The sequence below is a fragment of the Flavobacterium rarum (SeqCode) genome (genome assembly GCF_965234445.1).
In the GTDB taxonomy this organism is placed as follows: domain Bacteria; phylum Bacteroidota; class Bacteroidia; order Flavobacteriales; family Flavobacteriaceae; genus Flavobacterium; species Flavobacterium rarum.
Map to the genome: position 1 here is coordinate 1 of NZ_OZ248481.1, position 115343 is coordinate 115343.

At 33.6% G+C, this 115343-nt stretch carries 103 protein-coding genes, 4 tRNA genes, 1 pseudogene and 1 riboswitch (1 of these 109 running past the window's edge); of the genes and pseudogenes, 58 read left to right on the top strand and 50 right to left on the bottom strand.

The features are described from left to right. The first annotated feature begins 590 nt into the window (after positions 1-590). Both AC8GF4_RS04455 and AC8GF4_RS04460 read left to right on the top strand, forming a co-directional pair. On the top strand, positions 591-1439 hold the full coding sequence (locus AC8GF4_RS04455; protein WP_506593000.1) for a transketolase: 849 nt from the start codon (positions 591-593) through the stop codon (positions 1437-1439). Between the two features lie 79 nt (positions 1440-1518). Further along, positions 1519-2472 (top strand): transketolase family protein, encoded by a 954-nt coding sequence (locus tag AC8GF4_RS04460; protein WP_116797489.1) that lies wholly within the window; start codon positions 1519-1521, stop codon positions 2470-2472. 255 nt (positions 2473-2727) lie between these two features. Here AC8GF4_RS04460 and bamM read toward each other — a convergent pair whose 3' ends face one another. Further along, entirely contained in the window at positions 2728-3750 is a 1023-nt protein-coding gene (bamM, locus tag AC8GF4_RS04465; protein ID WP_506593002.1) for a BamM family beta-barrel-assembly machinery protein, read from the bottom strand. A 79-nt stretch (positions 3751-3829) separates the two neighbouring features. Between bamM and AC8GF4_RS04470 the strand changes: the two genes are divergently transcribed. Next, a complete protein-coding gene (locus tag AC8GF4_RS04470; protein WP_506593004.1) occupies positions 3830-4219 on the top strand; it encodes an RNA-binding S4 domain-containing protein in 390 nt (129 codons plus the stop codon). Between the two features lie 149 nt (positions 4220-4368). After that, entirely contained in the window at positions 4369-4869 is a 501-nt protein-coding gene (locus tag AC8GF4_RS04475) for a phosphoribosyltransferase family protein (RefSeq protein WP_506593006.1), read from the top strand. Here the strand turns inward: AC8GF4_RS04475 and AC8GF4_RS04480 are convergent. Then, positions 4861-5379 carry a shikimate kinase gene (locus AC8GF4_RS04480; protein WP_506593008.1) on the bottom strand — a complete coding sequence of 173 codons (519 nt, stop codon included), beginning with the start codon at positions 5377-5379 and terminating at the stop codon, positions 4861-4863. The two genes, AC8GF4_RS04475 and AC8GF4_RS04480, sit on opposite strands and share 9 nt — an antisense overlap. Positions 5380-5590: 211 nt before the next feature. Between AC8GF4_RS04480 and AC8GF4_RS04485 the strand changes: the two genes are divergently transcribed. The 10 genes from AC8GF4_RS04485 to AC8GF4_RS04530 all read left to right on the top strand — a co-directional run bounded on the left by AC8GF4_RS04485 (position 5591) and on the right by AC8GF4_RS04530 (position 12258). Further along, positions 5591-5663 (top strand) — tRNA-Lys (locus tag AC8GF4_RS04485). Between the two features lie 38 nt (positions 5664-5701). Beyond that, positions 5702-5774, top strand: a tRNA-Lys gene (locus AC8GF4_RS04490). A 45-nt stretch (positions 5775-5819) separates the two neighbouring features. Next, positions 5820-5902 (top strand) — tRNA-Leu (locus AC8GF4_RS04495). Between the two features lie 40 nt (positions 5903-5942). Next, positions 5943-6015 (top strand) — tRNA-Lys (locus AC8GF4_RS04500). Positions 6016-6393: 378 nt separating this feature from the next. Further along, entirely contained in the window at positions 6394-6729 is a 336-nt protein-coding gene (locus AC8GF4_RS04505; RefSeq protein WP_506593009.1) for a hypothetical protein, read from the top strand. Between the two features lie 163 nt (positions 6730-6892). Then, positions 6893-7351, top strand: a complete 459-nt coding sequence (locus tag AC8GF4_RS04510) for a (2Fe-2S)-binding protein (protein WP_506593011.1) — start codon at positions 6893-6895, stop codon at positions 7349-7351. A gap of 2 nt (positions 7352-7353) precedes the next feature. Continuing rightward, positions 7354-9537: a xanthine dehydrogenase family protein molybdopterin-binding subunit gene (locus tag AC8GF4_RS04515; RefSeq protein ID WP_506593012.1), complete on the top strand. Its 2184-nt coding sequence runs from the start codon at positions 7354-7356 to the stop codon at positions 9535-9537. Positions 9538-9678: 141 nt separating this feature from the next. Then, positions 9679-10440 (top strand): xanthine dehydrogenase accessory protein XdhC, encoded by a 762-nt coding sequence (gene xdhC, locus AC8GF4_RS04520; RefSeq protein WP_506593013.1) that lies wholly within the window; start codon positions 9679-9681, stop codon positions 10438-10440. Then, positions 10430-11071: a nucleotidyltransferase family protein gene (locus AC8GF4_RS04525; RefSeq protein WP_506593014.1), complete on the top strand. Its 642-nt coding sequence runs from the start codon at positions 10430-10432 to the stop codon at positions 11069-11071. The genes xdhC and AC8GF4_RS04525 overlap by 11 nt, the downstream gene beginning before the upstream one ends. Positions 11072-11220: 149 nt before the next feature. Then, positions 11221-12258, top strand: a complete 1038-nt coding sequence (locus AC8GF4_RS04530; RefSeq protein ID WP_506593015.1) for an IS5 family transposase — start codon at positions 11221-11223, stop codon at positions 12256-12258. A gap of 335 nt (positions 12259-12593) precedes the next feature. Here AC8GF4_RS04530 and AC8GF4_RS04535 read toward each other — a convergent pair whose 3' ends face one another. The 4 genes from AC8GF4_RS04535 to AC8GF4_RS04550 form a co-directional block, all read right to left on the bottom strand. After that, the gene (locus AC8GF4_RS04535) at positions 12594-13133 is read right to left on the bottom strand and encodes a GFO_1091 family lipoprotein (RefSeq protein ID WP_506593016.1); all 540 of its coding nucleotides are present in this window, start codon (positions 13131-13133) and stop codon (positions 12594-12596) included. Position 13134: 1 nt separating this feature from the next. Continuing rightward, positions 13135-13662 (bottom strand): GFO_1090 family protein, encoded by a 528-nt coding sequence (locus tag AC8GF4_RS04540; RefSeq protein WP_506593017.1) that lies wholly within the window; start codon positions 13660-13662, stop codon positions 13135-13137. Positions 13663-13745: 83 nt separating this feature from the next. Beyond that, positions 13746-14195 carry a PG0215 family putative anti-sigma factor gene (locus AC8GF4_RS04545; protein WP_506593018.1) on the bottom strand — a complete coding sequence of 150 codons (450 nt, stop codon included), beginning with the start codon at positions 14193-14195 and terminating at the stop codon, positions 13746-13748. Further along, on the bottom strand, positions 14182-14691 hold the full coding sequence (locus AC8GF4_RS04550; protein WP_506593019.1) for a GFO_1088 family ECF-type sigma factor: 510 nt from the start codon (positions 14689-14691) through the stop codon (positions 14182-14184). The genes AC8GF4_RS04545 and AC8GF4_RS04550 overlap by 14 nt, the downstream gene beginning before the upstream one ends. A gap of 122 nt (positions 14692-14813) precedes the next feature. Between AC8GF4_RS04550 and AC8GF4_RS04555 the strand changes: the two genes are divergently transcribed. Further along, on the top strand, positions 14814-16262 hold the full coding sequence (locus AC8GF4_RS04555) for a GFO_1087 family putative carboxy terminal peptidase (RefSeq protein ID WP_506593020.1): 1449 nt from the start codon (positions 14814-14816) through the stop codon (positions 16260-16262). 70 nt (positions 16263-16332) lie between these two features. Beyond that, entirely contained in the window at positions 16333-16953 is a 621-nt protein-coding gene (locus AC8GF4_RS04560; RefSeq protein WP_506593021.1) for an N-acetylmuramoyl-L-alanine amidase family protein, read from the top strand. Between the two features lie 72 nt (positions 16954-17025). On the opposite strand, the gene AC8GF4_RS04565 is transcribed toward AC8GF4_RS04560, so the two are convergent. Both AC8GF4_RS04565 and AC8GF4_RS04570 read right to left on the bottom strand, forming a co-directional pair. Next, positions 17026-18123, bottom strand: coding sequence for a YncE family protein (locus tag AC8GF4_RS04565; protein WP_506593022.1), 1098 nt, complete (start codon positions 18121-18123; stop codon positions 17026-17028). 4 nt (positions 18124-18127) lie between these two features. Further along, positions 18128-19975, bottom strand: a complete 1848-nt coding sequence (locus AC8GF4_RS04570; RefSeq protein ID WP_506593023.1) for a TonB-dependent receptor plug domain-containing protein — start codon at positions 19973-19975, stop codon at positions 18128-18130. A 31-nt stretch (positions 19976-20006) separates the two neighbouring features. Next, a riboswitch (cobalamin riboswitch) is annotated at positions 20007-20268 on the bottom strand. A 64-nt stretch (positions 20269-20332) separates the two neighbouring features. On the opposite strand from AC8GF4_RS04570, the gene AC8GF4_RS04575 reads away from it, so the two are divergent. Further along, positions 20333-20539: a DUF2683 family protein gene (locus AC8GF4_RS04575; protein ID WP_506593024.1), complete on the top strand. Its 207-nt coding sequence runs from the start codon at positions 20333-20335 to the stop codon at positions 20537-20539. Next, positions 20536-20799: pseudogene (locus tag AC8GF4_RS04580) on the top strand (Txe/YoeB family addiction module toxin). The gene AC8GF4_RS04575 and the pseudogene AC8GF4_RS04580 overlap by 4 nt, the downstream one beginning before the upstream one ends. A 12-nt stretch (positions 20800-20811) precedes the next feature. Here AC8GF4_RS04580 and cobC read toward each other — a convergent pair. The 5 genes from cobC to AC8GF4_RS04605 form a co-directional block, all read right to left on the bottom strand. Continuing rightward, positions 20812-21348, bottom strand: a complete 537-nt coding sequence (cobC, locus tag AC8GF4_RS04585; protein WP_506593025.1) for an alpha-ribazole phosphatase — start codon at positions 21346-21348, stop codon at positions 20812-20814. Further along, positions 21333-22130: an adenosylcobinamide-GDP ribazoletransferase gene (locus AC8GF4_RS04590; protein ID WP_506593026.1), complete on the bottom strand. Its 798-nt coding sequence runs from the start codon at positions 22128-22130 to the stop codon at positions 21333-21335. The genes cobC and AC8GF4_RS04590 overlap by 16 nt, the downstream gene beginning before the upstream one ends. A 46-nt stretch (positions 22131-22176) precedes the next feature. Next, positions 22177-23853 carry a nicotinate-nucleotide--dimethylbenzimidazole phosphoribosyltransferase gene (gene cobT / locus AC8GF4_RS04595; RefSeq protein ID WP_506593028.1) on the bottom strand — a complete coding sequence of 559 codons (1677 nt, stop codon included), beginning with the start codon at positions 23851-23853 and terminating at the stop codon, positions 22177-22179. A 129-nt stretch (positions 23854-23982) separates the two neighbouring features. Beyond that, positions 23983-24492: a bifunctional adenosylcobinamide kinase/adenosylcobinamide-phosphate guanylyltransferase gene (gene cobU / locus AC8GF4_RS04600; RefSeq protein ID WP_506593030.1), complete on the bottom strand. Its 510-nt coding sequence runs from the start codon at positions 24490-24492 to the stop codon at positions 23983-23985. Between the two features lie 33 nt (positions 24493-24525). After that, positions 24526-24888, bottom strand: a complete 363-nt coding sequence (locus AC8GF4_RS04605; protein WP_506593031.1) for a DUF5522 domain-containing protein — start codon at positions 24886-24888, stop codon at positions 24526-24528. 96 nt (positions 24889-24984) lie between these two features. Here AC8GF4_RS04605 and AC8GF4_RS04610 point away from each other — a divergent pair, with 96 nt between their 5' ends. The 5 genes from AC8GF4_RS04610 (at position 24985) to AC8GF4_RS04630 (ending at position 29180) form a co-directional block, all read left to right on the top strand. Continuing rightward, complete coding sequence (locus AC8GF4_RS04610) at positions 24985-26127, top strand: ABC transporter substrate-binding protein (RefSeq protein WP_506593032.1); 1143 nt, start codon at positions 24985-24987, stop codon at positions 26125-26127. 81 nt (positions 26128-26208) lie between these two features. Beyond that, positions 26209-27237 (top strand): iron chelate uptake ABC transporter family permease subunit, encoded by a 1029-nt coding sequence (locus AC8GF4_RS04615; protein WP_506593033.1) that lies wholly within the window; start codon positions 26209-26211, stop codon positions 27235-27237. A gap of 196 nt (positions 27238-27433) precedes the next feature. Next, complete coding sequence (locus AC8GF4_RS04620; protein ID WP_506593034.1) at positions 27434-27847, top strand: GxxExxY protein; 414 nt, start codon at positions 27434-27436, stop codon at positions 27845-27847. A 165-nt stretch (positions 27848-28012) separates the two neighbouring features. Further along, positions 28013-28357 carry a 5-carboxymethyl-2-hydroxymuconate Delta-isomerase gene (locus AC8GF4_RS04625; RefSeq protein ID WP_506593035.1) on the top strand — a complete coding sequence of 115 codons (345 nt, stop codon included), beginning with the start codon at positions 28013-28015 and terminating at the stop codon, positions 28355-28357. 46 nt (positions 28358-28403) lie between these two features. Beyond that, complete coding sequence (locus tag AC8GF4_RS04630; RefSeq protein ID WP_506593036.1) at positions 28404-29180, top strand: ABC transporter ATP-binding protein; 777 nt, start codon at positions 28404-28406, stop codon at positions 29178-29180. Between the two features lie 67 nt (positions 29181-29247). Here AC8GF4_RS04630 and AC8GF4_RS04635 read toward each other — a convergent pair whose 3' ends face one another. From AC8GF4_RS04635 to AC8GF4_RS04650, 4 genes are all read right to left on the bottom strand, one after another. Further along, complete coding sequence (locus AC8GF4_RS04635; RefSeq protein ID WP_506593037.1) at positions 29248-30855, bottom strand: class I SAM-dependent methyltransferase; 1608 nt, start codon at positions 30853-30855, stop codon at positions 29248-29250. A gap of 104 nt (positions 30856-30959) precedes the next feature. Beyond that, positions 30960-31421, bottom strand: coding sequence for a tRNA (cytidine(34)-2'-O)-methyltransferase (locus AC8GF4_RS04640; RefSeq protein ID WP_506593038.1), 462 nt, complete (start codon positions 31419-31421; stop codon positions 30960-30962). Between the two features lie 56 nt (positions 31422-31477). Then, a complete protein-coding gene (locus AC8GF4_RS04645; protein ID WP_506593039.1) occupies positions 31478-31651 on the bottom strand; it encodes a hypothetical protein in 174 nt (57 codons plus the stop codon). A 60-nt stretch (positions 31652-31711) separates the two neighbouring features. Continuing rightward, complete coding sequence (locus AC8GF4_RS04650) at positions 31712-32287, bottom strand: pseudouridine synthase (RefSeq protein WP_506593040.1); 576 nt, start codon at positions 32285-32287, stop codon at positions 31712-31714. A 166-nt stretch (positions 32288-32453) separates the two neighbouring features. Here AC8GF4_RS04650 and AC8GF4_RS04655 point away from each other — a divergent pair, with 166 nt between their 5' ends. Together AC8GF4_RS04655 and AC8GF4_RS04660 are read left to right on the top strand one after the other, a co-directional pair. Beyond that, complete coding sequence (locus tag AC8GF4_RS04655) at positions 32454-32822, top strand: hypothetical protein (protein ID WP_506593041.1); 369 nt, start codon at positions 32454-32456, stop codon at positions 32820-32822. A gap of 451 nt (positions 32823-33273) precedes the next feature. Then, a complete protein-coding gene (locus tag AC8GF4_RS04660; protein WP_506593042.1) occupies positions 33274-37452 on the top strand; it encodes an MBG domain-containing protein in 4179 nt (1392 codons plus the stop codon). A 63-nt stretch (positions 37453-37515) separates the two neighbouring features. Here AC8GF4_RS04660 and AC8GF4_RS04665 read toward each other — a convergent pair whose 3' ends face one another. Next, positions 37516-38076, bottom strand: coding sequence for a pseudouridine synthase (locus tag AC8GF4_RS04665; RefSeq protein ID WP_506593043.1), 561 nt, complete (start codon positions 38074-38076; stop codon positions 37516-37518). A 199-nt stretch (positions 38077-38275) separates the two neighbouring features. Between AC8GF4_RS04665 and AC8GF4_RS04670 the strand changes: the two genes are divergently transcribed. Together AC8GF4_RS04670 and AC8GF4_RS04675 are read left to right on the top strand one after the other, a co-directional pair. Continuing rightward, positions 38276-41794: an MBG domain-containing protein gene (locus tag AC8GF4_RS04670; RefSeq protein ID WP_506593044.1), complete on the top strand. Its 3519-nt coding sequence runs from the start codon at positions 38276-38278 to the stop codon at positions 41792-41794. A 281-nt stretch (positions 41795-42075) separates the two neighbouring features. Next, the gene (locus AC8GF4_RS04675) at positions 42076-42909 is read left to right on the top strand and encodes a porin family protein (RefSeq protein WP_506593045.1); all 834 of its coding nucleotides are present in this window, start codon (positions 42076-42078) and stop codon (positions 42907-42909) included. Between the two features lie 266 nt (positions 42910-43175). Here the strand turns inward: AC8GF4_RS04675 and AC8GF4_RS04680 are convergent, their stop codons facing one another. The 5 genes from AC8GF4_RS04680 to AC8GF4_RS04700 all read right to left on the bottom strand — a co-directional run bounded on the left by AC8GF4_RS04680 (position 43176) and on the right by AC8GF4_RS04700 (position 48173). Further along, on the bottom strand, positions 43176-44366 hold the full coding sequence (locus tag AC8GF4_RS04680) for an alkaline phosphatase family protein (protein ID WP_506593046.1): 1191 nt from the start codon (positions 44364-44366) through the stop codon (positions 43176-43178). Positions 44367-44593: 227 nt separating this feature from the next. Further along, positions 44594-46246: a hypothetical protein gene (locus AC8GF4_RS04685; protein ID WP_506593047.1), complete on the bottom strand. Its 1653-nt coding sequence runs from the start codon at positions 46244-46246 to the stop codon at positions 44594-44596. Positions 46247-46308: 62 nt separating this feature from the next. Further along, the gene (locus AC8GF4_RS04690; RefSeq protein WP_506593048.1) at positions 46309-46860 is read right to left on the bottom strand and encodes an RNA polymerase sigma factor; all 552 of its coding nucleotides are present in this window, start codon (positions 46858-46860) and stop codon (positions 46309-46311) included. Between the two features lie 18 nt (positions 46861-46878). Next, on the bottom strand, positions 46879-47199 hold the full coding sequence (locus AC8GF4_RS04695; protein ID WP_506593049.1) for a hypothetical protein: 321 nt from the start codon (positions 47197-47199) through the stop codon (positions 46879-46881). A 107-nt stretch (positions 47200-47306) separates the two neighbouring features. Further along, positions 47307-48173: a protease complex subunit PrcB family protein gene (locus AC8GF4_RS04700; protein WP_506593050.1), complete on the bottom strand. Its 867-nt coding sequence runs from the start codon at positions 48171-48173 to the stop codon at positions 47307-47309. 170 nt (positions 48174-48343) lie between these two features. Here AC8GF4_RS04700 and AC8GF4_RS04705 point away from each other — a divergent pair, with 170 nt between their 5' ends. From AC8GF4_RS04705 to AC8GF4_RS04720, 4 genes are all read left to right on the top strand, one after another. Continuing rightward, entirely contained in the window at positions 48344-49714 is a 1371-nt protein-coding gene (locus AC8GF4_RS04705) for a DNA recombination protein RmuC (RefSeq protein WP_506593052.1), read from the top strand. A gap of 6 nt (positions 49715-49720) precedes the next feature. After that, entirely contained in the window at positions 49721-50086 is a 366-nt protein-coding gene (locus tag AC8GF4_RS04710) for a 6-phosphogluconate dehydrogenase (protein WP_506593053.1), read from the top strand. A 4-nt stretch (positions 50087-50090) separates the two neighbouring features. Beyond that, a complete protein-coding gene (locus AC8GF4_RS04715) occupies positions 50091-50639 on the top strand; it encodes an acyl-CoA thioesterase (RefSeq protein WP_506593054.1) in 549 nt (182 codons plus the stop codon). 268 nt (positions 50640-50907) lie between these two features. Further along, positions 50908-51447, top strand: a complete 540-nt coding sequence (locus AC8GF4_RS04720) for a YceI family protein (protein ID WP_506593055.1) — start codon at positions 50908-50910, stop codon at positions 51445-51447. A gap of 233 nt (positions 51448-51680) precedes the next feature. On the opposite strand, the gene AC8GF4_RS04725 is transcribed toward AC8GF4_RS04720, so the two are convergent. Continuing rightward, the gene (locus AC8GF4_RS04725) at positions 51681-52592 is read right to left on the bottom strand and encodes a TIGR01777 family oxidoreductase (protein WP_506593056.1); all 912 of its coding nucleotides are present in this window, start codon (positions 52590-52592) and stop codon (positions 51681-51683) included. A 119-nt stretch (positions 52593-52711) separates the two neighbouring features. Here AC8GF4_RS04725 and AC8GF4_RS04730 point away from each other — a divergent pair, with 119 nt between their 5' ends. From AC8GF4_RS04730 to AC8GF4_RS04760, 7 genes are all read left to right on the top strand, one after another. Continuing rightward, positions 52712-53377, top strand: a complete 666-nt coding sequence (locus tag AC8GF4_RS04730; protein ID WP_506593057.1) for a TetR family transcriptional regulator C-terminal domain-containing protein — start codon at positions 52712-52714, stop codon at positions 53375-53377. 169 nt (positions 53378-53546) lie between these two features. After that, the gene (locus AC8GF4_RS04735) at positions 53547-54854 is read left to right on the top strand and encodes an ABC1 kinase family protein (RefSeq protein WP_506593059.1); all 1308 of its coding nucleotides are present in this window, start codon (positions 53547-53549) and stop codon (positions 54852-54854) included. A 135-nt stretch (positions 54855-54989) separates the two neighbouring features. After that, the gene (locus tag AC8GF4_RS04740) at positions 54990-56474 is read left to right on the top strand and encodes a cryptochrome/deoxyribodipyrimidine photo-lyase family protein (RefSeq protein WP_506593060.1); all 1485 of its coding nucleotides are present in this window, start codon (positions 54990-54992) and stop codon (positions 56472-56474) included. A gap of 7 nt (positions 56475-56481) precedes the next feature. Next, a complete protein-coding gene (locus AC8GF4_RS04745) occupies positions 56482-56631 on the top strand; it encodes a hypothetical protein (protein WP_506593061.1) in 150 nt (49 codons plus the stop codon). A gap of 133 nt (positions 56632-56764) precedes the next feature. Then, positions 56765-57448, top strand: coding sequence for an SDR family NAD(P)-dependent oxidoreductase (locus AC8GF4_RS04750; protein ID WP_506593062.1), 684 nt, complete (start codon positions 56765-56767; stop codon positions 57446-57448). 4 nt (positions 57449-57452) lie between these two features. Continuing rightward, the gene (locus AC8GF4_RS04755; protein WP_506593063.1) at positions 57453-58871 is read left to right on the top strand and encodes an SDR family oxidoreductase; all 1419 of its coding nucleotides are present in this window, start codon (positions 57453-57455) and stop codon (positions 58869-58871) included. A gap of 656 nt (positions 58872-59527) precedes the next feature. Continuing rightward, complete coding sequence (locus AC8GF4_RS04760; RefSeq protein WP_506593064.1) at positions 59528-59713, top strand: hypothetical protein; 186 nt, start codon at positions 59528-59530, stop codon at positions 59711-59713. 279 nt (positions 59714-59992) lie between these two features. On the opposite strand, the gene AC8GF4_RS04765 is transcribed toward AC8GF4_RS04760, so the two are convergent. The 6 genes from AC8GF4_RS04765 to AC8GF4_RS04790 all read right to left on the bottom strand — a co-directional run bounded on the left by AC8GF4_RS04765 (position 59993) and on the right by AC8GF4_RS04790 (position 66064). Next, positions 59993-61288 carry a cryptochrome/photolyase family protein gene (locus AC8GF4_RS04765; RefSeq protein WP_506593065.1) on the bottom strand — a complete coding sequence of 432 codons (1296 nt, stop codon included), beginning with the start codon at positions 61286-61288 and terminating at the stop codon, positions 59993-59995. A 272-nt stretch (positions 61289-61560) separates the two neighbouring features. Continuing rightward, on the bottom strand, positions 61561-62031 hold the full coding sequence (locus tag AC8GF4_RS04770; RefSeq protein ID WP_506593067.1) for an SRPBCC family protein: 471 nt from the start codon (positions 62029-62031) through the stop codon (positions 61561-61563). 312 nt (positions 62032-62343) lie between these two features. After that, complete coding sequence (locus AC8GF4_RS04775; RefSeq protein ID WP_506593068.1) at positions 62344-62784, bottom strand: sterol desaturase family protein; 441 nt, start codon at positions 62782-62784, stop codon at positions 62344-62346. Between the two features lie 33 nt (positions 62785-62817). Next, a complete protein-coding gene (locus AC8GF4_RS04780; RefSeq protein ID WP_506593069.1) occupies positions 62818-63657 on the bottom strand; it encodes a phytoene/squalene synthase family protein in 840 nt (279 codons plus the stop codon). Positions 63658-63659: 2 nt separating this feature from the next. After that, entirely contained in the window at positions 63660-65129 is a 1470-nt protein-coding gene (gene crtID, locus AC8GF4_RS04785) for a bifunctional phytoene desaturase/3,4-desaturase (RefSeq protein ID WP_506593070.1), read from the bottom strand. Positions 65130-65167: 38 nt separating this feature from the next. Then, positions 65168-66064, bottom strand: a complete 897-nt coding sequence (locus AC8GF4_RS04790; RefSeq protein ID WP_506593072.1) for a MerR family transcriptional regulator — start codon at positions 66062-66064, stop codon at positions 65168-65170. Positions 66065-66294: 230 nt separating this feature from the next. On the opposite strand from AC8GF4_RS04790, the gene purB reads away from it, so the two are divergent. Next, positions 66295-67641 carry an adenylosuccinate lyase gene (gene purB, locus AC8GF4_RS04795; protein WP_506593073.1) on the top strand — a complete coding sequence of 449 codons (1347 nt, stop codon included), beginning with the start codon at positions 66295-66297 and terminating at the stop codon, positions 67639-67641. Between the two features lie 147 nt (positions 67642-67788). Next, entirely contained in the window at positions 67789-70029 is a 2241-nt protein-coding gene (locus tag AC8GF4_RS04800) for a cation:proton antiporter domain-containing protein (protein WP_506593074.1), read from the top strand. 123 nt (positions 70030-70152) lie between these two features. On the opposite strand, the gene AC8GF4_RS04805 is transcribed toward AC8GF4_RS04800, so the two are convergent. Together AC8GF4_RS04805 and guaB are read right to left on the bottom strand one after the other, a co-directional pair. Then, entirely contained in the window at positions 70153-70551 is a 399-nt protein-coding gene (locus AC8GF4_RS04805; protein ID WP_506593075.1) for a hypothetical protein, read from the bottom strand. A gap of 26 nt (positions 70552-70577) precedes the next feature. Continuing rightward, entirely contained in the window at positions 70578-72050 is a 1473-nt protein-coding gene (gene guaB / locus AC8GF4_RS04810; RefSeq protein ID WP_506593076.1) for an IMP dehydrogenase, read from the bottom strand. 138 nt (positions 72051-72188) lie between these two features. On the opposite strand from guaB, the gene AC8GF4_RS04815 reads away from it, so the two are divergent. After that, positions 72189-74726 (top strand): cation-translocating P-type ATPase, encoded by a 2538-nt coding sequence (locus tag AC8GF4_RS04815; RefSeq protein WP_506593078.1) that lies wholly within the window; start codon positions 72189-72191, stop codon positions 74724-74726. 61 nt (positions 74727-74787) lie between these two features. On the opposite strand, the gene AC8GF4_RS04820 is transcribed toward AC8GF4_RS04815, so the two are convergent. From AC8GF4_RS04820 to AC8GF4_RS04840, 5 genes are all read right to left on the bottom strand, one after another. Further along, a complete protein-coding gene (locus AC8GF4_RS04820) occupies positions 74788-76188 on the bottom strand; it encodes a DUF5723 family protein (protein WP_506593079.1) in 1401 nt (466 codons plus the stop codon). Continuing rightward, positions 76185-76736, bottom strand: a complete 552-nt coding sequence (locus AC8GF4_RS04825) for a hypothetical protein (protein ID WP_506593080.1) — start codon at positions 76734-76736, stop codon at positions 76185-76187. The genes AC8GF4_RS04820 and AC8GF4_RS04825 overlap by 4 nt, the downstream gene beginning before the upstream one ends. Positions 76737-76944: 208 nt before the next feature. Continuing rightward, a complete protein-coding gene (locus AC8GF4_RS04830) occupies positions 76945-77808 on the bottom strand; it encodes a hydroxymethylglutaryl-CoA lyase (RefSeq protein WP_506593081.1) in 864 nt (287 codons plus the stop codon). 144 nt (positions 77809-77952) lie between these two features. Beyond that, positions 77953-78978 (bottom strand): quinone-dependent dihydroorotate dehydrogenase, encoded by a 1026-nt coding sequence (locus AC8GF4_RS04835; RefSeq protein WP_506593082.1) that lies wholly within the window; start codon positions 78976-78978, stop codon positions 77953-77955. 232 nt (positions 78979-79210) lie between these two features. Further along, positions 79211-79747 carry a nuclear transport factor 2-like protein gene (locus AC8GF4_RS04840; protein ID WP_506593083.1) on the bottom strand — a complete coding sequence of 179 codons (537 nt, stop codon included), beginning with the start codon at positions 79745-79747 and terminating at the stop codon, positions 79211-79213. 304 nt (positions 79748-80051) lie between these two features. Between AC8GF4_RS04840 and AC8GF4_RS04845 the strand changes: the two genes are divergently transcribed. After that, the gene (locus AC8GF4_RS04845) at positions 80052-80660 is read left to right on the top strand and encodes a YkgJ family cysteine cluster protein (RefSeq protein WP_506593084.1); all 609 of its coding nucleotides are present in this window, start codon (positions 80052-80054) and stop codon (positions 80658-80660) included. A 64-nt stretch (positions 80661-80724) separates the two neighbouring features. On the opposite strand, the gene carB is transcribed toward AC8GF4_RS04845, so the two are convergent. Together carB and rpmH are read right to left on the bottom strand one after the other, a co-directional pair. Then, positions 80725-83577: a carbamoyl-phosphate synthase large subunit gene (carB, locus tag AC8GF4_RS04850; RefSeq protein ID WP_506593085.1), complete on the bottom strand. Its 2853-nt coding sequence runs from the start codon at positions 83575-83577 to the stop codon at positions 80725-80727. A gap of 150 nt (positions 83578-83727) precedes the next feature. After that, complete coding sequence (gene rpmH / locus AC8GF4_RS04855) at positions 83728-83889, bottom strand: 50S ribosomal protein L34 (protein WP_007136275.1); 162 nt, start codon at positions 83887-83889, stop codon at positions 83728-83730. Between the two features lie 165 nt (positions 83890-84054). Here rpmH and AC8GF4_RS04860 point away from each other — a divergent pair, with 165 nt between their 5' ends. Both AC8GF4_RS04860 and AC8GF4_RS04865 read left to right on the top strand, forming a co-directional pair. Further along, positions 84055-84570, top strand: a complete 516-nt coding sequence (locus tag AC8GF4_RS04860; protein ID WP_506593086.1) for a DUF2892 domain-containing protein — start codon at positions 84055-84057, stop codon at positions 84568-84570. Between the two features lie 159 nt (positions 84571-84729). Beyond that, complete coding sequence (locus tag AC8GF4_RS04865) at positions 84730-85425, top strand: hypothetical protein (RefSeq protein ID WP_506593087.1); 696 nt, start codon at positions 84730-84732, stop codon at positions 85423-85425. A 48-nt stretch (positions 85426-85473) separates the two neighbouring features. Here the strand turns inward: AC8GF4_RS04865 and AC8GF4_RS04870 are convergent, their stop codons facing one another. Next, positions 85474-86142 (bottom strand): alpha/beta hydrolase family protein, encoded by a 669-nt coding sequence (locus AC8GF4_RS04870; protein ID WP_506593088.1) that lies wholly within the window; start codon positions 86140-86142, stop codon positions 85474-85476. A gap of 606 nt (positions 86143-86748) precedes the next feature. On the opposite strand from AC8GF4_RS04870, the gene AC8GF4_RS04875 reads away from it, so the two are divergent. Continuing rightward, complete coding sequence (locus tag AC8GF4_RS04875) at positions 86749-87051, top strand: GNAT family N-acetyltransferase (protein ID WP_506593089.1); 303 nt, start codon at positions 86749-86751, stop codon at positions 87049-87051. 58 nt (positions 87052-87109) lie between these two features. Here AC8GF4_RS04875 and AC8GF4_RS04880 read toward each other — a convergent pair whose 3' ends face one another. The 4 genes from AC8GF4_RS04880 to AC8GF4_RS04895 all read right to left on the bottom strand — a co-directional run bounded on the left by AC8GF4_RS04880 (position 87110) and on the right by AC8GF4_RS04895 (position 91948). Beyond that, on the bottom strand, positions 87110-88312 hold the full coding sequence (locus AC8GF4_RS04880) for a hypothetical protein (RefSeq protein WP_506593090.1): 1203 nt from the start codon (positions 88310-88312) through the stop codon (positions 87110-87112). Positions 88313-88475: 163 nt separating this feature from the next. After that, positions 88476-89381, bottom strand: coding sequence for a phospholipase A (locus AC8GF4_RS04885; RefSeq protein ID WP_506593091.1), 906 nt, complete (start codon positions 89379-89381; stop codon positions 88476-88478). 57 nt (positions 89382-89438) lie between these two features. Next, positions 89439-90776, bottom strand: a complete 1338-nt coding sequence (locus tag AC8GF4_RS04890; protein ID WP_506593092.1) for an amidohydrolase — start codon at positions 90774-90776, stop codon at positions 89439-89441. Between the two features lie 83 nt (positions 90777-90859). After that, entirely contained in the window at positions 90860-91948 is a 1089-nt protein-coding gene (locus tag AC8GF4_RS04895; RefSeq protein WP_506593093.1) for a calcium:cation antiporter, read from the bottom strand. 521 nt (positions 91949-92469) lie between these two features. Between AC8GF4_RS04895 and AC8GF4_RS04900 the strand changes: the two genes are divergently transcribed. From AC8GF4_RS04900 to AC8GF4_RS04915, 4 genes are all read left to right on the top strand, one after another. Further along, complete coding sequence (locus AC8GF4_RS04900; RefSeq protein WP_506593094.1) at positions 92470-93300, top strand: DUF5692 family protein; 831 nt, start codon at positions 92470-92472, stop codon at positions 93298-93300. Positions 93301-93424: 124 nt separating this feature from the next. Beyond that, positions 93425-94804 (top strand): TolC family protein, encoded by a 1380-nt coding sequence (locus tag AC8GF4_RS04905; protein WP_506593095.1) that lies wholly within the window; start codon positions 93425-93427, stop codon positions 94802-94804. A gap of 9 nt (positions 94805-94813) precedes the next feature. Continuing rightward, on the top strand, positions 94814-95767 hold the full coding sequence (locus tag AC8GF4_RS04910) for an HlyD family secretion protein (RefSeq protein ID WP_506593097.1): 954 nt from the start codon (positions 94814-94816) through the stop codon (positions 95765-95767). Positions 95768-95835: 68 nt separating this feature from the next. Next, a complete protein-coding gene (locus AC8GF4_RS04915) occupies positions 95836-96930 on the top strand; it encodes an ABC transporter permease (RefSeq protein WP_506593099.1) in 1095 nt (364 codons plus the stop codon). Positions 96931-96986: 56 nt separating this feature from the next. Here AC8GF4_RS04915 and AC8GF4_RS04920 read toward each other — a convergent pair whose 3' ends face one another. The 3 genes from AC8GF4_RS04920 to AC8GF4_RS04930 all read right to left on the bottom strand — a co-directional run bounded on the left by AC8GF4_RS04920 (position 96987) and on the right by AC8GF4_RS04930 (position 100581). Next, the gene (locus tag AC8GF4_RS04920) at positions 96987-98621 is read right to left on the bottom strand and encodes an ABC-F family ATP-binding cassette domain-containing protein (RefSeq protein ID WP_506593100.1); all 1635 of its coding nucleotides are present in this window, start codon (positions 98619-98621) and stop codon (positions 96987-96989) included. Positions 98622-98797: 176 nt separating this feature from the next. Next, complete coding sequence (locus AC8GF4_RS04925; RefSeq protein WP_506593101.1) at positions 98798-99973, bottom strand: GlmU family protein; 1176 nt, start codon at positions 99971-99973, stop codon at positions 98798-98800. A 356-nt stretch (positions 99974-100329) separates the two neighbouring features. Further along, positions 100330-100581 (bottom strand): type B 50S ribosomal protein L31, encoded by a 252-nt coding sequence (locus AC8GF4_RS04930; protein WP_116764541.1) that lies wholly within the window; start codon positions 100579-100581, stop codon positions 100330-100332. Between the two features lie 236 nt (positions 100582-100817). Here AC8GF4_RS04930 and AC8GF4_RS04935 point away from each other — a divergent pair, with 236 nt between their 5' ends. The 6 genes from AC8GF4_RS04935 to AC8GF4_RS04960 all read left to right on the top strand — a co-directional run bounded on the left by AC8GF4_RS04935 (position 100818) and on the right by AC8GF4_RS04960 (position 107618). Beyond that, complete coding sequence (locus AC8GF4_RS04935) at positions 100818-101360, top strand: DUF4199 domain-containing protein (protein WP_506593104.1); 543 nt, start codon at positions 100818-100820, stop codon at positions 101358-101360. Between the two features lie 3 nt (positions 101361-101363). Then, the gene (locus AC8GF4_RS04940; protein ID WP_506593105.1) at positions 101364-102320 is read left to right on the top strand and encodes a glycosyltransferase family 2 protein; all 957 of its coding nucleotides are present in this window, start codon (positions 101364-101366) and stop codon (positions 102318-102320) included. 427 nt (positions 102321-102747) lie between these two features. Continuing rightward, the gene (locus AC8GF4_RS04945) at positions 102748-104475 is read left to right on the top strand and encodes a phospho-sugar mutase (protein ID WP_506593106.1); all 1728 of its coding nucleotides are present in this window, start codon (positions 102748-102750) and stop codon (positions 104473-104475) included. Between the two features lie 8 nt (positions 104476-104483). Further along, a complete protein-coding gene (locus AC8GF4_RS04950; protein ID WP_506593107.1) occupies positions 104484-104918 on the top strand; it encodes a DUF1016 N-terminal domain-containing protein in 435 nt (144 codons plus the stop codon). 80 nt (positions 104919-104998) lie between these two features. Next, positions 104999-106825 carry an ABC transporter ATP-binding protein gene (locus tag AC8GF4_RS04955; protein ID WP_506593108.1) on the top strand — a complete coding sequence of 609 codons (1827 nt, stop codon included), beginning with the start codon at positions 104999-105001 and terminating at the stop codon, positions 106823-106825. 91 nt (positions 106826-106916) lie between these two features. Further along, positions 106917-107618: a hypothetical protein gene (locus AC8GF4_RS04960; protein ID WP_506593109.1), complete on the top strand. Its 702-nt coding sequence runs from the start codon at positions 106917-106919 to the stop codon at positions 107616-107618. A 172-nt stretch (positions 107619-107790) separates the two neighbouring features. Here AC8GF4_RS04960 and AC8GF4_RS04965 read toward each other — a convergent pair whose 3' ends face one another. The 3 genes from AC8GF4_RS04965 to AC8GF4_RS04975 form a co-directional block, all read right to left on the bottom strand. Next, a complete protein-coding gene (locus AC8GF4_RS04965) occupies positions 107791-108513 on the bottom strand; it encodes a hypothetical protein (RefSeq protein WP_506593110.1) in 723 nt (240 codons plus the stop codon). Between the two features lie 161 nt (positions 108514-108674). Continuing rightward, positions 108675-111140: a TonB-dependent receptor gene (locus AC8GF4_RS04970; RefSeq protein WP_506593112.1), complete on the bottom strand. Its 2466-nt coding sequence runs from the start codon at positions 111138-111140 to the stop codon at positions 108675-108677. A gap of 11 nt (positions 111141-111151) precedes the next feature. Continuing rightward, on the bottom strand, positions 111152-112849 hold the full coding sequence (locus AC8GF4_RS04975) for a M23 family metallopeptidase (protein ID WP_506593113.1): 1698 nt from the start codon (positions 112847-112849) through the stop codon (positions 111152-111154). 179 nt (positions 112850-113028) lie between these two features. On the opposite strand from AC8GF4_RS04975, the gene AC8GF4_RS04980 reads away from it, so the two are divergent. The 3 genes from AC8GF4_RS04980 to rny form a co-directional block, all read left to right on the top strand. Then, the gene (locus tag AC8GF4_RS04980) at positions 113029-113319 is read left to right on the top strand and encodes a hypothetical protein (protein WP_506593114.1); all 291 of its coding nucleotides are present in this window, start codon (positions 113029-113031) and stop codon (positions 113317-113319) included. 8 nt (positions 113320-113327) lie between these two features. Further along, positions 113328-113621: a cell division protein ZapA gene (locus AC8GF4_RS04985; protein WP_506593115.1), complete on the top strand. Its 294-nt coding sequence runs from the start codon at positions 113328-113330 to the stop codon at positions 113619-113621. 207 nt (positions 113622-113828) lie between these two features. Continuing rightward, positions 113829-115343, top strand: the 5' portion of a protein-coding gene (gene rny, locus AC8GF4_RS04990; RefSeq protein ID WP_506593116.1) for a ribonuclease Y. The gene runs 48 nt beyond the window's last position; only the first 1515 of its 1563 coding nucleotides appear in the window; the start codon lies at positions 113829-113831; its stop codon lies off the right edge, out of view.

The following is a 115343-nucleotide window of genomic DNA, read 5'->3' on the forward strand; positions in this document are numbered from 1 at the left end:
ATAGCTTTGTCTTGCCAAGGCGAAGCGGAAATAGGCTCTGCTGAGGAGTAACCTATCAGGAATAAACCTTTGGTGCCGACGAATAAGTCTGTAAAAGGAAGACGTTAAAATCTTCCTTTTATTATTTATTCAGAGGCTTTCAATGCCTAAAAAAACCTAAAAGCATTTTTTGAAAAAAAAATGAAATTTCACTTGTTTAGGTCATAGTAATCTTAATGATATAACATGAGACTTGAGAAGCTATTTACCACTTATTCATTATCATTTTATACCAAAATTTCTCGATTTACGGTTTTGCGTAAGGGATAGTCGCTGGCTACCGAAGTAGCGCAAATAGCCCGACCGCAATAGAGAAAAGGGCCACATAAGCGCAATGTATGTTAGGCCCTTTTTTCTATTGGGGTTACGCCCAGATGAAGTCAGATTACTGATTTTAGATTTTAGATTTTACCTCTTCGACTTCACACCTTGCACTATTTGAAATTGATATTGCCATTGACATTGCCATTTTTATTGAAATTGCCGTTGAAATCATTTGGCTTACGGTAAAAAAAAATTACTTTTGCAGCAGTTTAACTTTTACACACAAAATGAAGCCTAACACACAACAATTAAACGATTTAACTATCCAAGTAAGAAGAGATATTCTTCGAATGGTTCATGCTGTCAATTCAGGTCACCCAGGGGGATCTCTAGGATGTGCAGAATTTCTAGTAGCGCTATACCAAAACCTTATGGATCGCAAAGAAGGATTTGACATGGATGGAATTGGAGAAGACCTATTCTTCCTTTCAAACGGACACATTTCGCCTGTATTTTACAGCGTTTTGGCAAGAAGCGGTTATTTTCCTGTTCCTGAATTAGCTACTTTCCGTTTGATCAACACTAGATTACAAGGACACCCAACCACTCATGACAATTTACCTGGAGTACGTATCGCATCTGGATCATTGGGTCAAGGATTATCTGTAGGAATTGGTGCTGCACAGGCTAAAAAGCTAAACGGTGACAACCATATCATTTACACGCTTCACGGGGATGGTGAATTGCAAGAAGGTCAAAACTGGGAAGCGATCATGTATGCTTCTGCCAAAAAAGTAGATAACCTTATTGCTACAATTGACCTTAACGGAAAACAAATAGATGGTACTACTGACGAAGTTTTATGTATGGGAAGTATCCGTGCAAAATTCGAAGCTTTTGACTGGGATGTACTTGAAATTAAAGAAGGAAACAACATCGAAGCTATTATTGCTGGAATGACAGATGCTAAATCTAGAACTGGAAAAGGAAAACCAGTTTGTGTATTATTGCACACCGAAATGGGTAATGGAGTAGATTTTATGATGTACAGTCATGCTTGGCACGGTAAAGCGCCAAACAATGATCAATTGGCAAATGCTTTAGGTCAAAACACATCTATTTTAGCAGATTACTAGATTTAAGATTAACGATTTCTGATTTTAGATTTAAAATCTTAGCTATTTAAATAGCAATTCAGAACCTCAAATGAAACAAATGAAAAAATATACAAATACAGGAAGTAAAGATACTCGTTCGGGTTTTGGAGCGGGAATGACCGAATTGGGTCAAAAGAATGAAAATGTTGTGGCACTTTGTGCGGATTTAATTGGATCATTGAAATTTGATGATTTCAAGAAAAATCATCCAGAGCGTTTTTTCCAAATCGGTATTGCAGAAGCGAACATGATCGGTATTGCAGCGGGATTAACCATTGGAGGAAAAATTCCTTTTACAGGAACTTTTGCTAACTTTTCTACGGGTAGAGTTTACGATCAGATTCGTCAATCAGTTGCTTACTCTGATAAAAATGTGAAAATTTGTGCTTCTCACGCAGGATTAACACTTGGAGAAGACGGAGCAACGCACCAAATCTTGGAAGATATCGGATTAATGAAAATGTTGCCTGGAATGACTGTAATCAACACTTGCGATTACAACCAAACCAAAGCAGCTACATTGGCTCTTGCTGATCATCACGGTCCAGCGTATTTGCGTTTTGGTCGTCCAGTTGTGCCTAACTTTATGCCAGCAGACGAACCATTTGTAATCGGAAAAGCAATTCTTTTAAGCGAAGGTACCGATGTAACTATTGTTGCTACAGGACACTTGGTTTGGGAAGCTCTTATTGCTGCCGAAGCTTTGGAAGCCAAAGGAATTTCTGCCGAAGTAATCAACATTCACACCATTAAACCATTGGACGAAGAAGCGATTCTAAAATCATTGGCAAAAACCAAATGTATTGTTACTGCCGAAGAGCACAACATTCTTGGAGGTCTTGGAGAAAGTGTTTCTAGAGTACTAGCATTGCACCACCCAGCTCCACAAGAGTTTGTCGCAGTTAATGATAGCTTTGGAGAATCTGGAACACCAGAACAATTAATGGAAAAATACAAATTGAACAATCAAGCCATTGTTGAAGCTGTAGAAAGAGTGATCAAAAGAAAGTAAAGGATATTTTATTTTTGATTAAGATATCTGATTTATAGATATAAAAAAATCCCATTCACTTAATTGCGAATGGGATTTTTTTGTGTGTTACTATTTTTAGTTTGATTGATTCGTTCCTCGCAAGGACGTGAATAAAGTTTTCGAGAAGAACAAAGCAATCTCATTTGCAAAGTACTGTTTACCTTTTTTTTTAAAACAAACTATTTCAAAGCTACATCAAAAAAAATCCCATTCGTTGCTGAATGGGATTGTGTTTTATTGATTCATTTTGATACAATTTTTATCCAAATGCCTTTTTAGTCTATCTGGTTTCGTTTGATTTCCATCACAATCTGGTATTAAATCAAAAGGATACACTTTTCCATCTTTATCTTTAACTTCTCCTCTTGTAGCATAATTATCACCGTCATCATCAAAATCCAAGAAATCTGGAGTTCCATCTTTATCTGTATCATCTGGATTATCAACTCCAGCTGCAAAACTGTTCATGTATCTATCTCCATTTAAATCTTCTTGAAAAGAAGGAATACCATCTGCATCATGATCGTATCTTTTTAAGGCATACAATTTTATACTAAATACCAAAGGCGAATAAGCAGGTATAGCTGTTTTAACTTGACTATAATACCCCAAACCAGACGGAAGAAACATTACCCCAACTCCAAAATCATTATAACCAACTGTTCCATTACTTTCTGAAGAAAGCCAACCTGTTTTAAACTGAGGAAACCCATCAGACCAACCTCGAATAACTGGAATTCCCCCATCTCGCTTTGAACCATCAAGGTTGTATAATATTTGTCCATTATTACTAGAATCAAACACCGTTCCATCTAATAATGTTCCTTTGTAACCAGTAAAAATACCATCAACATTTGAAGGATACTCCCCTCCAGAAACTGGCGTTCCTCCTTTTACACCTTCTCTAATGACAAGAGTGTATACTTTATATACAATATCATGCAAACTTACATCTCTACTTGTTAATCTTGGAAGAGTTGCACTATTTAAATAAGAATATAAAGAGGGTTGTGTTGCTGCATCTGTAATTTTTTTGATAGTTACATCTTGATCTTCAGGAAAACCAGGTTTATTGACAACTTCACTAATATAATTTGTTTTTAAATAATCTTCAATCGCTGCAATATCTAAAGGATATTGTTCTGCATACGGTTTTGGTGGAGTTACTTCTGCGCTATTATTATCATCTTTATTACATGAACTTATTAAAACGACTGTTGCAATCAAAAAAATAAAATAAAACTTAATTTTGCTCATTATTTGGTATAGTTTAAGTCGCAAATATACATTAATGATTTACTTTTGTAAAGTATTTAACTTCGTTTTTAGAAAATTCATGAGAATAGACAAATATTTATGGTGTGTTCGGTATTACAAAACCAGAAACATGGTAACTGAAGCCTGTAAAAAAAATCATATTACTGTAAATGGTATGGTTGCAAAACCCTCGAAGGAAGTTTTTGCTACTGATAAAATTACTTTTAGAAAAGACCAAATTACGCAAATCATTACCGTACTTGACATTCCCGAAAATCGCGTGGGCGCCAAATTGGTTGATATGTATCGAAAAAATGAAACTCCAGCAGAATCGTATGCTCATTTGGAATTATTAAAACTATCCAAAGAACACTATAGAAAAAACGGAACCGGAAGACCTACCAAAAAGGACAGAAGAGATATTGACGAATTTGGAAATGAAATAAAAGACGAGGACGAATTAGACTAAATGTGCCTTTTAATCTAATAATCAAAACCCAAATTCCAATCACAGCATTTAGGAATCAAATTATAAAACAAACTATTTTCAAAAAAGAATTAACAATGTGAAATTCACTTGACTTTTTTATCTTTGAAAAAACAAATCAACAATACGCCATGAGCAAGAATATAATCCTTACCAATCAACAAATAGAACACACCACCAAAAGAATAGCGTACCAAATTTATGAAACTTTTGTGGAGGAAGAGGAAATTGTGATTGCAGGAATTACAACAAATGGTTTTATTTTTGCCGAAAAGATTGCTCAAGTATTGGCTACTATTGCACCAACCAAGATTTCGTTGTGCGAGGTTCACATCAACAAACAAAAACCAGAACAACCTATTACAACTTCATTAACAAAGGAACAATACAGTAATAAAGGCTTAATTCTAGTTGATGACGTATTGAGTTCTGGAACTACCTTAATATATGCCGTAAGACATTTTCTGGATGTTCCTTTAAAAAAGTTTAAAACAGTTGTTCTTGTAGACCGAAACCACAAAAAATTCCCCATTAAAGCCGATTTTAAAGGAATATCACTTTCTACTTCACTACTGGAGCATGTAGATGTTGTTTTTGACAACAATGGCGACAGTTACGCCTGTTTAAGCTAATAGATTTAAAATATCATTTACTGTTTCCTCTATTGATTTATCATCAACAGTTACTTTGTGCATTGCGTGATTGTAATAGAAGCTTCTATCAAAAAGATGCTTGGCTATAAACTCTTTCATTTCGTCATCGCTTTTGTCCGCTATAAGTGGTCTTTTGCTCTTATTAGACACTAATCTATTAAACAAAGTATCAATAGATGCTTTTAGGTAAATAGACAGCACCTCATCTCCTATTAACAATTCGTGATTATTGGCATAACAAGGTGTACCTCCACCCAAACCAATAATTATTTGCTCAGGGAGATTCAGCAACTCGACAAAAAAAGCATGTTCTAATTTTCGAAAATGTATTTCTCCATGGTTCTCAAAAATTTGATTTATGGTCAAATTTGTTTTTTTTTCGATGTATTCGTCGAGATCAATATACGGAATTTGAATCATTCCAGAAAGTTTATTGGCAATTGTAGACTTCCCACAACCCATATAACCTAATAATATTATTTTTTTCATTTAAATTTAAGTTTGTTTTTTAGCGGAATTTGGTATCGGCATTCATTATTTTGAGTTTGCTCTTTTGAATCATGATGATTTCATTTAAATAAGCCCTTACAAATTAAGGCGTTACCATTATTTGTTTAAAAAAGACAAATTTATAATAAAATTGCTTGGAAACTTCGAAAAAAAGTCCTTATATTTGCACCCGCATTCAAGGAAAGAATATGACTCGATAGCTCAGTTGGTAGAGCACATCACTTTTAATGATGGGGTCCTGGGTTCGAGCCCCAGTCGGGTCACAATTTTAGTGATCAACACATAATTTCCTTGAATGAATGACTCGATAGCTCAGTTGGTAGAGCACATCACTTTTAATGATGGGGTCCTGGGTTCGAGCCCCAGTCGGGTCACAAAAATCTTAGAGACGTTGCAGAGCAACGTCTCTACTTATTTTCGGCCACGTGGAGAAACGGTAGACTTGCCAGCTTGAGGGGCTGGTGCTCGCAAGGGCGTGTGGGTTCAAATCCCACCGTGGTCACATTAAAAAAAATAAAATCTATTAAGAAATTAAATATAATGACTCGATAGCTCAGTTGGTAGAGCACATCACTTTTAATGATGGGGTCCTGGGTTCGAGCCCCAGTCGGGTCACAAAAATCGTAGAGACATTGCATTGCAACGTCTCTACTTGTTTTTGGACAAATCGAGAAACGGTAGGGATCATAGATCATGCGCAAAAGTTGGGATTAAGCGAAAAAGTTAAATAATCTGAACATGAAAAAATCTATTTTCCTTATTCTCTAAACTGACTTCTAAAAGCTTTTGTTATATCATACACAAAAATTTTATTTTTATAAAACTCAATAAGTACCCAATGGGAACTTTGAAACTTCTAAGCACTAAAAAACAAATCAAATTCTTAATTCTTTTAAAAAAAAATTAACAACCGTTTACAATAGAAAGTAAAAAAAATAGCTAACTTGCTTAAAAACAATACGTTTGTAATTTATTTCTACTAAAAAATAATTTATGATAAAAAAAATAAGCCCGCATCGACTCTTCTTTTGCTTTTTTTTAAGTTTATTCATTGCTCTCTTACTGAGTTCAAAATCCTATTCACAAACCGTTCGATACGATAGTGTAAGCAAACAAAAATACGTTTTAGTAAATGTTCAAAAAACCTACGAACGTATAATTGAAAAAGGCTATGAATCTGCTGAACTTTTTGAATCCCTAGGCAATTACTATTACGAAAATAAAAATTTCACCAAATCGAAGTTGTATTTCGACAAATTGTTTGCCAAATACAGTCTTTCACAAATTTCAAAAAAAAGCATTGAGCGCTATCATACAATTAGCAATTAAGCCTTTATTAAAATCTTAAAAAAAACAGTTCTTAAAAATAAATTTTTTAAGAACTGTTTTTTTTTAATTCGATTTATACCAAACGTCTCAAAATAAAAAAATCAGAGGAAAATTTTAAAAAAAGTCATAACTTTCACCTTCCTAATTTCAAATTGAAATCCAAATGACGACACTACTCCTAAACAAAAAGAAATATACTATAGATGTTGACCCAGAAATGCCTTTACTTTGGGCAATTCGAGATAGCATCGGACTTACGGGTACTAAATTTGGTTGTGGGATTGGCGCTTGTGGGGCTTGTAAAGTACTCGTTGACAATGTGGCTACTTATTCGTGTTTGACTCCTGTTTCGGCTGTTGAAGGCAAAAACATAACAACCATTGAAGGAACGTCAGAAAATTTACAATTATTACAAAAATCTTGGGAGGAATTCAACGTCCCTCAATGTGGGTATTGCCAACCGGGACAATTGATATCTGCTACTTCCCTACTCAACTCCAACAAAAACCCAACAGATACTGATATTGACGATGCTATGAGCGGTAATATTTGCCGTTGCGGTACGTACCAACGCATCAAAAGTGCCATTCAACATACAGTTTCACTTAAAAAACAAAAATAATCATGAGTGAAATTCAAAACATAAGCCGTAGGTCTTTCATCAAGAACGTAGGATTAGCTTCTGGCGGTTTAATATTAGCTTGCAATTATACTTTATTCTCAAAAGATGTTACCTCTGAGATTGCAACCGAGTTCAATCCTAATCTATTTGTGCAATTAAATTCGGATGGAAGTCTAATAATAGTTTGCTCACGTTCTGAAATGGGCAATGGAGTACGAACATCCCTTACCTCTATTGTTGCAGATGAAATGGAAGCCGATTGGAATAGAGTATCTGTTAAACAAGCCATTGGAGATGCCAAATATGGAGACCAAAATACAGATGGTTCTCGAAGTGTAACCGACTTATATGAGACCATGCGAACAATGGGCGCCATGACCAAAATGATGTTGATTACCGCTGCCGCAAAAACTTGGCAAGTTCCTGAAAGTGAATGCACAGCCCAAAACCACTTTGTCATTCATTCTAGTGGAAAAAAATTAGGCTTTGGAGAATTGGTCGATGCAGTAAAAACATTGCAAGTTCCTAAAAATATAACTCTTAAAAATCCAAAAGATTTTAAATACATTGGTAAAACCCTAAAAAGTATTGACGTTAAAGATTTTGCAAACGGAAGCGCTATATACGGTATCGACAAACGTTTGCCCAACATGAAATTTGTGGCTATTGCAAGATGTCCCGTTACTTTTGGAACGGTTAAATCTTTTGACAAAACAGCCGCTATGAAAATTCGAGGCGTAGAAGCTGTAATTGAAATTCCAAGAATCGAAAGACCTTTTGGCCCACTTGGCGGTGTAGCTGTAATCGCTTCGAATACTTGGGCCGCTTTTAAAGGAAAAGAAGCGCTGGAAATACAATGGAATTATGGTAAAAATGAAGGTTATGATTCCGAGAAGTACATGGCTGAATTAACCGAAAGAGTCCACAAATCCGGCAAAGTCGAAAAAGAAATTGGTGATTTAAACAAGGCTTTTAATGAAGCTTCAAAAGTTATTGAAAGCACTTTTCAATTACCGCATTTAGCCCATGCTCCAATGGAAGTTCCAAATGCTGTAGCTTGGGTACAAGGCGACCGTTGCGAAGTTTGGGCTCCAACACAATCACCGCAAACTGCTAGAGAAGAAGTTTCAGCTTATTTAGGGACAGCCTTAGACAAAACAACCATAAATGTCACCTTTTTAGGAGGAGGCTTTGGCCGAAAATCAAAACCAGACTATATCGTAGAAGCTGTCATCGTTTCAAAAGCGATCAATGCGCCCGTACAAGTCGTTTGGACTCGAGAAGACGACATCAAACACGGTTATTACCATACCGTAAGTTCGCAATATATGAAAGCCTCGTTGGACGCGCAAGGCAATGTGACAGGCTGGCTTCACCGCTCGGCTTTCCCATCGATTATGTCCACCTTCAAACCTGGCGAAGAATATCCCGCAGGATGGGAAGCTTCAAGCGCTTCCGATGTTCCTTTTGATATAAAAAATATGAGGTTTGAATCGGGACAAGCTCCTGCGATGGTAAGAATTGGATGGATGCGTTCGGTAATCAATATACTGCATGGTTTTTCTATCAATATATTTGCCGATGAATTGGCTCATGCTGCCAAACAAGATCCATTGGAATTCAGATTGAAATTAATCGGAGATGACCGCATCGAAGACACCAAAGATGCTATAAAATACAATACAGCTCGCCTTAAAAATGTTTTGAAAAAGGCTGCAAAAAATGCCAATTGGGGAAAACCATTACCCAAAGGACATGCTTTTGGCTTGGCAGTTCATTATAGTTTTTATACTTATGTAGCCTCGGTGGTAGAAGTTTCAATGGTGGACAACAAAGTAAAAGTACATAATGTATATACTGCAATAGATTGCGGAACGGCTGTCAATAAAGACACCATAAAATCGCAACTAGAAGGCGCTGCTATCTTTGGAATGTCATTGGCCTACTATGGTAAAATAACTGCCAAAGATGGAGCTATCGAACAAAACAGCTACAGCGACTACCGTATGGTTCGAATGAATGAAGCACCAAAAGTACATGTTGAAATTGTAGAAAGCACCGAAAAACCTACAGGAATTGGAGAACCTGGCGTTCCTGTGATTGCCCCAGCCATTATCAATGCTATATTTAAACTAACAGGGAAACGATATTACAATTTACCTTTGAGCGATTACGACCTTGTATAAATGATTTTTTGGGCGTTACCACAAGGGTCGGGCTTTCCGTTACAATCTCCCGAAGAAAAATCGGGAGGATTTTCACTCTAATCCCTAACGCAAAAACGGTATTAATCGAATTTAGTACAAAAAAACGAATACCTATTCTTAATGAACAATTGGATTGAACTATTACACGATTTTAAAAGCAAAAAGAAACCTGTGGCTCTTGTTACAGTTACCAAAATTCTTGGTTCGGCTCCTTGTAGAGTAGCTTCAAAAATGATTGTTACCCTTGAAAAAGAAATATACGGAACCATTGGCGGCGGAAAATTAGAATTTCAAGTAATTGATGAAGCTGTTCGTGCTATACAAGAAAACAAAATTATAGAATCCAATTATACTTTAGGCCCTGAATTTGAACAATGCTGTGGCGGAAAAGTAGAATTAATTATTGAGCCCATGAATCAATTCCCAGAATTATATTTATTTGGAGCAGGACATATAGGTGTTGCCATTTGTAATGTATTAAAAGACACCCCTTTTGCAATTACACTTTTGGATTCCCGAGAAAACTGGAGAGAAACCATTAAAATTGATCAAACCATTAGGTATAGTGCTGTTCCTTTTGACCTTTATAAACAAACCGTAAACTGGGGCTCCAATTGTTATGTGGTTATCTTAACGCACGATCACAAACTGGATTTTGAAATTACTGCTTTGGCCTTGCATCAACCAACTAAATACATTGGTTTGATTGGCAGCAAAACCAAGAAAAACAAATTCAACAATTTATTGATTAACGAACTGAATTTTGAAGCAGGAATTTCTCGCGTTCACTGTCCAATTGGATTGGATTTGGGTGGTAATTCCCCCAAAGAAATTGCCATAAGTATCGCTTCTGAATTACTGAAAATGTATTATGGAAAATAAAACGGTGTTTGTTTTATTAGCTGGAGGGAAATCCGAAAGAATGGGCATTGCCAAAGGTTTACTGCCGTACCAAGATACCTTTTGGATTTTGGAACAACTCAAAAGAATTGCATCCTCAACAATTTCCAAAGTTTATATTGGGCTAGGCTATAATCACGAACTATATTTTGATACGATATCTTGGTTTGAAAAAGCGCTCTTGGATTTTATTTTATATAAAAACATAAAAGTAAAAATTGCTGTAAATCAGAATCCTGAATTGGGTACTTTCTCTACTTTACAAACCGTTCTAAAACAAATTCCGAAAGACAGGGCTGTTCTAATCAATCCTATTGATATTCCAGTTTTAAATTCTCTCGAACTTCAAACTATAATTAATACTCAAAACCAAATTGTACTTCCCAATTTTGAAAGCAAAAATGGCCATCCTATAAAGTTTCATTCTGAATTTTGGGAACCCCTTCTCTTGCTAAATCCAACTGACCAAAACAGCCGATTGGATTTGGAAATCAAAAAAACTAACCCTTCCAAAATAACAAGAATAGCAGTAACCGATTCCTGTATTCTAAAAAATTTAAACACTCCAAATGATTGGATAGAGTTTACAAATTCTAATCAAAAATTACCATAAAAAAAGCGTCTCGAAATTAATCGAAACGCTTTTTTACAAATTAAAATTTAAACCTATTTTGTTACTATTTAGCCTGTGTTATTTTTTATAGGTTACCTCTAAAAACTCCCCGATTTGTATAAATTTTTAAAATTGCTTAAATTTCGGTGATGAAAAAATTTAAGAGACATAGAGATTACGGTTTTTTTGACCAAGACATTCGCTTGACTAAATTGAGTGAATTAGGCGACCCTTTAGAGAAGCTAAATGCACATATTGATTTTGAAATCTTTAGAGATTTATTAGAAACAAGGCTTTCAAAAATTGCCAAAGGTAAGGGAGGAAGAAAACCCTACGACTATGTTTTAATGTTCAAAATTTTAATACTTCAGCGTTATTACAATGTGTCTGACGACCAAATTGAATATCAAATAAATGACCGCATGAGTTTTATGCGCTTCTTAAATTTGACTATCGCAGATGATATTCCTGACAGCAAAACAGTTTGGAATTTCAGAGAGCAATTAATTGATTTAAAGTTAATTGACGAATTGTTTCAGTTATTTTTAAAAGAATTAGAGTTACTAAATTTGATAATAAATGAAGGAAAAATAATTGATGCCAGTTTCATAGAAGTACCAAAACAAAGAAATAGTAGAGCTGAAAATACTGAAATTAAATCTGGAAATACTCCAGAATCATTTGAAGAAAATTCGAATAAAAAATCTCAAAAAGATTTAGACGCTAGATGGACTAAAAAGAATAACGTAAGCTACTATGGTTATAAAAACCATGTGAAAGTAGACGCAAAGAGTAAGTTAATTTTAAAATATGAAGTGACCGATGCTTCTGTACATGACTCACAAGTACTTGAAAATTTATTAGATGAAAAGGATGCAGATGAAGATTTTAGTGGTGATTCTGCTTATAGTGGTGAAAACCAACGAAATATTATCTCTCAAAAAGAGATGAATGACAAAACTTGTAAGAAAGGCTATAGAAACAACCCATTAACCGAGCAAGAAATTGCAACCAATAGAGAGAAATCAAGGATTCGTTCAAGGGTTGAGCATGTTTTTGGTTTTATGGAAGGAAGTATGAACGGAATGAATTTGTACGCCATTGGAATAAAGAGAGTTGAGGGACTAGTTGGGTTAATGAATTTAACCTATAATATGTTTAGAAAAATTCAAATTCAAACTATTTAGTAGGGACGTGCGCAAAATTGCAAAAACAAAATAATATAAAGCCTTAATTTACAATAGCTTATGCAAAAACAAAGCTCAAATATGAAAACTTAAAAACTGCTTCCTATTTTTTTTGAAATTCTAAAAAGCAATTAAAAATACTGAAAGCAGTTTTTAGAGATTACCTATACTTTAATTGCTTCCAGCTTTAGTTGGAGGAATAAAATTTGAGTAGTTTGTCTTGGCTTTAGCCAAAATACTATACTTTTTGGCTAAAGCCAATAGTACATTGAATCCATATTCATCCAGCTAAAGCTGGAGGCAATTGAAAATTATCAATATGCTGAATAGTGACCCTATTTCTTAATTAACTCCTGCAAAGGTTTCAATTGTTCCAAGTCAATTTTGGATTCTTGCAACACCGATATCATATTCATAATATGCGTTGGATTCATGTCTTTGCCTAAAACTCGAATGACTGCAAAACCCGTATCGTTTTTATTGGCATAAAGAACAAATTCGTTAATATGGTCATCAGTCCCAACATAACTTACTGAAGCGCCTTGTTTGCCTGAGCTAAATTTCATCAATTGTTGATACATTGTATCTTTCAGAATCAAATTAACTTTGGCACGTTCTGCTTCAAACTGTTCTTTGTTTTTATCGTTTAATTTAAAAGCCAACACATTCATTTTATCAAAAGAGTGTAACGCTTCTCTTTGAGTAATTGTCAATTTGGTTTTATCCACATTCAAAATATTTGACGAAATATCCAATGCGATAAAATCTTTGTTCTCGGTGTTTTCTACAAAGTATTTTTGCAAAGATGGATCGGAGCTACAGCTTCCTAAAATCAAACTTAGTAAAAGTGTGATTAAAAATAATATGACTCTCATCTTACTTTTTTCCTTTAGTTGCTTTTTTCAAATCATCTCCACCAGGAATTCTCATTTTGTCAGTCAAAACCGAAATCTCACTCAAATCAAAATCGCCAGTCAATGACATCAAAACCGTATCTTCTTCTTTTCCGCCATCGATAAACATCAACAACTCTTTGATTTGTGTATCCTTGGCACCAGATCTTACCATAATTTTGATGCTTCTCCCTTTTTCGTTTACACGCATCAATTCTTCCAAACCAGCTGTTTTAATATATTTATCTGCAGCTACTTTCATTTCCCCTTCTACTCGAACACTTTTAGTGGTAAACACTTTTAAATTGTCTAATTTTTTGATCAAATTCATATATTGTTGTGCCTCTTTATCGGAGGTGTCAACCTTTACCTTGCTCATCAATTCAAACATTTTCTTATTGACTACAATTGACGTTACGTCATCTTGACCATCAAATTTATCGAATGCTCCTTGCGCAAAAAACGGACTTGATACTAATACTATTACTAATGTGATTATTAACTTCTTCATTTTTTTTTGATTTAATGATTATTTTTAAAATTTTAATTCAACTTACTCGGCTTAAATGCTCTAGAATCATTCTTGCTTTATTTTTATTCAACAAATGCTTTATTTTTGGTGTCTTCGTATACTTGAATGTACTGAACACTTTCTACACCCACATTTACATTATTTGACAACATTGCTAATGCCTTTTGAGTTGCTGCCAAAGCTTCCTCCGGATCATCATACGATCCTAAATCTTTATTTTCCATAGCAACATTTGCATTAAAGTAGACATAAGATCCTATTCCTAACATAATTACAACTGAAGCAGCAATTGACAACCACGCTACTTTACGTTTTATGGAATGTAGTAGCACTTCAGGGGTAAACTTTTGCTCTTTTGCCAAAGAAAAATAACCAAAAAGAGGTTGGTATTGTTCCAAATGTGGCGCCACATTTGAAGAAGTAAAATATTCTTTCAACTCTTTTTCTTCGCCAATACTGGTCTCTCCTTCAAAGTATTTTTCTAATAGTATTTCTATTTTATTGAATTCCATAACGGTGTGTTTTTAACATGTATTCTCTAATTGTTTTTCTAGCTCTTGAAAGTGCTACTCTCACAGCAGTTTCATTCATTTCCAAAATTTTTGCAATTTCTTCAAACTCACATTGCTCTATATCTCTTAATTGAATAATTAATTTTTGCTGTTCTGGTAATTGGTTAATGTATTTCTCAACCCAAGCTAAACTATCGCTATCTTCTACTTTTTTATCCAAACTTGGTTCCCTATCGGTGTAGTTATTGTGAACTATTTTAAGATTACTGGCTCTTTTTGACTTCAATTGATCCAAACAATAATTTTTTGTCATTGTCATTGCCATTGCTTCGACACTATTATAAGCTTCCAGATTTTCATTTTTTGTCCATAATTTTACCAAAATTTCCTGAGTAGCATCTTCTGCTTCCTCTGTGCTAACGAGCAATCGTTTGGCCAATCGAAAGAGCTTGTCTTTGAATGGATTGATTAAATGCACGAATTCATTTTGGTTCATAAAACAATTTTATTAATCTGGTTATATAATCTAGACGAATCACAATTATATTTGTTACAAAAAAAATATAAATTAAACTAAAGTTAGTACTTTTACGTTCTATACCTACTAGAGAATACTATATGAAGACATTTTTAAAATTTACACTTTTAGCATTAATTGCCCTTATTTCTTTTGCAAGTTGTGAGGATATGGACGATGTTGCCGCACCACCTGCCCAGGAAATCAACGACTTTATTTGGAAAGGTATGAATTTGTATTATTTATGGCAAGCTGACGTACCTAATTTGGCTGACAAAAGATTTGCCAATCAAGCCGAATTAAATGTTTTTTTAAAAGGATATTCCAAACCAGAAGATTTATTTGAAGCTCTAAGAGTAGATAAGTCTATTGATCGTTTTAGTTGGATTGTTAGCGATTACAGGGAATTGGAAGGGATGCTTCAGGGAACTACAAAGAATGACGGAGTGGATTTTGGACTTTACCGCAAAGCCTCCAATTCTGATGATATTTTTGGTTGGGTTCGATATATTATACCTAATTCTAACGCATCAACTAAAGAAATAAAACGTGGAGCCATTTTTTATGCAGTAAATGGCACTCAACTTACAGTAAGCAATTATCAAACTCTTTTAATAAATGCCGAAAATTACACCCTTAATCTTGCTGATTTTGATAATGGTAAAATAACTCCAAATGGAAAATCGGTATCATTAACAAAAACGGAACTTGCTGAGAATCCCATTTTGATAAATAACACAATTGCATCTGGTACTCATAAAATTGGGTATTTAATGTACAATGGTTTTTATCCCAATTATGACACTCAGTTGAACGAAGCATTTGGAACTTTAAAAACTCAAGGAATAACTGATTTGGTTTTGGATTTAAGATACAACTCTGGAGGTTCTGTTCTTACAGCTACTCGTTTGGCAAGCATGATAACTGGACAATTTACAGATAAAGTATTTTCTAAACAACGATGGAATGACAAGATCAATGCCTACTTTGAAACCGAAAATCCAGATGCATTAAAGAACCTATTTACTAATACAATTGACAACGCTCCAATAAACAGTTTGAATCTTACCAAAATTTACATTTTAACTTCAAAAAGCACTGCATCTGCAAGTGAATTGGTAATTAACGGTTTAAAACCTTACATTGAAGTGGTTCAAATTGGTGACATTACAACAGGAAAAAATGTAGGCTCTATAACCGTATATGATTCTCCTACTTTTGGAAAAGAAAATAGAAATCCAAATCACCGTTATGCTATGCAACCTCTGGTCTTAAAGATAGTAAATGCAGATGATTTTGGTGACTATTTCAACGGTTTGAACCCTACTTATGCTTTAAAAGAAAATCTAGCCGATTTAGGTATTTTGGGTAATAGTACTGAACCCTTATTGAGCACTGCAATTGGTAAAATTACAGGAACTGCCAAAATGATCAAAATGAACAAAGGCAAAGTATATCCTTATTTTGAAGACACAAAATCAATAAATGGTTTACAAAACCAAATGTATGTTGACAAAGTACCTTCTGGTCTTTTGAAATCTTTGGAATAAACAAATTACAACACAATAATACTACAAAATAAAGCGTTGTAATCTGATAACCATTTAAATAAAAATCCAGATGAAAAAGACAGCGCTATTATTTTTAGGCTTAACTGCACTAATTTCTTTAGCTTTCATTAAGCCAAATGCAACTGAACTAAAAGCTTTTACAGTTGTTATTGATGCAGGTCACGGCGGATCAGATTTTGGAGCAACTTTCAATGAAACTTCTGAAAAAGTAATTGTTTCTCAAATTGCCGATAAGATAAAGTCTTTGAATAAAAATAAAAACATAACTATTCTACTAACTCGCAGTTCGGATGAGCTGATACCATTAGAAAAAAGAACAGATTTTATCAATACTGTAAAACCGGATTTGGTTTTATCGCTTCATATAAATGCTAATCCAAATAATGAAAAATCCGGAATTGAATCTTATGTAAGTGATACAACTCCTTTTTATGAAAAGTCAAATACAATTGCCAGCCAATTAAACGCTTCACTTTCAAAAAACAATTCTCTTAAAGTGTCTAAAACAAAACTAGCTCCTTTTCATATTCTAAAAAAATCTGAAGCTCCAACTGTACTTGTTGAGTTGGGTTATTTGACAAATGCTAAAGACAGAAAATACCTGACAGACGAAAAAGAACAAGTTGCTATTGCAAAGAACATCAATTCTTTCTTATCCGAATTACAATAAAAACAAACTCAATCAAAAAGAGGCTTTCATTACTGAAAGCCTCTTTTTTTTTCAAAAATAAAAACCTAAATACTAGTCATTAAAATAAAAACCCGCTGGAATAACTCCAACAGAGAATGTTTTTTCTAATGAACCAATTGACGGTGCATTTAATGCATAAACATATACTTTTCCGTTGTTTTTGTAGTTTCCTGCATCGCCAACATAAATATGATTTCCATGAACTGCAAAACTATATACTCCATATACATTTTGAGCAGTAGTGCTGAATGCAGGAGTTGTAGGCAAAGTAGTTGCAGATGTACTCATTTTATAAACATCTGAATCAATAGTGTAATAAGCGTCGCTACCATTTATAACAAAATTGGATACATGTTTTGTGGCGTCTGAATACGCAATTGTACTTGTTACTTTATTGGTAGTCAAATTTACTTTTACAATTTTCCCTGAAGTTTCAATAGCTGGAGCCGATACATAACTTGGATTTCCTGAACAAGAAACCCACAAAGTTCCATCTTTTATTACCAAACTCTCTGGAATATCCCCAACAGTAATTGTAGTTGAAACTTTATTTGAGCCAGATTCTATAACCGAAACTGTTTTCCCATATCCATAACCACCTTTATGTGCAACGTATAATTTTCCTGAGTTTTCAATAATACGTTCTGGACCTTCAACAACAGGAATTGTACTTGAAACTTTATTTGAAGACAAATCGATCACAGCAACATAATCATCCGTTGCAACTCCTCCATCTCCCCAATTGGTCACGTATCCTTTTCCATTGGCAAATGCAATATATCTCGGGTTTTTTAATCCGGAATTGATTGTTCCAACACTTTTTAAAGTATAACGGTTTACAATTTCTATTTTATTGCTTCCGTTCAAAACGATGTAAGCATTTTGATTATTGAATCCTACATCTTGTCCTGTATCTCCCAAAGTAATTGCTGGATTTACAATAGAAAAAATATCATTTTGTGCCGTAACAAAATCAGATGAAACAAAAGAAACAGAAGCATCATTATGCCCAAAACCACCTTGGTTTAAAATCAAAAAGCCTTTGTCATAACTCCCTAATGGAGCATCATTATTATCATCATCATTGGTACAAGACGCAAAAAATAAAGAAAAACATAGCGCTGTTAAAACTAATTTACTGAAATTCATTGTTTTAAAAATTTAAAGTTAGATTGATTAAAAAATTTCTTCCTGGCATGATATGCTGGGAAATACTTTGATATTGTTCATTAAAAACATTTAAGGTCTGCAAACCAATTTTATAGGTATATTTAGTTCCCAAATTACAGTACACTCCAAGATTTGAAACCCAATATTCTTTGACTAAATTGTATTTTGCCGATGGAGTAGAAACCGCTCCATTAAACAAAAATTGATAGGTTGCAGTCCAGTTACTATACGAATAAGAAAGATTTGAATTGAATTTATGATACGGAACATATATCAATTGTTCTCCAGTTTCTAAATCTTCTGACCTTGTATAGGCATAAGAAGCATTTAGGGCTAGATTGTTTTTGCCAAACGAATTCGACCAACCCAAAATAGTTTCAGAACCATATGAATTAACCCGATCTGTATTTTCGGGAGACCAATTGGAACCACTTGAAGGAACCCAACGAATCATATCGCTTATTTTCATAAAGTAAATGGTCTCGGACAAGGTGAACTTTTTATATTTAAAAACATTTCCAACCTCGGCTTGATACGAATTCTCTGGTTTTAGATTAGGATTTCCTCCCGTTTCCCAATACAAATCATTGAACGTTGGAATCCTGAAATTTCTGGAAAGATTGATTTTTAAATTATAAAAAGAATTGAACTTATACACTGAACCCAAAGAAAACAATAATGGACTATCATAATCTGAGCTTACCTCTTTTCTGAAACCCAATTCGTTCTGCCATTTTTCACCATATTGATGTACCGCTTTTATCGCTATGGCCCCAATATGTCTGGTATTGTCTCCAAAACTTTCTCCAAATCCTTTGGTACGATTGTAATCTAAAATACCATTAAGTCTCACGGATTCTAATAATTGATATCCAAAATCAGCTTTTGCTATTAAAGATTCTGAGTTTCCAAAACTAAAATCTTTATTATCGATATTCTCAAAATATTGGTACTGCTCTGTGAGGTAAGCTATTTTGTAATTGCTACTGAAATTCTCATTTATTTCAGAATATTCCAAAAGATTTCGACTAAAAGTATTGACGTACTTTGTTTTTGAATCGGATTCTGAAATCAGCGAAAGATTCCTGTCGGTATTTGAAGTCTGGCTATAAAAAGTAAGAACCGAATTGGGTTTGATTTTGTACCCCACATTGGCAAACAAATTGGTAGTGGCATATTGCCCATTTTCATTTTTGCGTTGCATACCATCCCAAGTATAAAGCCCAACGTAGTCATAATCATTATCGGAACTATTTCGAGAAAAACCGACTTGTGTGCTCCATTTTTTATTGGAAACGGTCATTTTATAATTGACCCCAATAGTATTGAAACTACCGTAATCCAGACGCAAATCATTTTCGAATTTGTTCTTAAAAACCAAATTATTAGTCAAGTGTACCGTTCCGCCTATGGCTCCGCTTCCGTAACTTACACTTCCTCCGCCCGCTTTTATACTTATAGAATTAAAATCGGGTGCCGTGAATGTGTTAAAATCGGCACTACCGTTGAGTTGCGAATTGACATTTATCCCATTCCAAATCACAGCAGTTTGCGATGCTGTTGTTCCCCTAAAAGAAACCGTTGACAACATTCCGCGCCCGTATTCTTTGAAATACAATACACTGTTGAATTTTAAAACATCGGTAAGAGACGATTGGTTTTTGTTAATAACCGAATCATTCAGCACTTGAATCGATTGCGATTTGTTATTTGTATATAAAGTTCGGTCGGAAACTACAACCTCTTTTAAATTGGTTATAGAATCATTTTGCGCCGAAATCAATTGGCACAATAAAACAAAAAAGGATACTATTAGTTTTCTTAAAGTCATAATTTCTGAACCTTTTTTCCCGAAAGTTCGATATTCGTTAAGAAAAAAGGCAGGTCTCCTGGCTTACGTCTTGTTGTTCACCTTCCCATTCGAAATTAGAAGTTAGAGGTTAGAAGTTAGAAATATTATATTCTAAAATCCGAATTCTAAAATCTACAATTTAAAACAGTGGTTTGTAGATAACAACAAGCTTAATAGCTTACAGTTGCGGGAACAGCTTAGGTTTTGAACCTAATTCCCTTTTAATGTGTTTTTATAAAAAGTAAAACACAACCTTAATTCGGGTGCAAATATAGCAGAAATGAATTTACAAATCCTAAAGTTTTATTTTTTATATTTGTAGTAAACAATTTCATTATGGAAACTTTTATCGTACATCCGAAAAACAATGAGGAGAAAAAAGTACTCAAAGCCTTTCTTGAAGCATCGAAAATAAAGTTTGAAAATCAAAAAGAAAATTCAGCTGAAGATTTTTATGACCCAAATTTTGTAGCTTCAATGGAGCGTAGTATTAATGATGAAAAAGAAGGGAAAATTTCTAAAATTAGCCTTGATGATATATAGAAGTAGAATTTACTGATGAAGCTTTAGAACATTTAAAATATTTTAAAAAACTAAATAACCCGATACTTCTAAAAAAAATAAGACAACTAATTGAATCCATAATTCAAACTCCTTATAGTGGAATTGGAAAACCAGAAGCTTTAAAATATAATTACACTGGATTTTGAAGTAGAAGAATTAATCAAGAACACCGATTAGTTTACAAAATCTCTGAAAACAAAAACAGTATTACCATTTATTCTTTAAAAGGCCATTATTAAAAGTATACTTCTTTACATTCCCACTTTAATAACAACCCCGTAATCCAGTTGCGTTTTAAAAGCGTCTTCCAAAGGAAGATTATTTATTTTGCACAAAATACTACGAATCACTCCAGAATGTGCCACAATGATTAGCGGCTTATTGTGTGTTTTGGAAATTTCATTATTCAAAAACTCTCGAACTCTATTGTCCAAATCTACAAACGATTCGCCATTTGGCACATTAACCGTTACAAAATCTTCCATCCAAGGGTCTAAAACTTCTCGCGGAATGTCATTCCAACTTTTTAACTCCCAATCCCCAAAATTCATTTCCATCAGTCTTGAATCTTGAATAACGGAATCGATTTGAGTATTTTCTTTGATGTGATTTGCCAAAATAGCACAGCGTTGCAATGGGCTGGAATACAAAATAGCGTTTTGAGGCAACTGCTTTAGAATGGACTCAAAAACTACATCGTAAGGCTCTCGAATTCCAACATCACTCTGACCGTAGCAGATTCCTTTTTCACATACCGTTTCGGTATGACGAACTAAATAAACTTCCATATCGCTATAATTGACAGATAAAAAATAACTTCACATACTTGTTGCGTTGCTCCTAAACAATCTCCCGTATAACCGTCAATCCATTTTTGAAAATAACGAGCCAGAAAAAACCGAGTTACAAAAACAGGGAGTAAAACCAACAATAATTGCCATTGAAAAAAAGACAAAATTACCAGAGGCAACAATCCAAAAAATGAGGCTCCAACCACTTCTTTCCAAGTGAAATTCTGAGCAATTGGCTTGCTTTTGCTCGACGCATCTTCTCGAGAATATTCGTGGGTAAAGACAATAGAAATAGCAGATAGACGACTTACTGAATGTGCTGAAATAAAAAACAAAAGATTTTTTATTGTAGATTGAAGATTAACGATTTCAGATGTTTGGATCAGGCTATAAAGTGCTTTAAACTTTAACAAAAACAATAAAACCAAACCAATAGCTCCATACGCACCAATTGCACTGTCTTTCATAATGATTAATATTTTTTCCTTTGTCCAACCACCTCCAAAACCATCACAAACGTCTGCAAAACCATCCTCGTGAAAAGCTCCAGTGGTAAGAATTCCAGCGATCATGGATAGTATCAAAGCTATTTCAACAGAAAATACAATCGAAGCGAGATAGTAAACCACAAAACAAATTCCACCAACTATCCAACCAACTAAAGGAAAATAACGGGATGCTTTGTTTAAATAATCAGGATCGTGATTAATGTTTTTGGGACATGGAATACGAGTATAAAACATTAATGCGGTAAAAAATATGTGTAATTGTTTTTTCATTTTTAATATAATTTTATTCCTCCAGCTAAAGCTGTAGGCAATTGATTTACTGACCGCTAACTCCTGCAGATTCAAAACTTGCCATTTCATTTAAAAAAATAACAGCCGATTGAATAATCGGAAACGCAACCGCACAACCTGTCCCTTCTCCCAATCGTAAATCGAGTTGCAATACTGTACGAACATTCAAATAATCTACTATTTTTTGATGTCCTTGTTCTGCAGAGGAATGACAGAATATGGCGTTCTCAATTACAGAAGGTTTCATTTTACAAGCGATTAAAAAAGCTACCGTACAAATAAAACCATCAACCAAAATAAGCATATTATTTTCTTTGGCTTGTAGCATTCCGCCCGCCATTTGCATAATTTCAAATCCGCCAAAGTAGGCTAACTTGCTTTGCAAATCATTTGAACCATTATAATTATCAAGTGCTTTTTTGAGAATGTTTTGTTTCTGAAGTAGCTTTTCGTCAACAACTCCAGTTCCTTTACCTACACAATCTTCAATAGGCAACTCCATAAGCACACTCATCAACACCGAAGCTGTAGACGTATTTCCAATTCCCATTTCGCCAAAACCGATGCAGTTGCAACCTGTTTCAAAAATGGAATTTATTATTTCTCGTCCTTTAGAAAAACACAAATCCAATTCGGTTAGACTCATTGCTGAGCTTTGCAAAAATGACTGAGTTCCCTTTCCTATTTTGGCCGAAACCAACTTTGTATTTGTTGGAAAATCATAATTTACTCCCGCATCTACAATGGTTAACGCAATATTATTCTGCTTGCAAAATACATTAATGGCCGCCCCGCCTTCTAGAAAATTAGTTACCATTTGTCGGGTCACGTCTTGCGGATAGGCGCTCACGCCATGATTGGCAATTCCGTGGTCGGCAGCAAAAACAACTATATTGGGTTTTGTTATTTTGGGTTCTAACGTTTGAAAAACAGTTCCGATTTGTTTTGCCAGACTTTCTAAAATGCCAAGAGAACCGGTTGGTTTGGTTTTGTTGTCTATTTTTTGTTGCAATAATTTAGTGAAATCAGTTCCACTTCCTATTTCTTCTTTATTAACTAAAACAATATTCTCTATTTTATTTTTGTGTAAAACAGAAATTTCATTGACGATTGGATTTTCTTGCTTTTGTTTCCAATTTAGTTGTTGTAACATGGGTTGGTTGTCGTAATTGGTAGCGGGTTTACCAACGCAAAAATACCCCAAAGGCTCTATGTTTTCGGGTAATCCTAAAAGCTGTTTGAACTGATAATAATTTAGAATCGAAACCCAGCCCATAGAATAACCTTGTTCTGTCAAAGAAAGCCAAATGTTTTGGGCAGCACATACGGCACTAAATTTGATCGCTTCATTACTGCCGACAGTTCCAATTGTAAAATTATTCAAAACCGAACGGTCGTAAGCAATCACCAAACCGAGTGGTGCTTCCTCAATGGCTTCCAGTTTTAGGGCTTTGTATTGTGATTTTTGCTCTTCATCGTCGGTTAAGTTTGTTGCTTTTTTATCATAATCTAAAAATAAATTCTTTATCGCTTTTTTAATTTCCGCCGATTTGATCAGGTAATATTTTGTTGCATCGGTCAAACCTACAGAGGGTGCGTAATGTCCAGCTTGTAGTGCTTTTTGAATCACTTCATCAGGCACTTCGTCTTGGGTAAAATGGCGGGTGTCGCGACGGGATTTTATGATTTCATCTAAATTCATTGTTGTACTCTGTGTTTGCGTTAGGGATGGAAGCGACATCCTATTGTGGCGGGGTTCGCCACAATAGATATAGCGTACAGCCCGACCCTTGTGGTAACGCCAAAATTTAAAAACTTATTATTATACAATCTAACCTTTTATTTTTACTGGAATTCCGGAAACCATTAACACAACCGTTTCGGCTTTTTGAGCGATGTATTGATTCATCCAACCTTGAAGTTCTGTGAATTTTCTACCAATATGGGTGTCCGCATGAACGCCCATTCCTATTTCGTTGGTGACAATAATAATCGTAGCATTTTCTTGCTGTACGATAGCATCCAATTCGGCTTTGGCTTGTTCCAAACTTAAAGCAACATCATTTTTGGTATCTACAAAAAAGTTGGTCAACCAAAGTGTCACACAATCCACAATAGCGACTTTTCCGGAAAAATCAATTTCGCTCAAATGCTTTTCCTTTTCTACGTTGACCCAACGTTCGTCTCGGTCTTTTTGATGACGGTTAATGCGTTTTTGGAAATCTTCATCCCATTTTCTGGCTGTGGCCACATACAATGGCTTTACGGATAATTCTTTGGCTAAATTCTCGGCGTAACTACTCTTCCCGGAGCGTTCTCCACCTGTAATTAGGTATATCATTTTTGGGTATAATGTGTTTTATAGCTATTTTTTTTAATAAGGACAATTTGTGCAATCGCTTTTACAACAATTTCCCCGTTTGAGATGAAACCAAGGTTTAAAAACATAGTTTCCATCCTCAAAGTAATAATCAATTCCTTCAATAATATTTGGGGTTTCGGGTAATAACGAAGCTTTATTTCCAATGGCCGTCTCTGGAGTTATTGTAGCTACAAATTCGTCTATTTTGCTAGAACAAGCCTTGGCAAAACAACTCGGACAAAGACAATCTGCACTATCCAAAGGATTGAAAACAGGAGGGAAATTAGTGCACCAACACTTCTCTTCTTCCAATGTATCTCCACAATTAAAAGGCATTTTACAAGCAGAACAATATTTCTCTTTTACAATCTTCATTTTGTAAAGATACCATTTGTCTTATTTTTTACTGCAAAAATTAAACAAGAAATTTATAAATTAATATACCTTTGCCGTTATTGTAAAAAATATATTATGCGATTTTCATTCTACAAAGTTCTTTTAGTCTGCATTCTCTTTTCTTTTATTGGATGCCAAAAAAATGCAAAAAAAGCCCTAATAAATGATGCCTCTGCTTCAAATAGCATTCAATATGCCAAAAGTTTAGCTATCCATAAATACGAAGGCTATTCCGTTGTAACGGTTTCAAATCCTTGGCCAGAAGCGGTTAAAAATTTCACTTATATTCTAAAAGAGAAAAATGGAGTCGTACCCGATAGCTTAAAAAAATACAATCAAATTCAAGTTCCATTGCAATCGATTGTCGTGACTTCGACCACTAATATCCCTTTGCTGGAAATGTTGGGTGTTGAGAAAGCACTAATTGGATTTCCTCATACCGACTATGTTTCATCCGAAAAAACGAGAGCCTTAATCGATGCCGGTTCTGTTAAAAATGTAGGTCAAAACGAAAAACTCAACATCGAACAGCTTATTGAACTAGCGCCAGACCTCATCGTGACTTTTGGCATTGACAACAACAATCCTGCTATTGAAAATTTACAAAAAAGCGGTTTAAATGTACTCATCCAAGCTGATTGGATGGAGCAATCTCCTCTTGGAAAAGCAGAGTGGTTAAAATTGTATGGCGCTTTATTTGGTAAAGAAAAAGAAGCAGACGTTTTATTCGAGAATATTGTAAAGGAATACAATAATGCCCTTGCATTGATGGCAAACAAAAAACCAACTTCGACTGTGTTGTACGGTTCCATGTATCAAGACCAATGGTTTGTAGCCAGAGGCAGCAGTTGGGTTGCCCAATTTATGAAAGATGCCAAAGCCAACTATCTATGGTCATCGCTTGAAGGTACAGGAAGTCTTGGATTGTCTTTTGAAAACATATTAGTTAAAGGAAAAACAGCTAATTTCTGGATTGCGACAGGTTCTTTCAAATCTCTCGCCGAACTCGAAAAAGCGAATCCGCATTACAGTCAGTTTGATGCTTTTGCCAATAAAAATGTTTATACTTTTGAAGGAAAAATGGGAGCTACTGGAGGTACAATTTTTTATGAATTATCCCCTGCCAGACCTGACTTGGTTTTGAAAGATTATATCAAAATTTTTCATCCTGATTTGCTTCCTGATTATACCTTTACCTTTGCTCAAAAACTGAATTAATCCTCATCCATTCCGATAATTATCGGAACTCTAAAAGAAGAAGGAGCTTAAAAATAGTTTGTAAAAAACACATTTAATTAATTGAACAATCCAAAACGAAATACGATCTTATTCTCATTGCTTTTTTTAGGGCTCATTTTTCTGTTTTTTGTCAACATCAGTTTGGGCTCAATTACTATTCCTTTTAAGGAAATTTACACGAGTTTGACCGGCGGTCAATCAAGCAAATCGACTTGGGAATACATCATTATCAGTTACCGATTGCCCAAAGCGATTACCGCAGTTCTAGTCGGAATGGGATTATCGATAAGCGGATTATTAATGCAAACTTTATTTAGAAATCCGCTTGCTGGACCTTATGTTTTGGGACTTAGCTCTGGGGCTAGTTTGGGCGTTGCTTTTGTAATATTGGGAGCGAGTCTATTGCCTCCTTTTCTGAGTGTTATTTTATTGTCACCCTACGGAATCGTTTTGGCATCTACCCTTGGCAGTACCACGGTTTTGTTATTGGTGTTATTGGTTTCGCAACGACTTCGAGATACTATGGCAATTTTGATTGTTGGGCTGATGTTTGGCAGTTTTACCAGTGCCATTGTGGGCGTTCTTACCTATTTCAGTTCGGCGGAACAATTGCAGAAATTTACTTTTTGGTCCATGGGAAATTTGGGGAATTTGTCTTGGTCATCTATTATTATTTTGTCCGTTTGTGTACTATTGGGATTATTCCTCAGCTTGCTCAGCATCAAACCTTTGAACGCACTACTACTTGGGGAAAATTACGCCAAAAGTATGGGGTTAAATTTCAATAAAGCCCGACTTATCATTATACTGGCAACGAGTATTTTGGCAGGAAGCATAACAGCTTATGCGGGGCCTATCGCTTTTATCGGATTAGCAGTTCCCCATATCGCCAAATTAGTATTTCAAACGAGTAATCATAGTGTTTTATTCTGGAGTACTTTGCTTTTTGGAGCTGCAATTATGTTGGTTTGCGATGTGGTTTCCCAAATGCCGGGAATGGAAGTTACACTACCAATAAATGCAATTACTTCGATATTAGGAGCGCCTGTGGTGATCTGGTTATTGGTTCGAAAGAGGAGTTTTAAGTAATGTCGTAGGATTCAATTATAACCACATAGAAACATAGAATTTATAGTTGTTCGTTAGAGTTAGATAGTCGTTTCACTTTTCACATAGATAGATATTCCAAAAAAAGATTATCCTTTTTATGATTTAGTATTTTATGGTCAAAGAGTTAGAAAAAATAATTTTGAATACAATCAACATATATTAAAAACAGAATCAAATGATTACTCAAAAATATTTAGATGAATTAACGTATGAAATCATTGGTTCAGCAATAGAGGTGCACAAAACAATGGGCAGAGGATTATTAGAGAATATTTATCATCATTGTTTAATTGAAGAATTAACTGTTAGAAAAATAAATTTCTCAACAGAAATGAAAATTCCAGTGTTTTACAAAGACAAAGAGCTAAAAATTGATTTTAAATGTGATTTATTTATCGAAAACTGTCTAGTCGTTGAATTAAAATCTGTGTCCGAGATCAATCCTGTTCACAAAGCGCAGCTTTTAACTTACATGAAACTTTTAAAATCACCTAAAGGTATTTTAATTAATTTTAATTGTTATAATCTTTTTAAGGAAGGTCAGCTAACTATTGTGAATGAATATTTTAATCAGCTACCTAAATTTTAAATAACATAGAAACATAGTTTTTTGATAGAAAGGAATAAATAGATATTTCACTTTTATACATAGTATTTTCTATGTGTAAAAAAGGTCTTTTTCTTAGACCATCTTTTATTAAAAAAATCTATGTTTCTATGTGGTTAAAAAAAATAAAACTATAAATAACATATTATGCCACATTTTGTAATTGATTGTTCACAAAACATACTGAATCTAAAATCGCCCGAAGAAATCATGCAAGCCGTTTATGACACTGCAGAATCTACTGGCCTTTTTGATGTTGGGGATATAAAAGTTCGTATCAATCCTTTTCAATATTATAACATTGGGAATACTACCGATGATTTTATTCATGTTTTTGCCAACATAATGGAAGGCCGAACAACAGATCAAAAAAGTAACCTTTCCCACAAAATTGTTGGTCAGCTAAAAATACTATTTCCTGAGGTTCCAATTTTGTCCATCAACATTCGGGATTTTGAAAAAGCGACTTATTGTAATAAATCAATGGTGTAATTTTTAAAAATTCCATTCTAAAAACAAGAACTTTAGACCCATCAAAATGAGTACTATCCTCACCACATCCAATTTAAGCATTGGGTACATTTCCAAAAAGGAAACGATGACCATTGCCGAAAACCTCAACTTGAACTTGCAGGCAGGAAAACTGATTGCTTTGATTGGGGCAAATGGTATTGGAAAATCTACTTTATTGCGCACCATTACTGGGATACAAAAACCTTTGCAAGGAAGAGTTTTATTAAATGATAAAAAAATATCCAGCTACGAACCTTTGGAACTGGCTCAAAATTTAAGCATGGTTTTGACCGAAAAGTTACCTCCCAGTAATTTAACCGTTTTTGAATTGGTGGCATTGGGACGTCAACCGTACACCAATTGGATTGGCACTTTATCGGATGATGATATTCAAATTGTTCAAGATGCAATAGAACTGACACAAATTGGTCATTTGTCTCAAAAAAAACATTATGAAATAAGTGATGGACAGCTACAAAAAGTTTTGATTGCAAGAGCATTGGCACAAGACACTCCTTTGATTATTTTGGATGAGCCCACTACCCATTTGGATTTATTACATAAAGTTTCCTTACTCAAACTATTAAAAAAATTGACTCACGAAACTGGAAAATGTATTTTATTTTCGACCCATGATATTGATATGGCCATACAATTGAGTGATGAAATGATTATCATGACTCCCGAAACAGTAGTCCAAGATGAACCTTGCAATTTGATTACCAAAGGTAGTTTTAATACTTTATTCAAAGATGAACATATTGTTTTTGACAGTGAAAAAGGGAAGTTTGTGATTACGTAAGAAGTTGCTAGTTATTGATTGTCAGTTCGAGACTGAATACTAAAAAACTGAACCCTGAACACTTCTTTTAAACTCCTTTCAGTAAATTAATACTTACCGTGGCAATTTCTGAATCTGGGAATTTTTTAAAATAGTTAGGGTCAGGAAATAAACTAGCTTCGGCAGCAATTTTATGAAGCACCTCAATTTCAACAATATATTGATCCGAAAAACCATGTGTGGCATCATAAGCTGTGGCGGCAGTTTTACCTAAATTTAAAGCGGTTAATTGTGGCGCAATAGTATGTAATTCGATAATGAGCAATCCAAATTTATGAACATACGGCGACCATTTTTTGAAGTGTTCCAATAAATTATCTTCCACCAAATTATTGTTTATTCGCTCACCTCTATGCGCAAACGATCCTGATGACGTACTTATTCTGTCTTTTGTTATTTGTTTTGGCATTTCCCAAATTCGGTTGTGATCCAGAAAAGTTCTCACGTTTAATAAATCTTTTAAATCGATATTATAGTTTTCCAATAAATCCTCAGCCAGTAAATCGGGACGACCAATATCTCCCCAAATCACTTTGGCCCAAATATCGGCTTTAATCAAATTGGCTCGAGTAACTTTAAGAGCAGCTTGGTTATAATCGACTCCTACAAGAAACAAAGGATGTGTTACAAGCATTTTTCCTCTCAATGTTTGGCGATCAATCACGTTGAAAAGGTGTTCCAGGAAAGCGCCGTTTCCGCAACCCATATCAAGGATTCCTTTGGGTTGCTCTTCTATTGGTAAATTAAATAATTTGATGATAATTTCGTCTATTACTTTAAAATAAGTGTCGTGCGCTCCCCCGCTTCCCCAAACATTCATTTCGCGATCCACGTGAATTTCATCTTCTCCATCACCTACAATTCTCAATACAGAAGGGTTTCCAAAAACTAATTCGTCTATTTTACTAAAAGTAGGCAAATACGAAACTGTAACGCCATAAGCCGAAGCTCTTTTCGCAAAAAACAACCCCATTTCAGTAAACTGATAATTGCCTTTCTTTTGGGTAAACCAACCTAAATGGACCAAAAAATCGAGTATCAATTTGAAATTTTCGGGCGATTTATGAAACTCTTCCGGCCGAAAAGATATTTCCATAAAATATTTATGAAACATACCGCTCATGCCGAGTTTTACAACCGTTGGACCAACCAAAAAGCCTTCAATATGCTTTAAAATTTGAAGTTGAATAGTATTGGTTAAAAAATCAGAAGAGAACGAAATTCCATAATTGTTTTTGTATTTTTCGAAAATTACATTTAAGCGTTCAAAAGGAGCTTCTTCAAACAATCTGGGATGAAAATCCATAGAAAACTGCAATAAATCCACCACATCTTTATATAATGGGAACAAGGAAAAAGCAATTTCACTTGTCTCATTTGTACTAATTGTTATTTCGTCAGTAGATGTATCAACTTTATACTCGAGAAAACCTTGCGAAGCCAAAACCCGCAAACCAACATTAAGGTAGCCTTCGTTGGCTTTGAATTTATCTGTAAGTTCAGAAAGACTGACTTGTTTTTTATTTAATATAAAACCGGTCACTCCTTTTTTATGCAGCGAAAAAGCAACTGGGGCAGTTACTAAACCGTCGAGATGTCTAAAAATAGTACTTCGTAAGGAAACGTGATCTATCATAAAAAGTAATTTAAGACAGGAATACAATGTCTATCTCAAATATATGAAATTTCCTTTAAAAAAATGGAGTAATTTAAAAACAAACAGACTTCAATAGTCTCATTCTAAACCCCTAACCCTATCTGTCTCTTTGCTTCTCCAACCACAAAAGCAACTGAATTGGCGATATTAAAACTTCGAATAAGTGGTGACATTGGGATCTTTAATTGATTCTCTTTTGAAAACAAATCTAAAACATCTGAGCTCAAACCTTTGCTTTCTTTACCGAAAACCAGCCAATCTCCATCTTGAAATTCAATTTCCAAATACGATTTTTCGGCATGGGAACTCATGAGGAAAACTCTCGATTGATCTGGAATTTGTGCCATCCATTCGGCTACATTTTGATATTCGGTTACGTCAAGGTGTACCCAATAATCCAATCCAGAACGCTTGAGATTTTTATCATTGATAACAAACCCAAAAGGGTGAATTAAGTGCAAACGGCTTTCGGTGCCTACACACAAACGGCCAATATTTCCGGTATTATTTGGTATTTCGGGTTCTACGAGAACAATGTTTAACATGAAAAAAAGTTAGAAGTTAGAAGTTAGAAATTAGAAATTAGAGTTCAGGTAAAATACTACACCCATTCATCTCTCATCTCTTTTTGAATGATAAATGAATCTTTATTTAATTTTATAAAACCACAATGCTTTGAAGCATTCACTTCTTTGGAGTTTTTATTTTCCTTGAAAGCTGTTAGAATTTTTTCAAACTCTTTCTTATCAATGTTTTTCTCTATAATGACTGTCATAGCAAATGATTTTACTCAAAATTATAGCATTTTTCAATAGCTAATCGGTTATTTATTTATTTATTTATTTATTTTAAAATCGTCCACTTCTAAGACTTCTCCAGCCTGTAAATCGTTCAAATATACGTTTCCTATTCGGACTCTTACTAATCTTAACGTAGGAAAACCAACAGCCGCAGTCATTTTCCGAACTTGTCGAAACTTTCCTTCATTGACCGTAATAGAAGCCCATGAAGTAGGACCATGACGTTCGTCCCGAATCTTTTTGCCTCTTGCTCCAAAATTAGGAATTTCATTTACAATAAAAGCCTCGCAACGTTTAGTGATGTATTTTGTGCCGTTAAAACCAATCTCAACTCCGTATTTCAATTGTTCGATCGCTTCTGTAGTGATAATGCCATCGACTTGCACGTAGTATTCTTTATCGACTTTTTTACTCCTGATGATTTCACTCATTTTACCATCGGTTGTCAACAAAAGTAAGCCTTCAGAATCTTCATCAAGACGACCAATGGCCATTGTACCAACAGGGAAATTGTGTAGTTCCCCCAAGAGTTTTTTCTTGCGTTTCAATTCGTATATAAATTGACTTAAATAACCGTAAGGCTTATGAAGAATGAAATGAAGATGGGACATTATAACTATATTTAAAAAAAGCAAAGATAGTTTTGTTTTTGCAGTATTAAAAAGAGGACTGCAGATTTCATTTTTTAAACCAAACGCTATGTTAAATGATTGAATTGCTGCAGATAAAAAGCGTATCATTATAGAAATTATAATAGTAACACTAAAGTTCAACAATATGGAAAGTACTAATTTAGGTTCTAAAAAAACCAATAATAAGCAAAATTCTGAAGCCGAATCCATTGGCGGAAACTTGAATACAGAATCTTCAAAACTTAAAGAAGAAATTGAAATAGACGCTCATGGAAATGAAAAAGTAGTTCAAAGAGTTCAGGATATAGACAAAACTACTCCATTAGCAGTATTAGATGAAAACGAAAAAAAATGGCTAGAAAATGAAAGTTTAACTCGCGGAGTTGCTACAGAAGCAGATGTAAATAAAACAGTAGAAAACAGAGATCGAAATTCGGATGTAACACCCAATCGGTATCCAAACTCAAATCCAGACAATCATGTAGATCGCGGGAATCAGAAATTGGATGAGTAAGAATCGAACTTCTTTTAAAATCAACAATTCAGTTTCAATTGTTACACTCTTCCATTATAAATAAACCAGACTTCTTTTAAAATCAACAATTCAGTTTCAATTGTTACACTCTTCCATTATAAATAAACCAGACTTCTTTTAATTCAAAAAAAAAGAGGCTGGCTAAAAATTATTATATCGTATATTTCTTTCTTAACGTTATGGTAATTTAGAAAATAGCTACAAAAAAATAAATTTTTCTTAGCATACACCCAACTAACACTCTCAATGCTAATACATTATTTATCATTTAAACCTAAGTATTGATGATAAATACATAAAAATACAACAAATAAAACAAATATATTGCCATATTCGCAATAAAAACAAACCGCAAACTTGTAAATTTCATAATATATCGTTAATATAAAAGCCTGTAGATTTGATTTCTAAAAACTCAATTTTTTTACAAATGAAACACGTCTACCCCAATCGTTATTTAACGGTTTTTTTAATGCTATTTTGTTGCTTTTCTGTTCCACTTTTGGCACAAACGCAACCTGTACCGCAAGCTTTACCTTATACACAAAACTTTAGTACACTAGCAGCCAATGCCATTACTTACCCCTCAGGTATTCAGGGATGGACAGCAAGTACCGCTCCAGGTTCTTCCTATAATACCAATGCAACTCTAGTAGCAGATAAAAGCCTAACTGCTAGTAGTACAGCATTTACAAATAGTGGTAATGTCCATAATTATGATGGAAAAATTGGTTTTTTAAATACAGGTTCGTTTGATTTAACTATAGGTCTTGCTATAGAAACAACCGGAAAAACAGGAATAGTAGTTCAGTACGATGCTATGGTAATCCGTAATATGTATGATGGCACATCTAATACCCGCATATCCGAAATGGCTTTGCAATATAGAGTAGGTACAACTGCCGCTTTTACAACCCTAGCGTCAACAGCTTATTTAAGCAATACTACTAAACAAATCACGGCAATAACTACTCCAGTGAATCCTCAAACGATAAAAGTTACTTTACCAGTTGAATGTGAAAATCAAAGTATTGTTCAAATCAGGTGGATTTCTAAGCAAAATTCAGGATCAGGTGGTCGTCCTTCTTTTGCCATTGATAATATTAGTGTCTTAAATGATATTATTGCTCCTATAAATATAACGGGTTTTCCAAAAATAGATAATGTACTTTCTAATGGTTTTGATTTTTCGACTCAAATAAATGAAATAGGAAAAACGTATTATGTTCTTTTGGCAGGAGGAAGTGTCAAACCAAGTGTTGCGCAAATTAAAGCTGGTTTGGATGCTAACGGAAACTCCGCACTCCTAGCTGATGTTATTACTATTTCAGATGCTTCTTTGGTATATTTAAAAAGCATTATTGGTCTTACTATAAATACAAGTTATACCCTTTACTCCATTGCGGAAGACACTTATGGTAATAGTCAAGCAGATAGTAATCAAATTAATGTTACGACTGCAAATGTTCTTGTTCCATCAATAAACACAACAATCAGTTCGCTAGATTTAGGGTTTTCGGAACAAAATTTTGATTCAAATACACTAAGTTATCAAATTCAAGCATCCAATCTTTCTGCAGGTGTAACGATAACTACAACAGGAAATTTTACCATTTCGAAAGAAGCAAATGCTAATTTTCAAACTTCATTAACCTTTGACAAAACCGTTTTTGATGCTAATAATACTCCAACTGTTTATGTACGATTTACACCTAATACAATTGGTGCTTTTTCAGGTCAAATAACACATCAATCTTCGGGAGCTTTAGACAAAACGGTTACAGTTACGGGCATTGGGATTAATCCTTACATTCAAAATTTTAACGATACAAATGTGCTATCCAACAGTGGCTGGACATCATATAGCGTTGCAGGAAGCAATATAAAATGGACTAGTACTACAAGCCGTTTTAACAGTTCACCAGCCGCTATTCAAATAAATGGATATACAGAAGCAGGTGCTAGTAATGACTGGTTAATTTCTCCTAAATTACGTTTGGACAATTTTACCAATTTTCCTATTGTATCTTTTTATTCCCGTAAATTTTATGCAGGTTCTACTTTAAAACTAATGGTTTCTGTAGATTATGATGGTGTAAGTAGCCCCGAAACCGCAACTTGGACAGCAATCGAAGGCGATTTTCCAACTACAACGGGTGTTTTTAAACAATCCAATTACATTAATCTGCAAGGGTATAAAACAAACCATACCTATTTGGCTTGGGTGTATCAAACGACTACAAATACTGGTAACAATGCAGCAGAATGGACCATTGATGACATAAGTGTTGCCAATGAAACGACTTTTCTAGCTTCAAACCCAAATATAATTTTTGATGACACTGCTCCTAACACAACCTCTGTTAGTCAATCTTTTATATTTAAAGCTGGAGGATATGGCGATGTTACAATTACAGCTCCAGCCAATTTTGAACTATCTGCAGACAATCTTACTTTTCAATCTAATGTAATAGTTTCTGGAGCAGAAGCATTACTTGGCAAAACCATATATGCTCGATTTGCACCTTTAAGTAAATCTTTAAGTCTATCGGGCACTTTGACAGTTGCTGCTACAGGGTTAAACCAACAAATAGGATCTTTTTCAGGTTCTTCTTGGCCAAAATCAGAAACATTTGATATCGTTAGTTATAATTTAGAATTTTTTGGAAGTGATGTAAAAAACACTAGCAATGTTGAATTTGGTCCAACAGACGATGCTTTACAAATTGACAATGTTGCCAAAGTAATGAACAAATTAAATGCAGATGTTTACGTTGTTCAAGAAGTTTCCGACGACCCTTCGCTAGATATTTTAATTCAAAAATTGAATATCAATGGTAAGACTTTTGACAAAACCATTTCGCCTTCTTGGTCGTATTCATTCAATACACCAGATCCAAATTTCCCTCCACAAAAACTAGTGGTTTTATATAATACCCAAACAACTACGGTAAAAAAATCAAGAGTGATGTTTAAAGACTTATACGACAACATTCGTGCTGGGAATACTACTTTGGCTAATTATCCGGGCGGTGTCAGCAGTAGTTTTTTTGCATCAGGACGTTTGCCTTTTATGGTAGAAATTGAAACTAACATTGCGGGAGTTAAGAAAAAAATTAACATTATAGACATCCACGCACGTGCCAACAGCGGAACTGACATTTCCAAATACAATATGAGAAAATATGATGTAGAATTTTTAAAAGACAGTTTGGATGCCAATTATCCTAATACAGATTTTATGATTTTGGGGGATTATAATGATGATGTTGATACCTCTGTTATTACTGGAAACCCGTCATCTTATCAAAAATTGGTAGAAGATACCGCTCGCTACAACGCATTAACATTGGATATTAGCAAAGCGGGAGCCGCTAGTTTCTTAAGTTCTGGAGGTTTTCTGGATCACATTATTACTTCAAATGAATTAACAGATGAATATGTTCCAAATTCAACAGCCGTTTACGACCCACGAACTGATATTTCAAACTATGTAAACACTACTTCGGATCACGCTCCAGTAATTGCTCGTTTTGAGTTAAAAAAATTAGAACAAACTATTGCATTTAATACTTTAGCACCAAAAACGTACGGTGACCTTCCGATTGAATTAACGTCAAATTCAACTTCCAACTTAGCCCTTTCTTTTAGTAGCTCAGATGAAACTGTAGTAAAAATAATTGATGGAAAGTTAAAAATTATAGGAGCTGGAACGGCTTCAATAACAGCTTCACAAACTGGTGATGACTTTTATTTAGCAGCACAAAATGTTTCGCAAAACATTACAATTAATAAAGCGCAACTGACAATAAATGCTGATAATAAAACAAAAAAACAAAATGATGCAAATCCTGTATTTACAGCTACCTATACTGGTTTTGTTTATGAAGACACCGCACTGTCATTGACTACTTTGCCAACAATAAACACTTTGGCTGATGTAAATTCTATTGCTGGTGAATATGCAATAACTGCAACCAATGCTGTTTCACCAAACTACAACTTCAACTATGTAAATGGGAAATTGACTGTAGAAAAGCTGAATACTCTTCCAATAGTGAAACAAGCAATTGAAGCTCAAGCCATAACCATTCCAAATCAAAAAGACATCAATCTATTGGATGTGTTTTCGGATGCAGATCTCAATGTGTTAACTTATACTTTTGAAATTACAGATGCAACTCTTGCTGACGTTTCGCTTTCGGGATCAACATTGTCTATTTTGTCCAAAAAAGTGGGACAAACAACTGTTACCGTTACTGCAAATGATGGTTTAGGAGGAACGGTTAGCACACCATTTACTTTAACAGTAAATTCAAATTTGGCTACAACTGACTTCAATTTAAATTCAGGTATTATTGTAAGAGCTTTTCCAAATCCTGCAACCGAATTTTTAAACATTGCAGTACAATCAAACTATGAAAAAAATAGTGTTCTGAAACTTTATGACAGCAATGGTAGACTAGTGGGTTCACCTATAACTATTGATAATAATCTAAACGACAATATCACTAAAATACCAGTTAACAATTTACCTACTGGGTTCTATTTTTATACGCTAAGTATTGATAATAAAGTAGTTTTCAGAGACAAACTAATCATTCAATAAAACTAAAAATATTTTTAATCAAAAAACGCTGGGAATTTCCTAGCGTTTTTTGATTAAAAATATTTACTTTTTCAGCATATCTTTCACTTCTCCAGCTTGTAAATCGTTCAAGTGTACATATCCTGTTCGAACACGGACCAATCGTAAGGTGGGAAATCCAACGGCTGCGGTCATTTTTCGCTCTTGACGAAATTTTCCTTCATTGACCGTAATCGAAGCCCATGAAGTGGTACCGTGTCGTTCATCTCTGATTTTCTTGCCGCGTGGGCCAAAATTAGGAATTTCATTCACAATAAAGGCATCGCAAGGCTTGGTTGTATATTTGGTTCCATTAAATCCAATTTTAACTCCCTTTTTTAGTTGATCAATGGCTTCGGGAGTGATTACACCATCCACTTGAACATAATATTCTTTATCCACTTTCTTACTTCTAATTTGCTCACTTACTTTCCCATCCGTAGTCAAGAGTAATAGTCCCTCAGAATCTTCGTCTAATCGCCCGATAGCCATGGTACCTTCTGGGAAATCATAGAGTTCCCCCAACAAACGTTTTTTCCGTTTCAGTTCATAGATAAACTGACTTAAATAGCCATAAGGTTTATGAAGAATGAAATGGTAGTTCATGAATTTTAAGTCTAAAGGCACAAATATAGGGGGTTATTTGATTTTAAAAAAAACAAAATCCCCTGCCACTAAAAACTGCACCTAATTATCCTTCTTTTATAACATAAAAAAGACAAATCATAACATTTGTACTTGTAAAAGTGATACAATTGTTATAAATTAGTAGCTTTTTATCATTTCCTAAATCTATTTACTAAATATGAAAAAACTCTACCTTTTTCTAGTCGTTTTATTGTCCTTTACTACGACTACCATAGTGGCTCACGCGTACACCCTCAACTATTACGCACCAAAAAACATCAAACCAGGCAATGTTGCAGCCTTAAAAGGCCCCAATTGTAACACCACAACCGCAAAAAACATAGTGTTTTTTGGAGCCAGACCAGCAACGGTAGCTGCACCACCTGATGCCCCAACAGCCATATCACCACAAGTGTATGCCGGTACGGCCACTATTGCCAATTTAACCGCAACAGGAACGAATTTAAAATGGTATACAGCCTCGACGGGTGAAACGCCTTTGGCAACTACTACTTCATTAATAGATGGCAACACCTATTATGTAAGCCAAACGGCAAGTGGTTTGGAAAGTACCAGAACCGCGGTTGTAGTTCGAAAAATTAGTGAAGCAAGTCAAATATTCTGTTCAAGTACTACCGTTGCTGGTTTAACAAGCACACCAAGCGCCGGCCACACCACTAAATGGTTCACAACGGCAACTGATGGCATGGCATTATCTAGTACCGATGTTCCTACAACTGGCACCTATTATGTGGAGCAAAGTAAAGATGTACCTACCACGAGTTCAAAGCTGACAGAAGGTTCAGGCTCTTTGTCGTCGATAGCCATAGAAGCTGATGGTAAAATTTTAATTGCTGAAGGAATACTAAGCGGTACTGTGCAACGTATGGATGCCGATGGAGCAAATGTTACCACAGTAGCTACAATTGCTAATGCGAGTTCAGTCGCAGTGCAAGCCGATGGGAAAATCTTGGTGGCTGATGCTACTACGAGTCTTAAACGAATGGATGCAGATGGAACAGGTCTTGTTTCATTTGGAACTGGACTATCGTTTACCACTAATGTACTAGTTCAACCCAATGGAAAAATTCTGGTTATTGATGATTACAAGGTAAAACGAATGGACGCCGACGGAACGAATCTTGTTACTATAGCTGATAGCTTTAATCTACCGTATGATTTAGCATTACAAGCCGATGGCAAAATTGTGGTAGCAGATACTTTCAATGGATTGGTCAAGCGCATGAATGCTGATGGATCGAACATTGTTACACTTGGCACCGGAATGATCTATCCAACTGCAGTTGAAGTGATGACTGATGGTAAGATTATTGTAACAGATGATGACAAAGTGAAACTAATAGATATTGATGGCACAACCACCGAAATTTTTTATACAGATGCAGATGGCGGATTAATAAGTATTGCTGTAACAGCCACTGGTAAAATTTTTGTAGCCAATAATAATAATGATAATAAATTCGAGATCAACGAGCTCGTTGTGGGCGGTACTGCAACTTCTAATAGAGTAGCTGTAAGTGTAAACATAAACGCAAGTCCAACAGCGCCAACAGCTTCAGCGCAAACATTCTGCAATTCTGGAACTGTAGCAGATTTAGTAGCTACGGGTACAGGAACTATCAATTGGTATACGGCTGCAACGGGTGGTACAGCTTTAACTGCATCAACTACTTTAGTTGCTGGAAATTATTTTGCGTCGCAAACTGTGGGTACTTGTGAAAGTGCTATAAGAACATCAGTAGCAGTAACCATTGCAGCAGCTATCAGTACAGCAACTGGTTCACAAACCAATGTGTCGTGCAATGGTGGAACTAATGGTTCAGCTTCCGTTACTCCTTCAGGAGGTGCAGGTGGATATACCTACTCATGGTCGCCATCTGGTGGAACAGCTGCTACAGCTACTGGACTTGCAGCTGGAACATATACCGTAACTGTTACCGATGCAAATTCTTGTACCGCTATTCGAAACTTTACCATCACAGAACCAGCGGCAATTAATTTCACAACAACAGTTTTGTCTGATTATGATTATAATACTGGATATAATCAAACTATAGTAGCATCAGGAGGAACAGAATTAAAAACGTATGCAGTTACAGCGGGAAGTTTGCCTTCTGGTTTTTCGCTATCATCAGCTGGGCAGATAACGGGTATTTCAACTCAAATTGCTGATAGTAATTTTACGGTTACTGCTACTGATGCTAATAGTTGTACTGCTACCTATGATTATGTGCTGAAATTAAATCAAATCCCAATTACCGTAACTGCAACACCTTCTCAAACTAAAGTATATGGGGAGAGTGATCCTGTTTTAACTTATACAGTGTCACCAAGTTTGCTTCCTGGAGATTCATTTACAGGATTTTTAACAAGAGTTAGTGGTGAAAATATTGGTAATTATGCAATTAATCAAGGTTCGCTTTCAGCTGGGTCTAAATATTTAATTACTTATGTTGGTGCTAACTTTACCATTACCGCAAAACCAATTACAGTAACGGCAACTCCAATACAAACCAAAGTTTATGGAACAACAGATCCTGCTTTTGCTTATACCGTTTCACCAAGTTTAATAGGTGGTGATTCCTTTACTGGAGCTTTAACTAGAGTTGCGGGGGAAAATATAGGAACTTATGCTATTAACCAAGCAAGTTTGAGTGCCGGATCTAATTATACCATTAGTTATGCAGGCGCTAACTTTACTGTTACCGCAAAACCAATTACAGTAACGGCAACTCCAACACAAACCAAAGTTTATGGAACAACAGATCCTGTTTTTGCTTATACCGTTTCTCCGAGTTTAGTAAGTGGTGATTCTTTCACTGGAGCATTAACCAGAGCTGCTGGAGAGAACGCGGACGTTTATGCTATAACACGAGGCACCCTAAGTGCTGGTGGAAATTATTCCATTACTTACATCAGCTCTAATTTCACGATTAATAAGGCAGATCAGGTTATAACTTGGAATCAAACTTTGGCATTTGGTTGTAATGGAGAAACTAATATTGTTTTGACTGCCGTTTCAAATAGTGGTTTAGTAGTAAATTATGCTTCTTCTAACGCGAACATTGCTTCTGTTTCTAATAATTCATTATTTTTCCAAAATTATGGGTCTACAACTATAACAGCTTCGCAACCAGGAAACATGAATTACAATGCAGCTCCAACTGTAGTATTACCAGTAGTAACTAGTCAGCCTCAGCTGATTAGAAAACAATTTGAAAATATTATATTCTTTGACAATAGTTCTAAGAGTTTTAAATCGTACAGCTGGTATAAAAATGGGGTTTTAGTTCCGAGCCAAACGTCACAATATTTCAAAGAAAATGGTGCCTTGAATGGAACTTATTATGCAGTAGCAACAAAATTAGACGGAACATTAATCACAACTTGTACGTTGACTTTATCTCCAACAATAGAAGAAGAGTACATAAGAATTGTTCCAAATCCTGTTAGAAGCAATGCAAGTTTCCAATTGATGACGAATGTTAGTACAAGCAGATTACAAAATGCACGTGTTGAACTTTATAATTTACAAGGTAACTTACTGACTACTATTACAAACCCAAGTCAAAATACTATTGACATGAGTGCTCCGAGAGTTGAGGGAATTTATATTGTAAAAATGACCTTAGCAAATGGTAAATATTTCACTAAAAACCTTTTAGTAAAAAATTAAAATAATTTACAGAATATGACAACCTCCTTTTTAATGAATGGGGATGGATGATTCTAAAAAAAAATATGAAATTGCCATTAACAACAAGTTTGCGCGAGCAAAAACCAATAAATAAAAGGTGACCCTAACGGAGCGAATTGGCGAAGCGTAACATACAGGAACGCAAAAAAATAAATTTTACATCTATGAAATCGCCATTAAAATCAAGTTTGTTGCAAACAAAAAACCGATAAGAAAAAGGCGACACCATATATGACCACTAAAAAATAACTTTCACATCTATGAAATTCAATATTAAAAACATAATTGGAACTATAGCTTTATTAATTTCCCAAGGAATAGCAGCACAGTTTTATGTAGGTATACAGTCGGGAATAGGGATTATTCAGAGTGATATTGCTGGTTTAGAAAAAGGCAATCGCCTAGGCGGAGCTGTAAAAGCAGGTTATATCTACTCTTTAAATAGTCATTTTGGTATTGGTTCAGGGCTAGAGTTCTCACAATACAAACAAGACGTTTCTTTGTCTCAGCCTTCTGCAACACTTACTAGTTTTGAAGTTGATGCTTCAACTTCAGCATTTGTTTATAACGTTACCACGAAGAATTATAGAGAAAGGCAAACTATACATGCTGTGCAAGTCCCTCTTTTTGTGCAGTATAAAACAAATATTACGAAGGGGATTGATTTTAATTTTAGAGCTGGAGCTAAATATTTTATACCTGTAAACTATAAAATTAAAGCAACTGCGGATTACGCAAATGGTAGCGCTTATTATCCAGATTTAGACCTGACTATTGAAGATTTACCCGAATATGGTTTTGGTGGTCAGGATAATTATTCCTCATCAGGAGAGTACAAAACTAAAGGAATTATAATGAGTTCTTTTGAGTTAGGATTTACATTTGATATGGGAAGTAAGAATTCGTTATATGCTGCCATGTTTCTGGAAAATGGATATGGTACAATTTTAGACCAAAACAAGAATGAATCCTATATTGGTTATAACCCAACATCTGTATCTGATAGGAAAACTAATGGCTTGTACAGTACTGATAAAGATGCTGAAATTAAACCAGTAGCTTTTGGTGTAACACTAGGATGGAATTTTAAATAAGTTCATTTTTTAAAATAATACGAAAGGTCTTGACTCAAAATCAAGGCCTTTTTTTTTGCAAAACATTCTCTTTTCAAAGTATTCTTTTGATCTGTATTTGCAACTTACAGAAGGTGTTTATTTTGTTAAAGATTCAAAAACTAAGCGTACCAACAAACTGATCATAAAAAAATAAGCTACTACTATCTTGTTAAAAAACTGCCCGAAAAATAATTTTCGGGCAGTATTTTTTAAATACAAACACGTATTACGTAATCAAGCAACAACTAATTTTTCAACATCCCTTTCACCTCATCCAAATCACCATCTATAGTCTCTATCTTCAGTCCTAGAATATTGGCAATTAATGGATAAACACTTACGTTGCGAAAAGATTTTACTTGTTTTCCTATTTTAAAATTAGGGCCTTTGCCATAAAAAATGGCTTGCATGTCTTTCATTTTATTATCATAGCCATGCGTTCCTCCGCTGACTTTTTGATCGGGTTTGTTGACTAAACTATAACCAGCATCTGCTTCAATTACAAAATCTAAAGCTCTTGGATTAGTTCCAAAATGCAGACGTTTAGGTACTTTATTAGACCGATACCATTTGATATGAGGTACTTTTTTTAAAGCATCAGCAATAGCTTCTTTATATCCAGCTTTAGCTTCAATGCTCATAATAGGGTTGATAACCGCAGCATATCCGTACCATTCTGGTTTGAGATAGTCTAAAATTGCTACTTTTTTGTCGTTGCTAATGGTTGTCATTCCGTGGTCTGAAACTACAATTAGATTGATTTCTTTACCGATGGGAAGTGCGTCTAATTTTTGCATGAGTTGCCCAATGACTGCATCAACTTTGGGTACCATTTTTCTATTTTCCGTTGAAAGAGGACCATAATTATGTCCGGTTTCGTCAGGTTGTTCAAAATAGAGCGTGATGAAATGCGGACGTTCCGCTTCGGGAAGTTGGAGCCAATCGATTACGGTATTTATTCTGCTTTCATAACTCACTGACTCGTCGTATGCTTTAAAAATACTAGCACTTTTAACTCCGGTATCCGAACCTGGCCAGTAGAAACAAACCGCTTTAACCCCTTGTGCTTCGGCGAGATTCCAAATGGGATTTCCCCCATAGAAATCACCATTCTTTTTTGCTTCGGTTTTTAGCGTAAATACTTTTTTGGTGGCAGGGTCATAAAAGTTATTATTCACAATGCCATGATGATCGGGATACAAACCCGTGGCCATCGAATAATGATTAGGAAAAGTTTTGGTAGGATAACTGGGTTGCATCGACTTGGCTTTCACCCCTTGTTTGGCCATACGATCAAGATTAGGCGTATCAAAAAATTTGGGATAATCCCATCTAAAACCATCCAAAGAAACCAATATCACATAGGGTTTTTTGATTTCTTGAGCAGTTACCATTGAAAAAAAGAAAATAAAAATACAAATAAATACTTTTTTCATATGCAGTTAATATTATTTTTGTTGAAATATGGTATCGTCAGATTTCCGTAAGTATTTTAAACAACTGTTGCCATCGCAATTACATTCTATTAATTATTTAACAAACAGAAAGGTATATTATGTGATATAATTAATTTTCAATTTGATTGTTTTGGTAAAATGATATTTTATATAACAATTTGTTCAAATTATAATTAATTGCAAAGCGACAATGCAGTTTATGATTATTAAAACGAAACATTCAATCCTACATTAAACATCCATTGAAACTGATTGAAGGATTGATTCTCCAATGGATTAATGTAATAATTCATTCCCGGTTCAATGAAAAATTTGGTTTTTTTATAAATTTCATATTGCAAAGTACTACTCAATAAAGTTCCGTAAACATATTCTTTTACATTGTTATTTTCTCCAATCGAATTTCCATTCAAAGCAATATCATTGGAAATTAGTTTACCGACAAAACCTCCGGTATTCATAGTGATATTGGCCTTTTTTTTGCTTAAAATTGCATAAGAAACTTCAAGAGGCATTTCAAAATACTTTAAGTTTTGAGTTACATTTCCTTTCTCAAAAGGAGTATCCGCTTTCGAATTGGAAGCAAACAAATACCCTTCATTGTTTGATATTGATACTAATTCATAATCACTTTTGGATGTATTTATAAAATTGACATTACTTCCATTTGGTAATGAACCTGTCACTAATCCTGAATAACTTTGCTGATTATAATACGAAACCCCATCGATTTTTTGACCTAATTCATTGATTTTAATTCCTGAACTTACTCCCCATTTTTTATTCAACTTATAGTTGGTCTTTACACCATAACCACTAGTTTGTTGGGATGCCAAAGTATTTCCTAATGCTTTTTGATTGTTATAATTCTGAGAACTCATTACACCCGCAAAAACTTGAAGAGACCATTTGTCAATTTTATCAGAAACCTTTTCTTTTGTTTTTTTGGTCTTTTCTTTATCCTGCTGTACTAATGCATTTTCTAATTGTGCGATTTCCTTATTGATATTATTAACAGAATCTTTGGCATTTGCTGTCAATACTGTTGAATTATTGTGTTTTGATTTTGAAACGGTAGTGTTGCTGCTATTTTCAATTATCTTATCATTCCCATTTGAATTATTACTATGAGAAGACATACCAATTGCTAATTCTGATTTTGAAATTGCATTAGCCAAGATTACTTTATTACTTTTTGAAACAAAAATGCTATTATTTTCATTATTTACAACAGCTTTTTTGCTGCCATTTGAATTGTTTTCCTGAACAGACTTACCATTTACTAATTCCGTTTTAGAAATCACAGAAATTGAATTTTGGTTTGCAACTAAAGCTCTCGATCTTGCTTCCTGCTTACTTGTTGGATTATTCAAATTCTTTTTCTGTTGATCTATATTCTTAAATCCTGAGTGCTTTTTTATTTCAGAAGAATTATTGGAAACTGCTGTTGTAGCTATTGAATTAGTAGTGTTGATAAGAATATGGCTCTTATCAGTTTTGTTGTTATTATTTCTCTTAGCGTTTAAATTAGTTTTAGCATTTACAATTCTAGTTTCTTTCTCTTTTTTGTTTTTATCAATACTCGTATTTTTATTTTTATTAGGATTGACATTCACAACACCATTGTCTTTGAAATTGCTATTGCCCTTGAAATTGCCTTGATTTGAATTATAATATAAAGTAGTTGGAACAGCAAGTCCAATTAATAAACTAGCCGCAACCGACCACCAAATTAAGGCACGTTTCTTCTTTTTAGGTTGCTCTAATTGCGCTTCAATTTTGTCCCATAATTCGGGAGGAGGAATACTGTTGAAGTCTTCCAATGAAGAAAAAATAGATTTTGCTTTTTTGTTTTTCATTCTAATTTAATTTTATGCTATTGACAAATCAATAGGTTTTGAAAATTTTAATTTGAAAACTGTTATGCTATTTTACAGTTTAAAACCATCAAAATTCTCTTTTTCAAAATACTCTTGGCTCTATTCAAATTCGATTTTGATGTGCCTTCTGAGATTTCGAGTAACGTGGCAATTTCTTTATGTTTCATTTTTTCGAAAACAAATAAATTAAAAACCATTCTATATTGATCGGGCAATTCTTGTATGTATTCTAATAATTTTTCTTGTTCAATGGGGACCAAATCCATTTCTTCCTCTTCAATTACATCATCTTCAAAATCAAATACATCAACAAACAAAACATCCTTTTTCTTTTTTTTGAGTGTTTCCAATAATTTATTTATAAAAATTCTCTTGATCCAACCTTCAAAACTTCCTTCAAATTTATATTGCCCCATTTTTTGAAAAGCAATAACAAATGCTTCCTGAAAAACATCTTTGGCGTCGTCTTCGTTTCGCATATATTTTAGGCATAGACCATATAGAATAGGAGAAAACAACTGATATATTTTCAGTTGTGCTTCTCTGTCGTTTTCGACACATTTTCGAATGAATGGTTCTATATTATCTTTCAAGAAATAAAGTTGTAACAGTTATTTTTTTCTTTTGAATTGTATTCTTTTTACTTCTTCGATCGGTTCGCTTAAAGTCAATTTTTGATCCGTTAAAAAAGTTTTTGTTACATCAAAATCTTTAAAATTATCTACAAAAATAGCATTAACTTTTGTGCTATTGTCAAAATTGTTTTTAGTGTTTTTTAGAAGCGATGTTTCGCCTAAATCTGTAAAAACAAAAATTTTCCAAGCCCAACTATTCATCAGCTCGTTTTTGTTCCATCTCCCTTTTTTAGAATCATCAGAACTACAAGAGCAAAAGGTAAATACCAAAAGAAGAAATAAAATATTATTTTTCATATTTTTTATAATTTAAAAAAAATCAGGAATTATCATATTTACAACACAAACTAGTACAATGCTAAATTTATAAAAATCAGAATAATACTGTATTAATTTTAGATTAACTATATCTTACCTTTCAACTCAACAATCTTGTCTTGAATAACCTTCTTGAATGCTAAAATGCTTTCATTTTGATCTACAGTTTTGCTATTGTCCAAAAATACTTTTGTTACAACATCTCCTTGATGCAATTCAAAATATACTCCACCTTGGTCAGCCGAGTCTGGAGAACCAAATATTTTGGTTTGGCCTTTTAGGTTTTTAATCTCAATAGGAATTCTTGAATAAAAAGTTGCTAAATCATCTTTGTACACCAAAGACTTATATTGGTATTGGTTAAAATCATACAACCCATAATTTGCATTTAAATAACGTAGCACCTTTTGGCTGTCAATTCTAAAAAAAGTAAGACAATCATTTCCAACACAATAACCAAAATAAGTTCCAAAAACTATATAATCATTGTTTTGATAAACTCTTTGAAAAACAATTGGTTTACTTGATTTGGGAACCACCACATAATCGGATGGAAAAGTTACGGCGGTAGTTAACACCTCTCCTTTTTTGGGTTCTTTTTCAAAATATTGCACTACAATTTGACAATTATCTTCCTGGATGGATTGAATTTTCAACTCGTATCCTCCTGTTGGTTTTGGACCTGCAAAAAGTCCAAGAATTCTTTTCTGAGTAAAATCAGGTAATGCAACATCAAAAGTTTGACAAGTTGTAAATTTCTTTAAAAAATCATCATTTGAATTTAATATAAAAAATGAAGGTTGTTTTGGATTTTCTTTTAATGTACCGCAGTATGCAAAGCTTTCAAAAGGGGTATTGGTAATGTTTCCGCATTTTTGCACATTATCTTCAGTTATGTCCGTACAGGAAAAAAAGCTTGTCGCAACTATCAACAGTATAAAATATTTCATCATAATAAATTTGGTTTGGTATACTACTTAGATGACGGAATAGTATAAAGGTTGCGTCAATTAAAAAAAATGTTGGTTTATTATAAATATCGAATTAATTCGTGAAATTTCATTTTTAAAAATTAAGTACTACGTATTAATGCTTACTTTTACTTTTTTATAAAATAAATTTTATGTCAACAATTCTTCCTTTATTATTGGTTTTTATTATTGCGCTTGTTTTGGGTATTTTTATTGGAAAGCTTATTTTCTCAGCGCGTTTCCAATCCGAAAAAGTAAGTTTAGAAGAAAAATTAATTGCATTAAACACACAGTTTGATCAACAAAAACAGCAGTTTTCATTAGACAAAAATACTTTCGAGAAACAACTGGACCAATCCAATATTGAAAAAGAAAGCATTCGAAACGAAAAAGACAGTCTAGCCATTCAACTATCCAAAAAAGAAGTTGATTTTGAAAATCTTTGGGAACGCAACAAAGAACAAAAAGAAGAAGTCGAAAAACTTCAAGAAAAATTTACCAAAGAATTTGAGAATCTTGCCAACAAAATATTAGAAGAAAAATCGAATAAATTCACAGAGCAAAACAAAGAAAACATGAAAAATATCTTGACTCCATTGCAAGATAAAATTCATTTATTCGAAAAGAAAGTCGAAGACACCCACAAAGAAAGCATTGATTATCATGCAGCATTGCGCCAACAAATTTTAGGTTTGCGCGAAATGAATATTCAAATGAGCAAGGAAACCATCAACTTGACCAAAGCATTAAAAGGCGACAGTAAAATGCAAGGAAACTGGGGAGAGCTTGTATTAGAACGTGTTTTAGAAAAATCAGGATTAGAGAAAGGACGTGAATACGAAGTACAACAAAGCCATACTACCGCGGATGGGAATCGTGTTTTTCCAGATGTAGTCATCAATTTACCCGATGGTAAAAAGATGGTGGTCGATTCTAAAGTTTCGTTGACTGCTTACGAAAAATACATTAACGAAGATGATGAAATTCTGAAAAACAACTATTTAAAAGAGCATGTCAATTCTATAAAACGCCACGTTGAACAGTTGGGAGACAAGAATTATCAGGATTTGTACCAAATAGAAAGCCCCGATTTTGTTTTGTTGTTTATTCCAATGGAACCCGCATTTGCCATAGCACTTAATGAGGACGTTTCTTTGTACAACAAAGCTTTCGAAAAAAATATTGTGATTGTTACCCCCTCTACCCTATTGGCTACGTTGCGAACAATTGATAGCATGTGGGCCAACCAAAAACAGCAGGAAAATGCTTTTGAAATTGCGCGTCAAGCTGGTGCATTGTATGATAAGTTTGAAGGTTTTGTTGGTGATTTAATCAAGATTGGAAAAAAAATTGATGAAAGTAAAATAGAATATGGTGCCGCTATGAATAAACTTGTAGAAGGAAAAGGAAATCTTATTACAAGTGTTGAAAAACTCAAGAAAATGGGCGCTAAAGCAAAAAAAGCATTACCCGACAGCATTTTAAAAAGAGCTGATGTAGATGAAAATTCACTTTTAAATTAATTCCTTATGAGAAAAATACTTGCCGTTATTATTGCATTATGTGCCATTGGTTTTTTTAGTTATTTTGCATTTATCTATTATGTTCCTGTTAGTGAAGGAATTCGTTCCGGAGAACTTATCCGGTTAAGTCACAAAGGTGTTGTTATCAAAACATGGGAAGGAGAATTGAGTCAAGGGATTTCGGGAGCTCAAATTTTTAAATTTTCTATTTTGGACAGCGATAAAGAAGTTATCGAAACAATGAAAACTTTGCAAGGTCAATATGTAAAACTTACTTATGTAGAAAAATACAGAACTTTTGTTTGGTGGGGAGAAACTCGTTATTTTATTAAAACAATCCAAAAAGAAAAATCTCTTTTTGAACAAAGATAAACTTATGGAAAAAACATTCAAAACAGTTGCGTCCTCACATATTAGCATTTCGGTTTTAATGCTGCCCTCTCACACCAACTTTAGCGGAAAGATACATGGTGGATACATATTATCCCTATTGGACCAAATAGCTTTTGCTTGCGGATCCAAATTTTCTGGAAACTACTGTGTAACCGCTTCGGTAGATACTGTCAATTTCTTAAAACCAATTGAAGTTGGTGAACTAGTAACTATGAAAGCTTCTGTAAATTATGTTGGCAAAAGTTCTATGGTCGTTGGAATTCGAGTTGAAGCAGAAAACATTCAAACTGGTATAAAAAAACATTGTAATTCCTCTTATTTTACAATGGTTTCCAAAGACAACGAAGGCAATAGTGTTCCCGTTCCAGGTTTAATCCTATCAAACTTTGAAGATGTCAAACGATTTTGCAACGCATTAAAACAAATATCGCTAAAAAAAGAAAGAGACCTTCATGAAGAAGTATTCAACTACACTTCAAAAGAAACAATGGAAACCTTAAAAAAATATAATGTCCAGATCAATTTGGATTAGATTTTTTTTTAAAGATTCTGAGTTACTGAGATACTAAGTTTCTAAGTTTCTAAGTTTAAAAATCAGACTTAAATTAGTACGTTGATAAAAAAATCTCAGTACAAAATCTTAGAGTCTTAGGAACTCAGAATCTTAGAAACTTAAATTCTAAAAAAAAGCCAACATCAAAGTTCATTACTTATGATATTGGCTTTTTTTTTGGCGTAATTTTAAGACTATTGTTACTTATTAATCGTAACTTTAGATGTAAACCTTTAATAGACCAATTATGAAAAAAATTACTCTATTAGCCCTTTTATTTATCCTTTCTACTCTTCATGCTCAAGAAAAATTTAGCACTTCAAAAGGCTCAATTTATTTCGAAGCATCTGTCCCTCTTTTTGAAGCTGTTGAAGCAAAAAATGATGTTGTAAAATGTGAATTAGATCCTAAAAAGAGTCAAATAAATTTCACAGCTATTATTAAAGATTTTCAATTCAAAAGAGATTTGATGAAAGAACACTTTAATAGCAACTATATGGAAAGCGATCGCTATTCTAAAGCAACTTTTAAAGGAATTATAGAAAAATTTGATCTCAAATTTATAAATGAAATTGAAAAAGATTATCTAATAAAAGGAAAAATAACTATTCATGGACAATCCAAAATGATTGCCGTAAATGCAAAAATCAAAAAAGTTGACAATAAAATCCAGATTACCTCCCACTTCACTTTGAACACAGAAGATTTTAAAATTGAAATTCCGAACATGGTTATTGCCAAAATTTCAAAAAAAGTAAATACAAAGATTGAGTGTGTTTTAAATTAAGTAGTAAGAAAGACACCTTGTCACAATTATAAAAAAAGTTTTTGCGACAGTTTAAAAAGATTTAAACCACGTAACAAATTTATCCTTTTAATTTGTGAAATCTGTGGCAAAAAAATTGGAAACTTTAGAATACGACAATACATTTAAAACATTACTTTAACTTCTTTGATGATGAAATTTACTGGGATAAAACAGCATAAAAAATTTAAAATTTAAACGCTAAAACTTAAACGCTATTTCAAACAATCTCTTAAGGCATTAGAAAGACTTGTATGTTGAAATCTAAACCCCAAACTTTTTATTTTGTCGGAGGAGACTCTTCTACCAGTGAGCACTAAAGATGCCATTTCTCCCATTCCCAATTGAATTAAAAAAGCAGGAACTTTTGGAAGCCAAATGCTATAACCAAAGAAATTGGCCAATGCTTTTGAAAAGGTTAAATTAGTGGTGCTGTCATTAATTGTAGCATTGTAAGCACCAGTAATTTTTTCGTTCTCAATAGCAATTATATACATCATGCACAAATCATTTATGTGTATCCATGGCATATATTGTTTTCCTGATCCTAATGCGCTTCCCAAACCAAACTTAAAAATTGGAGCAAGTTTTTTTAGTATGCCATCATTAGTTCCAAATACCAAACCAGTACGAATTTTTACAGTACGAATTCCCAAACCACTCATTAAATCGGCAGATTTTTCCCATTCTTGACATATTGTTCCTATAAAGTCATTAGCGGGCAATGTATTTTCTGTACAAATACCTTCACCATTTGTGGCTCCATAAATACCAATTCCAGAAGCCGAAACAAAAGCATTTATCCTTTTATTATGTTTTTTTAAAACAGAGTAAATTAGCTGTGCCGAAAGAGTTCTGCTTTCCAAAATATCTTGTTTGCGCTTAGTGGTCCATCTTTTCTCAGCAATGTTCTCTCCTGCCAAATGAATGATGAAATCGGCATGTAGTACAGCACTTTCTTCAATATTATGACTTGAGACGTCCCAAATAAAATAGGAAATACCATCGGTATTTGGTTTACTATTTCTAGACAATATTGAAACAGAATACCCTCTTTCCAACAAAATTTTAGTCAATTGTTTTCCAATAAATCCAGTGCCTCCCGTTATTAAAACATTCTTTTTCATTTCTATATAATTTAATGCAATCAATTATGACTATGCAAATATAAGTTAATATTTTGTTTAACATTATTAATAATAAGTTAAACATTCGTATCTTTATACTCAAATAAAAAAAAATAAAAATGGCAACTAAAAAAATTAATTTATCCAAAGATGGTATTGTGTCTATGTATATGAATTACACTTTAGAACACAATGAAAAACCAAAGTCTGTATTTCATTTTTCCAAAGAAAATGGTTTCACCGAAGCTGAATTTTATACTTTTTTTGGAACATTAGAAAGTATAGAAAAAGAAATATACAATATCTTTTTTGACAAAACAATCGAGCTTTTGCAGAAAGATGATAATTATGAAAGTTACGACATGAAGAGCAAACTATTGAGCTTTTATTTTACTTTTTTTGAATTAATTACAGCCAATAGAAGTTATGTGGTAATGAATTTGAAACAACATCAAAATCAATTTAAAAACTTAATGATTTTAAAGGAATTTAGAACTAAATTCAAAGACTATATTTCTGAAATAATCACTGATGATTTCCGTATAAAAATTGAAAAATTACAAAAATACCAAGAAAAAGCATTAACCGAATCGTTTTGGATTCAATTTCTATTGACCTTAAAATTTTGGATGGAAGATGCATCTCCTTCGTTTGAGAAAACAGACATCTTTATCGAAAAATCAGTAAAAGTTTCTTTTGAATTGATAAACATTACACCAATTGATAGCCTAATTGATTTTGGTAAATTCATTTTCAAAGAAAAAATAAACAACAAGACTACTTAACACTAGTTTTTTTATGTCATAAAGGCGTAAAGCTATAATAAACAGCACCTAAATAATAAGTGATGAAAAAACTTTAAAATGATATAAAATTAAGTTTTACAACTTTTTTTAGTGATTTAGTTGCAAACAATTTGATTTCTTGTTGTAAAATAAACCTAAACAAAAAATAATGAAAACAATAGACTATATTCCAACGTCCAAAATAGAAAGAGCTTCAAAACTAGTACAAACAGGTGCCAAAGTAGGCGTGAACTATTTGAAATATTATGGAGAAAAAATGGTCAATTCTGATTTGACTCGAGACAAACTCAACGAAGACAATGCTGAAGATATTTATGATGGTCTAAAAAGTTTAAAAGGAAGCGCGCTTAAAGTGGCTCAAATGCTAAGTATGGACAAAAGTTTTTTGCCTCAGGCTTATGTGGAGAAATTTTCATTGTCGCAATTTTCTGTCCCTCCACTTTCTGCACCATTGGTTTTAAAAACTTTTAAATCCAACTTAGGGAAAACTCCTTATGAAGTTTTTGACGAGTTCAATGCTAATTCGGTTAATGCAGCAAGTATTGGACAAGTACATATTGCAATGAAAAACGGCAAAAAATTGGCTGTAAAAATTCAATACCCGGGTGTTGCCAATAGTATTTCATCGGATTTGTCATTGGTAAAACCCATTGCCATCCGAATGTTTAATCTCCAAGGCAAAGACTCTGATAAGTATTTCAAAGAAGTCGAAGACAAATTGATCGAAGAAACTAATTATATACTAGAGCTGGAACAAAGTCAAGAAGTAGTTGCTGCCTGCAAAAAAATAGAACATTTAGTTTTTCCCGAATATTATCCTGAGTTCTCCTCTGAAAAAATTATTACAATGGATTGGATGACTGGAATTCACCTTTCTGAATTCACAGCAACAAATGAAAATCAGAAAATAGGAAACCAACTTGGACAAGCTTTATGGGATTTTTATATGTATCAAATTCATATTTTAAAGAAAGTACACGCCGACCCGCATCCCGGTAATTTTTTGATTAACGAAAAATATCAATTGGTCGCGTTGGACTTTGGTTGCATGAAGAAAATTCCAAATGATTTTTATATTCCTTATTTTGAATTGGTTGATCCAAAAATACTCAACAATGCACAATTGTTTAACAAAAAACTTTTTGAACTTGAAATTCTAAGAGCCGATGATTCTGAAGAAGAAATCATCTATTTCACTCAAATTTTTTACGATTTGTTATCCCTTTTCACCAAACCTTTTCAAGAAGAGACCTTTGACTTTTCGGACCCAGAATTTTTTGGGAATATTGCACAATTGGGGCAGCGATTTTCAAAAGACACCAACTTAAGAAAAATGAATGGAAATCGTGGTTCCAAACATTTTATTTATATGAACCGAACCTTTTTTGGACTCTACAATTTGTTGTTTGATTTGAAAGCGAATATCGTTGTGAATCAATACAAAAAATACAAATAAAAGCTTAAAAAAATCGGAATTGGAATCAAATTTTGTTTGGTATGTGAACTTCTTTTTAGAGAATAAAAAAAGAATGTGACAAAGTAAAATATTGCAATGAATAATGCAGAAGAAAAAATAGTAAAACTACAAAAAATGAATAGCAATAGAAATCATATCAATATCGTTTGGTTCAAAAGAGACCTCCGTTTGCAAGACAACGAAGCCATTTTTAATGCCATGCAATCCAAAACACCTACCTTGTTATTGTATGTATTTGAAAATTCTTTACAGAAAGATGGTCATTATAGTGAAAGACATTGGAATTTTATCAAACAATCCATTCAGGATATTAACCAACAATTGCTACCATTTAACACCAAAATCCTGAGTGTTTCTGGCGAAGTGATTTCGATAATCAATTCTATTCAAGAAGTATACAAAATTGACTCTGTTTTTTCTCATCAAGAAACGGGTATTAAAATTACTTTTGAAAGAGACAAATCGTTTAAACGATTTTGTAAAAACAATGTTATTCATTGGAAAGAAAACATCAATAATGGTATCTTTAGAGGATTAGAACACAGGAAAAATTGGATAAGTCTTTGGGAGGATTACATGAATACCAAACAATTTCCTTTTGAAGCAAAATCAACTAATTTCTTGTACCTAAAAGACATCCAATTTTTAGAAAACAGATTCGAAACTGTTACATTAGAAACTATATCAAATGATAATTTTCAAAAAGGAGGAAATAGTATTGCAGAGAAATATTTAGAAAGCTTTTTTGCCAATCGTTATTTGGATTACAGTCGAAATCTTTCGAAACCTTTATTATCTCGAAAAAGCTGCAGTCGATTGTCTCCTTACATTGCATGGGGAAATTTATCTTCGAGACAAGTATTGCAACAAGCCGCCAATTTTCGATTCCTAACTAATGATAAAAAACAAATTGATTCTTTTGTTTCAAGACTAACCTGGCAAGCCCATTTCATACAAAAATTTGAAATGGAAGAAGTAATGGAATTTGAAAGTGTAAACAAAGGCTATCATAGCTTAAAAAAGAAGCTAAATGATTCTTACATCCATGCTTGGCAAACCGGGAAAACAGGTTTTCCTATTATAGATGCTTCCATGCGATGCTTGAATGAAACTGGGTACTTAAATTTCAGAATGCGTGCAATGGTGGTTTCGTTTTTTACACACAATCTATGGCAACCTTGGCAAGAAGCAACCCAACATCTATCACAAATGTTTTTGGATTTTGAACCTGGAATTCATTTTCCACAATTACAAATGCAAGCTGGAGAAACAGGAATTAATATGTTACGCATTTACAATCCTTTGAAAAATAGTTTAGAACACGACCCAGAAGGAGAATTTATCAAAAAGTGGGTGCCTGAATTAAGAGATCTACCCACTTCTTTTGTACACAATCCTTCAAAGATGACCTATTTGGACCAAAAATTTAACAATTTTGATTTAGGGCTAAATTACCCTAAACCTATTGTAAACATTGAGTTAACACGCAAATATGCAAGTAATTTTTTATGGAGTATGAAGAAAAACCCAATCGTAAAAGAAGAAAACAATAGAATTTTAAAATTACACACTATGGCCGATGTTGGTGATATTGATTAAAATTTAGATGAATTCAAAAAGTATTTTAAAAATAAGTAACGATCAAATAATAGAAATGTATTTACAAGGTCGAATCGTTTTTAATACAAATTTCATTAAATTTGAAAGAAGTTACCTCATTATGGACAGCAGAAATGAAACCATCCAGTCTCAATAAGTATCACTAATTAGCAGAGGTCCTAATGAAAAGACACTAGATATCACAGACTTTTTTAAGAATACCAATTCTAATACTTGACAAAGAGACAAATCAACAGCAATAATATATTAAAAAATAATATAATAAAAATATGAGAAACATAGTAATCATTGGCGGAAGCAAAGGAATTGGAAGTGCTATCTTATTGCAACAATTGCAAAACAACCAAGTATACAACATTAGTAGAACTGCACCTGACATTACACATCCCAACTTAATTCATTATCCTCTTTCAATTCTTGAAGATGATTTACCTGAAATTGAAGCTGTAGATGTTCTTATTTATTGTCCAGGCTCTATTACACTAAAACCCATTATGAGTTTGAATCTGAACGATTTTAGGAATGATTTCGAAATTAATGTGGTTGGCGCTGTAAAAGTAATACAGAAATATCTGCCTACCCTAAAAAAAGGAAACAATCCATCAATTGTTTTATTCAGTACTGTTGCCGCTAAATTGGGAATGCCTTTTCACGCTAGTATAGCAACCGCAAAAGCTGGAATCGAAGGATTGGTTAAATCACTTGGTGCCGAATTGGCTTCAGTAGTTCGTGTAAATGCAATTGCACCCACCATAACTGAAACTTCGCTCTCTGCCAATATCCTTAGAAACGATCGCATGAAAGAAAACATGATCGAACGACATCCTATGAAAAGTTACTTAAAACCAAATGAAGTTGCCGAAATGGCCAATTACTTAATATCCGAAAATGCTAAATCCATTTCGGGACAAGTTTTTGAAATGGATTATGGTATTGTGAGTTTTAAATTATAACGGTATGAAAATTCTTTTAACAGGTGCAACAGGATATGTAGGAAAGCGACTTTTGCCGATTTTGGTAGAACAAGGTCATGAAGTTCTTTGCTGCGTGCGAGACAAACAACGTTTTTATTGTCCGAAAGAATTTGAAAAAAACGTAAAAATCATCGAAGTTGATTTCTTAAAACTTGAAACATTATCACATATTCCTAGAGATATCGATGTTGCTTTTTACCTAATCCATTCTATGTCTGGATCGGATAGCAATTACGATGATTTGGAACATCTTTCAGCCATACATTTCGTAGAGCGAATCAATCACACCAACACCAAACAAGTCATTTATTTAAGTGGTATTGTCAATGACAAATCACTTTCCAAACACCTTTCGTCACGGAAAGCGGTCGAAGATGTCTTAAATACGGGAACTTTTGCCACAACCACATTACGAGCGGGAATTATTGTAGGTTCTGGAAGTGCTTCTTTTGAAATCATTCGGGATTTGGTTCAAAAATTACCCCTAATGATTACTCCAAAATGGCTCAATACCAAATGCCAACCCATTGCAATATCAGATGTTTTAAATTTTTTGACAAAATCAATATTAAATCCATTAACTTATAATCAAAGTTTTGACATTGGCGGTCCAGATATTCTCACCTACAAAGAAATGCTTTTGGGCTTTGCCAAAGCCATACATCTCAAAAGGTATATTTACACCATACCTGTAATGAGTCCCAAATTATCTTCTTATTGGCTGTATTTTGTAACCTCCACTTCTTATAGACTAGCATCGGCATTGGTCAGCAGTATGAAAGTCGAAGTTATTTGCCGAGACAACAGCATAAATTCAATTTTGAATGTCAACCCAATGCCTTATGAATTGGCCTTATCCAAGGCTTTAGTGAAGATTGATAATGATGACATCGTTTCGAGTTGGAAAGATTCAATGATAAGTGGTCAGTTCATTGGTAATCTAGGTGATTACCTCAAAGTGCCCAAAAAAGACTGTTTTATTGACCGCAGAAAAATGGAAATTCAAAATCGAGCATTTACCATCAACCAAATATGGTCCATTGGTGGTGAAACCGGTTGGTATTATGGTGATTGGTTGTGGGAGTTACGTGGATTTATAGACAAACTTTTTGGGGGCGTAGGCTCCAGAAGAGGACGTACAAATAAACATGACATTCATGCAGGAGATGCATTAGATTTTTGGCGTGTTTTGTATGCCAACAAAGACGAAGGCAAACTCATTCTTTATGCCGAAATGAAACTACCTGGCGAGGCTTGGCTCGAATTTAAAATTATCAACAACACTTTGTACCAATCGGCAACTTTTAGACCAGAAGGTATATGGGGAAAACTATATTGGTATTCTGTTTTGCCTTTTCATGGGTTTATTTTTAAAGGAATGCTACATAAGTTGATTCAATAAGTTGCTGCTTTGTTCAAAACAAATACCTAATTAAAAACCACTTGGAGGTGCCACCATTAGTCAAAGGGGGCTACTCAAATACTGCTTAGGAGCCCCCTTTACCAAATGCTGTTGGGCTATACGCTCCGCCACTGCGGATTGCTGCTATCCCAATGTTATTAAGTTAAGCTTTGTTTTTTCTCGCCAAGACGCAAAGGCGCAAAGTTAAGAGTCGATTTCTTCGCGTCTTTGCGAGAGTTATATTTTAAAAAAGAGTTGTGAGAAACCCTTAATCTTAATGACATTGGATGTTATCCCTCACCCGAAACAACTTCAAGGGAAGTAACAGAAATTGATTTTTACAAAGGAAAGGATTACTCTTACTAGTGGTTTTTCTTCTTTCCTCGCAATAAGTCTGAGTGTGTCATTACAAGGAACAAAACTTTCAATTACTATATCCACTTCCAAAAAAACAGAAGAACCTCTACTATTTAAAACAAGGAATCACACATACCACGAGCTAGTTCCAACCCACAATACTCTAAAAACAAACCTCTTAGGAAAAAAAATAAAAAAGACAATTACAGCACATTTTTTGAAAAGTAATTACTTATAAAAAATAAAAAAAATACACTTAATCGATTTTTATTGTATTTTTACCTATTAAATTTAAAATTATGCTTATAGCCTTGTATTTTTCATTCACCTATTTGGTAGGATTTGGTATTGCTAATACTAAAGCAAAAAAAAAGTATGGTTGGAATAAACAACTACTAATAACCATTGCTGTTTTTCCATTTGCCATTCCATTTATTTTAATAATGGAAATACATGGTTTTTTAAATAAAAAATGTACGTTTTAGCTATTTCCTAAAAATTAACTTAAAAAATTTTTAAACCCAAAATCCGCATTAGACTTCGTAGCGAAACTGAATTATTCAATAAAGGCAAGAGCTCACGGACTATTTTGAAGATGTAATACTTTTGTATTTGGAATTTAAAAATGAGAGAATTAAGCGAAGCGTATCTTGAACTCCAATGTAAAATATAAAAGCGTGAAAAAAGTTCGTGGTTTTGAAGAAAAATTTAGTTGTAGTAGATTTCTAATGCGGATTTTGGATTAAAGCATAGACCTACAAAAATCAATTCAAAATACCCGCTTTATAAGTAGCTATAGCTCTGTCACGAGCAAAAGCATGTTCTACCATTGGTTGCTCATAACCCAATTCAAATTCGGGAATCCATTTGCGGATGTAGATCCCTTTTTCGTCAAATTTTTTGAGTTGGATTTCGGGATTAAAAACCCTAAAATATGGTGCTGCATCGCAACCTGTTCCCGCAGCCCATTGCCAATTGCCTATATTGGCAGACAAATCATAATCCAATAACTTTTCGGCAAAATAAGCTTCACCCCATTGCCAGTTGATGAGTAAGTGTTTGCACAAAAAACTAGCCACAACCATACGTACTCGATTGTGCATATAGCCTGTTTGATTAAGTTGACGCATTCCTGCATCGACCATTGGATAGCCAGTTGTTCCGGAACACCAGCGTTTGAAATCTTCTTCGTTGTTGCGCCACTGAATCCCATCGTATGCCGATTTAAAATTATGAGTGACTATTTTTGGGAAGCTAAAAAGGATTTGCATAAAAAATTCTCTCCAAATCAATTCGCTCAAAAAAATATCGTTTTTGTGAACTGCCCAATTCACTAATTTCCGTATACTTACTGTTCCAAAACGCAAATGGGGTGACAAATACGATGTACTGTCTATGGCAGGAAAATCTCTGGTTTCATGGTAATTGCTTATCTGTGTGAGATTGTGAGGAACTACTTTTATATGACTTTCCTCAAAGCCAATTTGCTGCAAAGTGGGAAAATCAAAATTGCTTTTGTGAAAATTGGAGAAATAACTTTGAGTATCGCATTCTTCAAGCGGCGCCATGGATTTGTATTTCTCTATCCATTTATTTTTGTAAGGTGTATAAATGGTATAGGGTAATCCATCGGCTTTGGTGATTTCGAGTTCTTCAAAAATTACTTGATCTTTAAAAGGAAAACAAAGTGCATTATTTACTTTTGCCAATGCATCAATTGCTAAATCTCTTTTGATAGCATAAGGCTCATAATCTTTATTAAAGAAAACTTCTGAAATAGCAAACTCTTGAAAAAGGGATTCCCAAACCGTAGTTGTAGTTCCGAATTTGATTAAAATTGAAGTGCCAATAGCATTTAATTGGGTGTTTATATTTTGAAGCGAATCATATATAAAACCAACCCGAGCATCATTTTCAGGTAAACTATTTAATATATCTGAGTCGAAAATAAAAATGGGAATTACAGGATGTTTGGATTGCAAAGCATGGTACAATGCTACATTGTCCTCGAGACGCAAATCACGTCGGAACCAAAAAATAGAAACTTGTTGTTTTGACATTTTATTTATGTTGCTGAGAAACTAAGTTGCTATCCCGATAGCTCAATGTCATTAAGTTAAGGGTTTCTCACTACGCTTTTTCAAAATATAACTCTCGCAAAGACGCGAAGACGCCAAGAAATCGACTCTTAACTTTGCGCCTTTGCGTCTTGGCGAGAAAAAACAAAGCTTAACTTAATGACATTGCCCGATAGCTATCGGGACTAAGTTTATATTCTCATTTTCAAAATATTTTTACCCTTTTTTAAAATCTTAGTAGCTCAGTATCTTAGTTACTTAGAGTCTTTTTTATTAAAAAGCTGATCTACTTTTACACAACGGTAATCAAAGATTTCTTGTAGCTTGTTCTTCACCACTAAACTATTCATAATACGTCCCAAGAAACCTAAAGGCAATGCATAATGTACTACATCGGTCATTTTTACGCCAGTTGGGGTTGCTTCAAAAAAGTGTTTGTGATGCCACAAACTGTAGGGACCAAAACGTTGTTCGTCTATAAAATAAGCTTTGTCTTTGACTTGGGTGATTACTGTCATCCAACCAATTTTTATTCCTAAAAGTGGTGTTACTTTGTATTGAATAATTTGTCCAGCATACATGGGTTTATTGTCAAAATCGGTGATTTGAAAACCCATGTTTTCTGGAGTAATCTTTTGTAAATTTTGAGGACTGGAAAAAAAAGCCCAACATTCCTCGAGTGTAGCATTGACATGCTGAACGGTTTCTTTTTTATATACTTTCATTTTTTGTATTGGTTATCGCATTTTCATGTTTAAATCAAATATTCTTTCTAACTGTTTCTTTTCGGCGAAGTAGAAAAAACACTAGATGAGTAATAAATGTGATTTCTACTCCGTCGAAATGACACAAAAACTAAGCTAAAACACTATAATTCATAAATATTTTTTAGTCAAGTATTTCTTGATGTGCAGTATGCCTTTGCATGAGGGATAAAAGTGGAGCTCTTTTGGTATTGGGCATTTTTCTTGCCCAATACCAAAAAGCGGGAACGGATAGCCCGACCGCTTTTTTCAAGCGGTCATGCCCAAATTATTTTATATTTTATAGTATTTGAAGGGTACAAATAGCATTCCGAAACATTCTCCATGTTCTTTACCGAGATGTTTGTGGTGGATTTTGTGAGCTTTTCGAAGGCCAATTAAATACTTGTTGTTGGTGTTTTTGAACCATTTGAATCGTTGATGAATTAATACATCGTGTATCATAAAATAGCAAAAACCATAGGCCATAATACCAAGACCGATGAAAAACAGATAATTCATTCCACCTTGTACGCCAAAATAAAAAAGAACGATACTTGGAATAGCAAAAATGACAAAAAATATGTCGTTGCGCTCGAATGTATGCGCGTATTTGGGTTGGTGATGATCGGCGTGAAAATACCACATGAGACCATGCATGACATACTTATGAGTGAGCCAAGTAACGCATTCCATGATTAAAAAAACGCTTAAAAAAATCAAAAAAGAAATCATATTGCTTTTATTTAATTAAAAATCATTCTGTTTTTATACCAATTTCAACTTGTAAGACACAAATGACTGCGCTAATAAACCTGCTTTTGAATAATTGGAAACTCGAATACGCGTGTTTCCTATTTCGTGGCAAGGTGTACCTGCCAGTTTTTGGAGTAATTTCTTGTAGTATACATAAGCCGTGTACACTCCAAATTTAGCTTCCAAAGGTAAACAAACAATACCTTTATAAGCTTCTAAAAAATCGGCTTCAATTTCTTGTATAATTTCTTTTTTGGAATTTTCATCAAAAGACTTCAAATCGACACCTGGAAAATAATTGCGGTTTAGTACTAAATTATCATCTTTCAAATCACGAAGAAAATTCACTTTTTGAAAAGCAGAACCCAATCGCATGGCTTGGTCTTTTAATGAAAGATATTTTTCATCATCTCCTTTTACAAAAACTTTTAGACACATCAACCCGACTACATCGGCAGATCCGTAAATATATTCGTTGTATTCTTCCTTACTATGGTAGTCTGATTTGATTAAATCAAGCTTCATACTTTTGAGGAATGATTGAATCATCTCGTCCGTGATATTATATTCTCTAACGGTTTGTTGAAAGGAATTGAGAATCGGATTCAAACTGATACCAGATTTCATTGCTTTATAGTATTCGGCTTCAAAATCATTGATTAGATTTTCTTTGTCGTATCCATGAAAAGAATCCACAATTTCGTCGGCAAAACGGACAAAACCATAAATACTATAAATAGCGTCACGAATGCTGGGAGCCAACATATAAACCGCCATAGAAAACGAAGTACTGTAATTTTTGGTGACCAATTTACTGCACTTGAAGGAAACATCATCAAATAATTGCTTCATAACTACTGATTTGAAAATTGCTTATTTATTAATTCTGAAACTAATTTTCCTGAAATTAATGCAGGAGGAACGCCTGGCCCAGGAACGGTTAATTGTCCTGTAAAATATAAATGCTGTACTTTTTTGCTTTTTAATTTTGGCCTTAAAAATGCCGTTTGCAATAGTGTATTTGCCATTCCATATGCATTTCCTTTATATGAATTGTACTCAGATACAAAATCATTTTTGCAAAAAGATTGTTTAAATATAATACTATTTTTAATCTCTTGTTGTGTTAACAGCTCGAAACGTTCTATAATTTTATCAAAATACTCATTTCTTAAATCCTCTGTATCAACAATTCCAGGAGCCAAAGGCACTAAGAAAAAACCAGATTCCATACCTTCTGGAGCAGCAGTTTTATCTGTTAGTGATGGAAAATTGGCATAAAATAGTGGTTCAGAAGGCCATTGCGGTTCGTCATAAATATCTTTGGCGTGTTGTTCAAAATCAACATCAAAAAACAAAGCGTGATGAGAACAATTTTTAATTTTTTTGTTGAATCCTACATAAAACAATAAAGAAGATGGTGCGAAAACGCGACTATCCCAATAGTCTTCGGAGTACGCGCGAAACTCTTTATCCAATAGTGTTTCTGTATGGTGATAATCGGCTCCACTCAAAATAATATCTGACGCTATTGTTTTGCCATTGACAACAATCGAGCACGCTTTTTTATTTTCGACATTGATTTTTTCAACATTTGCATTGGTTACAAAAGTTACACCCAATTCTATTGCTAAACTTTCCATAGCAAGAACAACATCAAACATTCCTGTTTTGGGATGCCAAGTCCCAAGTCCAAAGTCAGCATAATTCATGAAACTATAAAAAGAAGGTGTATCCGAAGGTTTTGCACCTAGAAACAATACCGGAAATTCAAGAATATGAATTAAACGCTCGTTTTTGAATTTCTTTCGGACATCTTTACTGATGTTGCTGAAGAACTGACCCACTTTTTTGGCAGTTTCAACCGTAATCAATTCCAAGGGAGAAACACCTGGACGATATACCAATTCTTTGATGGCAATATCATAATTACTTTTGGCGTCAGCCATAAATTCTTTTAAAACTTGACCACTTCCTTTTTCGATTGCTTCAAAATCTTTTACAATTTGAGGCAAATTATCAGCAATAGCAATAAAATCATCCATTCCATAATAAACACGATAGGCTGGTGATAATTTAATAAGCTCATAATAATCGGTTGTTTTTTTACCAAAATCAGCAAAAAAACGTTCAAAAACATCGGGCATCCAATACCAACTTGGTCCCATATCAAAGGTAAAACCTTCGGCTTTTAATTGTCGAGCTCGACCTCCAATAGAAGCATTTTTTTCAAAAACCGTTACTTCATGACCGCTTTTGGCCAAATAACTCGCTGCGGCCAAAGCCGAAAAACCAGAACCAATTATAGAGATTGTTTTTTTCATTTGTTTAGCAAATGTATGAATAAATTAAACAAAAAAAATTAAATATTCTCTATTAAATCAGGAATAGAATTGAAAACTTTAACATCTTCGGAAATTACATTTTGGTTTATAAATTCTGTCATCCTGCCAATCAACCAAATTTCTGAATTATCTCCTAAAAGCTCACTACTCATTATCTGAACAAAATCATCAACCACAGCTCTTTCCGGCTGTATCGTGAGATAGGATACAAATACAATAGAATGAAAATGCTTTTTTAATTCTTTCAAATTATCTATTGGCATGTTTTCACCCAAATAGACGACTTTAAACCCTTTTAGAATAATTTCATAATGCAAATACATCAATCCTAATTCATGAATTTCATTAAGAGGTAATGAAAGAACAAAAACTTTATTTGTATTTAAGGCTGTATTACTTTCTATTTTTTCTGTATTAACCAATATTTTTTTTATGATTAAACTACTAATAAAATGCTCGTGTGCAGGAGTTATTGTATCAGTTTGCCACAATAAACCAATTTCTTCCATCAATGGAATAAAGATATGATTAAAAACTTCTTTAAACGATTTTCCTTCTAGCAACCAATTATAAGTATTAGAAAAAAGTTCTTGATCAAAATTCATCATGGCCATTTTAAAAGCTGAAATAGCATGGCTTTTAGAATTTTTATTTGAAATTATACCCCGAACTAATTCAGGAATTTTTTCTTCTGGAAAAGTAGAAATTTTAGAAATTTTATAGCCATAATCATGCAACAATGTAATATTCAATAGTTTTTGCAAACTAGGCAAAGAATACAATCGTATATTAGTATCGGTTCGCATTGGCTGTAAGACATTATATCTTTTTTCCCAAATCCGAATGGTGTGCGCTTTTATTCCAGAAAGATTCTCCAGATCTTTAATGCTGAATACATTTTTTACATTGTTCATCAATTCCTAATTTTTATTAAACAAAGATACTTTTTTTTATATAATGTTAAAATAAAATCAACATTTAATTTCAAAAATTAGTCTGCAATTACATTTGTAAAAAAAATTACATACAAAAAAGGCGTTTAACACATCTATTTAGAACGAATTACTCCATTAAACACTAAAAATCATAGCCCAAATTACTAAATTCTCTTTATATTTGTGCCTTTCGAAAAAACAACAATAAGATGACTACTCTAAACGAATTGAATGCTATATCACCGATTGATGGTCGATATAGAAATAAGACTGTATCCTTAGCTCCTTTTTTCTCTGAAGAAGCTTTAATCAAATACCGCGTATTAATTGAAATTGAATATTTCATTGCTTTGTGCGAAGTACCATTACCGCAATTAAAAAACGTAAATACCAATCTATTTGATAGTTTACGAGATATCTATAAAAACTTTTCAACCGAAGACGCTCTTTGGATAAAAGAAACCGAAAAAGTAACCAATCACGATGTAAAAGCAGTAGAATATTTTATTAAAGATGCATTTGAAAAATTAGGTTTGTCTGAATATAAAGAATTTATCCACTTCGGACTGACTTCACAAGACATCAACAATACTGCTATTCCACTTTCGACAAAAGATGCTTTTGAAAAAGTGTACATGCCTTCTTTAATTACATTGACATCCAAATTAAAAGATTTGAGTCAAGAATGGGCAGCCGTTCCCATGCTCGCTCGTACACATGGGCAGCCAGCCTCACCTACCCGTTTAGGCAAAGAAATTGCAGTTTTTGTAGAAAGACTTGAAGAGCAAATGCGTTTGTTATTCAACATTCCTTTTGCAGCCAAATTTGGAGGAGCTACCGGAAATTACAATGCGCATCATGTGGCTTATCCGCAAATTGATTGGAAACAATTTGGAACCAAATTTGTTCAAGAAAATATAGGATTACACCATTCGTTTCCAACAACACAAATTGAACATTACGATCATTTTGCTGCCTTTTTTGATGCTTTAAAAAGAATCAACACCATTATCATTGATTTAGACAGAGACATTTGGACGTATGTTTCTATGGAATATTTCAAGCAAAAAATCAAAGCGGGCGAAATTGGATCATCGGCTATGCCACACAAAGTAAACCCTATTGATTTTGAAAACTCCGAAGGAAACTTAGGAATAGCGAATGCTATTTTTGAGCATTTATCGGCAAAATTACCTTTATCAAGATTGCAACGTGATTTAACAGACAGTACAGTTTTGAGAAACATTGGAGTTCCAATGGGACATACTATCATTGCTTTTGAAGCTACATTGAAAGGTTTGAACAAATTACTACTGAACGAGTCTAAGTTTCACGAAGATCTGGAGAAAAACTGGGCAGTTGTTGCCGAAGCGATTCAGACTATCTTAAGACGTGAAGCCTATCCAAATCCATACGAAGCTCTGAAAGGTTTGACAAGAACCAATGAAGCTATTGACAAAAAAGCGATTCACGGATTTATAGCGACACTTGAAGTTTCGGATGAAATAAAAGCCGAATTAATGCAAATCACACCAAGTAACTTTTTGGGAATTTAATCCAATCACATTATTAAAATTAAAAGCTATCTCTTGTTGGGATAGCTTTTTTTATACATCAAAAGTCCAAAAGGATGTCTTTAAGAATTACTTTTTCGTAAATTAGCCCTTATTGTTTTTCAAAAAACCATATAGCAATCCCATTTTATGAGTTCACTAACCGAAGCATCCGAAACCGCAAGCCACCTCGAACCTCTTATTAGCGATTTGGGATTAATCCTTATGACCGCTGCTGTTGCTGTTTTGATCTTTAAAAAACTCAAACAACCTCTGGTTTTAGGCTATTTGATAGCCGGTTTTCTTGCTGGCAACCACTTTGATTTTTTCCCTTCGGTCAAAGAAATAAAAAGTGTAGAAGTTTGGGCAGAAATCGGGGTGATCTTTTTATTATTCAGTTTAGGACTAGAATTTAGTTTCAAAAAATTAATGAAAGTTGGAGGAACTGCTACGATAACCGCGGGAACTCAAATTGTATCGATGTGTATTTTGGGATATGCAGTGGGCCAATGGATGCAATGGTCAAAAATGGACAGTATCTTTCTAGGTGTAATTCTTTCCATTTCTTCTACCACAATTATTCTAAAATCGTTTGAAGAGCTCGGAGTAAAAACTCAAAAATTTGCTGGAAATGTAATTGGCTCTCTAATCGTTCAAGATATTCTAGCCATTTTATTGATGGTATTACTGTCAACAGTAGCAGTGAGCAATCAATTTTCTGGTGGGGATTTACTATTATCTGTACTCAAACTTTCATTTTTCCTTGTGATTTGGTTTCTAGGAGGTATTTTTATTATTCCAACTGTTCTTAAAAAAACCAAACATTTATTATCCGATGAAATGCTGCTAATCATTTCATTAGCATTGTGTTTAATGATGGTAATATTGGCATCAAATGTTGGATTTTCTCCTGCACTTGGTGCTTTTATCATGGGATCTATTATTGCCGAAACCACACAAGCTGAACATATTGAACATTTGGTTAAACCTGTAAAAGATTTATTTGGGGCAGTGTTTTTTGTGTCAGTCGGTATGTTGATTAATCCTGATGCCTTATATCAACATGCTATTCCTGTAATCCTACTTTCCTTAGTTACTATTTTTGGGCAATCCATTAGTTCTACTTTTGGAGCCATATTATCCGGCCAACCTTTAAAAGATTCCATTAGAACGGGAATGAGTTTATCCCAAATTGGGGAATTCTCTTTTATCATTGCAACACTAGGAATGACTTTGAATGCCACAGGTTCATTTTTGTATCCAATTGTAGTAGCAGTATCAGCAATAACTGTTTTTACTACTCCTTTTATGATCAAATATTCACTTCCATTTTCCGAATATTTAGCACATCACTTGCCTCGAAAATGGACCAAAAGAATCGAGCGCTATTCTGCTAGCACACAAGCCATAAAAACAGTTAGTTTATGGCAAACGGTAATCAATGCTTTTATTATTCAAGTTACTATATTGGTTGTCATTTTACTTGCAATCATTCTACTTTCTTCAAAATTTATACTACCCATCGTTCACGACTACCATTTCGGAAATGCTACTGGCGCATTAATAACGCTAGGTATGGTCTCTCCTTTTTTATGGGCACTTGCTTTTCGAAGGGTAGCTGTCGAAGAAGTAGAACAATTAATGTTGGATCGAAAATCTCGCGGTCCTTTGACCATGCTTTTTTTCATTCGAATTCTTTTGTCTATTTTCTTTATTGGTTTGCTATTAAATATCTTTTTCTCTCCAAAAATCGCATTAATCACCTTAGTTATCGCAATTGTAATTTATTTGCTTTATCATAAGAAACTACACATTCAATACCACAAAATTGAAAATCATTTTCTAGCCAATTTAAACGACAGAGAATTAAGCAAAGCCAAAAGAAGCAGAAGTGATTTGACACCGTGGGATGGCCACATGGCTGTCTTTGACATTGCCTCTGAGTCGAATATAGCTGGAGAATTTTTGAAAAACCTTCAAATAAGAGAGAATTTGGGAATTAATATTGTTTCGATAAAACGGGGTGACATAACTATACATATTCCGAATAGGAACGAACGTATTTTTCCTGGAGACGAAATATGTGTAATAGGAACAGATGCTCAAGTCCAGGAATTCAAAAAATATTTGGATCAACATGAAATGGATATTTCTCCAGAAATCGTTGAACCCGATATTGTTTTACGCCAAATAGAATTAAAAAATCACACTTTTTTAGGAAAAAGCATCAAAGAGTCTAAATTGCGTGAAAAAACACAAGGATTGATTGTGGGTATCGAAAAAAGAGGCAATCGAACCTTAAACCCGGAGTCGAATGTGATTCTAGAAAAAGACGACATTCTATGGATTGTTGGGGATAAAAAGCTGCTGACTGAATTGGTTCATGATTAAAAAAAAACCTCACCCCAACCCTCTCCAAAGGAGAGGGAGCTGAGAGCGAGGATTTTAAATTACTATAAAAAAGGTGCAAGAACTAAATCTTACACCTTTTTTTTTTACAAACAACACATTACATCAAGATACAAGTATTTCTATCTCATCTAATTCAATCGTTTTTTGCGCTGGCCTAGAAGTTAGCAATCTAAAAAATAAAGAATCAAAAATAAACGAAAACAACATCGGCATATTATACTTAACAATTATATCATCATAATTATGAACCGATATGTTATATTTCCCATATTCAGAAACTTCAAAACCAAAAAACTTAACTGCCCTTGAGCCATTTTTATAATCTCTTGCTTTTAATGATTTCTCCTTTAAAAGAATAACATCATTTGTTTTAACATTTAGGATTTGTACAAAAAAATCTGGATTTGCTCTAACATCAAAACCTCCTAAAACAAATATTTCATAAAATCCAGAATACATTTCGACCTCAACGACTTCTTTCAATTTAAATTTTAAATTCATCTAATAATAAAATAAAAATTGAAAAATTACCTCGAATAATTTGGAGCTTCTTTTGTAATAGTCACATTATGAGGATGACTTTCGTTAATTCCACTTGCAGTAATTCGAACAAAACGCCCTGTATCTTGCAAAGTGGCAATATCTTTGGAACCACAATACCCCATTCCGGCACGAAGTCCACCTATAAATTGTTGCATACTTTCGTTCAACTCTCCTTTATACGGTACCCGACCTACAATTCCTTCTGGAACCAGTTTCTTAACATCGTCTTCAACATCTTGGAAATAACGGTCTTTCGACCCTTCTTGCATGGCCTCAACAGACCCCATTCCTCTGTATGATTTGAATTTTCTTCCTTCGAATATAATAGTTTCTCCAGGAGATTCCATTGTTCCAGCCAATAATGAACCTAGCATAACACAATCAGCACCTGCAGCAATCGCTTTTGGAATATCACCTGTGTAACGAATTCCTCCATCTGCAATTACGGGAACTCCTGTTCCTTTGATAGCAGCTGCTACTTCAAGTACCGCAGAAAATTGAGGAAAACCAACTCCTGCAACGATTCTGGTTGTACAAATAGAACCAGGCCCGATTCCGACTTTTACACCATCGGCTCCATTTTCTACCAAATAAATAGCCGCTTCTGGAGTAGCTATGTTACCAACAATTACATCCAAATTTGGGAATTTCGCTTTTACCAGTTTCAACACATCCACCACGCCTTTGGTATGACCGTGAGCAGTGTCAATAATTACGGCATCTACACCTGCTTTTACTAATGCAGTTGCTCTATCCACAGCGTCGGCAGTAACACCCAAAGCAGCCGCTACTCTCAAACGCCCAAATTTGTCTTTATTGGCATTTGGTTTTTGGGTCAATTTGGTAATATCTCTAAAAGTAATTAAACCAACCAACTCGTTTTTATCATTTACTACAGGTAATTTTTCAATTTTATGACCTTGTAAAACTACCTCAGCTTGCTCCAATGAAGTTCCTTCGGCAACGGTTACCAGATTTTGGCTTGTCATTACCTCAACAATAGGTCTTGCTCCATTTTTTTCAAAACGCAAATCTCTATTGGTAACAATTCCTTTTAAAATTCTATTTTCATCCACAATTGGAATACCTCCAATACCATATTCTCTCATGGCATTTTTAGCATCGGCGACAGTAGCGGTCATTAATAAAGTAACAGGATCGATAATCATACCAGACTCAGCACGTTTTACTTTACGCACTTTGGCTGCTTGTTGTTCGATGGTCATGTTTTTATGCAAAACACCAATTCCTCCTTCTTGAGCCATAGCAATTGCCATAGCACTTTCGGTTACTGTATCCATAGCAGCAGATACAATAGGAACATTTAAAGTAATATTTCTTGAAAATTTGGATTGAATACTCACTTCGCGCGGAAGAATATTTGAGTAATTGGGAACTAATAATACATCATCGTAGGTTAAACCCTCGCCGACAATCTTGGAGATATGTGCTTTCATGTTGCAATTTGTAGTTGAATTGCGTGCAAATATAGACAATCTTAAGCTAAAAAACACCTCACTCCCCTAATTTATTTTTAAATTGCATGTTGAAAATAAAATCAACTCCTATTTTATTTATAACTACAGCTCACTATTATGACACCAACAAGCGGCTCTATTTCAGGATTAAACAAAGTTGAAGTTGAACAATCCAGAATAAAAAACGGTTTTAACTCTATCGAGCACCAAAAGAAAAACAACCTGCTTTCCTCCATTATAGAAATGGTGAAAGAACCAATGTTTTTACTATTGTTAACAGCTACTAGTATTTACTTTATTACTTCCGATTTTGGTAACGGAATATTTATGGCTGCAGCAATTTTACTGGTTTCAACAATTTCACTTTATCAAGAATCCAAAAGCAGGAACGCCATCGAAGCCTTACATAAATTGACACAACCCAAAAGTAAAGTCATTCGGGAGGGAGAACTCATAGAAATTCCTTCTGAGGAAATTGTTTTAGGAGATTACATGCAATGCGAAGAGGGAACCTTTATTCCTGCTGATGGTGTGATTATAAAATCTAATGATTTTTCGGTAAACGAATCAATACTGACAGGTGAATCCTTGTCTGTTTTTAAAAATGAAAAAGCAGAGAACAATACTATTTTTCAAGGAACAATAGTCACTTCTGGATTGGCTATTTGCAATGTGACCGCAATAGGAAACCAAACACAATTAGGTAAAATCGGAAAAAGTCTAGAAAACATAGCCGAAGAAAAAACGCCATTACAAATACAAATTGGAAATTTTGTTACCAAAATGTCCCTTATTGGCTTGGTCGTTTTTTTAATTGTTTGGGGAATCAATTTCTATAATTCTAGATTCCTCTTAGACAGTCTCTTAAAAGCACTAACCTTGGCTATGAGCATCATTCCCGAAGAAATTCCAGTAGCATTTGCAACATTTATGGCTTTGGGCGCTTGGCGATTAATGAAAACAGGTGTCTTAGTCAAACAAACCAAGACTGTAGAAACACTTGGAAGTGCAACCGTTATTTGTACGGACAAAACAGGAACTATCACCGAAAACAAAATGAGTTTGGCGCAATGGTATCTTTTGGAAAATGATTCTTTCAATGACAATAGCAATGACTATAGCAATGGCAATGGCAAAAATAAAATCCAATTCACAACAGAAGAACAGGAATTATTATGTCTTTCAATGTGGTCCAGCGAACCCATTCCGTTTGATGCTATGGAAATAGCTTTGCACGATACTTATTCGAAAATGGCAATCACAGATGAACGTCCTAATTTTCAAATGATTCATGAATATCCTTTGAATGGAAAACCTCCTATGATGACTCACATTTTCGAAAACAAAAAAGGAGATAGAATCATTGCCGCCAAAGGTGCTCCCGAAGCTTTAATGGCGTGTTCATCTTTGACTGAAAAACAAACCGGCCAAATTATGAACGCATTGCAGACTATGTCCAAAAAAGGATATCGAGTTCTTGGTGTTGGTGTCGCCCATTTTTCAGGCACCAATTATCCCAAAACACAACAAGAATTTTCATTTGATTTCAAAGGCTTAATTGCTTTTTACGACCCTCCAAAGGCGAATATTAAAGAAGTATTTAAATCTTTTTATAATGCGGGAATTCAAGTGAAAATTGTAACTGGAGATAATGCTTTGACTACCAACACCATTGCCCAACAAATTGGTTTTAAAAATCCCGAAAAAATCCTAAACGGCGACGAACTAATGAATATGGATGATGCAACTCTAAGAAAAAAAGTCATGGAAACCACCATTTTTACCAGAATGTTCCCCGAAGCCAAACTGAAAATTATAAAAGCATTAAAAGAAAACAACCAGATTGTGGCCATGACGGGCGATGGAGTAAATGACGGCCCAGCTTTAAAATCAGCTCATATCGGAATCGCAATGGGTCAAAAAGGTACTGAAATAGCCAAACAAGCAGCCAACTTAATCCTGGTCGAAGATGATTTCTCCAAAATGACCGAAGCCATAGCAATGGGTAGAAAAATTTATATTAATCTAAAAAAAGCAATTCAATACATTATATCCATTCATATTCCAATTATTTTGATTGTGTTTATTCCTTTGGTTTTGGGATGGATATATCCCAATATTTTTTCGCCAGTGCATATTATCTTTCTGGAAATTATAATGGGACCAACTTGCTCCATTATATATGAGAACGAACCTATGGAACCTAATTTGATGACTCAAAAACCAAGACCATTTACCAATACTTTTTTCAATTTAAAAGAAATTACGATTAGTATTATACAAGGACTAGTCATTACACTTGGCCTTTTGTTTATGTACCAATATTGCATCAAATCAGACTATACCGAAAACACCACCAGAACCTGTATTTTTCTAACATTAATCGCTTCGAATATCTTCTTAACACTTGCCAATCGCTCCTTTTATTATTCGGTTTTGACCACTTTAAAATACAAAAACAATTTGGTTGGAATCATAATTGGATTGACCATTTTAATTACGACATCTATCGTATTTATACCCGTTTTCAGAGCATTTTTTATGTTTGACATTGTTACGCCACAACAAATTGCATGGAGTATTTTAGTGGCCTTTGTTGCTGTGTTTTGGGTAGAATTTTACAAATTATATAAAAGAATTAAAGGCTTGAAATAAAATTTCAAAACCATTAACATTAAGGTACATATAGCTTAATGTTAATGGTTTTATAAAAAAATTATTTCCTGCTTCCTCCAGAAATAATATTAAATCCTATTTGAAAAGTGAGGGCATTTGCCTTAGAAACATCTCTAAACGCTAGTAGATTATCGGCCATTGCATAAAAGTTGAACACTCCAATTTTGGTTGTCAAACCCAAACCAACATTGGTAAACGAATAGGAATCGATAGTATAAGTAGCTTTCATTTGTAACCCTTGAAGCAGTCTTCTTCTATAATAAGCAGTCAAAGCCAACATTGGAGCTCTAGGCGTAGTCATTGCAAAAAGTTGGACTCCAACGGCACTTCGATACCAAGAATCCTCATCAGTTTCGCAATTACACTCAGTTTGTCTTTCTTCTTCAAATGAATATTGAAAAGACGAATAAAACTTTAAAGGACGCTGCGTGGTGTATTTATGATATAATGTATCCAGAGGAATTGCATCTTTAAAATCTTGGTAAGCATCATCAATAGTACCATCTGAGTTAAATTCAGAAACTCCAACAAATTTATAATTCCCTTTTAGAGTATAATTTACTACATCTTTGGTATGACTGATGTAGCCAATATCTATCAAACTAGCTGTAATCTGAAGATTCTTTTCGGGATAATAAGTAAGACCTAGATCTAATCCTAAACCTAAATTACCACCTAATAAAGCTTTTTTTGGTAAATCATTTTTAAAATCAGTAGCCAAATCCCCATCATAATCCTTGTCCAAATATTTAGCTCCACCTGAAGTATTAAGTTCCAAATTTGAACTTATTGATTGGTCATAAATAAAATTGGCTCCATTTTTGGTCACAAAATAACCCGAATTATGAGTTGAAGTAGCATTAAAAATACTAGAGTATATTTTTCCTCTAATTCCAAGTATTAGTTTTTCATTAATTTGTTTATTGAATCCAACGTGAAAAACGGACAAAACTTCTGCTTTTACACTCAAATCACCCAAATTAAAAGGCTTTCCAATATAATCTTTGTTTCCATATAATGCAAGTATCGCTAAATCAGTAGGGAAATAAATAAAAGAATCAAATTCTTGATACATCCCGAAAGATACATACGACTTACTATCGTAACCTCCTACCCTAAATCCGGCTGTAAACACTTCCAATTGTTGATTTGTGGTGATGTAGTCTTTTCGACTAGTAAAACCAATTAAATTTTTCACTTTAGTAGAAAAATCAACACCGTCATTTGCAAAAAGACTGTAAGCATCAAATCCAGTCGAACCAACATTGGCCGAAATTCCAGATAGTAAGGGTACTCCAAAAAACCATTTGTACTTTACATCTGCTCCAGGATTCAACAATAGACTTTGTGGCTGAGGAGTGAAATTATAGAGAACTTCTTTATTTTGGGAAGAACAATAGAAAGAAACCGTCAAACAGAATAGGATAATTATTTTTCTCATTTTACATCGAAATAAGCAGTTATACTGGAACTCATTTCTATTCTACCCGGACTTGAAGCAATTAAAGGAGTGCCCGGAAGAATTGTAATTGAAAAAACCATTTTTTTGGTATTTTTTAAAATATCAATACTAGTAGCATCAAATATTTCCGTATATTCTATCAAAATTTCAGTACCGGTATATGCAGCAACAGGTATGTTTATAGTTTTTATAGGAGCATTATTTATATCTAAAAATGTAACATTATAAATGTATCCTCTAGCTATAGTATTTTTGATTCTGAAATACAAATCTGTTTTTATCAAATTATCTTTAATAAAAGAAGTGTCAAAAAAATCAACTTTGGCAATGTATGGGTAAATTTCACCTCCTCCTCCTGCACTTTCAAAATAGGAAGCTTTCGCATCAAAATAAGCAAGATTAGTGGTAAAAATGGGCTGTGCACTAAAATCATTTGCTTGCTCAAAGTCTAGATCACTACTACACGAAAAAGAGCATAATACAAACGCAGTAATTAAAAGAATTCTGTTGTAAAATCTTTGTTTCATATGTAGCTAATATTAGTTTTTTTTAATGGAATATGTTATCGCCAGATCTTCATTGGTCTTTGCGAAAACTATTTTCATGGCGATTTCATATCATCATTCTAATTTAATTGTTGAATGCAAATATACATTTCTCAAAACATACTTAAAGAAACGATAAAATTTTGAAATTATTGGAGTTTTCTCAATTTTAATTGCTTTTGAAAAAATTTTAATGAAACTCCCCAAATATTTTTGAAGCTTCATTGTAAGCACTTTCAAAACTCATCGGACTGCAATTGGTGTTTTCTTTTTGAACAGTAAAATAAGAAAGTAATTTTTCTGTTGGCATGTTACCTGTTAAGTTGTCGGTTGCCATAGGACAACCACCAAAACCTTGAATTGCACCATCAAATCGGCGACACCCTCCTTTGTAAGCAGCATCTATTTTCTCCAACCATTTGTCTGGTGTAGTATGAAGATGAGCCCCAAATTCAATTTTCGGATATTGCGGAATCAAATTAGCAAATAAGTATTCGATAACTTCGGGGGTAGAACTCCCAACGGTATCGGATAGCGATAAAATTTTTACGCCCATTTTGGATAGTTTTTCCGTCCATTGTGCTACAATATCAACATTCCAAGGATCTCCATACGGATTACCAAAGCCCATTGAAAGATAGGCTACTACTTCTTTGTTTGTTTTATCGGCAAGATTTAGAATTTCATCCAAAGTGACTAAGGATTCCGCAATCGTTTTATGAGTATTTCTCATTTGAAAATTCTCGGAAATCGAAAAAGGAAAGCCTAAATAGTGTATGGCATTATGTTGAGAAGCCAAAGTAGCTCCTTGAAGATTGGCAATTATTGCTAATAACTTGCTTGTAGTTTTGGACAAATCAAGTTGTTCCAAAACGGCAGCAGTATCTTGCATTTGCGGTATAGCTTTGGCTGATACAAAACTTCCAAAATCAATAGAATCAAATCCAACTCTTAATAAAGATTGAATATAAGCCACCTTTCTTTCTGTTGGTATAAAAGCTTTTATGCCTTGCATTGCATCTCTAGGACATTCTATAATTTTTATTGCCTTCATAACATTCTTCCGAAAAAGTATTTAAATTTTGGTTGTCATTCCGATAATTATCGGAAAGATTTTCATCTCATCGGAAGAAAAACCTTTTTTGATGTGGGTTTCAAATATATAAAAAAGGTATTAAGTTGCAAAGAAAGAAAATCCCTATTTCTTGTTTTTTGACAAAATTGCTTTATTGATTTTCTTAATCAATGCGGGGCCTTCATAAATAAAACCAGTGTACAGCTGAACTAGACTTGCACCAGCTTCCAATTTTTCTAAAGCATCTTTAGCAGAATGTATTCCTCCTACTCCAATAATCGGAAACGCCTTGTTGCTTTTTTCTGATAAAAAACGTATCACTTCTGTCGAACGAGATGTCAATGGTTTACCAGACAAACCTCCCATTTCTGTTTGATCCCAAGAACGCAAGCCACTTCGAGACAAAGTAGTATTTGTTGCTATTACACCCGCAATTTTGGTTTCTTTTACAATATCAACTATATCAAGTAATTGTTCATCTGACAAATCTGGAGCAATTTTAAGTAGAATTGGCTTTTGCTTTGGTCTTGCCAAATTTTTATTTTGTAAAGTCTGCAAAAGCTGAGTTAGTGGTTCTTTTTCTTGTAATGCACGAAGATTGGGTGTATTGGGAGAGCTCACATTAACCACAAAATAATCCACATGATCAAATAAAGCATCGAAACAAATTTCATAATCTAATGCAGCATCTTCGTTAAAAGTCACTTTGTTTTTCCCGATATTACCACCAATAAGAACTCCATTATTTTTCTTTAATCGTTCTACAGCTTCTAGAACACCTCCATTATTAAAACCCATTCTATTGATTATAGCAGTATCTTCCAATAAACGGAAAATTCGTTTTTTTTCATTACCTGGTTGGGCTTTTGGAGTAAGAGTTCCTATTTCTATAAAACCAAAACCAAAATTGGAGAGTTCTTTATACAAAACAGCATCTTTGTCAAAACCTGCTGCTAAACCAACTGGGTTTTTAAACTTTAAACCAAAAACTTCAGTTTCTAGTCTTTTATCGTTTACTTCATAAAGGAATTTAAAAAGGGAAGGAAATCCAGGTATTTTTGAAAGTAATCGTATTAAAGAAAAAGTAAAATAATGCACTTTTTCGGGATCAAAACAAAAAAGGATAGGACGAATAAAAATCTTGTACATAGTTCAAATATTGATTGTACAAAAGTAAAGAAATGTTTTTAGTTTTTTGGCATAAAAAAGCGTTTTAAGCCTTTTAATTGTTAAATTTTCTAACAAAAACATTACTTTCATTAGTAAAACCATTTTTATTAAAAAAAAATAAAAAACGACACCAAAGCATCGTTTTCTATTCCAACTAACCAATTAACAATTAAATTTAAGTATCATTTCTGCTTAGAATTCAGTAATGGAATTACTTAGGCATAGCAGCATTTATAACAGCTTTATCAATATATTGAATCACTCTGTCTACTTTATCATTGGAGTCAAAATGATAATCGGTATGAATCCATTGCGTCATTTCTTTTCCGTTTCTGTATTTTGCGGTTGTTTTATACCATGCCAACAACCAAACTCCTTTGGATTCGGTACTTTGAGGCTGATTCACCATAATAGGTAACCAAATGGCATTTTTAAAAGAAATTGATTCTATAACGTTGACTCTTCTTTGTTTCCAATACGATGCAATTGCAGGCTTACCCACCAAGCTATCTCCGCTATTCCATACATAAACCGCATTGTCCGCATAGACATTCATCCAACTGTCCATATCACCTTTTTCCATATCCAAAAGTGTTTTTTTACCAATTTCGGCATATTTAGGATTGGCAAATTCAGCAGGTTTTTCTTTAGAATCTGTAACTACAATATTTGAACCGATCTGCGATTCTTCTTTTTTACAACTTATAAGTAGAGAAAAACAAAAAATTACAAATACAGTTTTTTTCATAGCTTAAATATTTAAAGTATTAAAATATTAGATTAAGCTATTTCTAGAAAGGGTTTGTAAATTTAATTAAAAAACAGATAAGTTTATAAAAATAATAAAATAATTTAACTGATTATCAATTTATTACACTAAAAATAAATATCAAAACCGCATTATAAACAATACTATTCTCTATAAAACAACAATTCAAAAATCCATTTCTTAGCACCAAACACTTTTAAAAAATAAAAAAAAGTAAAAAACTGCAAGTAAAACGATAATACATGCTTAACGGTTTTTAATAGCGTACATTAGACAAAAAATAATGTCTATAGAACATAAAGTTCAGTTGGTCGAAGAATTATTTGACCGTCTTGAGAATGAAATTAACAATCTAAAATCCAAAACAAATTTACACTGTATTTCAGGTTGTGGCCAATGTTGCTCAAAGCCAAATATAGACGCATCACCATTAGAGTTTTTGCCCTGGGCGTTTTATTTATTTTTAAATGGTAAAGCGGAAGTCATTTTGGAAGAATTAAATACCAAAACCACTCCTTTTTGTCATCTATACCTATCTCTTTCAACTACAAACAGCACAAACGGAAAATGTACTGACTATAAATACCGTGGATTAATTTGCAGATTATTTGGATATGCCGCTAGTAGAGATAAATACGGCGAATTACGATTGGCCACTTGCAAAATTATAAAAGAAAACCAACAAGAAAGCTACAACAACACCGAAGAAGCTATCAAAAAAGGACTTTATGTGCCCATTTTTTCGGATTATTACATGCAACTAACTCCAATTGATTACCGACTGGCTACAACGCTTCTTCCTATAAACGAGGCTTTAAAAATGGCTATTGAAGAAGTATTACAGTATTACGCCTACAGACCTTTTCCTGGTGGACTTGAAAATATTGCATAGAAAAACAAAAAAAAGCTCCAAATGGAGCTTTTTTTTAAACATTTTAAACATTTTTTTTACCGCATTATTTACTCAAATACATTTTTCTTCTAGAATACAATTCATAGAATTGATCGTCTTTTAAGTCGTCAATAAACAAAATACTTTCTCCTGTCGATTTCATTTCTGGACCTAATGCTTTATTTACATTATGAAACTTGCTGAAAGAAAAAACAGGTTGTTTGATTGCAAATCCTTTTAGTTTTGGTTTAAAATCGAAATCGGTTACTTTACTGTGTCCCAGCATTACTTTTGTAGCATAGTTTACATAAGGCTCACCGTATGCTTTTGCAATAAATGGAACCGTACGAGAAGCTCTTGGATTGGCTTCAATAATGTAAACGGTATCGTCTTTTATAGCAAATTGAATATTAATTAAACCAACTGTTTTAAGTGCCAATGCAATTCGTTTGGTATGATCTTTTATTTGTTGCATCACAAATTCTCCTAAGTTAAAAGGAGGCAAAGTTGCGTTACTATCTCCTGAGTGTACTCCACAAGGTTCGATATGCTCCATTATACCTATGATATATACATTTTCACCATCGCAAATTGCATCGGCTTCGGCTTCAATTGCACCGTCTAGGTAATGATCTAATAGTAATTTATTTCCTGGAATCGTTTTCAACAAATTGATTACATGCTCTTCTAACTCCTGCTTATTGATTACAATTTTCATTCCCTGACCTCCAAGTACATAAGAAGGACGAATCAATAATGGAAAATCTAAAGTATCCGCTAGTGCAGATGCTTCATCAGCAGTTTCTGCTATACCAAATTGTGGGAAAGGAATTTTTAAATCGGTTAGCAATTCAGAGAAACGACCTCTGTCTTCGGCTAAATCAAGCGCATCAAAACTTGTTCCTATAATTTTAATTCCGTATTTGGATAATTTTTCTGCCAATTTAAGAGCTGTTTGCCCTCCAAGTTGCACAATTACTCCTTCAGGTTTTTCATGTTGAATGATGTCGTAAATATGTTCCCAAAAAACAGGTTCAAAATACAATTTATCGGCTGTATCAAAATCAGTCGAAACCGTTTCTGGATTACAGTTAATCATAATCGTTTCGTAGCCACATTCTTTGGCGGCAAGCACACCATGCACACAAGAATAATCAAATTCGATTCCTTGTCCAATTCTATTTGGTCCAGAACCCAGAACTATTATTTTCTTTTTATCGGTTACAATACTTTCGTTATCAACGTAACGTGTTCCGTCAGCTTTTTCAATTTCTGCTTCAAAAGTAGAGTAATAGTAAGGTGTTTTAGCCTTAAACTCTGCTGCACAAGTATCAACCAGTTTAAATACACGATTGATATTCATTGTAGAACGCAAAGTATGTACTTGACTTTCCATACAACTCATCATGTGAGCAATTTGTCTGTCGGCAAAACCTTTTTGCTTGGCTTCCAGCAACAATTCTCTTGGCAAAGTATCTACTTTAAAATTTGAAATTTCTTTTTCCAAAGTATAAAGTTCCTCGTATTGTTTCAAGAACCACATATCAATTTTTGTAATTTCATGAATACGACTCAATGGGATTCCCATTGCAATGGCATCATAAATTACAAAAACACGATCCCAACTCGCAAAAGTTAGTTTCTCAATAATTTGCTCGTAATTTTTATATCCTCTTCCATCAGCCCCAAGACCGTTTCTTTTTATTTCTAATGATTGAGTGGCTTTGTGTAACGCTTCTTGGAATGAACGACCAATTCCCATAACCTCTCCTACCGATTTCATTTGAAGTCCCAAAGTTCTATCGGCACCTTCAAATTTATCAAAGTTCCAACGTGGAATTTTTACAATCACATAATCCAAAGTCGGTTCGAAAAGAGCCGAAGTAGATTTGGTAATTTGATTTTGCAATTCATCTAAGTTGTATCCCAAAGCTAGTTTTGAAGCAATTTTTGCAATAGGATAACCCGTTGCTTTTGATGCCAGTGCAGACGAACGAGATACACGAGGGTTGATTTCGATAGCTACAATATCTTCTTTTTCATCTGGCGAAACAGCAAACTGTACATTACAACCTCCTGCAAAATTACCAATACTTCGCATCATCAAGATAGCATAATCACGCATTCTTTGAAAAGTCGTATCCGATAATGTCATTGCAGGTGCAACAGTAATAGAATCTCCAGTATGAATCCCCATTGGATCCATGTTTTCGATAGAACAAATAATGACAACATTATCATTTTTGTCTCTTAACAATTCCAACTCATATTCTTTCCAACCCATTAAAGCTTTGTCAATCAAAACCTCATGAATAGGAGAAGCTTCCAAACCTCTTGTTAAAAGCTCGTCAAAATCTTCTTTTTTATACACAATTGCTGCACCAGTCCCTCCAAGTGTAAAAGAAGGACGAATAACCAATGGAAAACCAAATTCTTGTGCAATTTCTTTACCTCTAAGATAAGAGGTACAAATCTCTGCAGGAGCAGACGGCACATTAATTTTTTTCAAAAGCTGTTTGAACTGCTCTCTATCTTCTGTAATATTGATTGCATTCACATCAACACCAATCATTTTAACTCCAAAATCATTCCATATACCCTTTTCATCCGCTTCAAGACATAAGTTCAGCGCCGTTTGCCCTCCCATGGTTGGCAGTACAGCATCAATTTGCGGATGTTCTTTAAGGATTTGAATTATTGACTTTGTAGTCAAAGGCAATAAATAAATATGATCAGCCATAGAAGGGTCTGTCATAATTGTTGCAGGATTAGAATTAATCAAAATTACTTCAATCCCTTCTTCACGAATAGATCTGGCAGATTGAGAACCTGCATAATCAAATTCACACGCTTGACCAATTACTATTGGACCTGAACCTATTATTAAAACCGATTTTATAGATGTATCTTTTGGCATTTTATTTCTTATTGTAGTTATTATTTTATCACTTAAATTTTGAAGTTTGTTAAATACTCCAAATCTCAACCTTAAAACTTTATTCCCGCTTGGGTATAAAAAAAGGCGATACTAAAAAAAAGTAACGCCTTATTTATGTTTATACAAACATTATTTTTTGTGTCTTGGTTCACAAGAAACAGTCAATTTATGTCTTCCTTTAGCTCTTCTACGCGCTAGAACTTTTCTTCCATTAGCAGAAGCCATTCTATCCATAAATCCGTGCTTATTTCTTCTTTTTCTTTTCGATGGTTGAAACGTTCTTTTGCTCATTGCTTTGTATCTTTAAAAATAGTAATTATATGTCTGTGTGATTTGAATAACTGTTATTCTAAAACCGAGTGCAAATATACAAAGACTTTTTTTTCTGGCAAGTAGTTTTTAAAAAATATTTTTAATTCCTTTTACTATCTTTGCAATCTTAAATCTTTATACATTATGTTTCACAAAAATATTAAACTTATTATCGCTGGACTTATTATAGTTACTGGCATTTGGCAATTTACAGAAAGTAATATTGGTAATGGAATTTTCCTGTTATTAGTATCGGGAATACCTGTTTTTTTATATTTTAAAAATGAATTTATCTTACTTGCCTTCTTAAAACTCAGAAAACAAGACTTTGAAGGCGCTAAAAAATGGCTAGCCTACATCAAAAACCCTGAAACGGCTTTGGTTAGAAAACAACAAGGATATTTTAATTACCTACATGGCATCATGCTTTCACAAACCAATATCAATCAAGCTGAAAAATATTTCAAGAAAGCTATCGAATTAGGATTGTCAATGGATATGGATTTGGCTGTAGCCAAATTAAACTTGGCAGGTGTGGCTATGACAAGAAGAAGGAAATTGGAAGCTACCACTTTATTGAACGAAGCCAAAAAACTAGACAAGCAAAACATGCTTAAAGATCAAATCATTATGATGAAAGAACAGATGAAAAAAATATAATTTTTTATTTAATTTTATTTCAAAAAACACCTTTTTCAACCAAGGTGTTTTTTTATGACTTTAACTCATTTAAACAGATATTTAAGTATTTTATCCGGATTATAGCCTGATTATGAAAAAATATTTATATCTTACTAAACTATTTAAATTTAGTGCATTATGAATAATACATTACTCACTTTATTTTTTGTTTTTATATTTTCATCAAGTTACAGTCAAGATACAATTACGTACTTTTCTGATGCTATTAAAGATAATATAAATACTTATAAAAAAGAGAGCAATAATGCTTATGACAAAAGAAACATTGCAGAAGGAAAAAATATTTTTGACTCCTTGGTAAAAAACAAACTTGTTGGAACAAAATTTGACGATTTCAACTTAAAAGTTTACAAAGAAAAAAATGTAAAAACCAACAGAATAAGCAAACCTATATTTATCATTACTTATGCATCTTGGCTTGTCATTCCAAAAGGCGAAATTCCTGCTTTAAACATTTTAGCAAAAGAACATCGAAATGACATGCAATTTATTGTACTGTTTTGGGATAAAAAAAACGATTTAAAAAATATTGCCTACAAATTCAGTAATGACATAAAAGTATGCTATGCTAATGAAAATTACGAAAAAGACTCACATATTATTTCTACAATTAAGCACACTTTAGGTTTTCCAACTTCAATATTTATTGATGAAAACAAAAATGTTGTCAATATCAAACATTTTGAAACCAAAGTAAAACTAAAAACACCTATCAAAGAAGCAATTATTACTAGCTACAATTACTTTAGTAAAGACATCAATGAAAATTTGGTAAATGCAATTTCCAAAAGCAAAGGTTTTACCAATAATTAATTCGCTTTCATCATTTCAAATTAATTATTCATTGAATTCTTATATTCATTAAACATCAAACTTATCTAGAATAATAAGAGGCAAATTCAGATTTAGCCATTTGTATTTGTTAAGTATCATTATGTGGGTCCCTCCTTCTACTAGAATACAATTATGAATGTATTTAATCGGAAAAACATCATCCATATCACCATGAATATGAATTACATTTTCATCAACAACAATTCGATCCCACAGTATCACTTGCTCAATTGCCCAATCCAGATAGCGTTTGTCTCGAACAGAAAGGAACTTTTCGTATAATTTAAGCCTCTGATTTACTTTTTTTCCAAAAGAGAACTTAGCAAGACTTTCAATGTTTTGAACTAAACTCAAAGGAATTAATTTGTAAGCCTTTGTTTTTTTGGCCACAACCATTCTTTTAGGAAACTCAATATTACTTTTTACGCTAGATATTATTATAATTTTCTTAACGGTGATAAAACGTGCCATTTCCTGCACCAAAATCCCACCAAAAGAAACACCAATTAAAACTGGATTTTCATGCTTGATCTTTTCTACCATACGTTTGGCATATTCCTTCAAGCTTTCTTTTTCCAAAGGAATCTCCCATTCCAGATAAAACATTTCAAATTCCAACTCCGAAAGTTTTATTCTTTCAAAAATAGCAACACTTGCTGCCAAACCAGGCATAAAATAAACCGGAATTTTATTCATAATACTATTTAAAAAATTAAACAAAAATAGAATTCACGTAACTATTCAGATTAATAAAAAAGCGACACCCCCGAAAGTTTCGGGGTTCACGAATTAGCACGAATGGTATTCAATTTTAAAATTTAATTTGCTTCGCCTGTTCGCTTCGCTCGAGTCACGAAAATAAAAGTTCTTAAAAATTTGTGTAATTATCAAGAGTTGCTTTTTCGTGTAAATTAGTGAAATTTGTGTCTGTTTTTTTTTAATTAGATGTTAAATTAGAGTTAGCTGAATAGCTACGAATTCATCATTCTACAATTTTCTAAAATTAATTATTTTATAATCAAATACAGACAACTTAACCCTTTTTTAACCAAAAACGAAAATTCTTAATAGTATTGGACAAACATATAAGAGCTTTCTTGTATAAGTTAGTATTAAAAAAGTTAAATTAAAAAACACTCACTACTGAATATCAAATCATTATCTTTGTAATTGATATTTTAAAAAATAGGCTATTACGTTTTTTTCACCCACTAAACAGCTCTTTTGATTTAAAAAAAGCTCATTTAAATTATGAAGTTTTATCAAAAAAAATACTTCTAAACGCTTGCAATAAATATAAAAATGGAAACCTTATCAAAACTAGAGATTAAAGACAATGCTTTTGCTAGACAATTTGAAACAAAAGTAGATACTGGAATGGTTACTATTGAATATTCATTTCAAGAAAAAAAAATTTTTCTAACAAAAATAAACACCCCAGAATTATTTGAAGATGAAGAATTCATTTCAAACTATCTCAAAAACATCATGGAAATTGCTATTGAAAGAAAGCTTAAAGTAGTACCCATTCTTCCTAAAATAGTCATTTTTTTTAAAAAAAATCCAGTATACAAAGAATTACTACCTCCAGGAATTCGATTGTAAAAAAAGAGCCAGTTTAAACAAACTGGCTCTTTTCTATTATATCAAAATATCAATTCTATCAATTTCTATTCGATGACTGTCTGGAATTTGATTGATTTGTAGCGCCACGAGTATTCGCTGGTCTTGAACCCTGATTTGACGATCTTGTTGTTGACGCAGGGCGTGATGCTGGTGCCGATGGACGGGTTGTTGGTGTTGCAGGGCGAGTATTTGATGGAGATACTGACCGAGTAGAAGGTGTAGTTGGACGCGTCGACGGACGAGTATTCGTTGTAGTCGTTGGACGATTTGACGTAGTTGGACGATTTGATGTCGTTGGACGATTTGACGTCGTTGGACGATTTGACGTCGTTGGACGATTTGATGTAGCTGGACGATTTGATGTAGCTGGACGATTTGACGTAGTTGGACGAGTCGATGGACGATTATTAGGACTTGTTGATGGTCTTGTTGTTGGATTATTTGGCTTTCTATAAGTATTGCCATTATAAGTCCTTCTATAATTTCCGTTTCTTGTATTGTTTATCACAACAACAGATGTACTCCTTCTGGAATAATAATTATTATAACGTGGAGGATAATGATAATAAGGTGGTCTATAATAATGATTGTGGTAATGGTAATGATTGTGATAATACACATTAAAAAATAATGGCGCCCAAGGTCTGAAATAATGCGGGTAAAAGCCATAATAATACGGTGGATAATAAGGCACATAAACAGGTGAATACAAATACACTACTACGGGACTAGCAACAACACTCACTGTTGCAGGAACCACCACTTTTTGCGAACCTGTATATCCTGGATTTAAAGTAGACGTTGCGTTTTTTTGATCAAGAGGCTCAACCACATAATTTTTTCCATACAAGGTTTCGTCACCAACTATCTGGATAGAAACATTTTTGTTTTTGTCTTTGTTTACAAAAACGACTGCTACATCCTGTACATCATTTTTATTGAGTTCAACTTGAAGAACAAACATAAAATTGTCGCCTTCTTTTTCTGTTTTCACCTTTATAAAATCAACTTTTCCATCATTATCCAAATCGAGATTATTGATTTTGGCGTTATCATCATTTAACGATTCTTCAAATTTTTCAATAGTAGTTGACTTCTGAAAAATATCTAAAACAGCATATAAATTCAAATCATCACCAGGTAAACCGAGTGCTTCTGGCTCTTCATTGGATTGTGAATATCCTGTAAAACCAACAAGGCTAGACAAAATTATAGCTAAATAATATATACTTTTTTTCATGATTTCTGTTTTAATTACACATTGATAATTTTCAATAGTATTGGTAAGATACAAAAAAACAGCAATGGTTTAATCATCAAATTTTCAATACTTTAAAATAAAGATAATTTTATGCTTATACTATTCATATAAATTAAAAAAACAACAAGTTGTAGCACATTTATTAAAGTAACTCAGCAAAAGAAACTCCAATTCCAAAAATAGTCTGTTTGTAATCATGATCAATTAAAGCATCTCCGTAGCCATGAAAAAATTGAAAATGTCCTCTAAGATTTCCCTGAATAGGAAATCCCCAATCCAATTGAATACTTCCATTATTAAGTTCACCTGTTCTTAAAGAATGCTGACCATGAGCTGTAAGAATGTTTTTGTTTAAAACATATACAAATGTAGCATCTCCTCTTCCTGTAAAATCTTTTATGTTCGAATTTTCTTGAATTTCAACGGCATACCAGGACCTCACAATCAAACTCCAATTTCTATCTTCAAAAGCCACAAATCCAATTATTCTATTCCAACTTCTTGATAGTGTTTCTGTCCTTCCATTGGATTGATGGTTAAGGGACATTCCAAACATTTTACCCTGAAGACCCAAAAAATTAAATTTGGCAGGGACATTCAATATAAGCTCTGGCTCATAATTAGTTTCTCGAAAAGGTCTTGAAAATTCTTTGTTGAAAATTTGCCAATACGATTTTTGTGTATAAGCCATCCATAAATCCGCTTTACCAAACAAAATATCTTGAGCAATTTTAACTTTAAAACTTAATTGAAATTTAGTTTCTACCTTATTTAATTTCACATATTTATCTACCGTAACTTCTGTCCCAGAATTGTAGGGAAGCTCATTTGGATCTGATGAATACCGAAAAGGTAGCACGTAAATTGGTTTGTACTTTGAAAGCAAAAAAGTACCATTTTGAGCATCGTCATCCAATTCCCAAATTTGAGTTAGTGTTTGAAAACGCCCTGATTTATTAGAAATCAAACTAGACTGACCGTTCGTATCTAAAAAAAACAATAATACCAAAAAGACACAAAAATTCGAGAAATTGAACTGTTTTATCATATAATTAATTTTACAATGAAATTACTAAAAATAAACACACCCTATTCTAGCAGTCTTCTACTTTTTGAAAATTTCCAATAAAGCAGTTGTACCCAGAGTCACACCCAATGGAATTGCACTCAAATCTACTTCAAAATTACTATTGTGATTAAAAAACGGAAACATCTTACCTTCTTTAGTATCCTTTTCTGACGCTTCTTTATTGGCAATACCAACCAACATATAGTCATAGACTGGTTTTGGATTGTGTATTACCAAATGATGAAAATCTTCCGAACCCATAACTGCAGGAATATTTTTGATGTTTTTGTCTGGGGCAATAACTGTTTCTAAAGCTTTATTTACTTTATCCACCATTACTTGATTGTTTACCAATGGATATGCCATCCCTTTCATGGTTAGCGTTGGATATAACTCCTTTGGGAGATCATACGCAAAGGCAATACTTTCATTTATGCGTCGTATCCCATTTAAGATCGTATTTCTGTCTTTTTCATCAAACCAACGTAAATTAAGTTTTAGTAGCGCTGATCCAGGAATTACATTGTTATCTATTCCTGACTGAAATGAACCAACTGTTATGACTACAGCATTTTGTGGATCGATGGCACGACTTATTATAGTTTGGTATTCAATCACAGCTGCCGCTCCCATCAAAATTGGATCTTTTGCTACATGTGGAGAAGATCCATGTCCGCCAATCCCATGAAATTCAACATCAAGAACATCCATTCCTGCCATTCTTCGTCCACTTCCATTTGAAATAATTCCAACAGGAAATGGTGCGGTATGCATTCCAAATAAATAATCAGGTATAGGAACTCCTTTCTCATACATTTTGTCATTAATCATAGCTTCTGCTCCTTCACCCAATTCTTCGGCGGGTTGCCCTACCATTATTAAGGTTCCACTCCAGTCTTTTTTTAAGGCAACCATAGCTTTCGCAATTCCCAACATCCATGTTGTATGTGCATCATGTCCGCAGGCGTGCATTGCTGGTACATCTTCACCTAACCTATTTTTCACTAGCTTATTGTTCGCGTATGCGATTCCTGTAGTTTCTTGAACGGAATTACAATCCATATCGGCGCGGTACATTACAATTGGTCCCGTTCCATTTTTTAAAATACCAACTACACCTGTTTTTCCAATTCCAGTTTTAACCTCAAAACCTAACGTTTTTAATTCTTTGACGACAATAGCAGCAGTTCTGACCTCCATGAATCCTAGTTCCGGATTTGCATGGATGTCTTTAAACATTTCCACAAGCCGTTTAGTGTCAGTTTCTACTATTTTATTTAATTCTTGATTGGTGGAACTTGATTGACCAACTATTGTATTTGCACTTAATAATAATACATAAATTGTCAAAAAAATTATTTTATTATTTTTCATGATTTTATAAATAATAGTTATTTCTCTATTTTTATTGCTTCAACTTATTTAATTATAAAGATAAAAACAGAATTTAAAATAATCTAAGGTATAATTGTTGTGAATAAATAGACAGAAAATATAATCAATAAAACTACTCCTTGAATAGAGGTCGTTTTACCAGTCCCTAGTGAAAGTGATAATATAAAAAGTGATAATATAAATAAAACCGTAGATTTAACATCAATCCCTAAGGTAAGAGGTAAACCATAATACAAAGAAACAAATGAAACGGCTGGAATTGTAAGTCCAATACTAGCTAAAGCAGAACCTAATGCTAAATTCAAACTGGATTGCAAACGGTTTTTTCGAGCGGCTTGTAAAGCAGACAAACCTTCTGGCATTAAAACCACCATTGCTATTATAATCCCGACCACTGATTTTGGTGCACCAACCGAATCAATTCCTGCTTCGACACTTGGTGACAATGCTTTAGCCGAAAGCACAACTGCTACTAAACTTATAAATAACAATATTAAACTAATTACACTTACTATTTTGGAAGGCGGAGCTTCATGGATTTCTTTTTTAGCTTCTTTATCCACTGGCAAAAAATAATCCCTATGTTTTACTGTTTGCATTAACAAAAAGGCTCCGTAGAGTATCAATGAGACGATCGCAACAAAAATTAATTGTTTGGAGTTATAGGTTGGCCCTATAATACTTGAAGTGTAATTAGGTAATATTAGTGTTAAGACCGATATAGCTGTTAAAACTATCAGGGTAGCACTTACCCCATCTAATCGGTATTTTTGCTCTTTGAATTTAATACCTCCAATTAATAAACAACCTCCAACTATAGCATTAATAATAATCATTTCTGTGGCGAATATGGTATCTCTCGCCAAAACATCAGTTTCTTTTCCTCCAGTTAACATTAAAGAAACTATTAATGCCACTTCGATAGTAGTTATAGCTATGGCCAAAACTAAAGTTCCCAAAGGTTCTCCAACACTTAGGGCAATAACTTCGGCATGATGAACAGCAGCTAAAATGCACAATATTAAACTTATTGTTAACAGTATAAGATACCAACCCCCAAAATTCAATTGCAACCCAAAATAAATGATACAAGTTAAAACTGGTGAAATAATACACCAAGTTGGCAAATGTGTTTTGATTTCTTTTACCATGTCAATTTTTAATATTAAAATTTATTTTCAATAGTTAAAGATACATAAAACAGTCAACTAACAATCATTATAACCTATTTATAAATTTATTTCTAAGATAAAATATTAATGCTTTTTTGGAAAAATAAAATTAATTGAAGCACGCATTCCATAATTGGCTCTCGTTTTTGAAGGACCAACAATAGGAATTAGCGGACCAATTGCTAGTTGTACAAGTTGTGTCCCTAATTTTGTAATTCCATTGACAGTAGGTGTCAATACCACGTTTGAAGTCCATGTTTCCCAATTTTGAGTGTATTCTAAAAATAGACAACAAAGCTATATTCGTATAGATTTTACAATTGTCATAAATCCTTAATAATCTATTACTAAAAAAATAATTATAACAAAAATAAGTAAACCTCTAATTAAACAATAGTTAAAAAAACCATTGCATCTCATTTATTATCAATTATTTGCAATTTATAATATGAAATGTTTTTATCTTTATAAATATTAACAACTTAAAAAACCCAATTTTTATGGAAAAAATTATTCATGTTATAGGTATTTTTGTCGGCCTATTGATTCTAAACGAAATCTTCAGAAGGTCAAAGTGGCTTTCAATTATTGTTTTTGTTGGTATTGCTGGAATTTTAACCTTTACTGTTTGGCCTACTTCAGGCGATCATCCGGATGCAACTATTAACACTTGGTTTCACTGGGCTAAAGTATATTCCGCAATTGCAGGTGTACTCATTTTTGCCTATATACGATACTCTAAAAATGGTGCATCAAACAAAAACATACTTTTTTTACCCGCTTTGATATTAGGAGTAAACATCCTTGAGGCAGTCTTAAGAGATTTTGAACTTGGTGGAGAGAATGGTGGCATTTGGCATTATCTTAACGGAACTGCCGGTATCCTTTCTATTATAACCATATCTGGATGGGTTGGTATTAACGTAACAAAAGACAAGTCGCAAGATATGATTTGGCCAGACATGCTTGTATTTTGGATCATCGCTTATGATATTTGGAATTTTGCCTATATCTATTTTTGTGTACCACAACATACCTTCTATAATGTCGCCGTTTTATTTTCGTGCACCGTTCCGGCTTTATTTATTACAAAAGGAAGTTGGTTGCAAGCGCGCGCTATAACCCTGAGCGCATGGATGATGTACCTATTTACATTCAACTACTACGTAGACAATCCAAATACATACATATTGCCAGAGCATAATGAAACTTTAATGTTAATAGTAGGTATCATTAGTTTTGGAGCCAATGCTGCTTTTGCTTGGATACATTTCTCTAAAATGATTAAAGACAAACGCTTTGGCTTTGGTCAAGAAGTACATGTAAATTAACACTGCAACTAATTTTTAAATAAAAAAGAGAAAAGTTGTTTTCTTTTTCTCTTTTTTATTTAAAAATTATAAAATTATGCATTGTACATTTTCTAAAGTTTATAAAGTTAAAAAATCAATTTTAATGAATAAGAAAATTATTTTCCTATCAACCTTTTGTTTACTTGTAACAAATTTGCATTCTCAAATTGTAGTTTCTACAAGTCTTGAAGAGGCTATAAACAAAGCAATCGACAAAAACATTTCGCTTAAAAACTCAACAATAGAGATAGAAAAACTAAATCTACAAGAAAAAGGAATTCGCAATAAGTACATCCCAACAGTAGAAGCCTACGCACTCTATTCTTACTTTGACAGCAATTTGACTTTGGATTTCCCAAGTACAACCGTTGGAAATATTCCTTTATTTAAAGACAAAGGAACCTTTGATAATTCGGGTAATTTTTTCATTGGCAGTGTTATGGCAAAAAGCGTGTTATTCAGTGGTATGCAAATACCCAATGGTGCCAATGCAGTAAAACAAAAAGCCATTGGAACGGCTTATTTGAAAGACTCTGAGAAAGACGCCATAATCAAAGATGTTATTAACACTTTTGATCAATTAAAACTAATCAACGAAACCGAGAAACTAATTAATGACAGCGATAAAAGGCTGAATACCGAAACCAAAAGAGTTTCTAGAGCAATTGAACTGGGACTTGCCATTCCTTATGACAGGGATAAAATAAAATTGGCATTATTGGAATTAGAGTCCAAAAGAATTGAATTAAACGGAAAACGAACCCTGCTCTACAAAAAAATCGAATACTTAACGGGTTATTCCAACGCAGAAATTAATGCAGTTCAATACGAAATTGTTCCCTATATTCTTTTTGACACTAACCTCAACACCGACAATAAACAAGAAATCAAAGCTTTAGAATCATTCAAACTGGCGAGCGAATATTTGTTAAAAAAAGAAAAAGGCACTTATCTCCCAACTGTTGGTGCTTTTGGAGGTATTACGTATTCCAGTATATTTGATTTAAAAGGAACTACATCAACTGTTCCTATTATAAATCAACCTGTAAGCCTAGGGGTAAATGAATTTTCATTAAGTCCATTACTTATGGTTGGAGCTGCTTTGAAATGGGAAATTTTTTCTGGTTTCGAAAGAGAACACAAAGTACATGAAGCCAAATTGAATATCGAAAAAGTTCAGAATCAAATTGACGACACCAAACAAAAACTACAGTTACTGCTAGAAAACAATAAGGTCAATTATGATGTGTTGATGAAAAAAATTGAAATCTCTAACCAGCAAGAAAAAGTTGCTAAAAACAATTTAAACTTAGCTTCCAAACAATACAAAGAAGGACTTATCAATGTTTCTGAACTATTAGAAGCCGAAAATGACTCTTTCAAAGTATCAACAACAAAATTAAACACTTTAATAGAAGAGCGATTAGCTGCTATTGAAACTATTATAACTACAGGAGAATTGTCTAAAAAACTATCTAAATAAACATTATTTATGAAAAGAGCTATCACCATACTGTTCCTTGCAACAATTGTATTAAGCTGTAGCAAGCCAAAAAACAATAGCCTTTTACAAGGGAAAGTTGAAAATGAACAAATTGCAATAGTCAGTAAGATTCCTGGCAAAATAATAAAAATATTAGTAAAAGAAGGCGATCTTGTTCAAAAGGGCGATACTCTCGCTATACTTGACATTCCAGAAGTGGACGCCAAAAAAAGCCAAGCTGAAGGCGCTGTTGTTAGTGCAAAAGCACAATATTCTATGGCACTAAAAGGCGCAACAGACAACCAAATCAAGCAGCTTGAAGCCAAAAAAATGGGACTGAAAGAACAATATGAATTTGCTCAAAAATCAATAAAAAGATTAAGCAACATGCTCAAAGACTCCTTAGTTTCTCAACAGACATTTGATGAAACTTTTGCCAAATACCAAGGCGCGCAAGCACAATACAATGCAGTTTTAGCAGAAATTGATGAAGCTAGAAAAGGAGCGCGAATTGAACAGCAAACCATGGCTTTGGGGCAACAAGACAGAGCTTACGGCGCTTTGCAGGAAGTAGAATCTGCCAACAAAGAACGTTATGTTATAGCTCCACAAGATATGAGTATTGAAACCATCACCCTTAATTTGGGAGAGTTGGCTTTACCAGGTTACACCTTATTTAACGGTTTCATAAGTAACAGTACCTACTTTCGATTTACAGTTCAAGAGAGTCAGCTTTCTGGTTTCAAAAAAGGACAAGAAATTAGTGTTGGTATTCCAAATTCTGATAAAAAAATAAAAGGTAAAATCACAACAATAAAACAATTAGGAGCGTACGGAAATATTGCAACTGCATATCCCGATTATGAATTACAAGAAAGTTTATTCGAAGTGCGGATTACCCCAATGGACATCAGTCAATCGAAAGATTTAATTACAAAAACAACTGTAACTTTATCATTATAATTATGCAAAATTTCTTTTCCCTCTTAAAAAGAGAATTTCAATTATTTTGGCAAAATAAAATCTTACGAATGCTATTTATAGGAGCACCTCTATTGTATGCCGTTTTGTTAGGATACGTGTACAGCAAAGGAAAAGTAACAGATTTACCTATTGTCGTAGTAGATATGGATCAATCTGAAATGAGTGCAAAAGCCATTGAAATGTTTAATGATGATGAAGTTATAACAATTAAAGCATTGTTATTCGACAAAAATGACCTCGCAAAAATTGCGATAGACAATGAAGCCAATTGCATTGTAATTATTCCAAAAGATTTTCAGAAAATGGTACTCACCAAACGGTATCCCGAAATCATTACTATTGTTAATACCGCCAATATTTTAACTGCTAATTTTTCGTCTAATGCTATACAAGTCTGTTTAGGCACCTTAAAAGTAGGGGTTCAAATGGAGACCTTACGCAAACAAGGCATACCCGAAAAATTATTAGCTTCAGAATATGAGCCTTTTAAAACCACTTTTGTCAAAAAAAATAACCGAAGCAGTAATTACTTATATTACTTATGGCCTGGTGTTTTAGCAGCCGTTTTGCAACAAGTTATGTTATTAGCATTAGCCTTGTCTTTTGCCTCTGAATTTGAGAATGGGACTTTTAAAATTTTAGTAGACAAATCCCCATCCATACTTAAAATGATGAGTATAAAAATCATTCCTTACTTGATTATGAGTTTTGGCGTTTGGTTGCTCTATTGGTTCTTTACCTTTTATTTCAGGATTTCTTTTTTCGAAAATTTACTACAGCTCACCTTTGTGGCGGGGGTATTTGTTCTATCAGTATCTTTCATCGGAATATTAGTGAGTATCTTAATTCCAAATCAACTCAAAGCTACTGAAATTTTAATGGTTATCGCGACACCTAGTTTCATTTTAAGCGGGTTCAGCTGGCCATTAAGTCAAATGCCCAATTGGGTACAAGGCATAGCCAATGTAATTCCGTTGACACATTTTTTGAAAGCTTTTAGAATATTAATCATTGAAAATGGCACGCTTTCACAAACAAGTGCTCCTATCCAAAGTATGATTATTATAGGAAGTGTTTGTGCCGTCTCTGCATACATAGCTTTGTATTTCAAGAAAAAATCTGTTCTGAAAACTGAACTATAAACAATAAAGGCAAGAGAAATTAAACTCTTGCCTTTTGTTTTTCTTTAAAAAAAAATCTATTTTTCAATCTCTTTCATACTGTCCATTTTCTTGTGCGCCAAGAAACCAGTTATATCTTCAAAATGTTCTACCACTCGTTTGTTTCCAAATTCAAAAACCTTGGTTGCCAATCCGTCAAGGAAATCACGATCGTGAGAAACTAGAATTAAAGTCCCGTCAAAATCACGTAAAGCGTCTTTGATAATATCTTTGGTTTTCATGTCCAAGTGATTGGAAGGTTCATCAAGAATCAAGAAATTGACTGGTTCAAGCAACAATTTAATCATTGCCAAACGGGTTTTTTCACCACCCGAAAGCACTTTTACTTTTTTGGTTACATCATCACCGTGAAACATGAAAGCCCCTAAAATATCTTTGATTTTAGTTCTTACATCCCCTACTGCAATGTCATCAATAGTTTCAAAAATTGTAGCATTTTCATCCAATAATGCCGCTTGATTTTGAGCAAAATAACCAATTTGAGCATTGTGACCAACCTCTAAACTTCCTCCATCAATTTCAATTTGTTTCATAATGGCTTTGATCATCGTCGATTTTCCTTCCCCATTTTTACCCACAAAAGCCACTTTTTGACCTCTTTCAATTACAATATTGGCATCTTTGAAAACCACATGATCTCCATAAGACTTCGACAAATCTTTGACAATTACTGGATATTGCCCCGAACGAACCGCTGGAGGAAATTTCAATTTTAATGCCGAAGTATCTACTTCATCCACTTGAACTATAACTAGTTTCTCCAACATTTTTACTCGAGACTGAACAGCATCAGTTTTTGAGAATGTCCCTTTAAAACGGTCAATAAAAGTTCTATTATCAGCAATCATACGTTGTTGCTCATCATAGGCTTTTTGTTGGTGCATACGACGATCCTTTCTCAACTCTAAATAATGAGAATATTTAGCTTTATAATCATAAATACGCCCCATTGTTACTTCAATGGTACGATTGGTTATATTATCCACAAAAGCCCTATCGTGCGAAATCACAACAACGGCTTTGGCTGAATTGATTAAGAAATCTTCCAACCATTGAATACTTTCGATATCCATGTGATTGGTAGGCTCATCCAGCAAAATCAAATCTGGCTTTTGCAAAAGGATTTTGGCCAATTCGATTCGCATTCTCCAACCTCCAGAAAATTCAGAAGTCTGACGTGCAAAATCTTCTCTTTCAAAACCTAAACCAATTAAAATTTTCTCTACTTCAGCTTCATAATTTACTTCTTCAATCGCATAAAACTTCTCGCTTAAGTCCGAAACTCTTTCGATTAATTTCATATACCCATCACTTTCATAATCGGTACGAATGGTCAATTGTTCATTGATTTCGTCGATTTCGGCCTTCATACTAAAAATTTCGCCAAACGCTTTTGAAGTTTCCTCCATTACGGTGGCACCGTCTGTAGTCAATAAATGCTGCGGTAAATAAGCCACAACAGCATCTTTCGGTGCTGATACATTTCCAGTAGAAGGTTTGCTTTGTCCTGCAATAATCTTTAACAGTGTAGATTTACCTGCACCATTTTTACCCATAAGGGCAATTTTATCATTTTCATTTATAGCAAAAGAAACATCACTAAAAAGGGTTGTTCCACCAAAATTAACAGAAATATCGTTTATTGTAATCATTATAAAAAGTTAGAAGTTAGAGGTTAGAAGTATCAATCCTCAATAAATTTTAAAAATGCAAAGATAGATTAAATAAAGAATTAGACAATTAGCGAACAAGTTAAGTTTAAACAAAAAAAACCATCAAATTTTACAATGATGGTTTTGCTTGATATTATAGTAATCCACTTAAAAAATTATTCCTTTCTCCATTTTTTTGATTCCTCAAAGATATGTTCCAAGATTGCAGCTTCTTTTTCGTCAAAATCAACATTTCTGCGGCTCATTACCAATCTAGCCGTTTCAAAAGCTTTTTTGGTAATATAAGTAGTAAATCCTGACGCTCCACCCCATGAAAAACTCGGTACAAAGTTGCGAGGAAAACCGCTTCCAAAAATATTGGTACTTACTCCTACCACTGTTCCTGTATTGAACATGGTATTGATACCACATTTACTGTGGTCTCCCATCATCAATCCGCAAAACTGAAGACCTGTTTTGGCAAAACTTTCGGTTTCGTAATCCCACAATTTTACTTCTTCGTAATTATTTTTTAAATTGGAGTTATTACTATCCGCTCCTATGTTACACCATTCTCCTAATACAGAATCTCCAAGAAATCCGTCATGTCCTTTATTGGAATACGCAAAAAGAACAGCATTTTTTACCTCACCACCAATTCTAGAATAAGGTCCTACCGTTGTAGCTCCATAGACTTTGGCACCCATTTTTACTTGAGCATTTTCGCATAAAGCAAATGGCCCACGAATGATAGATCCTTCCATCACTTCAGAATCTTTGCCAATATATATGGGTCCGGCAGAAGCATTCAAGGTTACAAACTCCAATTTCGCTCCTTCTTCTATAAAAACATTCTCGGGCGCAATAACATTTACACTTTTTGGAATGGGTTGTGATTTTCTATCTTCTGTCAAAAACTCGAAATCTTCACGGATAGCTTGATCATTTTTGGAGAAAATATCCCAAGTATGCTCTATTGTAATGCAATCTTCATCGTATTCTAAAATGTCATAAGTTTCAAAATCTACAGATTCTTGGTCTTCTTGAGTATAAAAAGCAATTACCTCATCTCCTTTGAAAATCGCTTGATTTGGCTCTAAGTTTTGAACCATTTCTGCCAAGACATCATTGGGAAGAAAAGAGGCATTGATCATTACATTTTCTTCCAATTCCACCATCGGAAATTTCTCTGACAAATATTCCTCGGTTAGCGTTGTCGTTGTAGACCCCAAACGCATTTCCCATTTTTGACGAATCGTCATAATACCAACCAAAATATCGGCAACAGGACGAGTAAAAGTAAAGGGCAACAAGGCATTTCGAGCGGGACCGTCAAAAAGTATGTAATTCATAAATTAAATTGTAAAGTGTTAAAATGTGATTTGGTTATCACTGCAAAGTTACAATTATTTTTAAATGTTTATCAAGCATAGTATTCCTAACTAAGACAAAACATTGGCTTTAAAAAGGACCGCGGATTCGCAGATTAAATTTATAAAAAGTTAGATTTAGTCATATATGAAAATTGAATCGTGCTAATTACACTGAAAGTAATTAATCCATGATAAATTTTATATTAAAATCTGCGAATCTGTGGTTAAAGACTTTGCATTTGCCTTAGATTCCTAAATACAAAATACGAGACAAAACTCCATAAAAAAAGCCCCGCAAATTGCGAGGCTTTAATGTATTTGAAAACAAGTTAAAATTATTTAACGTGTTTAGCGTATTTAGTTTTGAATTTATCAATACGTCCTGCAGTATCGATAAGTTTAGATTTACCTGTGTAAAAAGGGTGAGACGTTCTAGAAATCTCCATTTTTACAACTGGATATTCAACACCATCAACAGTGATTGTTTCTTTTGTATCTGCAGTAGATTTAGTAATAAAAACATCTTCGTTTGACATGTCTTTAAAAGCAACTAATCTGTAATTTTCTGGGTGTACACCTTTTTTCATCTTGAATCTTTTTTATTTGTTAATTATAACTTGTCTTGAAGCTTTTCTTCTAACAGAAAAGGTATAAACGCGCTATAACTTTTTGTTTTACAATATTATTTTGAGTTTGCAAATTTACACTTATTTTTCAATATACAAACCTTTGTGCCACTTTTTTTATATAGTGGTAAAAATCATTTTTTACACGCCATTATATTGGGAATTGCTATATTTGTAAATTAATAAAAAAAGTCTCTATGGAAAATAATGTATCACCAGCAAAATCTGGTGTTTTGTATGGTGTGTTATTCGGTGTTATAATGGTATTAGAATTCGTAATTATGTATATAATTGGGATGAAATCATTAATCAATACTAGTGCAGGAACAATTGTAAACATTGCTAATTACTTAATTTTACCCCTCCTATTTATATATATAGGCTGCACAAATTACAAGAAAAACATTAACAACGGATTTATTTCGCTTTCCGAGAGTTTAAAAACAGGAATTTCTATACTATTTATTGCTGCATTTATATATGGTGTTTTCAATGTCATTTTCAATTATATATTTCCTGAATTCATAAATGAAATGATAGCTATTACTAAAGAGGGTATGCTTGCAAAAAACCCAGAAATGACAAGTGAAGAAATTGAAATGGGACTTTCGATGGTGAAAAAATTCATGAATCCTTTAATTGTTTTACCAGTAACATTGGCCATGTATTCTTTTTTTGGTCTAATTTACTCCTTGATTGTTGGTGCCATAGTCAAAAACGAAAAACCACAAAGCTTATAATTAATGAATTTATCAATACTCATACCACTTCTTAACGAAGAGGAATCACTACAAGAATTGTACACTTGGATTGTTTCGATTATGAAATCGAACAATTACAGTTACGAAATCATTTTTCTGGATGACGGAAGTACAGATGAATCTTGGAATATCATAGAAAGTTTTGCGACTGAGAATCCGAATGTAAAAGGGATTCGATTCATGAAAAACTTTGGAAAATCACAAGCTTTGCATGCTGGTTTTGCTAAGGCAAAAGGAGATGTGATTATCACGATGGATGCAGACCTACAAGATAGCCCTGACGAGATACCGGGATTGTACGAAATGATTACTACTGAAAAATTTGATTTGGTTTCGGGTTGGAAAAAGAAACGTTACGACTCTGTAGTAGCCAAGAATCTTCCATCCAAACTATTCAATTGGGCGGCCAGAAAAACATCTGGAGTGGAATTGAACGATTTTAACTGCGGACTGAAAGCTTATAAAAATGTTGTAGTAAAAAATATTGAAGTATCTGGCGAAATGCACCGATACATTCCAGTTTTGGCAAAAAATGCCGGTTTTGGAAAAATTGGAGAAAAAATAGTACAACACCAAGCGAGAAAATACGGAGAAACCAAATTTGGAATGGAACGTTTCATTAATGGTTTCTTGGACTTAATCACGATTTGGTTTCTTTCTCGATTTGGAAAAAGACCGATGCATTTATTTGGCGCCATTGGTTCCTTAATGTTTATCATCGGATTTTTATTGGCTGGATATATTGGAGTGTCAAAGCTTTATCACATGTATATGGGAATGCGATACAATTTAGTCACAAGCAATCCTTGGTTTTATATTGCATTGACTACAATGGTTCTAGGAACGCAATTGTTTTTGGCAGGATTTCTGGGTGAAATTATTTTGAGAACCAAGAATAATGAGGAGCGGTATAAGGTTTCTAGCGAAGTGAATTTTTAAAACCTTATCCCAAAACTGTGTACTGACAAATTTAAAAATAGCACACAGATGACACGGATTGAACAGATTTACAGAGATTGAATAGCATTAAAAAGTTAGTTTTGAATTTTACTAATTTACTTGAAATAAATAGGTTATAAAAACTAAATTTCTAGCTAAACGGTCTAGCCCTGATAGTAGTGGAAATCCTTTTTTGAATAAATCTATTTTTTCCTGAACGGGCAGAGCGACCGGAGGATCCCGATAGCTATCGGGACTGACAGTTCTTGGAAAAAAAGATTTAAGAGAAAAAGATTGCAACGGATAGCAGGACACGAGCGAAGCGAACTGACGAAGTAAATAGCTCCTCCCTTCGACTACGCTCAGGGTGACAAAATTTATTTCTTGCTTTTACAAAATAGATTAACAACTTTAAACTAAATATATAATGCACATAGCACAAAACATTTTAGACGCAGTAAACGAATGGTTGACTCCAACGTTTGACAATGAAACACAAGTAGCTGTTAAAGAATTAATGACGACTTCGCCAAAAGAACTGGAGGAGAGTTTTTATAAGAATTTGGAGTTTGGAACTGGCGGTATGCGTGGTGTAATGGGAGTTGGAAACAACCGCATTAACAAATACACTCTTGGAAAAAACACTCAAGGCCTTTCTAATTATTTACATACTGTTTTTCCAGGACAGGCTTTGAAGGTTGTAATTGCCTTTGATTGCCGTCATAACAGTCAATCTTTGGCCAAAGTGGTTGCCGATGTTTTCTCTGCAAATGGAATTCAGGTGTATTTATTTTCGGACTTGAGACCTACTCCAGAATTGTCTTTTGCCCTTAAATATTTAGGTTGTCAATGTGGAATTGTACTTACGGCATCTCACAATCCACCAGAATATAATGGATATAAAGTCTACTGGGAAGATGGCGGACAAATTGTTCCTCCCGAAGATGCTGCGATTATTGATGTTATTGAAAGTTTAAATTATAACGAAATCAAATTTTCGGCAAATGAAAATTTGATACAATATATAGACACTGAAATTGACGAAGCTTTTGTAAAATCGTCAGTAGAAAATGCCAGTTTCAACACGCCACAGGAAGCCAAAGACAACTTGAATATTGTGTTTACTTCTTTGCATGGGACTTCGATTACGGCTGTACCTGCAACTTTGGAAAAAGCGGGCTATACGAATGTAAATATCGTTCCAGAACAAGCTAAGCCTGACGGAAATTTTCCAACCGTAAAATCACCGAATCCAGAAGAGCCAGAAGCATTGACAATGGCATTGGCACTGGCTGACAAATTGAATGCCGATATTGTTGTGGGTACCGACCCAGATTGCGACCGTTTGGGAGTTGCTGTTCGAAATAACGAAGGCAAAATGATTTTGTTGAATGGAAATCAAACGATGATTTTGATGACCGCTTTCCTCTTGGAACAATGGAAAAAAGCAGGGAAAATTAACGGAAAGCAATTTGTGGGCTCTACGATTGTTTCTACTCCAATGATCATGGAACTAGCTTCGGCTTATGATGTAGAATGCAAAGTTGGATTAACAGGCTTTAAATGGATTGCCAAAATGATTAAAGACTTTCCGGAACTAGAGTTTATTGGCGGTGGAGAAGAAAGTTTTGGTTTTATGGTTGGTGACGCTGTTCGAGATAAAGATGCCGTTGCTGCTACTTTATTAGTTTGCGAAATAGCTGCTCAAGCCAAAGCCAAAGGAAGTTCTGTATACAATACTTTGCTACAATATTATGTAGATTTTGGTTTCTACAAAGAATATTTGGTTTCTATTACCAAAAAAGGGATGGAAGGATTAACCCAAATCAATCAAATGATGGTTGATCTACGCGAAAATCCTTTGAAAGAAATCAATGGAGAGAGAGTAGTTATGCTGGAAGATTACAAATCATCGATAGCTAAAAATCTGTTTACAGATGAAGAAGAGACGATGAATATTCCTAAATCAGACGTTTTGATTTATTACACAGAAGACGGTTCTAAAATATGTGCTAGACCAAGCGGCACAGAACCAAAAATTAAATTTTACATCAGTGTAAAAACCGAACTAGATAGCGTTACTAATTTTGATAAAGTCGAAAAAGTATTAGACGAAAAAATTAAAAACATAATTACTGCCATGCAATTGAGCTAATCTAAGGAATGGATAAACTTGACACAAATGACACTCCTGAACTATTAAATTCGATAATCGGTTTAATTGATCAAACACGTCATTTTGTTGCAAAAACAGTTAATCAAGAACTGACTTTATTGTATTGGAATATTGGTAAAAGCATCAATGATGATGTTTTGAAAAACGATAGAGCAGATTATGGCAAGAAACTTATATTGAATTTAAGTTTCGAACTTTCGAATAGATATGGCAGTGGATTTAACAAAAGAAACCTTCATAGTTTTATAAAGTTAAACACTGTAATTCAAGACATTACAATTGCGTACACAGTGTGTGCACAATTGATTTGGTCGCATATTAGAACTCTAATTTACATTGAAAACCAGATAAAAAGAGAGTTCTACATTCAAATGACTGTTCACGAAAGATGGAGTGTAAGAACTTTGCAAGAACGAATCTAACTCAATTACCCGAAAAAAAATTATTGCTAGAAAAATTGGAAAAAGCCATAGCTATAGCAGAAAACAATACCAGAAATTAAATGAACAATTTTAAAAGAATATTTCCTTTTGTCATTCCGTATAAAAAATATGCTTATTTGAACATATTTTTCAATGTTCTATACGCTCTTTTTAGTACACTTTCTTTTGTTTCTTTGATACCTATGATGCAGGTTTTATTTGATCAAACCAAAAGAAATACGACTATGCCGGTTTACAAAGGCATTTGGGAGATTAAAAAATATGGCGAAGATTATTTAAGTTATTACATTACCCATACTACTGATACCTTTGGTGTTGGACGTACTTTGTCAATAATGGTGGTGATCATCATTTCAATCTTTTTACTGAAAAATTTAAGTGATTATCTAGCCATGTTTTTCATCACTTTTTTACGTAATGGAGTATTGCGGGACATGCGAAATGCCATGTACAAAAAAACGATTGACTTACCTTTGGCCTTCTATTCTGAAAAAAGAAAAGGAGATGTGATTTCCAGAATTTCGGGAGATGTCAATGAAGTCCAAAGTAGTTTCTTATCCATACTCGAGTTAATTGTAAAAGAACCTTTGACAATTGTGTTTACCTTAATTACGATGGTCACTATCAGCGTACAATTGACTTTGTTTGTTTTTATATTCATTCCTGTTTCGGGTTATGTTATTTCCCTTATTGGAAAACAACTGAAAAAGAAATCAACAAAAGCGCAAGAAGAACAAGGTATATTTTTATCCACCATTGAAGAAACTTTGGGTGGACTTAAAGTTGTAAAAGGTTATAATTCTGAAAACTATTTCAACCGTGTTTTTCGGGAATCGACACATCGTTTTTTTCTTTTATCAAACAGTATCGGCAATCGCCAAAACCTAGCTTCTCCAGTTAGTGAGTTCATGGGGATTATGGTAATTGCAATTTTACTATGGTATGGCGGACACATGGTTTTGATAGAAAAAACATTGAATGGTGCCTCATTTATTGCATATATGGGATTGGCGTATAATATACTAACTCCTGCTAAATCAATTTCTAAAGCATCTTATGCCATCAAAAGAGGAAATGCAGCAGCAGAGCGTGTATTAGAAATATTGGATCAAGAAAACCCAATAACTAGTAAAGTCGATGCTATAGAAAAATCTACATTTGATTCTGAAATTGCAATTCAAAACATCAACTTTAAATATGAAGATGAAAATGTTTTAAAAGATTTTTCACTTACTGTAAAAAAAGGACAAACCGTTGCACTTGTTGGACAATCTGGAAGTGGAAAAAGTACTATTGCCAATTTGCTGACTCGTTTCTATGATGTGAACGAAGGAACTATTGCTATTGATGGTATTGCCATAAAAGATTTGAATTTGCAATCGCTTCGTGGATTGATGGGATTGGTAACACAAGACAGTATTTTGTTTAATGATACTATTAAATCCAATATTTCATTAGGAAAACTTGATGCAACTGATGAGGAAATCATCGAAGCTTTAAAAATAGCCAATGCCTACGAATTTGTAAAAGACCTGCCTCTAGGGATTTACACAAACATCGGAGACAGCGGAAACAAGCTTTCTGGAGGTCAAAAACAACGATTATCGATTGCTCGTGCTGTTTTGAAAAATCCTCCAATTATGATTTTGGACGAAGCCACATCTGCTTTGGATACCGAAAGCGAAAAATTTGTTCAAGTAGCACTAGAAAACATGATGCAAAACCGAACTTCTATTGTAATTGCGCATCGACTTTCGACCATTCAAAAAGCAGATTTGATTGTTGTAATGCAAAAAGGAAAAATCGTAGAACAAGGAAAACATGAAGAACTTATTGCAATGAATGGCACTTATAACAAATTGGTGACGATGCAGTCGTTTGAATAGCTTAAATTAGTTTAAAAGTTTAGGATAGTTTAAAAGTTTAATAAAAACTAGACTACTAACCTTTCTAAACTTTAAACTCATATCCCTTAAAATGTACCTAAACAATCCCAACATAAAACTTCCGCAAGATCCAGACACCGTTGTTTGGAAATACTTGGACTTGTCGAAGTTTTTGGATTTATTGCTTTCGAAAAAATTATTCATGTCTCGGTCTGATAAATTTGAAGACCAATACGAAGGCACCTTTAGCGAACCCACATTTGAGGAAATCAAAAAACTTTCGATAAACAATCCCGACTTTTTAAATTATTACAAAACACATCGGGAAAAAGTAGCCATTAGCAGTTGGCACATCAATGAATACGAATCGTTTGCTATGTGGCAAATTTTTACCCAAAACAGTGAAGGATTAGCTATTCAATCTACGGTAAAAAGACTTCAAGACGCTTTAATTCCTGAGAAAAATTACAAACAATATATTGGAGAAGTTAATTATATCGACTACAAAAAAGAATACATTCCGTTTGATGATATGTTTTTCCCTTTCTTGTTCAAACGAAAAAGTTTTCAATACGAACGTGAAGTGCGCATCATTACCGATGTTTCTGAAAATCCTATCAAATTAAATGATGGTTTAAAAATAAATGTAGACATTAGTCAATTGATAGAAAAAATTTACATCCATCCCAAATCCGAGAATTGGTACAAAAACTTAGTGATTCAATTGGTTACACAATTGGGATTTGATTTTGAAATCGAAAAATCAGACTTGGAAAGTGATATTTTGATTTAGGATTTAATGATTTTCTTTAATTAATGGTATAAGACATATTTTTTTTTTGACACAGATTTCACAAATTTTCACAGATTAAAATTGAAAAAAAATATTTTAAAAAGTCTGAGAAAATCGGTATAATCTGTTTCTCTATTAGTATAGCCTCATTTACTTCTAATCCTATAATTTTTTAAATCGGGTTGTAAGTTTCTACTTTCCAATCTTTATTTTCCAAATCGATGTAATTGTAATGCACTACATCTTTAGAGTCAAATTTTCCATTTTTGTTGGTGTCTTCAACCGTTCTAAAATACAAACGATTTTGAGACTCAATTAAATCCCAATCAATTAACTCTTGAAAATTGGCAGATATTTTCGTGAACTTGTCACCACTTATTTTACTAAGATATAAGGCTTTAATATCGCTAGTATCCAGTTTTCCATCTCTATTAGAATCCATATCACACATGGTATAAACCATAATTTGCTTATTGATTTTATCGGAAACTGTTTTCAAGTAAGTAGCAGTTTGAATCAATACTGGCTTATCTGTAAGTGCTTTTATAGAATCTGAGCCTATTTTTTGGAATTTTAGATTTTGTAAATAACCGGTAATCTCATACTCGGATTCGTTTGATATCGTAAAACTTAAATCATTTACACTCGAAGAACCATATTTGTTTTTGGATCCTTTTTCATAAACACTCAAATCACCAACTGGATGAATCAAATAATCGGTTCCTTGCATTTGAATTGGCAAATCGGCTATTTTTATTTGAGTCGAATCGGCTTTGGTTAATTCTCTGCTGTTTTTAGAAGCATCATAAATCACTTTCGGCTTTTCTGTTTCTTCTTTACAGCTTATTAAAAGTAAAAGCGAAATTCCTATATAGACAAAATGTGATGTTCTCATAATAATTTTAATATTAAAAAATAAACTCAAATGTAATCATTTTTAAAAATGGAAAGGGAAATATACCACAGATTTATTAAATGCCAAATTCAATGGCAATGGCAAATTCAATAGCAATGGCAAATTCAAAAAAATCTAAAATCTAAAATCTAAAATACTCATTATAACCTCGCACTTAACTTCAAATTAAAAACACGTGTGGTCATATAATTGGGAATTGCATATTCTGTTTTGGTGTATACATCTCGAACCCAAGTATTGGTAATGGCATTTTGATTGTTAAAGAGATTAAAAATTTCAAAACCAAGAGATAATTCCTTTAGCTTTTTTAAAAATTTCTTATTGGACATTCCCACTTTTTGATCAATAAAAACTTTAGAAAACCCAATATCTACCCGGCGGTAATCATTCAATCTATTTTGATATAAATACGGATCAGCGTAGGAAGGTGATCCTCCTGGCAATCCCGTATTATAAACCAAATTAAGATACAATTTCATACTTGGTATCTTAGGCATATAATCTTGAAACAAAAGTCCAAACTTTAATCGTTGATCAGTTGGTCTGGCAATATATCCTTTGTTATCAATATTCTCTTCGGTTTTAAGATACCCTATACTAAACCAAGAATCAGTTCCTGGAACAAATTCACCATTCAGCCTTAAATCCAATCCTTGTGCATACGCTACAGCATTATTATTAGCTGCATATCGTATTCTGACATTATCAAGAGTATAAGGATTGACGGCTGTCATTTTTTTATAATAGGCTTCGGTAACCAATTTAAAAGGGCGTTGCCACATTTTAAAACTATAATCGTTCCCCAAAACAATATTTATTGATTTTTGAGCTTTGGTATCGGTTTGGACCACTCCATCATAATCCCGCAACTCTCTATAAAAAGGAGGTTGATTGTATACTCCAACAGTTAAGCGGAACAGCATCTCTTTCTCCCAATCTGGTTTGATTGCAAATTGCCCTCTTGGACTAAAAACGGTTTGACGTTTACTCACCAAATTATCCCCCGCAACTTCCCAGCTTTGCATTCGTGCGCCAAGATTGTACCATATTTCATTCGACCCCAAATTGTCTTTTCTTTGCCATTGAACATAGGCCGAAAATCGATCAATATTGGTAAAATTAGTAGCACTTACATACTGGTACGGAATCAAAAGTCCCGTGTAAGGCTGATAAGGCTCATCATTTTTAGGCAAAATCTTTGGTGGTCTTATTGAAAATCCTGCTGAGTCAATTACCTCCCATTCAGAAATTCGATCCCGAATGGATTCTTTGGTGTATTTTACTCCCCATTCAATTTGATTTTGTTTCCAATTTTTCAATCCTTTGATCTCTAAATTGGCAATTAAAGCATCCAAATCGTTTCGTGCGTGATTGAGCTGTGAACCAATCCCTCTTGAAAAAGCAACATCTCCATACGTATCAGACCCGATATTGGCATCGACCTCTCCCAATCTATACTGTGCGAAAATATCAAAATATTCTTGTTCTATGGTGTGAAATAAAGATCCAATAAATTTCAATGTAAAAGTATCACTTACTTGATAGGTCGTTTTTAAAGCACCAAAATAAGTATCGTATTTGTCTTTTTCCTTTCCTTCATAATAAACAGCAAGAGTCATTGGAGCATCTACAGTACCAAAATTGGTCTGGCGCGTAAGAGGTTGGTACAAATACTTGTTCTGAGAAATATTACCAAGAAAACTCCATTGCCATTTTGCAGATGCTTGATACATAATATTTGTCTGAACATCGGCAAAAGTCGGTGTGTAATTGGTTTGGGTTTCTTGGCTATTGACCAAAAGACTATTATTTCTATACCGTATTCCTGTAATGGCTGACCATTTTTTATCTTTAGAAACGCCATCAATAGCAAGGCTTCCACCAAGAAAACTCATTTCGAGTGTAGCTCCAAACTGCGTAGGATTTCTATAGGTAATATCCAAGACAGATGACATTTTATCACCATATTTTGCTTGAAAACCTCCAGCCGAAAAATCAATATTCTGAACCAAATCTGTATTAACAAAACTCAGTCCCTCTTGTTGACCAGAACGAATTAAAAAAGGACGATATACTTCGACATCATTTACATAAACTAAATTTTCATCGTAATTTCCTCCGCGTACAGAATATTGAGTACTTAGTTCATTATTTGAATTAACACCCGGCAGTGTTTTCAATACATTCTCGATACCCGCATTGGCTCCAGGAATAAATCGAATGTCTTTGGCATCAAAAGTAAGAATGCCTTGAACGGCTTTTTTGTTTTTAGTATTGACAATAACCTCCCCCATCTGCTCTTCTTTATCATTCATATTCATATTAAAAACATAAATCTCTTTAGATTTTAATATGATTTTTAATGAAGTCTTTTTTAGCGAGACATGGGTAAACTCTACAATTACTTTTTGATTGGCAGGTATTGAAATTTGATAAAAACCACTCTCATTAGTCTGAGTACTTTTATTCAAACAACTAATGTTTACGTTTTCTACTGGATTATTGTTTTGATCCAAAACAATTCCTTTTATATAAGCTGTTTGAGCATTAGAGGCAAACCCCAACCCAAAAAAAACGAAAAACTTTAGAATTCTTAAGATCTTCAAATGATATATTTTTATTGTTTTTGACTTCTTTGAAAATGAGTTTCAAAGATAGAAGAATTCCCTACATTATCTACTACAACCACTTTTAATTCATTGTTCCCGTTTGCAACAATTCCATCACTAAAGTAATGAGTCAAAAGCCTTGTTTTATTGTCATATTCCATTAATATCCATTTTCCGTTCAGATATCCATTATACGATTTTATACCCGACAAACTGTCCTTAATACTAACTTGGATCGTTTTATAATTGGTTAAATCTTTTCCTTCAATAGATTTTTCAATTGAAATTACAGGAGAAACAGTATCCAATACTAATTCATATTGCCCCAAAGTCTTGACTTTAGTTTCATAAACAGACTCTTTACGAGAAGTAGAATTGTAACTTATTTTTTCACCTTGAACCCGTCCGATAAAGACTTTATCTTTTTGATCTTCTTTATAACTATCATTTTGTATCGAAATTGCAAAACTAGAATGAACAGGTACAGTATCATCATGAATAGTTACTAGACCTTTTTGAACATCAAAATTTAAATTGAAGTCGTCATAAAAAGTACCTGCGGGGAAAAATACAGTGGAATTCGCTTTTTCAAAAAGACAGTCTTTCGAAGCTTTTACAAAATAATTGGAGACAACTGCTTCTTTTTCTATATTAGTAGAAAGGGAATCATATTGAACAGGAATTACAATAACTGTTTTATTTTCATAAAAATCTGAAACCTCCAATCGACAAATGGAAGTTAAATTTGGTGTTACTGCAATTACGCCTTTTGTATCGTCAGTTTTAATTATACTTAATTTATAAGGCGCAGTCATAAATAATTTTTGAACTCTTTGTGTTGTTTTCTTATAATGAGGATAATCTATAAATGCATTTATATACCTCATTTCATCAAAAGAATAAGTATTAAATTGATAACCAAAAATCGATTTTCCATTACAAGATAATTCCACATTAAAAACACCATTTTTATTAAATGAAATATCATCGTAATCAAAAGTTATGATTCCAAAACCTATTTTACCATTTGAAACTACCTTATCGGCTAAGTAAGAACCATCTTTTTGTAAAGACAAATTAATCGGAATAGGACGTTGAGAATGATTAACAGTGGTTTTTAAATCCAAAGGATAAACATACAAATTGGATACTATTGGTTTTTTACTATCTTTCAAAAAAGCATCAAAACCAAAAAATAAAGGGTTAATGATTTTCTCCGTTTTTGTATCTCTAAATTCAAAATGCAAATGTGGTCCTTCAGAAGCACCTGTATTGCCAGAAACAGCAATGAGTTGTCCTTGTTTAACAGGCATTTGATTTGGTTTAAAATACATTTCAATTTCAAATGATTGTTCCTTATAATGTGTCTTTTTTACATATGCTTCTATAGAATCTGATGTTTTTTGCAAATGCCCATAAACCGAAGTATATCCATTTGGGTGATCAATATAAATGGTTTTTCCGTTACCAAAAGTGGAGATTTTTATTCTTGACACATATCCATCTGCAACAGCATAGACATTCAAACCTTCTTTTTGAAGGGTTTTCATATCAAAACCTGCATGAAAATGATTGGGTCTCAGCTCTCCAAAATTTCCAGATAATTGCATCGGAATATCAAGCGGCGGGCAAAAATCGTTTTTCGGATAATCTACTTGTGCATAAAGAGAGCTACAGATTAAGAATAGAAAAAAAGAAAATTTCATATAATACATTTTTGCTAAGGTAAAAAAAGCAACTAAAACCCACAAGACAAAACAAAAGCGAATTACAAGAAACTGATTTTTAAATATTTGATTATTTTAATGTAAAAAAAGCGATAAAATATTGTAATAATAAAAAGGAATACTAACTTTGTAAGATTAAGTAATGAATAGGAATTATAATGAGTGTGATTGCAGAAATAATTGATACTCTTGAAAATAAGATTGAAAAACTTTTTAATAAAATGAAAAGTTTAGAAAAAAACAATCAAGAATTAAATTTAGAGTTAAAAAATGCTGCACTGTTGATAGAAACTCAATCGTTTGAAATTGAGGCTTTAAAAACAAAATTAGAAACGCTCAAAATAGCCAACTCATTATTGGGCAGTGACGATAATAAAAGAGATACAAAGCTTAAAATAAATTCATTAATTCGTGAAATTGATTACTGTATAGCACAACTATCAGATTAGTAAAAAAAATGGACGAAAAGCTTAAAATTAAAATATCAATCGCAGAAAGAGTTTACCCATTGACGGTAGATTTCTCTCAAGAAGAAGGACTTAGAAGTGCTTCTAAAAAAATTGATGTAATGATAAAGCAATTTGAAGAAAATTATGCCGTTCGAGACAAGCAAGATGTATTAGCGATGTGTGCTTTACAATTTGCCTCTCAAGTAGAACAAAAACAAATTGATAATGCCATAAATGGTGACGAAACTATTGATAAATTAAAAAAAATCAATGCGCTTTTAGATCAATATCTCGATAATTAAACGTTCTTTACACAAACTAAGATACTGCCTACATTAGTTCATATTGGTAAACTCAACACTAACAATTTAGAATGAGCAAATCATCACTACTAAAGCATGCCACGCTTCGGCGAGGAAACTTGAACAGTGAGTTAGCTCAAAACTTGTCTTTTCGAGTTTATACAAACACCTAATGTAGGCTTTTTTATATATAAATTTTAACAAAACATGGACATCTTAACAATAATTATTTCAGGAATTACAGGTATTGCAGGAGGATTTGGAATAGCCAAAGTAATTGAAAAAAGCAATATCTCTAATTTAATTAAAAGTGCTAAAAAAGAAGCAGCATCAATTTTAAAAGACGCTAATCTTGAAGCCGAGAACATCAAAAAAGATAAAATTCTTCAAGCAAAAGAAAAATTTATCGAACTAAAATCCGAACACGAACAAGTAATTCTAGCAAGAGACAAAAAAGTTGCTGAAGTAGAAAAAAGGGTTCGTGACAAAGAATCTCAAATTTCAAATGAATTATCAAAAGCTAAAAAAGTAAATGATGATTTTGAAGCAAAAACTATTGAATACAATTCAAAAATAGATGTTCTTGACAAAAAGCAAGTTGAAGTAGAAAAACTACACAAAAGTCAACTGCAACAGCTGGAAGTTATATCTGGATTATCTACAGAAGAAGCCAAAAGCCAATTGATAGAAGGACTCAAAATAGAGGCAAAAAGTCAGGCGATGTCTCACATTCAAGACACAATTGAAGAAGCAAAATTAACCGCTCAACAAGAAGCCAAGAAAATCATTATCAATACGATCCAAAGAGTAGGAACAGAAGAAGCTGTTGAAAACTGTGTATCGGTATTCAATATTGAATCGGATGATGTAAAAGGTAGAATTATTGGACGAGAAGGAAGAAATATTAGAGCATTAGAAGCCGCTACGGGTGTAGAAATTATTGTAGACGATACTCCAGAAGCTATAATTTTGTCTTGTTTTGACCCAGTTCGTAGAGAGATTGCACGTTTGGCATTGCACAAATTAGTTACAGACGGACGTATTCACCCTGCTCGTATCGAAGAAGTTGTTGCCAAAACAACCAAACAAATTGATGATGAGATCATTGAAGTAGGTAAACGTACCGTAATCGATTTAGGAATTCACGGATTGCATCCTGAATTAATAAAAGTAGTAGGTAGAATGAAATACCGTTCATCTTACGGACAAAATTTATTGCAACACTCCCGTGAAGTTTCAAAACTTTGTGGAATAATGGCTGCAGAACTTGGATTGAACGTTAAATTGGCCAAAAGAGCAGGATTACTTCACGATATTGGTAAAGTTCCTGATGCCGAAAGTGATTTACCACACGCTTTATTAGGAATGCAATGGGCTGAAAAATACGGCGAAAAAGAAGAAGTGTGTAATGCTATTGGAGCACACCACGATGAGATAGAAATGAAATCTTTACTTTCTCCAATTGTTCAAGTGTGTGATGCTATTTCTGGTGCAAGACCAGGTGCGAGAAGACAAGTATTGGACTCCTACATACAACGTTTAAAAGATCTTGAAGAAGTTGCTTACGGATTCAATGGAGTGAAAAATGCGTATGCTATTCAAGCTGGTAGAGAATTACGTGTTATTGTAGAAAGTGAAAAAGTATCTGATGACAATGCTGCTACTTTATCTTTTGAAATTTCACAAAAAATACAAACCGAAATGACTTATCCTGGTCAAGTT

Excerpts from the sequence above, each read along its gene's own strand:
- AC8GF4_RS04455 (WP_506593000.1), top strand. The coding sequence starts at position 591 with ATGAAGCCTAACACACAACAATTAAACGATTTAACTATCCAAGTAAGA.
- AC8GF4_RS04460 (WP_116797489.1), top strand. The coding sequence starts at position 1,519 with ATGAAAAAATATACAAATACAGGAAGTAAAGATACTCGTTCGGGTTTT.
- bamM (WP_506593002.1), bottom strand. The coding sequence starts at position 3,750 with ATGAGCAAAATTAAGTTTTATTTTATTTTTTTGATTGCAACAGTCGTT.
- AC8GF4_RS04470 (WP_506593004.1), top strand. The coding sequence starts at position 3,830 with ATGAGAATAGACAAATATTTATGGTGTGTTCGGTATTACAAAACCAGA.
- AC8GF4_RS04475 (WP_506593006.1), top strand. The coding sequence starts at position 4,369 with ATGAGCAAGAATATAATCCTTACCAATCAACAAATAGAACACACCACC.
- AC8GF4_RS04480 (WP_506593008.1), bottom strand. The coding sequence starts at position 5,379 with ATGAAAAAAATAATATTATTAGGTTATATGGGTTGTGGGAAGTCTACA.
- AC8GF4_RS04505 (WP_506593009.1), top strand. The coding sequence starts at position 6,394 with ATGATAAAAAAAATAAGCCCGCATCGACTCTTCTTTTGCTTTTTTTTA.
- AC8GF4_RS04510 (WP_506593011.1), top strand. The coding sequence starts at position 6,893 with ATGACGACACTACTCCTAAACAAAAAGAAATATACTATAGATGTTGAC.
- AC8GF4_RS04515 (WP_506593012.1), top strand. The coding sequence starts at position 7,354 with ATGAGTGAAATTCAAAACATAAGCCGTAGGTCTTTCATCAAGAACGTA.
- xdhC (WP_506593013.1), top strand. The coding sequence starts at position 9,679 with ATGAACAATTGGATTGAACTATTACACGATTTTAAAAGCAAAAAGAAA.
- AC8GF4_RS04525 (WP_506593014.1), top strand. The coding sequence starts at position 10,430 with ATGGAAAATAAAACGGTGTTTGTTTTATTAGCTGGAGGGAAATCCGAA.
- AC8GF4_RS04530 (WP_506593015.1), top strand. The coding sequence starts at position 11,221 with ATGAAAAAATTTAAGAGACATAGAGATTACGGTTTTTTTGACCAAGAC.
- AC8GF4_RS04535 (WP_506593016.1), bottom strand. The coding sequence starts at position 13,133 with ATGAGAGTCATATTATTTTTAATCACACTTTTACTAAGTTTGATTTTA.
- AC8GF4_RS04540 (WP_506593017.1), bottom strand. The coding sequence starts at position 13,662 with ATGAAGAAGTTAATAATCACATTAGTAATAGTATTAGTATCAAGTCCG.
- AC8GF4_RS04545 (WP_506593018.1), bottom strand. The coding sequence starts at position 14,195 with ATGGAATTCAATAAAATAGAAATACTATTAGAAAAATACTTTGAAGGA.
- AC8GF4_RS04550 (WP_506593019.1), bottom strand. The coding sequence starts at position 14,691 with ATGAACCAAAATGAATTCGTGCATTTAATCAATCCATTCAAAGACAAG.
- AC8GF4_RS04555 (WP_506593020.1), top strand. The coding sequence starts at position 14,814 with ATGAAGACATTTTTAAAATTTACACTTTTAGCATTAATTGCCCTTATT.
- AC8GF4_RS04560 (WP_506593021.1), top strand. The coding sequence starts at position 16,333 with ATGAAAAAGACAGCGCTATTATTTTTAGGCTTAACTGCACTAATTTCT.
- AC8GF4_RS04565 (WP_506593022.1), bottom strand. The coding sequence starts at position 18,123 with ATGAATTTCAGTAAATTAGTTTTAACAGCGCTATGTTTTTCTTTATTT.
- AC8GF4_RS04570 (WP_506593023.1), bottom strand. The coding sequence starts at position 19,975 with ATGACTTTAAGAAAACTAATAGTATCCTTTTTTGTTTTATTGTGCCAA.
- AC8GF4_RS04575 (WP_506593024.1), top strand. The coding sequence starts at position 20,333 with ATGGAAACTTTTATCGTACATCCGAAAAACAATGAGGAGAAAAAAGTA.
- cobC (WP_506593025.1), bottom strand. The coding sequence starts at position 21,348 with ATGGAAGTTTATTTAGTTCGTCATACCGAAACGGTATGTGAAAAAGGA.
- AC8GF4_RS04590 (WP_506593026.1), bottom strand. The coding sequence starts at position 22,130 with ATGAAAAAACAATTACACATATTTTTTACCGCATTAATGTTTTATACT.
- cobT (WP_506593028.1), bottom strand. The coding sequence starts at position 23,853 with ATGAATTTAGATGAAATCATAAAATCCCGTCGCGACACCCGCCATTTT.
- cobU (WP_506593030.1), bottom strand. The coding sequence starts at position 24,492 with ATGATATACCTAATTACAGGTGGAGAACGCTCCGGGAAGAGTAGTTAC.
- AC8GF4_RS04605 (WP_506593031.1), bottom strand. The coding sequence starts at position 24,888 with ATGAAGATTGTAAAAGAGAAATATTGTTCTGCTTGTAAAATGCCTTTT.
- AC8GF4_RS04610 (WP_506593032.1), top strand. The coding sequence starts at position 24,985 with ATGCGATTTTCATTCTACAAAGTTCTTTTAGTCTGCATTCTCTTTTCT.
- AC8GF4_RS04620 (WP_506593034.1), top strand. The coding sequence starts at position 27,434 with ATGATTACTCAAAAATATTTAGATGAATTAACGTATGAAATCATTGGT.
- AC8GF4_RS04625 (WP_506593035.1), top strand. The coding sequence starts at position 28,013 with ATGCCACATTTTGTAATTGATTGTTCACAAAACATACTGAATCTAAAA.
- AC8GF4_RS04630 (WP_506593036.1), top strand. The coding sequence starts at position 28,404 with ATGAGTACTATCCTCACCACATCCAATTTAAGCATTGGGTACATTTCC.
- AC8GF4_RS04635 (WP_506593037.1), bottom strand. The coding sequence starts at position 30,855 with ATGATAGATCACGTTTCCTTACGAAGTACTATTTTTAGACATCTCGAC.
- AC8GF4_RS04640 (WP_506593038.1), bottom strand. The coding sequence starts at position 31,421 with ATGTTAAACATTGTTCTCGTAGAACCCGAAATACCAAATAATACCGGA.
- AC8GF4_RS04645 (WP_506593039.1), bottom strand. The coding sequence starts at position 31,651 with ATGACAGTCATTATAGAGAAAAACATTGATAAGAAAGAGTTTGAAAAA.
- AC8GF4_RS04650 (WP_506593040.1), bottom strand. The coding sequence starts at position 32,287 with ATGTCCCATCTTCATTTCATTCTTCATAAGCCTTACGGTTATTTAAGT.
- AC8GF4_RS04655 (WP_506593041.1), top strand. The coding sequence starts at position 32,454 with ATGGAAAGTACTAATTTAGGTTCTAAAAAAACCAATAATAAGCAAAAT.
- AC8GF4_RS04660 (WP_506593042.1), top strand. The coding sequence starts at position 33,274 with ATGAAACACGTCTACCCCAATCGTTATTTAACGGTTTTTTTAATGCTA.
- AC8GF4_RS04665 (WP_506593043.1), bottom strand. The coding sequence starts at position 38,076 with ATGAACTACCATTTCATTCTTCATAAACCTTATGGCTATTTAAGTCAG.
- AC8GF4_RS04670 (WP_506593044.1), top strand. The coding sequence starts at position 38,276 with ATGAAAAAACTCTACCTTTTTCTAGTCGTTTTATTGTCCTTTACTACG.
- AC8GF4_RS04675 (WP_506593045.1), top strand. The coding sequence starts at position 42,076 with ATGAAATTCAATATTAAAAACATAATTGGAACTATAGCTTTATTAATT.
- AC8GF4_RS04680 (WP_506593046.1), bottom strand. The coding sequence starts at position 44,366 with ATGAAAAAAGTATTTATTTGTATTTTTATTTTCTTTTTTTCAATGGTA.
- AC8GF4_RS04685 (WP_506593047.1), bottom strand. The coding sequence starts at position 46,246 with ATGAAAAACAAAAAAGCAAAATCTATTTTTTCTTCATTGGAAGACTTC.
- AC8GF4_RS04695 (WP_506593049.1), bottom strand. The coding sequence starts at position 47,199 with ATGAAAAATAATATTTTATTTCTTCTTTTGGTATTTACCTTTTGCTCT.
- AC8GF4_RS04700 (WP_506593050.1), bottom strand. The coding sequence starts at position 48,173 with ATGATGAAATATTTTATACTGTTGATAGTTGCGACAAGCTTTTTTTCC.
- AC8GF4_RS04705 (WP_506593052.1), top strand. The coding sequence starts at position 48,344 with ATGTCAACAATTCTTCCTTTATTATTGGTTTTTATTATTGCGCTTGTT.
- AC8GF4_RS04710 (WP_506593053.1), top strand. The coding sequence starts at position 49,721 with ATGAGAAAAATACTTGCCGTTATTATTGCATTATGTGCCATTGGTTTT.
- AC8GF4_RS04715 (WP_506593054.1), top strand. The coding sequence starts at position 50,091 with ATGGAAAAAACATTCAAAACAGTTGCGTCCTCACATATTAGCATTTCG.
- AC8GF4_RS04720 (WP_506593055.1), top strand. The coding sequence starts at position 50,908 with ATGAAAAAAATTACTCTATTAGCCCTTTTATTTATCCTTTCTACTCTT.
- AC8GF4_RS04725 (WP_506593056.1), bottom strand. The coding sequence starts at position 52,592 with ATGAAAAAGAATGTTTTAATAACGGGAGGCACTGGATTTATTGGAAAA.
- AC8GF4_RS04730 (WP_506593057.1), top strand. The coding sequence starts at position 52,712 with ATGGCAACTAAAAAAATTAATTTATCCAAAGATGGTATTGTGTCTATG.
- AC8GF4_RS04735 (WP_506593059.1), top strand. The coding sequence starts at position 53,547 with ATGAAAACAATAGACTATATTCCAACGTCCAAAATAGAAAGAGCTTCA.
- AC8GF4_RS04740 (WP_506593060.1), top strand. The coding sequence starts at position 54,990 with ATGAATAGCAATAGAAATCATATCAATATCGTTTGGTTCAAAAGAGAC.
- AC8GF4_RS04745 (WP_506593061.1), top strand. The coding sequence starts at position 56,482 with ATGAATTCAAAAAGTATTTTAAAAATAAGTAACGATCAAATAATAGAA.
- AC8GF4_RS04750 (WP_506593062.1), top strand. The coding sequence starts at position 56,765 with ATGAGAAACATAGTAATCATTGGCGGAAGCAAAGGAATTGGAAGTGCT.
- AC8GF4_RS04755 (WP_506593063.1), top strand. The coding sequence starts at position 57,453 with ATGAAAATTCTTTTAACAGGTGCAACAGGATATGTAGGAAAGCGACTT.
- AC8GF4_RS04760 (WP_506593064.1), top strand. The coding sequence starts at position 59,528 with ATGCTTATAGCCTTGTATTTTTCATTCACCTATTTGGTAGGATTTGGT.
- AC8GF4_RS04765 (WP_506593065.1), bottom strand. The coding sequence starts at position 61,288 with ATGTCAAAACAACAAGTTTCTATTTTTTGGTTCCGACGTGATTTGCGT.
- AC8GF4_RS04770 (WP_506593067.1), bottom strand. The coding sequence starts at position 62,031 with ATGAAAGTATATAAAAAAGAAACCGTTCAGCATGTCAATGCTACACTC.
- AC8GF4_RS04775 (WP_506593068.1), bottom strand. The coding sequence starts at position 62,784 with ATGATTTCTTTTTTGATTTTTTTAAGCGTTTTTTTAATCATGGAATGC.
- AC8GF4_RS04780 (WP_506593069.1), bottom strand. The coding sequence starts at position 63,657 with ATGAAGCAATTATTTGATGATGTTTCCTTCAAGTGCAGTAAATTGGTC.
- crtID (WP_506593070.1), bottom strand. The coding sequence starts at position 65,129 with ATGAAAAAAACAATCTCTATAATTGGTTCTGGTTTTTCGGCTTTGGCC.
- AC8GF4_RS04790 (WP_506593072.1), bottom strand. The coding sequence starts at position 66,064 with ATGAACAATGTAAAAAATGTATTCAGCATTAAAGATCTGGAGAATCTT.
- purB (WP_506593073.1), top strand. The coding sequence starts at position 66,295 with ATGACTACTCTAAACGAATTGAATGCTATATCACCGATTGATGGTCGA.
- AC8GF4_RS04800 (WP_506593074.1), top strand. The coding sequence starts at position 67,789 with ATGAGTTCACTAACCGAAGCATCCGAAACCGCAAGCCACCTCGAACCT.
- AC8GF4_RS04805 (WP_506593075.1), bottom strand. The coding sequence starts at position 70,551 with ATGAATTTAAAATTTAAATTGAAAGAAGTCGTTGAGGTCGAAATGTAT.
- guaB (WP_506593076.1), bottom strand. The coding sequence starts at position 72,050 with ATGAAAGCACATATCTCCAAGATTGTCGGCGAGGGTTTAACCTACGAT.
- AC8GF4_RS04815 (WP_506593078.1), top strand. The coding sequence starts at position 72,189 with ATGACACCAACAAGCGGCTCTATTTCAGGATTAAACAAAGTTGAAGTT.
- AC8GF4_RS04820 (WP_506593079.1), bottom strand. The coding sequence starts at position 76,188 with ATGAGAAAAATAATTATCCTATTCTGTTTGACGGTTTCTTTCTATTGT.
- AC8GF4_RS04825 (WP_506593080.1), bottom strand. The coding sequence starts at position 76,736 with ATGAAACAAAGATTTTACAACAGAATTCTTTTAATTACTGCGTTTGTA.
- AC8GF4_RS04830 (WP_506593081.1), bottom strand. The coding sequence starts at position 77,808 with ATGAAGGCAATAAAAATTATAGAATGTCCTAGAGATGCAATGCAAGGC.
- AC8GF4_RS04835 (WP_506593082.1), bottom strand. The coding sequence starts at position 78,978 with ATGTACAAGATTTTTATTCGTCCTATCCTTTTTTGTTTTGATCCCGAA.
- AC8GF4_RS04840 (WP_506593083.1), bottom strand. The coding sequence starts at position 79,747 with ATGAAAAAAACTGTATTTGTAATTTTTTGTTTTTCTCTACTTATAAGT.
- AC8GF4_RS04845 (WP_506593084.1), top strand. The coding sequence starts at position 80,052 with ATGTCTATAGAACATAAAGTTCAGTTGGTCGAAGAATTATTTGACCGT.
- carB (WP_506593085.1), bottom strand. The coding sequence starts at position 83,577 with ATGCCAAAAGATACATCTATAAAATCGGTTTTAATAATAGGTTCAGGT.
- rpmH (WP_007136275.1), bottom strand. The coding sequence starts at position 83,889 with ATGAGCAAAAGAACGTTTCAACCATCGAAAAGAAAAAGAAGAAATAAG.
- AC8GF4_RS04860 (WP_506593086.1), top strand. The coding sequence starts at position 84,055 with ATGTTTCACAAAAATATTAAACTTATTATCGCTGGACTTATTATAGTT.
- AC8GF4_RS04865 (WP_506593087.1), top strand. The coding sequence starts at position 84,730 with ATGAATAATACATTACTCACTTTATTTTTTGTTTTTATATTTTCATCA.
- AC8GF4_RS04870 (WP_506593088.1), bottom strand. The coding sequence starts at position 86,142 with ATGAATAAAATTCCGGTTTATTTTATGCCTGGTTTGGCAGCAAGTGTT.
- AC8GF4_RS04875 (WP_506593089.1), top strand. The coding sequence starts at position 86,749 with ATGGAAACCTTATCAAAACTAGAGATTAAAGACAATGCTTTTGCTAGA.
- AC8GF4_RS04880 (WP_506593090.1), bottom strand. The coding sequence starts at position 88,312 with ATGAAAAAAAGTATATATTATTTAGCTATAATTTTGTCTAGCCTTGTT.
- AC8GF4_RS04885 (WP_506593091.1), bottom strand. The coding sequence starts at position 89,381 with ATGATAAAACAGTTCAATTTCTCGAATTTTTGTGTCTTTTTGGTATTA.
- AC8GF4_RS04890 (WP_506593092.1), bottom strand. The coding sequence starts at position 90,776 with ATGAAAAATAATAAAATAATTTTTTTGACAATTTATGTATTATTATTA.
- AC8GF4_RS04895 (WP_506593093.1), bottom strand. The coding sequence starts at position 91,948 with ATGGTAAAAGAAATCAAAACACATTTGCCAACTTGGTGTATTATTTCA.
- AC8GF4_RS04900 (WP_506593094.1), top strand. The coding sequence starts at position 92,470 with ATGGAAAAAATTATTCATGTTATAGGTATTTTTGTCGGCCTATTGATT.
- AC8GF4_RS04905 (WP_506593095.1), top strand. The coding sequence starts at position 93,425 with ATGAATAAGAAAATTATTTTCCTATCAACCTTTTGTTTACTTGTAACA.
- AC8GF4_RS04910 (WP_506593097.1), top strand. The coding sequence starts at position 94,814 with ATGAAAAGAGCTATCACCATACTGTTCCTTGCAACAATTGTATTAAGC.
- AC8GF4_RS04915 (WP_506593099.1), top strand. The coding sequence starts at position 95,836 with ATGCTATTTATAGGAGCACCTCTATTGTATGCCGTTTTGTTAGGATAC.
- AC8GF4_RS04920 (WP_506593100.1), bottom strand. The coding sequence starts at position 98,621 with ATGATTACAATAAACGATATTTCTGTTAATTTTGGTGGAACAACCCTT.
- AC8GF4_RS04925 (WP_506593101.1), bottom strand. The coding sequence starts at position 99,973 with ATGAATTACATACTTTTTGACGGTCCCGCTCGAAATGCCTTGTTGCCC.
- AC8GF4_RS04930 (WP_116764541.1), bottom strand. The coding sequence starts at position 100,581 with ATGAAAAAAGGTGTACACCCAGAAAATTACAGATTAGTTGCTTTTAAA.
- AC8GF4_RS04935 (WP_506593104.1), top strand. The coding sequence starts at position 100,818 with ATGGAAAATAATGTATCACCAGCAAAATCTGGTGTTTTGTATGGTGTG.
- AC8GF4_RS04940 (WP_506593105.1), top strand. The coding sequence starts at position 101,364 with ATGAATTTATCAATACTCATACCACTTCTTAACGAAGAGGAATCACTA.
- AC8GF4_RS04945 (WP_506593106.1), top strand. The coding sequence starts at position 102,748 with ATGCACATAGCACAAAACATTTTAGACGCAGTAAACGAATGGTTGACT.
- AC8GF4_RS04950 (WP_506593107.1), top strand. The coding sequence starts at position 104,484 with ATGGATAAACTTGACACAAATGACACTCCTGAACTATTAAATTCGATA.
- AC8GF4_RS04955 (WP_506593108.1), top strand. The coding sequence starts at position 104,999 with ATGAACAATTTTAAAAGAATATTTCCTTTTGTCATTCCGTATAAAAAA.
- AC8GF4_RS04960 (WP_506593109.1), top strand. The coding sequence starts at position 106,917 with ATGTACCTAAACAATCCCAACATAAAACTTCCGCAAGATCCAGACACC.
- AC8GF4_RS04965 (WP_506593110.1), bottom strand. The coding sequence starts at position 108,513 with ATGAGAACATCACATTTTGTCTATATAGGAATTTCGCTTTTACTTTTA.
- AC8GF4_RS04975 (WP_506593113.1), bottom strand. The coding sequence starts at position 112,849 with ATGAAATTTTCTTTTTTTCTATTCTTAATCTGTAGCTCTCTTTATGCA.
- AC8GF4_RS04980 (WP_506593114.1), top strand. The coding sequence starts at position 113,029 with ATGAGTGTGATTGCAGAAATAATTGATACTCTTGAAAATAAGATTGAA.
- AC8GF4_RS04985 (WP_506593115.1), top strand. The coding sequence starts at position 113,328 with ATGGACGAAAAGCTTAAAATTAAAATATCAATCGCAGAAAGAGTTTAC.